Here is an 86,572-nt window from a genome sequence, read left to right on the forward strand (position 1 = left end):
CGCGATCATCTTGCCGGGGTTGAGCAGGCCCTTCGGATCGGTCTCGTGCTTGAAGGCGAGCTGCACCTTGTCAGTCTGCTTCATGCCGCCTTCCTCAAGCGTATAGCGGTGCGGATTGAAGATCGGGCAGCCATGGTCCTGGTGGATCTTGATGATCTCCTCCAGCCGCTCCTCGGTGGTGTAGCGCACTAGCGGCAGGCCCGAGCACTGGATCTGCCCGTCGAACTTGATGAACTCGAGATGGCCGGGCACCTCGTCGCCGAAGATCTCGACCATCTTGGCGACCTTCGCCACATGGTCGGGCCCGGGATACTGGACCTGAAGATAGGTATATTCGGGATCGACCTTCAGCGCGCGCAGCGTCGTGTGGTTCCAGGCAAGCTCATAGGCATGCGGAATGCCCTTCATGCTCTCGACCTTGTCGGAGCGGAAGATAATTTCGCCCTTCTGCGAGGCCGTGAACGCGGCGAAGGCATCGATCGAATGTGGCGCCACCATCACCACCACGACCGACTGCCCTTCGCGGATATAGGGCTTGTGGCGGGTGAAATAGCTGTAGGGGATGGGAGCGGCGATCGGGGCGATCTCCTTGGTCAGGATGCCGTTGCACTTCGCCAGCGCATCGGCGTAGCGCACACCGTCCATGAAGTGGTCGTATCCGACGAGCACATCGACCCAGTCATAGGCCGGCGCCAGCGGCATCTCGATCTCGGTGATGATGCCGTTGGTGCCATAGGCGTGGCTCACCTTCTGCAAATCCCAGCCCGTCAGCTCCAGCACGCGTGGCTCGGCCTCCATCGTCACAACCCGCAGCCGGATGATGTTGCCGATATCGCGCAGGCCACCCCAGGTGATCGAGCCGACGCCACCGGACCCGCCGGCGATGAAGCCGCCGATCGTCGCCGTCTGCGCCGTGGACGGATGGAAGCGCAGCTCCTGGCCGGAATGCGCCTTGGTCTGCTTGTCGAGCTGGGCGATGATGATCCCGGGCTCGCAGATGACACGACCCGGATGGATTTCCTTGATCTGGTCCATGGCGGCCAGATTGAGAACGATACCGCCCGAGAGCGGCATGGCCTGGCCGTAATTGCCGGTGCCGGCACCGCGCGGGGTCACCGGAACGCCGTGGGCGAACGCCACCTTCAGCGTCTGGATGACCTCGGCTTCGTTCTTCGGCGTGACCACCAGATCGGCGGTGACGCCGTCGAGCTGCGCCTTCAGCACGGGCGAATACCAATAGAAGTCCCGGCTCTTCTGGCGCACCAGCGCTGGATTGTCCTCGATGGCGATGCCTTCGAGTTCCTGTTTGATCTTCTGGTAATCCGGCATGTCAGGCTCCAACGACGCTATCGAGTTCACGGTAATCCGGCAGGCTGCGGTCGATGACCTTGCCGCGGCGTAGCACCACGCGGTCGGCCTGCGGACGGGATAGAAATTCGCTCCAGCGGCGGGCGCTGAAAAGCACGAGATCGGCAGGCAGGCCGACAGCGATGCGGCCCATATCCGGGCGCCCTGCGATGTCGGCGGCCGATGTGGTCACGACGCGCGCGGCGCTGTCGAGCGGGTGGTCGAGCTGCAGGATGCGCACCGCCTCGCGGAACACTTCGACGGGATCGAGATCGCCATAGGCATAGAAGGGATCGCGGGTATTGTCGGAGGCAACGGCCGTCAGTACGCCGGCGGCATCGAGCTCCTTGAACAGCGTCACGCCACGCCAGCGCGGCGTGCGATCAGGATAACGGTCCTGAAGGTACATGTTGCACATCGGCAGAGAAATGATTGAAATTCCTGCCTTCTGCACCAACTCGATGGTGCGCCTGGCAAGCTCGTCATCCTGTCTTGCGAGCGAGCAGCAATGCCCGGCCGTCACCTTGCCCGTAAAGCCGTTGCGCAGCACCGCCTCGGCAATCGCCTTCAGTGTCTCGGCACCAGGATCGTCGGTTTCGTCGACATGCAGATCGACATCGAGCCCATTGTCGGCGGCGGCCTTCAGCAGCGTGTCGAGCTGCCAGGTCAGATCCGCGCTCATCTTCGTCACGCCGCCAAGCAGGCAGCCGGTGTCGCGAACGATCTGGACGAGCTCGGCGAAGTAGGCCTCGTTGACCATGTCGTCCATCGGAAACAGGGCCGCCGCCTGCAGCGCGATCTTGTCCTTCCAGGCGTCGCGCACCTCGGCAAACACCTCGAACGAGATGCGATGCTGCGGCGCTGGCGAATCCAGATGCGTGCGGATCAAGCTGGTGCCGTGCGCGTAGGCCGAGCGCAGCGAGAACTCCATCCGCTTGCGGACATCGGCGGCGTTCCAGTGGGTGGCGCGGTCGATGCCGACGGAGGTCAGCGCGCCCATGAAGGTGCCATCGGGATTGCTGTTGCGCGCCCAGATGTGACCCTTGTCGAGATGCGTGTGCACATCGGCGAAACACGGCCAGATCATGCCGTCGCGCATGTCGGATTTCGCAAATTCCTGCGGCGCAGAACCGGGCGGCAGGATCGCCGCGATCAACCCGTCCTCGATGACGAGATCTGCCTTCACCAGCCCCTCGGCTGAGACAGCCTCGTAGCCCGCGACGGCGATATCGGGCAGCGTCGCGTGGCTGAGCACGAAGCGTGCGGAATTGGGCGGCGACATGAAGGAATAGGTCATCAGTTTTCCCGCTTCAGGCTGCTCTCATGCCAGCGATGCAGGCTGAGCCAGGAGATGAATGAGGTGATCGCGAAGATCGCCACGCCGAGCATCGACAGCATCAGCAGGGCGGCGAAGAGGCGAGGGATGTTCATGCGGTATTGCGCCTCGAGCAGGCGGAAGGCCAGACCCGATCCGGCGCCCGCCGAGCCCGCCGCGAATTCGGCGACGACGGCTGCGATCAGCGCCAGCCCGCCGCCGATCCTGAGACCCGTCATGAAATAGGGCTGGGCGGCCGGCAGCTTCAGATAGAGCAGTGTCTGCCAGCGCGAGGCGCCGTAGAGCTCAAAGAGGTTGATCAGGTTGTGATCCACGCTCTTCAGGCCTTGCACCATGTTCGACAGGATCGGAAAGAAGGCGACCAGAAAGGCGCAGATCAGCAGCGCCACCTGTGTCGACGGGGCATAGATCAGGATCAGCGGCGAGATCGCCACCACAGGCGTCACCTGCAGGATAACCGCCAGCGGATAGAAGGCGATTTCGATCCAGCGCGACTGCACAAGAAAGACGGCAAATCCGACGCCGCCGATCAGCGCCAGGATCAGCGACATAAAGGTGATCTTGGTGGTGACCCAAAGGGCAGGGGCGAGTGTGCCCCAATCGCTGACGAAGGCGCTGGCCACGGCCGCCGGGCCCGGCAGGATATAGGGCGGCACGCCCGACAGCTTGACATAGAGCCACCAGATCACGACCAGCGCTGCAACAGTCAGCACCGGAACCAGGATCCGCAGCGCCAGATCGCGGCGGCGCGCATTGATCGGCTTGGCAACCTCGATGGCGGGTGTCTCGGCGATATCGGCCATCAGTCGTCTTCCTTCGCGGCATTGATCGCGCCGATCAGCGAGTGCGAGACCGTCTCGCAAGCCTGGCGGTATTCCTCGGAGGTGCGGTAATGCGCGTCGCGCTCTAGACTGGTGACGAGCGGCAGATCGGCATGCACCCGCCCCGGCCGCGCCTTCATGACGACGATGCGGTTGGAGAGGTAGGCGGATTCGAACACCGAATGCGTCACGAAGATCACCGTGATGCCGGTCTCTTTCCAGAGCCGCAGCACGTCGTCGTTCAGCTTCTGGCGGGTTATTTCGTCGAGCGCCGCGAAAGGCTCATCCATCAGGAGCAGCTTCGGCTTCGTCACCAGCGCGCGTGCGATCGACACGCGCATCTTCATGCCGCCCGAGAGCTCGCGCGGATAGGCTTCGGCGAAATCCTGCAGCCCGACGGTCGCAAGCACCGCCATGATTTCCGCGCGCGCCGCAGCTTTCGATACACCGCGCAGCTTCAGCGGCAGATGCACATTGTCGAAAACGTTCTTCCATGGCATCAGCGTCGGCTCCTGGAACACGAAGCTGATATCGCCCTCCGGCAGGCCGCGCGAATTGATGCGCGAGCTCGGCCAGTCGATCGTCCCCGATGACACGTCGCCGAGCCCTGCCATGATCCGCAGCGCAGTCGACTTCCCGCAGCCCGATGGTCCAAGCAGGCTGACGAATTCGCCGCTCTCGACCGTCAGCGTCATACCGGAAAGCGCGACCGTGCCACTGGAAAAGATTTTCGAGACCTGCTTCATCGCAACGAGCGGCCGCCTGCGCGCTTCGGCTGGTGTCGCTGACGGGGTGGGCTGCGATGAAGTCATGAGGTCCGTTCGTTTCCTGGGTATGCCATGGGCCTCCTCTCCACACGGAAGAGGAGGAAGCCCGACTTACTTCTTCAGCGCCATGCCCACGCCCTTGCAGACGTATTTGGTCGTGAACGCCTTGGTGTAATCCGTGTCGGCCTTCAGCACCTTGATACCGACCATCTCGTCGAAGAACTTCTTGTAGTGGGCGTCGGTCATGCAGCCGATGCCCTTGTCCAGCGCTTCGCCGGACTCGACGATCCCGTATTCCTTCATCTTGGCGATGGAATAGGCGATCTGACCATCGGTCATCTCGGGATTGTCTTTCTTGATCAGCTCGTTGGCCTTGGCGTTGTCGCCATAGAGATAGCTGTACCAGCCCTCGATCGAGGCATCGACGAAGCGCTGCACGACGTCGGACTTGCTGTCGATCATCGTCTGTGTCGTGGTGATCGCCGTGGAGTAGGGGCTGTAGCCGTTGTCGGCGAGCAGGAAGACCTTCGGCTCCCAGCTGGCCTGCTTCTGGATCTCGTAGGGTTCGGACGTCAGATAGCCCTGCTGCGCCGAGGACTTGTCGGCGATGAAGGGACCGGGATTGAAGTTATACGGCTTGTACTGCTCGTCCTTGAAGCCCGAATAGTTGGCCTTCATCCACTCGAAGAAGGTGAGATAGCCATCCTTGCCGAGAAACAGCGTGTTGAGCTTGGCGAGATCCTCGAACTTCTCGACACCCGCATCGGGATGCGCGATCAGAACCTGCGGGTCCTTCTGGAAGATTGCCGCGACATCGACCAGCGGAATGCCCTGCTCGACGGCCGTCAGCTCACCCTGCGAACTGCCCATGTAAAAGTCGATCTTGCCTGAGATCAGCAGCGCCGAGTTGGCCGCATTCGGCCCACCCTGGACGATCGTCACATCGAGACCGTGCTTGGCGTAGGTGCCGTCCGCGACCGCCTGGTAGAAGCCGCCATGTTCTGCCTGCGCCAGCCAGTTGGTGCCGTAGCTCACCTTGTCGAGCGCGTAAGAGGGAGCAGCCGCGCAAAGCGCCGTCCCGAGACCGAGCAGCGCCGTAAAAGCCATCGTCTTCAATTCATTGGACATGTCAGCCATTCCCCTTTGAGGCCAAGGAGCGTCTTCGACAGCGCTCCATTTCTTTCATTTGAGCGATTGCTTTGCTGTTTGAAAAGCATCAAAATTCGTGCGCAACGATGCCTTTTTGGCATCTCACAACGCGCCTGTTTCTAATTTGTGCGCGGCGCTTAAAATAGATGCACCGAGGGTCGAATGCTGCACTCCAGAAAGCTTCAATACATTGACGAGATTGCCCGCTCCGGCTCGATCCGCAAGGCCGCCGCCCGCCTCAACGTCGCATCCTCGGCCATCAACCGGCAGATCCTGGCGCTCGAGGAGGAAATTGGAGCGCCGTTGTTCGAGCGACTGCCGCGCGGGCTGAGACTGACGGCCGCAGGCGAGCTGTGCATCGAGCATATCCGCGAGGTACTGAAGAATTACGATCGCCTGGAAGGTCGCATTCGCAGCCTGAAGATGCAACAGGCCGGCAAGGTGCGGCTGGTGACGACGGTGGGTTTAGCATCCGGGCCGCTTGCCGAAATCATCGCGCGCTTCCAGACCGAACATCCGCGCGTCTATTTCCAGATCCGGAACGACGCCGGCACGACGACGGTCAACCCTGTGCTTTCAGGCGAGGTTGACATCGGCCTCGGCTTCAACATTCCGGCCACACCCGGTATCCGCTCGCTCGGAAGCTTCGACATCCCGATCGGCATCGTCCTACCGCCTGGCCACAGGCTGATCGGCAACGGACCCATCAATCTCGGCGATGTCGTCCATGAACGCCTGCTTCTGGCGCAGCAGGGCACCAGCCTGCGCGATGTCATCAATCTGGCTCTAGCGCGGCTTGATGTGTCCGTCGAACCGGTGCTTGAGAGTAACGCTTCGGAAATGCTGAAGAAACTGGTGAGATGCGGAGCAGGGCTGACCATGCTGAACCCGCTCGACGTGGTGACCGAATGCCGTGCCGGCGAACTTGTGTTCCGGCCGATCGCCGAGCCGCATGCCCGCCATCAGCCAATGAAGCTCTTCGCCCGCGCCCGCGCGCCGCTGGACGCCGCCACCAGCCTGTTCGTCGAATATCTCCTGGCCGAGCTTGCCGGCCTCGTTCACGAGCTGCAGGACAAGGGCCATATCGCACCGGACAGATCAGCGGGCGCGTGACGACATGTCCGTCTGACCGCGGCCTATTTGCTGTAGAGATTGGAGAGCGGGTAGCGCTTGAGGTCTTCAAGCATTTCGACAAAGCCCTTGACCTGATGCTTGCAGATCGCCTCCCCCTTTTCGGCCGTGCCGCGCGAGGCGTCGCCGACCACGCCGTTCGGATTGAGATCATGGGCGATCCAGGCCAGCGAATGCGGCGGCAGCGGCTGGATGAATTTCGACTGTTCGCGCATCCATTCGGCCTTCGACACGAAGTTTTCAGCCTTCTCCATGCGCACCAGATCCGGCCGGAAATGCAGCATCAGCGACGTCTCGACCTCGCCGCCGTGAATGCCGTAGCGCGTCTCATGCTCGCTGATCATCCCCTCGGGATGGCCGAAACGGCCCCACTGCGTGGAGACCACAGCCATTTGGTAGCGCACCCGGAGCTCACGCGCGACGATGCTCATGATATCGACATTGCCGCCATGCGAATTGACGATCACCATCTTGCGCAGGCCGGCTTCCGCAACCTTCGCGCCGATCGCGGTCCAGACGGGAATGAGGAGTTCTGCGCTGAGAGACAGCGTGCCCGGGCCATAGACATGCTCGTTGGCCTTGCCGATCTCCTGCGTCGGCAGCACCAATATATTGAGATCGTCGGGCCGCTGGCGGCGCAGTTCCTGCAGCATGCCGTTGGCAATGGCGACATCGGTCGCAACAGGCAGATGAGGCCCATGCTGCTCGGTGGACGCGATCGGTAGGATGGCGATCGTGGTGTCGGCGGAGAGCCCGGCGAAATCGTAGGTGTTGAGCTCGTTCCAGTAAAATGGGGTTGCCATCGCCGTGTCCTCTTCGATCTGATGGACATTGACTAGGCCTTAAGCCGGCATGCGAAAAGCATCAATTTGCGTTCATGCCGCTGCCTTTTTGCGAGAGATATGCGAGCGCGACGGAGGAGGGCGCGCCACAGCGCAGAGGCCGGGCAGGGTGCCTCCCCCGGCATGCAGTGTGATGGATCGCTCGGAAATGGTGATCCGCCCGCTTCTACCGCTGAGGACGCGGCATGCGCAGCACATACCAGCCGAAGTGCCGCTGGATGGCCGGCGTGACCAGAAACACGATCAGCGACACCATGACGGGTGTGATGACAAGCGTGCGGTGCCACGTCTCCCATGTGCTGGTGAGCGGCATCAGGACATAGAGAAGCGTGGTGATCAGCGGATAGACCGCGATGATCAGCAGGAAGGACAGCCGAAATCGACACGGTCTAGGCAATCGGTGAGGCGGCGTCTTGTCCGCATCGATCGAAGACGCGGCGTTATCGTTATGGTCGGTGCTCATGGTTATCCCCTCTTATAAGAACGCATCGTTTCGATAAAACCATAACGAAACGATGCGTTTCATTCAAGCCTGCGTTGTGCTACGAAAGCCAGGGATAACGGAGGAGTTTCATGACATCGACAGTGATAGCCGAGCGACGCACCTCGATCGGCGCGCAGCGCAATCCAGCGAGCCAGGACGCGATCCTGAAGGCTGCCGCCGACATTCTGCGCGAGACGGGATTGAGCGGTTTTTCGATTGAGGCCGTCGCCAGGCGCGCACACGCCGGAAAACCGACGATCTATCGCTGGTGGTCATCGCGCGCCGCACTTCTGCTCGACGTCTACCATGATCAGAAGCACGTGGAGCCTGTTCCTGATACCGGCACCATCGAAAGCGACCTGTTCGCCTTCGTCACCGCGCTATTCGACTACTGGCGCGACAGCGAGGCCGGCTCGATCTTCCGCTTCGTCATCGCCGAAGCCCAGAGCGACGCCACGACCTCAGCAGCACTCAGAGCCTACATGGCCGAACGCATCGACCAGACCGCCGAACTCGTGCGCCGCGCGAGGCGCCGAGGCGAGATCTCCGCCGACGTCGATCCGGAACTCACCATCGAACTCCTGGCCGGCTTCGCCTGGAGTCGCTTGCTCACCGGCCGGCTCGATATGGAACCTCAACGGCTCCACCAACTCATCCGCCAGATGGTTTGGGGATTGAAGAGCCGTGGTAATTGCGGTGGGGATCGGTGAGGCGCGGCCATGGGCGGCGTGTTATTTGCTCGAGCAAGTTTCCATATCCGCGGACACTCGCTGCGATGCGAGGGAGATGTGCCAAAAATTTGCGTCGCGCCATTCTTCGGGCTCGAGCATTTTTGAGCTTCTGCGGTTTCGATAATGGATGGGCCCCAGATCCCAGGTTCCTTTCCCTTACCGTTTCCGAACGCCGAAATCGGTAGGAAGATCCAGCTACTGTTGTCTTTGACAGCGGCGGAGCGAACACAGGAAACGGACCGACGCGCAAGCCCGATAGAGAAAATGGATGGTTTCGCTTCCCACGCCGTAGTAGATGAGGCGGCGCGTAAGGCTGGTCGAGCCTAATGGCAAAACATTTAGTTCGTGGTCTGGGCCCGGAAGTCCCGCACTGCGCACAAAAACCGCTTGGATCAAATGAACTCTCAAAATTACGAAACAACTTCACCAAGCCGGGATACGACCGGCGCTTGGATCAAGATTCTGGCGCAGTACCGGCAGCCTCGATTTGGTCGCAGCGTATTTGAGCTTGTGGTAACGGCTGTCCCGTTCGCTGCGTTCTGGGCCGGAGCATGCATCTTTATCATGCAAGGCTGGTGGCTGGGTAGCGTGCTTGTTCTGCCTGCGGCAGCCTTTCTTCTGCGGCTCTTTATGATCCAGCACGACTGCGGGCACGGCTCGTTCTTCGCGCGGCGAAGATTGGACACATGGACGGGGCGTGTAATTGGCGTTCTTACCCTTACGCCCTACGACTACTGGCGGCGAGCTCATGCCGAGCACCATGCCTCTGCTGGCAATCTTGACGAACGCGGGGTGGGTGACATCGCCACACTCACTGTCAACGAGTATCACGCCCTCTCTCCGGCGAAGAGATTTGGATACCGCCTCTACAGGCATCCTGTTGTGATGTTCGGTATCGGCCCGATCTGGGTATTCCTTTTGAAACAACGGCTGCCGATCGGTATGATGAGAGCCGAATTCTTGCCTTGGGTGTCGACAATGGCAACCAATCTGGCGATCGCGCTCGTCGCTGCATTGACGATATGGCTTGTTGGGCTCGTACCGTTCCTCTTGGTGCATCTTCCTGTTGTCTTGTTGGCGGGAGCTGCCGGCGTTTGGCTGTTTTACGTACAACACCAGTTTGAGGAAACGCATTGGTCAAAGGCCGACGACTGGCAATTTCCTAAAGCCGCCCTCCATGGCGCTTCGCACTATGACCTCCCGCTGGTGCTTCGATGGCTAACGGGCAACATCGGCGTTCACCACATTCATCATCTCGCCAGCCGTATCCCGTACTACCGTCTTCCGGAAGTACTACGCGCTCATCCAGAGCTAGCGGGCATTGGCCGCATTACGTTATGGGAAAGCTTTGCGTGCGTCCGACTGGCGCTGTGGGATGAACGGCGGGGCCGGCTTGTTTCTTTCCGGGAAGCCCGGAAACTGCTGGCGTATCGATAGAAGCTTGATGCAAGCTGCAGGCGATTGTATTTGCCTCACGACGCTACTTTCAGGCGACGCGAAAGGGGCGCGCATTGGGAGCCGACACGTCAACGTTCACGCTTGTGCCGCGCGCCGAACCCTGGGTCGTGCCAACTTCTTGACCACCACCTCTGGCCGGGCTGGACCTGTATCTGTCAGGGCACCTCTGATGGCGTCGCTCATTGTCGTGCAGACGAAATCCGCGTTTACGTCGTCTGCTTCAATTTGAGGGTATGCCTGCCCATTTGCGGTCGGCATCATGACACCGACGCGTAGACCCGGCTTTTGACGCTTCAAGCGTCGAACAATCTGACGGGCATGAGACATTGAGTTACCATTCAGAAATGTGATGATCGCGGTATCGGCGACGCCGACGGGGGGCATGGTAGGGCCCTCGTCGGTCGAGGTCTGCGGCACATCAATGAGTTCTGCACCCTGGATCGACAGTAATTGCGCCAACATTGCCGCTCCTGCCGCGTCGATCGCCCCACGACCGCCGATCGAAAGGACGATACGTCCTTCGCCATCTGGAAGCGCCTGACCAACAGTGGCGCCATCCGCACTCGCCGCAGACTCGTCTTCTTCCTCGTTCTCCTCTTCGACCGCGATCTCGGCAAGGTTATCAATGAGTGTCCGCGTGGTCGATGCGAACAGGGCTATCTGTTCCCGCGTCATCACACCGCGCTGGCGATCGGTTTCGGCCAGGATTAACGCCGGGAGCGCGACCTTCTCATAATAATCCACGAGGTATTCTTCCTCCAGAAGCTGTTCGGCGTTGTCGGTGGCTTCATTGGGATCACCGGCGAGGAGACGCTGATAAAGCTTTTCCTGTGGCTCGAGGACAGGCTCGTTTCCAAGTAGCACGTCGAGGAAGTTGAACTGTGGGACATAGCGACCAAGCACGACGAGACAGACTGTCAGAGGGGTCGATAGCATCAGGCCGACGGGCCCCCAGAGCCACGACCAGAAAATTGCCGAAACGATGATCGCAAGCGGCGAAAGTCCCGTGTGGCTGCCATAAAGCCAGGGCTCCACAACATTGTTGCTGACCAGTTCTGTCACGATAAACAGTCCCGCGACCCAAGCAACAAGCGACCAACCCGGCGCGATGGCGAGTGCCAGAAATAGCGGCAGGATCATTCCGATCACGGGTCCGATATAGGGAACGAACCGCAGCACCAGTGTAAGAAGTCCCCAGAGGATCGCGTTTGGAATGCCTAGGACCCATAGGCCGATCGTAATCGGGATGGCGTAGAGAGAGTTCACCACCAACTGCATCAACAAGTATTTGCCGACACGTTTACCAGCGTCTTGTAGGGCAGAGGTCGTCTTGTGGAGATCGCCCAGCCCGACGAGACGAATGAAGCGGTCACGCAGGGCTTCGCGTTCGAGCAACATGAAGATGACCAGCACGATGACGAGGCCTGCTGAGGCGAATGGACTGACGAGCGGTAGGATGAAGCTTCCAAGTGTCTCTATCGGGTTTGACTGCGTCACGATCTCGACGGGAATAGGTTCGGGTCTTTGTGCAGCAGCAGTCGTCGCGTCCTGGCTTTCGTTCGCCCGGATTTTGAGTTCGTTACCAATTCGCTCGACAGCTTTACTTAGATGATCCAGTACGCCGCTTCCGGAGCCGGCCTGGGTCAAAGCGTCGACCTTCGCAACGATGTTTCGCTGATAGGTTGGAATGTTGTCGGCTAGGTTGGCGACCTGGGTAGCGACGACGAAGCTGAAAAGCGCGATAGTCACAAAGGCGGATGCCACCGCCAGCAAAACGGACGCGATCTTCGGGACGTGACGTTTTCTCAGGAAATTGACGATCGGCGCCAGCGTGAAGGTGAGCAGCAAAGCCAGGGCTAGCGGCACGAAGACTTCCTGGCCGATGTGCAATAATGCACCCACGCCAATTAAGATCAGAACCGTTCGGCCGGAGATCGTCGAATTGGTCAGGCTGCCGTGGGTTGAAGTAATGCCCGACATGCTGGTTGCGTTCGATCTCTGCACAGCCAATTGCTGCTCCCATATCTCGTGAAGTACCGCCGATGGTCCGTTAGTCACCGTGAGATAAAGCGTCGATGTTCTTAATCGAGCCGGCACATGAAAAAATACTCAAGAGCCGTGCCGAGTTCTATTCGATCGAAGGGATGAGAAACCGCTTACCAACGAGTACCGCCAAGAGGGTTCACCCCAGCCGACGGCCACCCCATGCAATCCGACTTGGATTTTCGGAAGCAGCAACACTCATCGACAGCAAAGGCGGCAGCAATCATCTCACGGATCGCTGCCACTTAAACGGACTCGTCGATTACCAAGTCGCTTCTTTGCTTGGTAGGACTGAAGGCTGTTTGGCTCGCTTTGAATGCGAGTGACGACTATCGCCGCCGCCTTCCAAAAGATAATCTGGACTTCGTGGCTAAGCTTGATCATCCGCGCCAAGTGTCGAAGACGAGCAACGTCAGCATCACAATGAAGAGGGCCAGCCCTATCACAGACCAGATAGATATCCCCCGTTTCTTTCCGGAGTCGGGAGTTCGCCGACCCTGGTAAGGCGTCTGGTCTGGCCTGCGATCGAACTTCGGGGGTTCTGCCACGTCTATTGCGCCGTGAAGAAGGTGAGGAGGACCTTGCCTTTTTCACCGAGGAGGCAAACGAAGCGGTCGGGTTTACCTGTCTGCTGTTTGCGACTGATGTACGCTTCGCCAAGGACGACGGTCTTCACTGGTACATCGCCGACCTTGGTATCCGCCTTGCTGACCGCAAGACTTTCAATGTCGAGAACGAGGTCCGTTATCTCCGGCGAACGCTCCTGAAGGGCGAGCAACCCGGTCGATTTACATGCGTCGACGGCCGGATCAGCAGGCGCCTGGCCCTGTGCCTGCGCGCTCCACGAAAACACTGCAAATCCCACGCTCCAAACAACCAGTTTTCTGATTTTCATTAGCTTTCCCAAAAGAAGTGCCCGCGCTAGCGCGGGCTGAAACATCGGTGGACATCAAGCCTTGTCGACGACCTTCTTCACAGCATCCTTAGCATCGCCCTTGGCTACCTGGGCCTTGCCCTTGGCTTCCTGAATGCTGCCCTTGACCTGCTCTTCGTGATTGCCGACCGCCTTGCCCGCGGCCTGGCGGGCCTTACCTGCGACTTCGTTTGCCGTGCCTTTGATTTTGTCTGCCGTGCTTCCCATGGTTGGATCTCCTCGGTTCGGGTTCCTCAGAAAAGCGCGGGTCGATATTTCGTTCCACGGGTTGACGACACCGCTGTAAAAATAGCTGTTCGATCGGTGGCGATCTGTGTGCTGCATCGCGGCGGTCAGCTTCGGGAGTAGACAACTCTCCAAGGTTAGCGGACGATAAGTTCAACAGCTTGCCTCGCCGCGTTGACGAGGCATTGTTCAATGTGCGTGATTGAGCTTGAAACTTCTCCGACGCATTGTCGCTTGCAACAGGCCGCGATGCGGGTGATCTGCCGACAAAAGATCAACTGCTAGCTAGGCTCGCAAGCCTGCCAGGTGGTGTCGTGCGACTTCTTCAGATCATGTGGTGGTAACCCGATCGTCCTAAGATCAGCCTAAACTCCAGCAGGCCTGAAGTCCGGCAACATTAAAAAGGTCCCGGTCACAAGCCTTCAGCGAGTGGATAAGGGCGGCGGGGGAGGCGGTGTGGTCGAACCGGTCCCTAGCGAACGCTGCACCATGACACTGTCGGCCCAGTGGCCGTAGCGGTATGCGACGGCCGGCAATAGGCCGACGCGCACGAAATTGAACCGCTCGTGTAGGGCAAGCGACGCCGTGTTATCGGCGTCGATGTAACCGATGATCTGTCGGAATCCTGCCGCAGCACAGGCGTCGATCAGCCCGCGGAGGAGCTGACTTCCGACCCCCTTGCCGATATGATCGTGATGCACATAGATCGAATGTTTGACGGTGTAGCGGTAGGCTGGGCGTTTGCGAAACAGCACGACATATGCATAGCCGACCACGGTCCCGTTGATGGTCGCAACAATATGCGGAAAGCGCCGGCTCTTCAGATTCTTGCGCCGCTCGCGCAGGTCGTCCGGCTCCGGCGTATCGCTGTCGTCGACACCCTCCTCGACCCCTCGACGAATATGCCGACGATAAATCGCCAGCATAGGTTCCACATCCGCGTCCCGTGAAGGGCGAATGGTTAATCCGCTGTCCTGTTCCATTGTCGATCCTGGCGTGCGCAATTATTCCGCGACCACATAGGTGTAGAGCCGAACTCGGCCCGATGCATCTGTCTCGCGATAGACACCTTGGATCTCGACATCAAACCCCGGGAAGGTGTTAAAGCAGGTTTCGAACATCTTGAGATAGTCGATCATCGGCTTTGCCGCGTCCGTCAGGCGTTCGCCTGGCACGATCGTCGCGATCCCAGGCGGATAGACCACGAACGGGGTGGTCGCAATGCGCCCCGCGATCTCATCGATCGGCAGGTAGTCGACGTCATTGCGCACCAGGCTGCGTGCTGCGTCGTGCGGTGACATGGCCATTGGCGGTAGGTGGGCGGCGGAAAACTGCTTCGTCTGCAGGGCGCTGACATTGGCATCGCGGAAGAAGCGGTGCAGATCACCGCAAAGATCGCGCAGACGCACGCCGGCATAGCGGCCTGGACGCCGGCGATAGAATTCCGGTATCACCTCTTCCAACAACGCATTTTCGTCATGCAGCTTCTTGAAGGCGACAAGCCCGCTGATCAGGGTCCCTGCCTTGCTGGCCTCGACGCCGGGTGTCAGCAGGAAGAGCAGGGAGTTGAGGTCATTCTTCTCAGCAACGATGCGGTTCTCACGAAGATATTGCGCCACGATCGGGGCAGGAATGCCATGTTCGGAATAGAGACCTGTCTTGCGGTCGAAGCCGGGCGTCAGCACCGTCAACTTATTGGGGTCCGTCATGGCAAACCCCTGCTCCATGCCGCTGAAACCATGCCAGGGCGCACCGGGGGTCAAGAGCCAAAATGCCGGGTTTGTCGCCAGTTGATCGGTGGCAATGCTCTCCCATGGTACATCGTGCGAGGCGCCGGGGCTTGCAACATCCGGGATCGAAACCCGATCAGGAACGAATGGTTCAAAAAACCATCGACGATCTGCACGTGGCTCCTTTTCCTCGAATTCACGCCGCACGGCGCGCATTTTCTTTCTAAGCTCGATCCCGAGGCGGATCGTATCGTCCCACAGCACTTCGCCGGACCGGCCCTTCATCATCTGCGCGCCGACATCAAGAGAGGCGAACAGGGGGTAGAAGGGCGAGGTGGAGGCGTGCTGCATGAAGCTTTCGTTGAAACGCCGATGCTCCACGCGCCGCTTCTGCCCTTCAATATGGCGATCCTTCATGTGGATCTGCGACGCTTGAGAAAAGCTAGCAAGCTGCTTGTGGGTAGACTGGGTGGCGATGATGCCGGGCGAGTCCGGGCCGAGATCGGCAAGCCCCATGGCGAAACGACCGGCATAAAGCGGGTGGAACTTCATGAACCCGGCCCAGGCTTCGTCGAACAGAATGTAGTCGCAAAGGTGACCGATGGATTTAAGGATCATCTCTGCATTATGGATGGTGCCGTCATAGGTGCATTGCTCGACGACGGCGACGCGGAATGGGCGCGGTTTTTGCCAGGCATCAATATCCTTGACGAGGGGATTGGCTCGAATGCGCTCTCGCAGTGCCGTCTCGTCCAGTGACGCATAGTCAATTGGGCCAATGAGACCGTGCGCATTGCGTTTGGTCGGCAGATAGATGGGAATGCCACCCGATATCATGAGCGCGCCATGGTGAGCGGCTTTATGGTTGTTTCGGTCAAACAGGACGAGGTCGCCATCCGTGACAAGGGCGGAAAGTGCAACCTTGTTTGAAGTGGATGTTCCGTTGAGTACGAAATAGGTCTTCTCTGCACCGAAGATTTTCGCTGCTTCCTTCTGCGCCGCCAGCGCTGGTCCCTCGTGGGTCAGGAGGTCACCGAGGTCGAGCACGGAATTGTCGAGGTCGTCGCGGAATACAGCTTCGCCGAGGTGCTCCATGAACACGCGGCCGATCGGGCTACGACTGTAGAACACGCCGCCATTATGGCCGGGACAGGTCCAAAGGTGGTTGCCTTCTTCGGCATAGTCGACAAGCGCACCGAAAAAAGGTGTCTTCAGCGTTTCGGCGTATTGCTTAAGACGGCTGATGAGGTTTTTCGCGATGAAAGCAGGTGTTTCCTCAGACAAGAAAACATAGCCATCTATGAAGTCGAGCACCTCGACGGGCACATCTTCGAAACGCTTGCCGCGGATTAGCAGGATGATAGGGAAATCCAGTCCGCGACGGCGCATCAGGTTTATTAGGTGAGAGGTCTTGCCTTCAAGACCCTTCTTGCCCCAGTCGACCATCATGCAGCCAATGGCGGCGTCGGTCTGGACGACGATCTCGGCGTCATCCAGATTGCGGGCACGAACCACTTCAAAGCCGGAACGCTCGATCTCCTGGATAATCTGTTTGTAACGAACGCCTTCCAGGTCATCGCTGTCGAAAGAGGGCGTTGCGAACAGGAAGTTAAAGCGTCTGAAATAATCCATGCCACAGCATCCAAGATTAATCGGACGCAACATGTCGCCTTATTTTATGACGGTGCTGTGACAATGGCGGGAAGTTCACCAGTAAGAGCAAGAAAGAAATGTTTGATCAGCACCTCAACCGCCCCTCACTCCTGCGGCGACCGTCGGAGTCTTTGGAACCTGCAATTTACTAAGTCGCGTCCAATAATCGCGCGCAAAAAAGACGCGTGCGCCCACCGCCTCCGCTTTTGTCGGATAAAATTCGAGCCCTCGTTCTCTGGCGCTCGCAACAAGCGTCAACTGCAGAAAAACGTTAACAGGTGGCAGACGGTGACTTGCACGTCTTCGGCTCGGTAGCTCTGAATATGAAGCTACCGTAGGCGGCTGCAGAGGCATTTCCGATCGCTGTCCAGTCGACACGGCCAGACTGGAGCGTGAATGATTGTTCGCAGGCAGCGATGTCGCAGCCGTTTCACGGTTTTGGGTTTCTTTTACAAGGAAGCTTTGGGGGCAAGGCGTGGCAGAAAGATTGCCAAGAAGCCTGCAATCGGAATGAAAGAGCAGATCTGATAAACCCCTTCGATTCCGATCTTGTCTGTCAGGCTGCCCAGAAATGCCGCGGCGATACCACCGATTGCGAAGTTTAGGCCGTAGAACATGCCGCCAATCAGACCAATACGCTTGGGCACAAGATCCATCGCGTAAATCATGATGGAGGCAAACGCGCTTGCCATGACAAGATTGATGCCAATCGTGAGTACGCCCGTCCAGAAAAGATCGGCGTAGGGCAGCAACATCGTCAAGGGCAGCGGCCCCAGGATCGAAATCCAGATAATCCGATATCTGCCGATCCGGTCCCCCACGATGCCGCCAAGTAGGACGCCTGCAGCCGAAGAGATGAAGAATACGAACAGCATCAACTGGGATGTCGACACAGATACGTCGAAGCGGTCGATAAGGTAGAAGGTGTAGAAGGACCGGAAGCTTTCAAGATAGGTCAGCTTCGATCCCATTAACAGCGTCAGAACAATGAGGCCGATGGTGACGGTCCTGCGAGTGTGTTCCTTTCGCCCGCCCTTGGCATTTGAACTGCGGGCCGCGGCCTCGAATTGGGACTGGATTGACCAATATTGACGAGCGCTCCATCCAAGAAGAAGCATGGCGAGCAAGACCGTTGATGAGAAGAAGACTAGACTGTGCCTGCCATTCGAGACAATGAAGATGGCCGCGCAGAGCGGACCAAGGGCGCCACCTATCTGTCCACCAACCTGAAAGATGCCTTGCGCCAGGCCTTGTCTCCCACCAGAGGCGTAACGTGCAGCGCGCGTAGCTTCCGGATGGAAGATCGATGAGCCGATTCCCACGAGCGTTACTGATGCCAAGATTAGGACGTATGATGATGCATAGGCGAGGCTGATTAGGCCCGCGAGCGTGAAGGCCATTCCGAATACGGCCGAGTAGGGCAGAGGATGGCGGTCAGTGTAGAGGCCGATTGCTGGCTGCAGCAACGCGCCTGCAATCTGGAACACCAGCGTTATGATGCCGATCTGCATGAAGTCGAGCGAGAAATCGGACTTCAATATAGGGTAGACGGCGGGAATGAGCGACTGGATGGTGTCGTTGCAGAGGTGAGACAGGCCCAACGACAACAGGACCAGCAGATGCACACGTGGCTGTGAAACGACGGACGGCGCCGTCTCCGAAACGCTCATTCTTTCCTCCAATGGGCAAGAAGCCCCACTCCCTCCCGATTTGTTTAATGAAGCGAAATGGGCCCGTCGAGCCCCTCCATCGAGACTGTCGCAATATTGGCCGGGCGCCCCCTATCTTTGCACCGACCTTTCTGTGTCGTTGTTTAGGCCGACTTGAGGATATGCGTCGTCTGCTTGCGGGTTCGCCGCGCTGATTTTCTGACGCCTTTCTCGGTAGTTGAGCCTGCACTTCGGTTTGTCAGGACGACAAGAAGGACCGGGATCATGTTCCCCAACCGAGAAACACAGATCGCCCGATCCCTTCCCATCGACCGTTTGGTTCCTACTTCCCGAAGTTCCTAGCTTGAGATGCCGCCAACGCGAGTAAATCCAGGAGGCTTGAAATGGCAGATAGGATGTCTGAGCGTGCGAAGGTTGACTTGGACGCCATCATACAACAGCTCTACAGCATCGCACCTGAGGTGGATAAGCTCGCTGCAATTTGCGGGAGAGCGTTGCAACAAAACGTGGATGCGGACGGCGACTATATCTCGCAACGATCTGTGAAGGCCCTTTCTGACATCCAGAAAGCAATCTCATTCTTGTACGTTTCGGGGCATGCGGCCATGACAGAGAGAGACCGTTTCTTCGGCGGACGGAAAATCGAGCCATGACATGCGATCTGGCCGAAAGAAATCAAATTTCAATTACGCTGGCCATTGTGTAATGTCGGGGCAGAAGTTTGCCCCTTTTTCCCATATTGCGGAATACCGGCAACCGACATCATAGGATAATGGTCGCGTCACTCCATAGCCGTTTCGCGCCGACAAACGCCAGTCGATTGTCACCACGTCGGCACCCATCTGGCAGCTCGTCCAACTCATCGACCTGACCTCCACCGATTACGATGTAGTCCGGTAGAAGAGCCGCCTGCAAACGGGCAACGACGTCAAAAACAGAAGCTTTCCATTTCTTCGCGCCCCTGCGTTCGAGGCCGCGCCTTCCCACGTAATCCTCAAAGGTGCCGTGTTTCTTGTATGGCAAGTGAGCAAGCTCAAGTGGCTGCCCAACATTTTCGATAACCATCGCTGAACCCAAGCCTGTTCCTAGACCTAGGAAAAGCAGCCTACCGCCTTCGTAGCTGCCAATCGCTTGCATCAGTGCATCGTTGACCAATTTAACCGGCTTTCCGAACGCCCCAGCGAAATCGAAATCTTTCCAACCGGAACCAAGGTTGACAGGCTCTAGTGACGGTCGATTGTTCTTGACCGGGCCGGGATAGCCAATCGACAGAACATCGAAGGAAATCCCCTCAGAGAGTTGTTTGATAGCGTCGACTGCGTGTTTCGCAGACAATGAAGCTCCCGACTTCACTTTGCGCTCGTCGTAGCCATCCTTCATTATCTTGATATGGTTTCCGCCGATATCGACGGCAAGAACCTGTTGGTCCGCGACTTGGTCAACCTTGGTATGTGTCATCAAGCTTCCTGCGTTGTGCGACTGGTTGGATAGATCTCGTTGGGTTCCCCGAATTATCAAGGGCTACTGCGAGACAAGGAGCCGCCGCAGTCTGTCTTTGTGCATTTTGGCGACGAGATATCCGTTCGTGATACGCGCTTAGACAAAGGTGCCATCGACACGTCCCTTTCTCATGAGCTTCGAGAAGGCGTGGGCGATTTGCGGCAGCGTCCGTCTTGGGTTTTAGCTGGTCTAAGTCTCCGATCGCTCGTCTGCCGGGCCTTTCCGACGGGCAAGATTGAGGGCACTGTTGATGAGGCCGACATGGCTGAATGCCTGGGGAAAGTTGCCAAGCATTGCTTCTTGATGTGGATCGTATTCCTCAGATAGCAGGCCCACATCATTGCAAAGTCGTAGAAGCCTTTCAAAGAGCGTTTTGGCATCCTCCTGACGCCCGATCAGGTTAAGAGCATCTACCAGCCAGAAACTGCACGCCAGGAACGCCCCTTCGCCTGGTGGCAATCCATCCTCAACCTCGGTTGTCTCATAGCGCAGAACCAGTCCATCACGCATAAGCCGGTTCTCTATTGCTGCAACGGTCCCAAGGTATCGTGGATCATCTTCGGGCAAGAAACCGACCAGCCCTATGTGCAGCACACTGGCGTCGAGGGTCTTTGAACCATAGGCTTGGACGAAGCTCCCTATAGTCTCGTCGTATGCCTTTTCGCAGACCTCGCGGTGGATTTCATCGGCGGTAACACGCAGCTCCTTTGCAGCTTGCAGATCGCCAGCCTCGGTCGCCATCCAGCAGGCACGATCAAAAGCAACCCAGGCCATGACCTTCGAGTATGTGAAGTGCTGTCGGTCGCCCCGGACTTCCCAGATTCCCTCGTCGGGATCGCGCCAGACCTTTGAAAGGAAGGGGATCAACGCGGAATTAAGCGACTTGCCACGGGGATGCGGGGGAAGACCACCCCTTATGGCTTGTGTCATGGCATCCGCGACCTCGCCATACACATCGAGCTGAAACTGCTCGGCCGCAGCATTCCCGATCCTGACTGGAGTGGAATCCCGGTATCCATCGAGCCAGGTTGCTTCCCACTCCATCAGGTTTCGTTCACCCGCCACACCGTACATGATCTGCATCTGGTGAGGCGATCCGGCAACCGCGCGCAGCAGCCAGTTACGCCACGCGGCGGCTTCGTCGTAATAGCCAAGCTTCATAAATGCCATCAACGTCAAGGTCGCGTCGCGAAGCCAGCAATACCGATAATCCCAATTACGCGTCCCGCCGAGCTGCTCTGGAAGCGACGTCGTCGCGGCCGCCACGATCCCACCAGTCGGCATGAAGGTGAGCGCTTTGAGCGTGATGAGCGAACGCTTGACCTGTTCGGTCCACTCGCCAACATCGGGGCATTTGGCGACGAAGTCCTCCCAGAAAGTGGCTGTCTCTCGGGTGGCGTTTTCAATCTTTGCGGCGGTCGGCATCTTCAGGTGGGAGGGGCAATATGTGAGTGTGAACGCAAGCTGGTGGCCAGCTGAGACTTCGAAAGATGCCTTCGTCTTCAAGTCCTCTCCTTCCAGTTCGATAGGAGAGGTGAGGACAAGCATGTCCGGACCGGCGGTGGCAGTCAGTGTGCCGTCTTTGGTCTGTGTCACCCATGGCACTGTCCGCCCATAGTCGAAGCGGATCACAAGCTCAAAGTCGAACGCCACGTGGCCACTTATGCCCTCAACAATTCGAACTAAGTCATTCACGCCATCTCGAAGCGGCATGAAATCACGCACGACCGCGACGCCGGTTTCTGTCTCGAAAGTCGTTTCTAGAATGAGCGTGTCTTTCTGATACCGCCGTTCGGAGCGATATTTTTGGGACGGGGAGATGGACCATCTGCCATTCTCTTCGTTTCCCAGCAGGGCTGCAAAGCAGGCGGGAGAGTCAAATCGGGGGAAGCATAGCCAGTCGATTGATCCTTCGCGGGACACAAGAGCTGCAGTTTCGCAGTCTCCGATCAGGGCATAGTCTTCAATCCTGGTTTTCAATCTAGACTCCGATCTTCTGCTTAACCCGCTTCTAACTAGCGCGTTGAGGAGATCGTCAACTGCCACTGCATCCGCTATGGCATCGATCTGCACCGGACGCCTAGCAGATCCAGGGCATCAATTCCTAGATGTCTATAGCGCGTATTTCGGGTTAGATTTTCATCAAGTTGATCAAACCCAACCTGGTATAAGCGAGCGACAGGCGAGTAATTCAAGATGATGGGACAAGCGACAAAGCATTTAATTCGGCCCTGAGAGCGACGACCATGAGTGCGCACTTTCTACTATCGGCAGCTTCAGACAGCTTGGAAATGCTGTCCCTGAATAAACAACCTGAGTGGCAGTCCTGAACTTGGATTCATCGGCGAGCGTCGAGGGCACGCCGGATTGAGGGTTACGGTCAAATCGCGGGAAATTTGAGGATGCAATTTGCAGACGCAAGCGGTGTCCCTTTTTAAACAAACGGCTGATATGACCGAGACGGATCGTGACCTCGACTGGCCCCTCGCCAGTCGCAGTCGGTCTCCACCGAGCGATACCATCTACGACACCGAGACTGCGGCCCTCTAGATCGACCTCACACAATCTTGCAGTCCAATCGCAAGTAGGAGCAGAGGACGTTACCCAGAGATTTGTTGACACAAGACCAGTTACGTCCAAATCGTCTCGCAAGGGCGGGCCGGTGAATACGATTACATCATCTCGCGCTTCGACCTTGAATTGCTCAATCGGGCCGGAATTTCGTCCCTGTAGAAGCCCGGGAAGAAATGTGGCGCCACCGGCGCTTGGCACTGGCGATCGAGGATCAGAAACGAAGCTGGCGCTTGCTGTTGATGCCGGCAGCGTATCCAGGCTGTTACGTTCGCAGTTGAGAAAATGAGAGACCAGGGTCGTGCCCGGCAAAGGCCAATCCGGAGCTGCATGCCAGCTATTCGATCCTGAACGAAAATAGCGGACCACTGGTGAAGCTGGTTCGCGGCCCGTCAGTATGTCGTCAAAGAAAGCGAGGTTTTCTTCAGGAAGATCGACAGTAGAGGCCGCATAGCCCAGCCATTCGCTTCCCTGCCAATCGCTCGGATTTCCATGTGACCATGGGCCGATGATCAGGCGGTCTGGCATGTCTCCGTGATCCGGCCACCTCGACTTGGCTTTTGCAAACAGCTCAAGGGATCCTTCGAGAAAGATGTCGTTCCAGCCTGCAACGATCAGCATTGCTGTCTTATTGTGCTGTGCCCAGCCACCGGCCTCGATAGTCCGTTCGCCGCCTATTGCCTCTGGATCAAACCACTCACGCACGTAGGGTGCAAGCTCGCTCAATGCACTATCGAGAACGGGAAGCCGATCAAATGCCGAGGCAGGGTCCTGTTGGAGACGCTGGAGAAGATCCAATGCGCGTTCTCGTGCACCCGGCGGCATTGTCTCCAATCGATGCTGGAGGTGATCGGGGCCGAGCGACTCGATTATCCACAACAGCGTGAATGCCAGTTCCAAGGCGCCGCCGCGGTACATCCAAGTGTCGTCGTGGCGCAGCGTTGTGAGCTGTGGCGCGACCGCTGATAGACCGGGTGGGTTTTCGGACAGCGCTAGCACCTGCGTGGCGCCGACATAGGATGCGCCGAACATCGCGACGTTTCCGTTGCAGAACGGCTGCGACCGAAGCCAGCCGATCGTATCGGCGCCGTCGCGTCCTTCAAATTCGAAAGGGACGAAATCGCCGCCTGATTGGTAACGCCCACGCGTATCCTGTATCGCGATAGCATAGCCGCGACGAAGCGCCGTCTGAAACTCGAGCGCCGAAATATATTGCGACCCGAAGGGCGTCTCCTTTCGATAAGGTGTCCGTTGCAAAAGCACCGGGCTGGCTCCTTCCGTTGCCGGAAGCCAGATGTCGGTTTTCAGGACGACGCCGTCGCGCATCGTTACGTCCACGTTGTCAAGCAGCTTGAATGTCGCCTGCATCGCTCTCAACGCCCCCCGACGAGACGCTGACGAAGCTGGTCGAAGGAAACGGCGAGAATGAGCAGGATGCCGGTAGCGGCCTGCTGCCAGGAGGAATTGATGTTCATCAGCGTCAGTCCATTGTTCAAGACGCCAACAATCAGCAGGCCAATGACTGTGCCAAACATCGTGCCGGTCCCGCCCTTCAACGAAGTTCCCCCAAGAATGACCGCCGTGACGACGGCAAGCTCCAGGCCGAGACCGGTCGTGCCGGACGTCGATCCAAGCTGCGAGGCGCTCATGAGCCCGCCGAGACCTATGAAGGCGCCAGATAGAAAAAAGCTCAGGAACACCACGCGCTTCGTTTTGATGCCGACCAAGCGGGCAGCGTTCTCATTGGCCCCGATTGCATAGATGGACCGGCCGAAGACTGTGCGTTTCAGAACTATCCCGACGACTATGGCCACCAGCACAAAGACGAGTGCGGAAACCGGGATGTTGAGGAACGGTCGCCAGATTGCCCAGTCGAAATTCGATATCAGCAGGTTCTTGCCACCACCGATCGATTGGGTCAGCCCTCGGAAGATCGCAAGGGTCCCAAGTGTCGTGATCAGCGCATTGACGCCGATCTTGGTAACGAGGAAGCCGTTGATGACCCCGATAGCCATGCCGACGAGCAAGGCGAGCGCGCTCGCCGGTACAACCCCAATACTGTCTGCCGTCAGCGCCATCACCAGCGCGACGAAGGCGACGCCACTGCCTACCGATAGATCGAATTGACCGGCAATAAGCAACATCGTTCCACCGGCGGCGAGAACGCCGGTGATCGAAAGGGCAGTGATGACATTGACCCAATTGCCCCAGGTCAGAAAGTATGGCGAGTTGAGCGAGAAGAAGACAATCTCTGCCAAGAGGAAAGCGAGCAGCGCCGCCGATTCCGGAGCCCTTCTCCAGAGCGGTGTTTTATCGCGGCTTGGATCGATATCTGTCATGGCCGTCATCGCCTTGGAATGCAGATTGTCATGCATGGACACCGCCTCCCGCGGCTTCGGTCAGGGTTTCAGTCGAAATTTTCTCGTGGGGTATTTCCGCGACCATCTGTCCGCGGACCAGGATCAGTGCCCGGCTGGCCACTGCATTGATGTCTTCGTAGTCGGAGGTCGCGATAATGATTGCGTGGCCTTTGGCCGCCAGTTCAGCGAGAACGCGGTAGATCTCCTGGCGGGCGCCGACATCAACACCACGCGTCGGTTCTGTGAGTACGAGGATTCTAGAGCCCGCCTCAAGCCAACGACCGAGAAGAACCTTCTGCTGATTGCCGCCAGACAGCTCGGTAATGGTCTGATTGCCGGAGGGATCCGCTTTCACGCGAAGTTCACGATGCCATCGGGCATAGGCGGAACTCAGCCGCTCGCCGCTCAGTATTCCGTGCCTGGCCAATCTCGACCAACTCGGTGCCGAAAGGTTTTCCGCCAATGTCATGGTGCGCAGCAGTCCTTCACTGGCGCGGTCAGCCGGCAAATGGCCGATCGAGGCGGCGATCGCCTCGGCGGGGTGCCGGAAGTGCTTTGGGCGTCCGTCGACGAAAAGCGTGCCGCTGTCGAATGGTCGCGCGCCAACCAGGGACGCTGAGAGCTCCTGAACCCCAGAGCCGACCTTGCCGTACATGCCGAGAACCTCTCCGGGTCTCAGCGTGAACGAGATATCCGAAAAAGCATCCGAGCCGAGATGAGCGACCTCCAGTACCGGGTTGGTCGCCAAAGTGGGGGTGACGAGCAAATGACGGGCATGGGCAACTGCCCGTCCCACCATCGCCTCGATCACCTGCTCCTGATTGACCTGGACGGTTGGGCGATCCAATGAAACACGGCCATCGCGCAGAACGCAGACCCGGTCTGCGAGTGCAAAGACCTCGTCGAGGCGGTGGGTAATGTAAAGAACAGCCGCGCCGCGTTCGGCCAGGCGCCGGATCAACTGGAAGAGTTTGCGCGCTTCCGCGTCCGAGAGTGCTGCCGTCGCCTCGTCGAAAATGATGCATTTCGATGCGCCAATCGTCGCGCGGGCGATCTCGATGATTTGGCGCTCGCCGAGGCGAAGGTTTGCGACCTTCGCCTTTAGCGGCAGTTCAGCGCCGAGAAGGTCAAGTGCCTCTCGTGCCATCTGCTGCATCGCGCGTCGATCGATGAGCCCGCCTTTGGTTGGCCAGGCGCCGAGAACGATGTTCTCGGCAACCGTGAGAGTAGGTGCGTCTGCGATCTCCTGGGCAATCAGCCTTATGCCAGCTTGTCTTGCATCGCTGACGCTATGGAAAGATGACGCCTTGCCATCCACCGCTATCGTTCCTTCGTCTGGCCGGTGGTCTCCGGCCAGAATGCGCACGAAGGTAGACTTCCCGGCGCCATTTTCCCCAAGAAGCGCTGTTATCGTGCCGCCGGCGAGATCGAGGTCCACGCCATGCAGAACCTCGACCGGGCCGAACGATTTCCGGATGCCGCGGACGGCAAGGAAGTCCTTCGTCATTTGCAGGCGTACTCCGGGTAGACCTTGCTGACATTGTCAGGCGTGATCAGCTCGTGCGGCACCAGGATCTGGCTATTGATCTTCTCGCCCTTGATGGCTTTTACCAGGTTCGGTACGATCAGCTCTGCATAGCGCTCGGGGAAGTAGGCAGCCGTGGCTATGAAGTGCGGAGCTGTCCAGATCTGGCAATTGTCGGGATCGAAGTTCTGAACACCGAGGTAGAGGTCCTGGTTGCGACCCTGCGTGCGAGCTGCGGCAAGCGCTGCGGTGATCACATCCTCATTGATACCGACAGTGATAATCTTGCCGGCGCCCGGCAAGGCGGTCAGCGTATCGGTAAACTGTCGCTGTGCGGCGTCTGCCTGACCCCCAGCGCCAGTGTCGATGATGCGCAGGTTCTGGACTGGCCCGCACACCGCTTCGAACGCCTTGCGGATGCCGCCCATGCGCTGGTCGTTGACGACGCCCACGGCGGTGGATTCCAGCGAGATAAACGCATCGTATTGGCAATTCGAGTTCTTCGCGAAATACATGCCCAGTTCGTGGCCGACGATCTCGCCGGCATAAGAATTAGCCGCACCGACGAAAGCTGTTTCGCAAGGCTTCTGCTGGATATCGATCGCGATAACCGGAACCTTAGGACCTTCGGCGCAGATATTGGCGGCGGCGGCTGCATCTGCCTGGAAGGTGATGAGGCCATCGACATTTTGCGTCTTGAATTGGCGCACACAGGCGAGCGCGGTTGCCGCATCCATCTTGGAATCGCAGGTTACAAGCTTGAAGCCGGCGGTCTCGGACGCCTTTTCCATGCCGCGCTGCAGCGCATCCGTGAAGGGAACGCCGAGGACAAGCTGCGTGAAACCGAGGGTCAGCCCCTTGGCGCTGCCGGGAGCAATCGGTTCGAATTTGGCGACTTCGGCCGGCGGCGTCGGCGCCGGGGCGTCCAGATGAACTTCCGCCGAATTTGCCACCTGGCCGGCGAGTGCCATGGCGGCGGTGACCAGAAGCCATTGGCCTCTTAGCGCAAGCTTCCTTATATTTTTCATTGGCATTTTCGGGTCCTCCTCACCCTGTTGAACTCTATATGGCGGTCTGTACCGTATCGTCGTCTTTCGCCGTCCTCAGCAAACCTGGACCACTTCAAGATCGAGAAGCTTGCCGAGCTTATTAATTTTTGTAGCGATATGCCCGACGCCAACGGCGCAATGGTGCGCCGGTCCCTGCGCATTCCAGTCTTCGACGAAACGGCGCGCGCCGATATCGAACCGATAGCGGCTGTTGGTGTTGCCGATCTCCAGCACCGGCCCTGACACAGACTGCCCTTCGGCGCAAAGCAGAACGATCCGTCCGTCTCGCTCGATCACGGAAAGAAGCGTCACCGGACCATGCTTGACGGACATCTCGACGCTGACGCCGGATCCAACCTTGCCATGATAAACCTTGAGCGGTTTGATCTTGGTCTTTCCTTGCGCAACCTTGATATGACCGGGCCCATCATGTCCCATCAGTACAACGTCTTCCAGGAAGTCCATGGCGTAGTATTCGGTAAACGATCCGCCAGCACCAAAGCTGTCCAAGATCTTCATCGCCTGGACGTTCTTCACCTCATACTCGCCGGCCACCGGGACACCGTTGGCCGTCAGAATTGAGCAGCCGACGATCACCGAGGTGATCACGTCCTCGTACTCATGGCCGGGCGTCGATTCATAGTAATAGGCAAGAGAGCCGAGATCCTTGTTGTCGACAAATTTCCTGAGTGCAACCGCTGTGCGGGCAGCCCGTCTCAATTCGCCAATGTCGCACTCAGGGTCGATGTCGAATGCATCCTTGATTGCTTCCAGCGACGCCTCTAGCTCGTCTTGCGTTGTCTCCCGCCTCAGGCGGGCCAACTCGTCAATCTCGACAATTTCAATATGCGTGCCGAAAGCAGCCGTGTGTGCGGTCAGGTCAGAGTATATATCAAGCATGCCGTTGTAGTAGCGACCCATGACGCCCAACCTGTTATGTGCCATGACATGAGCGACACGTGCTGCATCGATCCAGTCGGCAATCTCGCGGTCAACGATCGCGTCGCCGTGCAACATGCCGGTGATCTGATGAAAGGCCACGCCCGAGCGGCGAAAGACGTTTGCGATCTCCGGCACCGGGCAAGCGCTGCAGTAGGCCAGCCATTCGCCGGTCATCTTCGTCCGGTCGCCGAGGGCATTGAAGCTGCGGTAATCGATCGCGGCTTCGGGCTGCAGGTTGAGGATCACGACAGGAACGCGTGCACGTCGGACGGCAGGCAGGACCGTGGACGACAGTGCATAGGTCGTAACGTGCAGAAAGATAATATCGACATCCGCCTCACGGAAGCGGTGGCCCGCATCCAATGCTTTTTCGGGGGTGTCAATCAGTCCGAGATTGACGACATCGATATCGGGACGGGCCAGCTTCTCAGCCATCTGGCCGACATAGCTCGAAAGTCGTTCCTCCAAGCCTTCGAACTGCGGCCAGTATGTTGCCAGTCCGATCCCGAACAGGCCGACCTTTAGCTTGCGGTGCGTCATGCGCGCTCCGCCGGTAAGCGGCAAAACACAGCGCTTTGCGGTAGGCTCGCGCCGACCACGTTCGGGAATGATGACACTGTCTAATCTCCTCCACGGCCGCAGAAACTTACGGCTTGGCTATCGCCTTGGTCCGCCAGCTTTTGCCGTCGGCTCCATCCTCTTGGTGAACCGTAGCATCAGAGATAGGAGTTGACATCACGATCTTTTCTTCAAAAATGATCTGAAGCATACAAAAAATGATCATCTGGCGAGATGCATGGCTCAGAACTATTCCCTCTATTTGCCCGATAATCGGCTATGTTCTGCTTGGGGATGCACCGCGATCTCTATTGGGCATACGAAAATCATGCCTCATTCTGAGTACCCGCCGATCCGCCATCCGGACGATCATCACTTCGACTGGAAGCGAGGCCGTATCCTGCAGGCGTATCAGGTGATCCTGATCTCGGAAGGGCAGGGACTGTTCGAATTCTCACACCGTGGTCGCACCCAACTCGTGCAATCGGGGTCAATCGTTCTGCTCTTTCCTGGCGTCTGGCATCGCTTTGCTCCCGATCCAGAGCTTGGCTGGACCGAAAACTGGATCGAATGCCGCAGCACTGCCTTTGATTTTGCCCGCACGGCTGGATTGATCGACCCGGCTCGGTCTGTGTTGCCCTCAACCCCAGAATTTGCCGAGGTGTTCGAGAAGATCCACGGACTGGCGATTGAAGAAGGTCTCTCCAACCAATCACTGATCTCAACGCTCGGCCTGCAATTATTGGCGCTGCTTTCCAAGCAGAGCGAACTCGCGTCAGCGGCGCCGGCCGACCGGCTCGTGGAGCGGGCGCGTGTGTTGTTGATGGAGCGGTGTACTCAGCGCGTTTCCGTGGAAGACCTCGCTGAAGAACTAGGAGTAAGCTATTCGCACTTCAGGCGCGTCTTTCGTGAAAAGACGGGCATCTCGCCCAAGCAGCACCTGGTTTCACTGCGAATTCGAAGGGCGCAGGACATCTTCGCCAATACAGATAAATCGGTGAAAGAGGTGGCGGGGTTGCTCGGTTTCAGCTCCGCCTTTCATCTCTCAACACAGTTCCAAGAGACGGTGGGGTGCAGCCCCTCAGCCTTTAGGCAATATTCAGTCACCGAATTGCCGTGAGCTCGATTTCATTTGAGAAGTTGGCGCTTTTTCACTCTCGTCGATCTATCAAGAAGTGTCGATAGCTCGTATCTTTCAGAGCGTCGACCATATGTGCTACCCCTGAATGCCTTGCAATCGTCTCGTCCAATCTTCCACCTTTCCACTTTCCAGTCGTTTAGCAGCGTGAGCACGCCAGCCGGAGGCCAGGCGGCTGAGGCCTGCGATGGCTGCAAGTTCGGATCGGTCGAGCGTATTGACGTAGAACGTGCTCCAGATACGGGCAAGCGTCCATTCTGGAGAGCGACGCTCCAAAAGCGAGAGATGGTCGCCAGGGACGACGGTCCCGGGCTCTATCACCCGATAATACCAGCCGGTACGCCCGGTCTCCTGGACTTTGCGGGCCATGGCCCTTTGCGCGAAGCGTTCGTTCAGCTTCCAGCAGGGTTGCCGGCCCTGGCTGATCTCGATGACGGCACTGCCCAGCCTGAAGACGTCACCGATGGCGGCTTCCTCCTCCGTTAGGCCCAACGTTGCGATGTTTTCGCCGAATGCTCCCGGGTTTGCGAGGATCGGCTGTTCGCCGAACTCCCGTGTCCAGAAAGCATAATGGTCGAAAGGATAATGATGGACTGCCTTTTCCGGGCCGCCATGCCTGTCGGTGTCGCCCTGCATGTCGCCGACGAAGCCGGCCTCCGATAGTTGCAGCGGTACTGAGACCTCCGATTTGTCGATGCCGCTCAAAACGCCTTTCGGGCCGAGCGGTGCAACCGCACCGATCCGCAGACTGAGAACCGGCAGGTTGGTCATGTCGTTTGCCGGCGTCATATCGCCCGTTCCGTCTTGAGGCCGGCGAGCCACTCTCGAAGCAGCGCGCGGGCAGCCGCCGCCAAAGGCGGGCCATATCGTGCAGCGTCGCGCCGCAAGGCCGCGATATCGATGCCGGCCGATCCGAGTTCGGCGGCATGGCCGACCAGCCAGCGCTCAAGGTACCGATCGGTTTCGGCCTCGGGGTGAAACTGCAGGGCGAGCACGTTCTCGCCGATCGAAAATGCCTGCTGCTCGACCAGGGCAGAGGATGCCAGGTTGGCAGCACCCAACGGCAGGCTATAGGTGTCGCCATGCCAATGTAGAACGTGGACGTTCTCAAGGTGCTTCAACGGGCTCGACATTCCGTCGTCGGTCAGCATGAGCTTGGAAAAGCCGATCTCCTTCAAGCCTGTCGCGAACACCTTTTCGCCGAGGGCTGCCGCAATCAGCTGAGCGCCGAGGCAGATCCCGAGTGTCGCCAGGCCGCCTTCGAGCCTTGTGCGGATGAAGGTACGCTCGGCCTCTAGAAACGAATAATGATCGTCATAAACCCCGATCGGCCCGCCGAGGATGACGAGAAGATCGGGCGCAAGTGGATCGCCGGCGCAGAAATCGAGATCGCCGACGTCGCTGTATCGGATGTCATAGCCGGCGTCCGTCAAAGTATCGGCAAAGAGGCCGAGATCTTCGAAATGCACGTGCCGGAGCGCTAGAACGGTTTTTGTCATGGTTTGTTGTTCATTTCTCGGGTCGTTGTAGGAATATCGCATCGACCATCGGCGCAGCCGGCTTCGGACCGGTCATTATGCGCCGGAATGGGGGTTGCGAGCGCCATGGCGATCCGAGCGCCCACAATCATGTCCTCCGCGACGCCGAAGGCATGATGGAGAAGCGTACCGCCCCGGCCGATCAGCACCGAGGAGGGAGTTCCACGCAGGCCGAAGCGACGCATCGTGACCGGAATATCCGAGGTGCCATCGGCCATATCGACGCCGACCGGCGATGTGATGCCGTATTCGTGGAGGAAGGCCCGCAGCGTGACGGGCGACATCGCGGCATGATGTTCGAAAACTGTATGGAGGCCGATTACCTGCAAGTCGGTGTGAGAAAACAGCTTTTCGATACGCTTGACCTGCGGCAGGGCGTCGGACACGCAACCGGGGCAAAGCAGCTGGAAGCTGTGAAGAAAGACGGGACGGTCTCGCAGGCCCGCCAGCGTCAACGGCACTGCCGTGTTGAACCATTCATTGACGGCAAGCTCCGGCACGATATGCGCTTTGGGTGTCGCCCTGCCTTCGGTTGCTGTTGCCTTGTTCGGGGCATCGGGGGTAAAACTGCCCATGTTCTTTCTCTCTAATAGCCTGGAGGGGAGAATATGCCGGTTCGTCGATGGCAGTCGACGAACCGGCGCGCATTTCACGTCATCACTTGGCGGGTTCGACCTTGCCCGGTAGGCTGAGATCACCGGACGCGACCTTGAAGACATCGCTGACGCATAGAAGCGGCGCATGCAGGTTGCCGTTAACCTTCAGACCAGCTGTCACACCGTCAAATGCCGCGCCCTTGATGCCGTTAATCAGCGAGAGCGGTATCTCGACGTCGACCTCATCGCCCGTGAAGGTCGTCGGATAAGCCGGGCTGTCGATCAGAAGTGGAACGCCCGGCCAGGTCGCCGGCACTTTGGGCTTGGTGTCCTTCGGGATATCCACCACCTTCAGCCCGGCGCCGCAGGCCTTGTCCTTGGCAAGGACGACCCAATGGGAATGCCAGACATGACGGTTCTTGGTGCCATTTGCGCCATCATCGAAATCCGGGTGGAAGGTAACGGCAAGTGCGACGATGCCTTGCTTCTTCTCGAAGCCGACATCACTGCTATCGAGGCTGGTTGGCCAGACATAGGCATAAACGCTCGAACCTTCGAACTTGCCGGTTGCATCAGGCTTGTCTTTGCCGGCCTCGCCGCGAACGCGGGTGGAAAAGACCACCTTGTCGCCCTTGGTCGTGATCTTCGTTTCGATGATATCGAGCGAGGCGTTGACCGCCTGGTTCGCTTTCGCCTTGATTGCGTGGGCGCTCGCAGTCGACTGGCATAGCAGCGCCGTTCCGGCGACGACGAGCGTGCCGGTCAAAAGTGATCTCAACATATGGATGGTTTCCTTTCTCTTTGTTGCCTGGAGGCGTTCGTTTATCCCGCTTGAAATGCGTCCCAGGTGGCAGCCCGGGACGTGGGATCGGCTTGTTCGTGTTCGCGGCAATCGACGCGGAGTTCCCGCTGGCCGAATGGCGCATCAACGAAATGACAGTGGTGGGGCTTGTCGCTCTCAGGATGGGCAAATGGGTCGAAATAGCGACAGGTGACGCACATGCGCTGGACGGGAATGGATTTCTCCTCCTGCAACCCCCGGATCATCGTGACCAGCGTCACCAGCAAAGTTTCCTGCGCCGCATCTCCAAGAGCGCCGATGGCCCTGCCGATCATGTCGCTCTCGGTCTCCTGGCTCACAAGCGTTACCCCTTTCGTGCTCAAACGCACGCTGACCGATCGCCCGTCGGTAAGTCCTGTCCGTTTTTCGACATGCCCCTTCTTTTCGAGTGCATTGATGGAGTCCGTCGCCGTCGGCTGCGATACACCGAGATGAGCGGCAATTTCTTTCACGCCAAGCCCATCTACTCTACCTTCGAGAAGAACCAGGATTGCAAGCTGCGTCGGGTTCAGACCGAGTGTTTTAGCCCTTTCCCACTCATCGGCTCGCAAAGCGGCGGCCACCCGCGATAAGCCTTCACGAATGCGAGAATTGACGGAGTGGGCGTTCTTTGGTGTTTCCATGATAATTAAATATAGGAATCCTATCTAATTGGCAAATGGAAACTTGTGTGATCTCGCAATCCGCAGAGATGGGCGTTCTTCAGACAAAGCGCGGGCCCGTCAACAATGCGCCCGGCGAGGCACTGACGGGCTGCAAATCAGCTGCTCATGACCGCTGCTATCATGATAGCAGCAAACGCGATCATAATGACGCTGCTGAGAACAAGCATAGGTGGCGGCCACTTCTCTGGCGAAGCTACGCGCAGAAGGCGAATGATGTAAATGAAAACACCCAGAAACTCGCGCGTGGCGCTATGGATACGATTTTTTCGGCGTGGCTCGTTGCGTGGACGAGACTGGCAACGAAATAAATGTATTGGCGAATGCTACCAATTGACAGTCCGCGCTACCGAAAGGTAGTCAGATTGACATGAGTGATCTTTCGACGACATCTGACAAAATCCTGTCTACCGCGCAGAGCCTCATCTTGAGCGGTGGTTATAATGGCTTTAGCTTTGCCAACATCGCAGAGCTCGTCGGCATTCGCAAGGCAAGCATCTTTTACCATTTCTCAACCAAGGCCGACCTCGTGCGAACGCTGGTGTCACGCTACCGCAAGGATGCGCAGGAGGGCGTTGTGGCGCTGGAACTCAAGGTACCGGAGCCGCGCCAGCTCTTGAACGTCTACGTGGATCACTGGGCCGAGTGCATAGAGGACACCAGTAGGCCGTTCTGCGTTTGCGCGTTGCTTGCAAGCGAATTGCCCTCACTGCCTCCGGAAGTCGCCACGGAAGTTACCTCGTTCTTTCAGTTCGTGTCAAAGTGGCTGACCTCTGTGATGGAGCGGGGCGCACAAGACGGCACCTTGAGCCTTACGAGCGCGCCAGATGCCGAGGCCGAGGCTTTCATGGCCTGCGTCCACGGCGCGATGCTTTCAGCCCGCGCCTATCAACAGCCGGCGGTGTTCTCGACGGTTCTCGCGCCTACACTAAAACGGCTCTCGAGGACCGCCGCTCAATAATTGCCCGAGCTGCGTTTAGCCCCAGCGTAGATTGCGTCCGAGTAAACTTGTTGGCTCTGTTGAGGAACCTTTCGACAAGGTTCCATTGTCGATAAACGCAGCGCGAGAATACCGAAGAGCCTCTGCGGTTTGCCTTCGGCGCAATATTGGCCCACGCCTTATGCTCGGCCGCGTTGGCTAGGATGGCATCGGTGTCGTAGCGCTATCACCTTCGCCGAGGTCGTAAAGCAGTGCATCGGACTGGGTGCAGTCGGCGACCTGACGGTCGGTCATCCGCACGTTGACGGCGCAACCTTCGGCATCGACGCGCGAGTGAATTTTGCTCGTAAGCGCGCCGCGAGAGCGGCACACACAACTCTCGTATCGATCAACTTTTTCATGGCCGCATACTGATGAATGCGAACATAAGTTGGGTTTCTTCATTTTCGGCCCTGAAGTAACCAGTCAATCGTTCGAATGCCGCATTGCAGCAGATGATCGGGTTATCGTTCTGATTTGGATCGGTCACGATCATAGGAATGCGTGTCGCTTTAAAGGCAGCTGCAAAAGGATCTTCCCGGATACGTCCTGCAACAAGCCGTTCTCCGGCGTCGCGGGCGTCCATATTCATATTTTCCCGAGAAGTCATGACGTCCCTGACTGATACTGGCGCAAGCTACAATGAAACGGCACGGCCTTCGTTCCATAAAGCGGAGGATATTTGTTCGATAGCGTACATTTCCCCTCGATATGTCATTGTTAAACGACAGTCCTCCGACAGGATGTTACGTCGAGAACGCAAAGTTCCGACGAACTGCCGGTCCACGCCTTCCGTACGCGGTCGAACGCATCAGCGTCAGGAGGCGGTTTATGAACGACGCCATTTCTTTGAAATCAGACTTCACATCCTGCGATCTAGAGCAAATCCACATCCCAGGCTCCATTCAGCCCCATGGTCTCATGCTTATCGCCAATCAGATGGACGGGGCGGTGATTGGGGTTGCTGGGAACGTGGAGGGCCGCCTAGCCAAGGACTGGGCTGGCAAGCGACTCGCGGATCTCATCGGCGAAAAATGTTATGAAAACGCAGCGAAGGCACGCGAAGGCTTCGTCGTGGTTCTCGGCCGGATCGAAAGTGTGACCGGGGGCCTCAATGCCGTCGCCTACAGATCGGGTGGGAACCTGGTCGTCGAACTTGACGACGCGAAACAAGACGCGCTCCTAGACGCAGCGTTTCTCTTCGACCTCGACGAGGCTGTCAGCGTGTTCGAGCGTGCGCCCAATATCGAAATCCTGTGCCGCCAGGCCGCGAAGACGTTCAGGAAACTGACGGGATATGGCCGAGTGATGGTCTACCAGTTCATCGACAACGATGCCGGCGTGGTGGTTGGAGAGAGTCTCGACGACGCTTCCTCAAGTTTCATGAACCACCATTTTCCTGCGTCCGACATTCCGAAGCAGGCGCGTTCACTCTACATTCGCAATCGGGTCCGGGTTATTCCCGACGTCAATTACGCGCCCCAGCCGATCCGTTCAACATCCGAAGATCTCAGAGTGCTCGACTTGAGCGACTCCACGCTTCGCAGCGTTTCGCCGGTCCACATCCAATACTTGAAGAACATGGGCGTCGCCGCCTCCGCTTCGATCTCCATCATCAAGGACGGCATCCTTTGGGGGCTGATTGCCTGTCATCACCACGAGCCGCGCGAAATTCCTCTCGGCATTCGTGTGGCTTGCCAGGCAATCGCCGGCTCTCTCTCGCGTCAGATCCGCGCAAAGGACGAGGCTGAACTCTACCGTGAGCGCCTGCGCCTTCGCGCTCAGGAAGAGGCGGCGATTTCTAAGCTCGGTGAAGATGGAAGTCTTGGAGAATTCTTTGAGAAATCGGGAGGCGAACTCGCCGCTCTACTGGGAGCCGATGGTTTCGCAGCCGTGCAGGGCAAGGACCTTTTTACCTACGGCAACTGCCCCGACAACATCGACATCCGCACGATTGCAGAGTTTGTCCGCCAGCCGGCATCTATGCAGCCTCTTGTCACAGCTAGCTTGTCAACACGTCTTCCCGAAGCCATTGCTTATGCCGACAAGGGCAGCGGCCTTCTTGCGGTGACAATGTCCACCGAGATACCTACGATATTGATGTGGTTCCGGGCCGAATATCTCCAAGTACTGGAATGGGCTGGCAATCCGCATAAGATGGTGCCGGCGGACTCACACGCGATTCTTAACCCGCGGGCGTCGTTCGAAGCCTGGTCGGAGCAAGTGCGAAACAAATCCAAGCCCTGGACGCATGGGGAAGTCGAAGCGGCAAGCCGCATTGTCAAACTGATGCTCGAGCACCGTAACAGCCTGCGCATTCGCGAGCTAAATCGCGAACTGACGACGACGCTAAAGGAGAACGAGAACCTTCTAAAGCAGAAGGACTTCCTGCTGAAGGAAGTGAACCACCGGGTGCAGAACAGCTTGCAGCTCGTTGCCGCATTCTTGCGTTTGCAGGCGAAGGCATCCGGCGACGAAAACGTTCGCCTGCAACTCGACGAGGCCGATAAGCGGCTTAATGCCGTTGCTCTCGTTCACCGACGACTTTACCGCGATGACAGCGTGGAATTGATCGACCTCTCCCGTTATCTCGGTGATCTTGTCACGGAAATTCAGATAACCATGGACGAAAACTGGAGGCGGCAATTCGATCTCGACCTGGCTCCAATCTTGATCGCGACGGACAGGGCCGTGAGCGTCGGCCTCCTTCTAACCGAGCTCGTCATCAACGTTCAGAAATACGCCTACGAAGGCCATCCTGGACCGGTTTCCGTAAAGCTGGAGCAACATCGCGGAAGTTTCCGGTTGATAGTCGCGGACAGTGGCGTTGGAAAGTCTTTGAGCATCCGATCAGGCTTCGGAAAACGGATGCTTTCAGCGGTCGTCGATCGCCTGAAGGGCCATATCGACGAAGAGGACAATCGACCCGGCCTAAGGACAGTAGTAACCGCGCCTATTTCCGTTTTAACTACTTAACTGGAGGAGGCGAAAGTAGGTTCTGTACGCGACTTCCTGGCTTCCTTGTGCAAGATGGGGCAGACTGATCTCAAACGGGCTCACGCACCGACGTCACTAGGCCAAGGTAACCTTTCTTGCTGGCACGTTGCCTGTACCAAGAGCGAAGATTGAGATGACGTTGCTGAGGCCGCCAGCGACCACGAGCCAGGAATGCGGGCCAATTGGCAGAGCGTTCGGTAAAGTGATCTTCGAGGGGAACAGTGACCTCCAGAGCGCTAGCTAGAAGCCGTTCACGCGAAGAGTTGTTTGCTACTGCCACCGCTCGCGCGGGAGACGGGCGGCGAAAGGCGCCTGAAGGCATCCAGTCTTCGAACCAAGCTGGAGAGGATCGTGTTTCCATTACAAAACAATGGATCCGCAGCTAAGCCGAAAACGGCTCAATTTCAGTGACAGCGGTTGGAACACGCCCACGGCCGGCTTGCGCCGCTCCTCACGTCGAATGTTAGCGGTTGAGTGTCTAGAGTTGAATTATGCAATCAATGGGGTGAGTGGCCCACTTTTCTTTGTTGCTAATGGTTGCATTTGGTTGCAATGCGAAAAAGAGTGAGCGGATTTAATTAAAAATCAATGTGTTGACGTCCCTTTTGCTGCTCCAGGGATCGGTAGGCCGTACGAAAAACAAAGCGCGAAATGAGCCGCGCTGGGTCCCGGCAAGCAAAATGACTTTGCTCCTTTTAATGATACGCAATCTGCGAAAGCACAGTCATGAAACGCCCCACCATCAAATCTGTCCTCATCGGTATCTTTGCCCTGCTTGCCGTTCTCTTTGGAGTAACATCTTTCGTCGCGATCGACGGTATCAAAGTGCTGAACACGTCGATGGACAACTATTCGTCCAACATCGCTCCAAGTATCGAGGCGGCCAAGAATATCCAGCTGGCCCGTCTTCAGATGCGCGGCGGTTTCGAGGATCTTTTGCTTTCCGAGACACCTCAGCAGATTGCTTCTGGCAAGGATGCAGTTCAGCAGAAAGAAATGGAACTGGATGCGGCGCTACAGACGTATGAACCGCTGATTTCGTCGGATGCCGAGCGAGCGAGCTATTCGGCGCTTGTCCCTCTTGCAAAGCAGTATGTTGTTCTCGGCCATCAGATGATTGATCTTACGGTCGCCGGTAAGCAATCCGACGCGCGTGCGCTGTTCATGAATGTCATGTCCCCGCTGGCAGTTCAGATTTCGGCAAAGTCCGAGGAACTTATCGCTTTCAATCAAAAAGAGGGGAAGGCTGCCGTTCTTGAAGGGGATGTCGCTTATGACAACACCCTGTTCGTGGTGTACAGCGTTTTAGCTGCCACAGCGGCGATCGTTGCTGGATCGGCGTACTTTGCATTGGTCGGCATCGCAAAGCCGGTTCAAACCATTACCGCCTCGATGACTGCACTAGCTGGCGGCGACACTCAATCGGCAATTCCTTTCTCAGGTCGTGCGGACGAGATAGGCGCAATGGCCTCTGCCGTTGAAGTGTTTCGACAGGCCGCGGTTGCAAATCGCTGCTTGGAAGCGGAGGCCGAAGCCGCTCGAGCGCAAGCTGAAAGCGACCGTGTGCGTTTGGGTGTTGAAGCTGAAGAAGCAGCGCAGGCGCGCCTTAATGAAGCAACCGCGGGTCTGGCAGCAGGTCTTAAGCGCTTGGCCGCCGGAGATCTCGCCTTTGAGCTCACAGATCCGTTCGCTCCAGATTTCGAGGCGTTAAGACATGATTTGAACGGCGCCGTCGCTCAGTTGCGCAACACGCTTCGTACCGTCGCGCACTCTACGACATCGATCGATACCGGTTCTCGCGAGATCAGCCAAAGCGCTGAAGATCTCTCTCGTCGTACCGAGCAGCAAGCAGCCTCACTTGAAGAGACAGCGGCAGCGTTGGATCAAATAACGGTCAATGTTTCAAACTCCAGCAAGCGTGCCGATGAAGCGCGCACGATTTCGATCGAAGCCAATCGTAGCGCGGCGCACTCCGGCAGCGTAGTTGCGGACGCCGTGAACGCCATGCAGCGCATCGAGACTTCGTCTACGAAGATTTCAAACATTATCGGTGTCATTGACGAGATTGCTTTCCAGACCAACCTTCTTGCGCTTAACGCAGGCGTTGAAGCTGCCCGGGCGGGGGAAGCGGGCAGGGGCTTTGCTGTTGTTGCGCAAGAGGTTCGCGAGCTTGCTCAAAGATCGGCCACTGCGGCAAAGGAAATCAAGGATCTGATCAGCAACTCGACCTCTGAAGTCGAGAGCGGCGTCAAGCTCGTGCGCGACACCGGAGAGGCCCTTAAGACCATCGAACAGCACATCGTTACGATCAACCGGCATATGGAGGCGATCGCGACATCGGCGCGTGAGCAATCGACGGGCCTGAGCGAGGTGAACAGCGCAGTCAATCAAATGGATCAGGTGACGCAGCAAAACGCTGCGATGGTCGAGCAGACCAATGCTGCAGGATCGACGTTGGCAAACGAAGCAGGGCGCTTGCGAGAGCTTATTTCCCAATTCCATCTAGATGATCGGGCTCCTAAAACAACGTCAAACGGATATGGTGTTGAGTTCGAGTATCGGCGCGCAGGCTGACTTTGCACTACAGTAGGACCGGCTGGCTGATGCTGGGCGGTGCTAAACGCTTGTGGCCGCTATGTGTTGCGGCCGCAGCCGTCGGATGGGTCTCCGGAAGATGCATGCGGACTTCTAGCGATGCACATCGGTCGATGCTTGCCACCCCGAGGCTTGGGTGGCTCTAGCTTGGGTCAAACAGTACGCCCGAGAATCCCGAAAAATCTAACTTTTGCCGGGTTGGAGGAGAAATGGGCCTAGAGGAGCCGGAAAACCCGGACTAAAACACAAGGGCCAAGCAACGCGACTGCGACTTCCTTGACCGTTGCCGGCTGCCAGATCCTCAGCATCGATTCTTCCAGTAAGCGTGTTTCTCTCCATCGATAACGCTGCCATCTGTTCAAATCAGTCACACTGAGGTCGGCTTGTTGATAAAGGTGAGGGCAGCTCCCTTCCAGGCGTGAAAGTGTGATGACATCGACACGCGTCATGGCGTCGTGAGCCCGGGGCGCGCCCTGCAGCCTACCGTCGCGGACGCCGTCAAAAGTGATGATCACAACAAAAGAAGTACAGCCCAGTGCAACTACATCTCGACAAGTGTCGCGGCCCATTTGGCTTGCGACTACTCTGCACTGCGAAGCTCGACAAGCCGAGCGCTGGTCTCACACATCAGTCAGGTGTGATTATACGCGACAATCTCGTCACCTGATCCACCCAGCCCGGCACTAATCAATCTTGACCCGAAGCCCCGGCGTTCTGGTTTGACAACAGCCGGACCTCTGGTTTCTCGCCAGGTTAGGCGCAAGACGCCATGCTCGTACTTCCCCTCCACGCGCCAAGTGAGGTCTACGCTTCCACCACCAACCGACAGCGACCCCTGCTTGAGAGCGTCTGTGGTCAGCTCATGCAGCAAAAGAGTAACGTTCAGCGCAACCTTTGAACCGATCTCGACATCAGGGCCCTCTATGTGGATGCGTCCCGCCACACCAGCGCTGCTCACAGCTGCCAGCGCTACATCGCCTAAGAGTGCGGCTTTCCAATTCGATTGCAGAAAAATGTCGTTCGCGGAACTAAGAGCCATCAAACGCTGTTGCAGGGTTTGCACCTGTGCTTGATCGCTTAAGCCCCGCAAGGTGTGGGACGTAATGGCCGTGACCATCGCGAAAAAGTTCTTGGCGCGATGGCCGAGCTCGTCGGAAAGAAGCTTCTGCAGCACCTGCATTTCACAGAGCTTCGCGACACCCGTCTCAAGCGCCCTTTCGCGCTATCGCAACGCTTCCTGGGCCATCGTTCGCTCAAGAAGACGGCAGCCTACCGTGCCAGGATGTCCAGTAGACGGAGGTCGCGTTCCGAGTGCTGGTGCGAATCGCTCCAGTGGGTCGAGATCATGCCCGACAGCGTCCCATCTCGCGAAACGAGTGGCGTGGTCTGCGCAGGTCGAATGCCGGCTCTTCGAAAAGCCAGCAAATCCGACGTCCCCACAATCTCTGGCTAAGTCTCAAAGTCTTCGATAATCGCACGTCGGCCCAACTTCAAAGCCTGGGTACAGCTGCTTAGGGCGGTTGACGGTACCCATTCCCAAAATGCCACGCTTTCCGGCGACAGTCCTCGCGAGGTAAGAAGACGCAGGCCACTGCCGGCACCATCTTCGTTTCTGCGCAGTACCTGCATGGTTCCGAACTGAGAGCGGGTGATGGAGATGGCTGCATCGACAATTTGCCGTAAAGCGCCAGGCTGTCCTGCTCCGCGATCAAATCAATGCTAATGGCGTGCAGCAGCTCGATGTCGGACGTGTCACTCAGCAGCTCTCTGGAGTGCTTATGACTGGTCACGATGCGAAGATTGGTCATTAGAGTCCTGACTAGCAGAGAGTTCTGCGCACATTTTCCTCCACTGGGGAGTGGCTCACGATCAAGGATCGCGCGCTTGAACGTTCTATTGGAACTTCAGTTCCGATGATTTTCAGCCTACAGCTAACGTGCGAGGACGGCAACGACACCGCAGTAACTCATTGCTGTCAGAAGCAGCAGCGAAGCAGATGCCGCAAGAATGAGGCGTCCGCCTGCACTGGCGACGGTTCGAATATTTACCGACAGTCCCAACGCTGCCATTGCAAGGACTGTCAGAACGCTCGACAAGGTAAGCAAGAACGGAATGATTGTCGCTGGAATTAGCCCCATCGAACGAGCGATCACCACAATGATGAAGCCTATGATGAACCACGGAACGAGACCGCGTTGCGCATGGGTACAGTCACTGCGGTCCTTTTGAAGAATTCCAAGGACGAAGATGACTGGACCCAACATCAAGACGCGCAGCAGCTTGATCAACGTTCCTGTCTGAACGGCTATCAGGCCCGCAGGTGCCGCCGCTGCGAGCACTTGCGGTACGGCGTAGACCGTCAGGCCGGCCAGTGCGCCATATTGCGTCACCGACATGCCCGCATAGAAATACACCAGCGGAAGGATTAGAACCGAGGCGACACCTAGAACCGCGGTAAAGGCAAGCGCAGCCGCAACTTCATCGGAATCCGCTTCGATGACCGGGGCAACAGCGACGATCGCGGAATTGCCGCAGATCGAGTTACCACAAGCAATCAACATAGAAAGTCGGCTCGACAATCCGCAAAAGCGGGCAACGAGGAAGCTGGCGCAGATCGAAATGACAACAATTGCCACGACGCAGACGACCAGCGTCGCACCTGCGCTTCTCAACGTTCCCAAACTCAAGGAGGCCCCCAGAAGGACGATGGCGATCTCGAGCAATGTCTTGGAGCTGAAACTGATGCCCGGCTGCCAGGATGTTTTGCCGGGCAAGGCCGTTCGCGTGATGATCCCAATCACGATCGCAAAGACAAGTGCTTCGAGAAGCCCAACGCCGAACACGGCATGTTCCAAGCGCTCGAACAGATAGGCAGCGGCAGCGACCGCGGTGCAGACAAGGAAGCCGGGAACGATCTGGCGACTGTGTCTGTAGTAATTTTGGAGGGTCATCGGGCACCTGGAATTCTTTGATTGCCGCCAGATTTTTCAGCTAATCGCGTCGACTTCCATCGAATATTCTTCTACATTTCATTCGAGAAAATAGAATGATTTCCCATGACCTTCGAACAGCTTGCAATTTTCGTCGCGGTGGCAGAGCGTGAACATCTGACCAAGGCAGCGGCCTCAGTCAACCTCACACCATCCGCCGTCAGCACGGCGATCAAGAGCCTTGAGCACCACTATGGCGTAGAGCTTTTTCACCGCGTCGGCCGCCGCATTGAGCTGACGGAATCTGGGCGAATCTTCCTCGGTGAAGCGAAGTCGTTGCTTTCAAGAGCCCGCGCAGCCGAGCTTGTGCTTAGCGAACTGGGCGGAATGCGGCGCGGAACGTTGAGTGTGTTCGCCAGCCAGACGATTGCCAGTTACTGGCTCCCTTCCCGCCTCATGAGATTCCATGCGTTGCACCCGGGCATCGACCTCACTCTGACAATTGGCAATACGCGTACGGTCGCCGATGCTGTCATTTCCGGCGAGGCTGATGTTGGCTTCGTGGAAGGTGACATCGACGAGCCGGTGCTCGCCGCTTCCGTCGTCGCGCAAGACGAGCTTGTGGTGGTCGTCAGCGCATCTCATCCCTGGGCGCGCGCTAGCGAACTTGCTAGCGAAGAGCTTGTCGCGACACCATGGGTAATGCGCGAGGTCGGCTCGGGCACACGTTCCGTTTTCGAAGACGCGCTGGTTGAGTTGGGTATAAAGGTCGAGGATTTAGCGGTCGCGATGGTGTTACCATCCAATGAGGCAATCTTAGCCGCCCTTGATGACAGCGTGTGCGCGGCTGCCGTCTCCCGTCTCGCCGCTCAACAGCATATAGAGGCCGGCAAGCTGATCGAGGTCGACTTTTGCCGGCCGGTCCGGGAGTTCCGACTTCTGAAACACAAGGAACGGCACAGCAGCAAAGCTGCTTCGACACTGATTGAAATGTGCCGGGTCAAGCGGACCTAGTTTCTGTTTAAAGCTCAGCCAGCGTCGCAAAGGTCGCGGCAAATGATGCGTCAGCGCGATAAAAGACCGGCGGCGCACCGACAGGAGCGACTATGTTGATTTCTTGTCCGCCGGAATACGCTTGGCCACTCCACACATGGATCCAATCCACGCCGCTCGGCAGGTAGAGCGTCCGTTCGCGCTGCTCGGCCTGCCATACAGGCGCGACAAGCAATTCTTTTCCATACAGATAGCTATCCTGGATCGCATAGGTGTTGCGGTCATTCTCATGATGCAGGAAAAGCGGTCGCTGAACCGGCACTCCAGTTTCCTCAGCCGCCGCCGATAGGGTGCGAAGGTAGGGTGCCAAATGCACGTAAAGGCGCGTCATGCGCGCAAAATGCGCTAGCACTGCAAATTCCGAGGCAACCCGCCCCCTGATTCCGAAATGATGTCGCCCCCTGAATCCGAGAAATAGTCGCCCCCTCGTTCCGAGATGATGCCGCCCCCTTTTGAGGCATCTTCCAAGGGTGGTTCGGACGGGTGGGCTTGTTCCTCTCTGCTTGCTCCTCGACGTGCGCGGTGATGGCGTCTACCACACGACCTGGATCACTATGCTCACGAGGAAAGCGATCAGAACGAGTGAGGCTATCCACATAACAGTCCGGTTGGCCTCGGCGAGGACCCGTGGCTTGGGACCATGTTTGGGATTGAACTTGCGACGACGCTTCTGCGGTCCACTCCCCTTTGATGATTTGCTTCCTGCTACCATGGGTTCCGTTTTGTTCGAGATTGTACATTCGTCAGCATTAATCTACGCTGTTTCGTCGTGCGCGCGAAGACTTCTTAATTGGCAGACGAAGCGGCTACCTGCTGCGGCGAGCAGTCGGCATGCTTCATCTGAAACCTATACCTGTCAGCGCTTCTCGCTCAAGGTGACACTGATGATTGAGGCCGTGCGGAGCGGAATGTGCTGAAACTAATTTCTCACGGCGGCAAGACGGCACAGATCAGCGCGACTGCCGAGGGTATGCCTGAAAGCGTGATATGGGTCGACTTGCTGAACCCCACAAATGACGAAGTCACCTGGACGGAAGAAAACTGTGGCGTTCGCGTGCCATCGCGAGACGAGCTCAGCGAAATCGAATTGTCGAGTAGGTTGGCTAAGGAGGGGAATTCAATCTATCTAAGCTCGCCCGTGATTGGCAAAGCAACGATCGAGCACGCTGATCTGACACCAGCCGGATTTATTGTCGCCCCTCAAGTTCTCGTCACTGTTCGCTTCGAGGCCCTTCCAACGTTTGACATCGTCGCCGAGCGCCTCAAGCATGACAAAACACTGAATACCGGAATGGCCGTGTTTATCGCGTTGATGGAAGCGGCAGTGGACCGCGGAGCCGATGTCCTGGAACATCTTGCCGCTGCGGTCGACGAGGTCTCCAGGGCGGTGTTCCGCGGTAATTTGAGGGGGTCGGCATCTTCCCGCACCTCGGATTTCACGCTGAGACACGCCCTTTCCAAACTCGGCAGCTTGGCCGATCGATCCTCGAAAGCACGCGATGTACTATTGGGCATCGGGAGGATGGCCACTTTCACGTTGGACATGTGCCGCGATCAGCTTCCGGATGGATTCCACGATCAGCTTCATGCCGTTTCCAAGGACATTTCCTCGCTCAGCGACTATGAAAGCCATCTTTCTGACAAGGCGCAATTCCTTCTGGACGCTGTTCTCGGGTTCATCACGATCGAGCAGAACGATATTTTCAAAGTCCTTACCATCGCATCGGTAGTTGGTGTGCCGCCAACTTTGATGGCCGGAATCTGGGGAATGAACTTCAAGTTCATGCCGGAACTGAGTTGGACATTCGGCTACCCGTTGGCTTGGGTGGTGATAATAGCAAGTGGGGTCGTTCCACTGATCTGGTTCTGGAGAAGAGGCTGGTTTTGAGCTCCCAAGCCCATTTGATGCAGGTGTCCAACTGTAACATATATCGCTTACTTCGAAGTCACGGTGGTGTCAGTCCCTTTGGCAGACGCAACGTCGTGAACCGCGGGTCGTCGATCGTCGCGCAAGTCATTGCCTTCGACGGCGGAACGTTCCGGTAGGTCCGTGCAGGTGGCTCGTTGATGAAGTCGCCCGGAGGTCTCCTGAAAAGCTCGCCGCGCATATCCCCAGTCCCCCAATAGGTATGCTAAGTAGGCTTGTTCTTTGCATCAAGCCTTCCCAGTTTGTCCTGCGCAAAGGCGTCAACAAGGCTGTATGGCACATTTCACTAAACATCAGCTGCACCGGGGCTGCTGCTGTCTGGCTTCGCGGGAAAGCTTGGTCTCGTGGTTGTGAAGGGCTACTTCTATATCGCCTGGATTTCCAGCGATGGCTTTGCCTAGCTCGGCGCTATCGAACATTGCACGATTGGCGCCCTTTCCTGATGGCGTGCCGGAAGGATGGTCGCGCCTCGACGCCGCGTCCTTCCCGTCCACGAGGGCTATTTCCCGTGAGCTATCGGCGCAGGATGTTCCTTACCGGTGTCGATCTCATCCTCGCTGGCATTAAGCAGGGTTCGCAGAACCCGATGCCTTCGCCGCACTCATAGTGTGCTGGTCGCGAGCGCCAATTCGTTAAAGACCAAGCCGTTATCATGCAGCTGGCTTTCGGCCAGGTCGTTCAGCTTTCGATTTTGCATAAAGCTTTCTATAGCACTACCTTACTATTGGTCGTTCTGAGGATGATTGATAAGACAGGCATTCTTCAGGCAGGACGGCTCCTCATGACCCAGATACTCCAGCGCTTGTCGGCGATACTCGGCGACGACCTTATCCTCACTGACGCAGCAGACATGGATCGCTACCTGCGAGACTGGCACTGCGATGCAGCTGGCGCAGCCCTTGCCGTCATCAGGCCCCGGTCGACAGCCGACGTCGCTAGCGCGGTACGGGCATGCCGCGATCTCGGGCTCGCTATCGTGCCGCAGGGCGGCAACACAGGGCTTGTGCACGGAGCGCTGCCACAATCGTCATCGCAGCATATCGTTATAAGCCTTGAGCGGTTAAACAGGATCCGCTCCATTGCTCCCGACGACTTTTCGATGACAGTCGAGGCCGGCTGTATCCTGTCTACGGCGAAGGAGTGCGCTGCAGAGAACGGCATGTTCTTCCCACTTGCGCTAGGTGCGCAGGGTAGCTGCCAGATTGGTGGCAATATCAGTACGAATGCGGGCGGCATCAATGTCTTACGCTACGGTATGACGCGCGATCTGGTGCTTGGCCTTGAAGTTGTCCTGCCAAGTGGTGAGATCTGGAATGGTCTTTCGACACTGCGCAAGGACAACCGCGGGATCGATTTGAAGCAATTGTTCATCGGTTCTGAGGGTACGCTCGGTGTCATTACGGCGGCTTCGCTGAAATTGACGCCCCTTCCGACGCAACGTGAGGCTGCGCTTCTCGCCGTGGCATCTCTTGATGAGGCGGTCGCGCTTTTTCGTTTGGCGCGGCGGGAATGCTGCGACTTGATGTCTGCGTTCGAGTTCATGCCGCCAGAAGCGTTTACCCTTGCGCAGGAAGCGATGCCTGACCTGGTTATGCCGCTTTCCGCTCAGTACCAGGCCTATGTCTTGATGGAGCTCGGAGGTTCCGGGCTAGTCGACATGGCGGATCTGATGCAGCGGTTCCTCGAACTTGGATTGGAAAAGGGTCTTATTCTTGATGGTGTGATCGCCGCCTCCGAGACACAGGCAAAGACCCTGTGGAGCTTTCGCGAGGGCATGGTCGAGGGACAGGTCAAGCGTGGCCGACACCTACGCACAGACGTTTCGGTTTCACTCTCCCACCTCGCATCCTTCGTGGCCGAGGCGGAAGCCGAGCTCGCAAGCGCTCTACCGGCTTGCCTGGCAATATCCTATGGGCATGTTGGAGACGGGAATGTGCACCTGAATGTCTTGCCGCCAACAGGAACTCCTGAAGGCGAACGTGACACGATCATCAAGCAGGCCAAGGCAATCATCAATAGCGTTCTTTTCCGTTACCAGGGAAGCATTAGCGCTGAGCATGGCATCGGGCGTGAAAAAATGGATGACTTCCGCCTCGGATTGACGCCGACGCAGGTGCAACTGCTTGCCGCCTTGAAGGCGGCGATCGATCCGGATTGGCAAATGAACCCAGGCGTTCTCTTCTGATCGGACTGCCTTCAGATCGGCTGCATCTTGCGCATGTCGCTCAGCTGACGCTTCATCTGGTTGATGCGGGCCCGCTCGCCTTCTGGCCGGCGCATGGCAACGCTGGTCGACAGGATGTCGATGACGACAAGTGCAGCGATGCGAGATATAGTTGGTGTGTACGTATTGGTGTTCTCGAGTGTTTCCACGATTAGCGAGACGTCCGAATAATGCGTTAAAGGCGATTCCGAACCGGTCAGGCAGATGACGATGGCGCCGTTCTCACGCGCGATACGCGCGATCTCGATGATCGATCGGGTGGTGCCGGTATTCGAGATGACGAAGGCGACATCACCCTCTTTCATCATCGATGCGACCATCAGTTGCTGGTGGGAATCGAGTTCGGCGCCACAAGGTACGCCGAAAAGCGGGAACTTCTGCTGGGCGTCGCGCGCAACGATGCCCGATGCTCCGAAGCCGAAGAATACGATTGAACGGGCAGCGGCCAGTATGTCGATGGCCTTGTGAAGCGCGATCTTGTCGAGTTTCGAGCGAGCCCAATCGAGGCTCGTCATGGTGTAGTCGAAGATTTTCTCGGCGATCACCTCCGGCTCGTCGGTGTCGAGAAGCACCGAATGGGTTGCCGGCGTGCCAAAGGCAAGGCTTTGCGCGAGGCGTATCTTGAGGTCCTGAAAGCCGTTGCAACCGACGGCTGTCGCAAAGCGAAGGACCGTCGGCTGGCTGACCTCGGCAAGCGTCGCCGTTTCGCCTACGGTCGCGTTCATGATCCGGCGCGGATCGTCGAGCACAACGTCGGCAACTTTGCGATCAGACTTGCGCAGCTCGGGTCGCATCGTCCGGATGACTTCTATGATGTTTCGGCCGTTGCTGCTTCTGATGTCGCTATCCATCCGGATTGCCTTTCCTGCATTTTCGACTGCGAAAGCTAGAAGTTTAGTGGTTTAAGAGCAAGGTGTCCGGTGTATGCGCCTGCGCGGTTAGCGATTTTGCATCGTGTATAGTGTGTTTGTCTTGGCGCGGTGCAGGTTGAGACCGGTGGTTGCGGCGACCGCGGCGTCAATTTTCTCAGGCTGCTCAGTATTGAAATCGAAGAGCCCGTAGTGGTGCGCAATTAGGTCGTTAGCGCCCACATGCAGGGCAACGGCGATTGCTTCGTGGAGCGAAAAGTTCCCGGGTACGCCGTTTTGCGAAAGCTCGGGGTGTTTGCCATTGACTGGTAGGAGAGCAACATCTGGTCGCAGTCGTCGCACTTCCTCCTCAAGTCCGGTGAAGGGAATGCAGTCGCCGGAGTGCCAGATGCACGTACCATCGCCCCGGATGGCATAACCGAGAAATCGGTGGTTGCCGTCCTCGTCCGTCTCCAGCGTCTCATGGGCGGCGCGCGTCGGAATGATTTCGACATTCATAGGCAGCGATACGGGTCCGCCGGCACAAGCGAGAATGAGGCGGTCTTCATGCACGTCCGAGCGCTCCATGGCTTGGGTGGCCACCGCGCGGGGTGCGACAAGCGTGGAGCGAGGATTGGCCTCAAGCAGCAACGGCAAGGTGCCAGGATCCATGTGGTCGGTGTGGGCATGCGTGCAAAGCACGAGATCGACGTGGAGGATCTCGCCCGCTAGCACAGGCGGCTGCATCAAGCGCACATGTGGGCGCGGTGTGTTTCGATATTTCACAGCCAGGCTGTCGGAAAGATAGGGGTCGACGACCAACCGCATCCCCACGATGTCGATGACGAAGCCGGCCTGACCGAGCCAGTATATCTCCGTTTTCCCGCTCGGCGGCCGGCTCAATCGCTCAGCCAACGGTTCTCCCATTGGCTTTTCTGTCAGCTTGACGCGCATCGGTCGAACTCAGGCTGACAGCACGGAAAGCAGGTTGTCGGCCGCTATCCGCGTGGCGCGGTCAACGCTTTCCGCGGTGAAACCGCCGATGTGGCTCGTCGCGATCACGCGTCCGTGCGTGGCAAGCGTCAACGAAACCGGCGGCTCCTGTTCGAAGACGTCGGTGGCATAAGAGCCGATATGTCCGAGATCGAGCGCCTCAATCAAGGCATCTTCGTCCACCAGTTTGGCGCGGGCCGTGTTAACGATAACCTGCCCCTTCTTCGCCGAGAAGATGCGGTTGCGGTCCAGAAACGTTGAGCCGTCTCGGGGAAGGGGGCAATGCAGGCTCAAGATATCAGCTTCGTCGACGATGTCGTCGACCTCGGCATACGAAAATGCGCTCGACGGAAGATCGAGATTCGGCCGGGCCGGATCAAACGCGACAACGCGCGCGCCAAGAGCGATTACCATGCGTGCGACCTCCCGTCCAATCGCGCCACAGCCGATGATGCCGACGGTGCGGCCATGGATTTCAGCACCCCGCAACCTTGGCCAGCCACCGGCCTTGATGCCGGCATCCGAATGCGGAATGGAACGCAGGGCGCTGAAAATCAGACCGATCGTGAGCTCAGCAACCCCCATGGAATTGGCGCCCTCTGCGATCATCACCTTGACGCCACGCTCCTTGAGCATGTCGATCGGGAGGTTGTCGACCCCCACGCCGTTGCGGCTGATGACCTTCAAGGACGCTGCCGCCTCAATGATCTTTGGGGTGACCGGCTCGACGCCGGCGAGCCAGCCAACGCAGCCGGGTACCAGATCGATCAATTCCTGCTCGTTCGGCATTGCGCCTGCCGTAGAATAGACGATTTCAAAGCCTTGCTCTCGCATCCGCTCGACGTCGGGATGCGGTTCCTGCGTCAATGAACGCGGTGTGACGAGAATACGGTGGTTCATGCTCATCTCCCCGCGGCCTGAATGGCGATCTCGGATATGCGATCGAACGAAGGACCCGATGTTGGGATCGAGACGTCGAAGACCTCGGCGATGACCTGCGTCCAGCCGTGGATGAAATAGGTCCAGCCGTCCTCGATGCGCAGCGACCGCCCTGTCTGCTGACGACGAGCCTGGTCGAGAAAGACGAGCTCGCCACGATAATTGAGATCCCAGATAACTGCGCGTTCGGGGAAGACGGCGGCATCCGTCAATGGCGAACCCGGTGCGTCCTTGCCGAGGCCGGTAGCATTGATGACGAGGGAGCCGGGCTTCAATGTGGCCAGAACCTTGTCGTTGTCTTCAGGACGTTCTGCCAGGAGGTACTCGACCGGTACGTCGAAGTCGACCTGCTCGTGGATACGCTTGATCTCGTCAAGGCGATGCTGGCTGCGATTGGTCACGATGATGCGCGACGGCACGTTTCTGCCGCGGCTCTTTCGCATCAGGTGCCAGGTCAGCGCGATCGTCGATCCGCCGGCTCCCATTGAAAACAGATCGGCGTTGTTGTCTGCGAAGTAGGTTTCGCCGAGGAAGCCGTCGATCGACAGGCCCGACGAAATCGGATCCTTGGCGTGGCAGATCAGCTTTCCGTCCCGCTTTGAGATGCAGCTGGTCTCGTCCATCAACAACGCATGCGGATCGATCACGTCGAACATGTCCTTGCAGGCGTGGAAGAGGTCGATCTTGTGGGTGGTGACAAGCGCGCCCATGGACATCGGATCATCACGGATGAACTCGACTGCCTTGCGGTAGGCTGCGGGATCGTCGTGCAGCTTGAAATCGATGCCATTGATTTCGGCGTCCTTCAATCCGAGAAAATTTGCCCAGGCGGGAAAGACCTTCATGATCGAGCTTTTGCCGGTCGTCACGCCGATGAAATAGAGTGTCGGGCTGGTTGCGGGTTCGTAAGTGCTCACGCGCGCTTCTCCAGAGCTTCCTTTGCGACCTTGACGGCAGCTGCGGCGTTTTTCGCGATATCCTTGAAGCGGCCCTCGCGAATATCTTCGGTCTTGGCAATCCAGGTGCCACCCACCGCGATCACCTGGCGAAGCGCAAGCCACTCTCCGATCGTTGCCTCGGTCACGCCGCCCGTCGGGATGAAGCGGATACCGAGATGGGCGAAGGGGGCGGAAATGCCCGCCAGCGCCTTCGGACCGCCCGCTACGCCGGCCGGGAAAAACTTCGCCAGCCGCACGTCACGCGCGGCCGCAAGCGTCAGATCGGATGGCGTCATGATCCCCGGGCAGAAAGGCAGGTTTTCAGTCTTGGCGGCATCGACGATGTCGGGATCGAACCCCGGCGCCAAGCCGAAACGCGCACCGGATGCGATTGCCTTCTTCAGATTGGTCCGGTCGAGGATGGTGCCTGCGCCGATGCACAGTTCGGGGCGCGCGTCGCGCATGGCTGCAAGTACATCTGCGGCGGCATCGGTTCTAAAGGTAATCTCGGCCACCGGCAATCCGCCCTCGAGCAGCGCATCGGCGAGCGCCACCGCATCCGAGGCGCGCTCAATGGCGATAACGGGAACGACGCCGAGACCGGCGATAAGGTCGATAGGATGTGTCATGGCATTCTCCGCAAGCTCTTGTCGATCAGGTGTAGGACTTCATCAGCGCGCGAACCGTGTCCTCGCTGCGCGGTTGATAGGCAGGGTTCTCGATGAGTTTCCAACCTTCGGCTCCGTTGCTTACGACGCGGTGGCGCATGCCGCGGGAGGATTCAATGATTCCGTAATCCTGGCCGCTGTCGGAGGGGTAGGCGAAAACCATCACCAGATCCTCGTTGCCGATGTTGATGGAGCGGTGGATCCAGAAGGGGGGCACATAGCAGATCGTCTGCGGCCCAATCTCGACGATGCGCGTCTCGCCTGCCGGCGATTCGAGCTGCATCAGTCCCAGACCCTTCTGGCCATAATATATCTCGGGCCGATCCGCCTTGGCGTGGATATGTCCGCGCGTCAGGAAGAACTCGGCGGCGATCCGGCCGGGGCTCATTCGCGTGACGCCGTAGATGAGGTCGCCGCTGTGCGTTCCCGGACGAAAATCCTCAACGTCGTAGACGACGACATCGCCGAGCTTTTCGAGCGCCGCCTCGAATGCGGCTTCGTCGGCGTATAGCCCATCGAGATCGCTCAGGCGCTTCTCGTATCGCCCCGTCTTTCCGCTCATTCCGCCGCCAATCGTGTCGACGACGCTTGAGACTGGTTCCCGCATCATAATTCATCCTCCGTTCGGTAGTAGAATTACATAAATAGATATGAAAACACGTGCAAGCGAAATTTTCAGACGATATTGCGCTGCGAAATCGTAAAAACACAACAAAAAATATGTTGACGAGAAAATTTCATGTAACTACGCTACATTTCAGCCAGGAGATGGCTTGCGCTTAAAGCGCTCACTCGGAGGAGAGACGAAAATGAAAAAGACTGTCATGACGCTTGCGCTTTGCGCAGCCGCATCGGTGCTTGCTATGGCAACCGCGCAAGCGGCGGATTGCAAGATCGGTATCTCAATGAAGACGCTGGATGCACCCTACTTCGCTGCACAGGAAGTTTCTGCGAAGAAGCATGCCGAGGAGCTCGGATGCGAAGTCATCTCCGTCGACGGCCAGAACGACCTCAACAAGCAGGTCGCCGACGTCGAAGACATGGTCGCGCAGGGTATCGGCGCGCTGATCATCAATCCGCGCGACAGCAAGGGCCTTGTTCCGGCCGTCAACGCGGCCACCGCAGCCGGCGTCAAGGTCTTCGTGATCGACTCGACTATCGACGCGCAGGCCAATTTCGTAACCCTGGTCCAGTCCTCGAATTCGCAGAACGGTCTTCTGGTCGGTCAGTGGCTCGCCGATGCGACCAAGGGCAAGGAACTCAAGATCGCGCTGATTTCCGGTGACAAGGGCAATGAAGTCGGCCAGGAGCGCCGCCTTGGCGTGCTGGCAGGTTTGACCGAAGGTCAGTTGCGCAACGAAGGCCGTGCCAACTTCACGGTGGTCGGCCAGGGTTGGGGCGCCTGGACCAACGAAGGCGGCCTGAAGGCCATGGAAGACCTTCTGACCGCAAACCCTGACGTCAACGTCGTGCTCGGCGAAAACGACTCCATGGTGCTCGGCGCGCAGAAGGCGCTCGAGCAGGCCAACAAGTCGGGCGACGTCCTGTTCCTGGCCGCCGCGGATGGTCAGAAGGAAGCGTTGCAGGCGATCAAGGACGGCAAGTACGGCGCAACCGGTCTCAATGATCCGGCGCTCGTCGCCGCCACGGCCGTCGATCTCGCCAAGAAGGCGCTCGATGGCAAGCTGCCCGGCGATATCTCCAAGATAACCTACACGACGCCGACCGCGATCACCAAGGACAACGTCGACAAGTACCTGAAGAAGGACGCGGTATTCTAAGACCCGATCCTCCCTGTGGCCGGCGCGGTTTCGTCCCCGCCGGCCACCCATTCAATGACCTCCGAAGCCGGCTCGCGCCGGTGCCACCGCAGAGCGCGGCTTGGTCGTGACAGGCAGAATGTGACGCTATGGAAACTGTTGTTGAGCTGACCGGCATCCGGAAATCCTTCGGCGGGGTACGCGCCCTTCAAGGTGTGGATTTCGCTCTGCGCAGCGGCGAGGTTCACGCCCTGCTCGGCGAGAACGGCGCCGGCAAATCGACGCTGATGCGCGTTCTGGGTGGTGAATACATCCCTGAATCTGGAAGCGTGAAGGTCCGCGGCCACGAGCAGCGGTTCAAGGGGCCGATGGATGCGCTCGATAAGGGCATCGCCATTATTCACCAGGAAATGGCGCTGGCGACGGATCTCACGGTGGCGGAGAATATCTTTCTGGCCGAGATACCCTCGGTCATCTCCTGGCGGGACCTCAACCGGCGCGCCGCGGAGCTTATCTCCAGCCTGGGCTTTTCGATCTCGCCATCCGCGACCGTGTCCGATCTGTCTGTTGCTCATCAGCAGGTCGTCGAAATAGCCAAGGCGCTCTCCAAGAATGCCAGCGTGATGGTGTTCGACGAGCCGACGGCGGTTTTATCCGTGCAGGATGCCGAGCGCCTGCTCGGCATCATCCGGACACTACGAGCGCGCGGCGTCGGCATCATCTACATCTCTCATCGCCTCGACGAGGTGTTTCGCATCGCCGACCGTATCACGGTCATGAAGGATGGTGCGTCCGTCCAGACCGTGGAGCGACAGGACGTTGCGATCGACGACGTCATCCGCATGATGGTCGGCCGATCGCTGAAGGCTCTTTTCGGAGACGACCTCGAACGGCCGATCGGCGCAGAAGTGCTGCGGATCGAGGAGCTGTCGGATGGTGCGCGAATTCGAGGCGCGTCGCTCTCTGTCAAGGCAGGCGAGATCGTCGGGCTTGGCGGACTAGTTGGAGCCGGTCGCACCGAGCTGGTGCGCCTCATCTTCGGCGCCGAGAAGGCCCGTTCGGGCAAGATCTTTCTGCATGGCAAGGAAGTGCGCGTGAACAACCCTCGCGCTGCCGTTAAGGCAGGGATAGGGCTTGTTCCCGAAAGCCGGAAGGAGCAGGGGCTCGTTCTCGATTTTCCGATCCGCGTCAACGCGACGATGTCGAAGCTCGGGCCGCTGGTCAATGCGTTCGGTTTCGTGCGGCGGGCGGCAGAAGGCGCGACCGTCGAAAAGCTGGCGGCGCGCCTGCGTATCAAGGCCGGCAGTCTCAACGATCCCGCATCGAGCCTTTCCGGCGGCAATCAGCAGAAGGTCGTGCTCGCCAAGTGGTTTCACGCCGACGGCGACCTTCTGATCTTCGACGAGCCGACCCGCGGCGTCGATGTCGGCGCAAAGACCGAGATCTACTCGCTCATCAAGTCGCTTGCGGCCGAGGGCAGGGCGGTGCTCGTCATCTCGTCCGAACACATCGAGCTCTTCGGGCTGTGCGACCGCATTCTCGTGATGCGTGAGGGAGAACTGACGGGGTCGCTCGACCCGCAAGACTACACCGAAGAGAAACTGCTGAAGCTGGCGATGGTCAATACCGTCTCACAGGCCGAAGCCATCGCGACCAGCAACTGATTGGGTTAAAGCCGTGACCGAACTCACCGAAACCGCTCACCGTTCGCCTTCGCTGAACATTTCCAACATCCTGCACCGCTACGGCACGCTGGCCATCCTGATCGCCCTGCTGATCGTGGCGACCTCGATGTCCGACGTGTTCCTGACCCAGCGCAACATCATCAACGTTCTCCGACAAAGCGCTGGCACCAGCCTGATGGCGATCGGCATGCTCTTCGTCATCCTGACCCGGGGTATCGATCTCTCGGTCGGTTCGGTGGCAGCGCTCGGCAGCGTGCTTTCGGCGATCGTCATCCAGGACTACGGCACCGGCGGAGCGGTCGCGACCGCCCTGATCGCCGGCGCAGCCTGCGGCCTTGCCTCCGGCGTCCTCGTCGCCTTCCTCAAATTGCCGCCCTTCGTGACGACGCTTGCGATGATGACGGTCGCGCGTGGTCTCTCCTTGATCGTCTCCGCCGGACAGCCCATTCAGATGGGCGACGCAGGGATCTGGATCACGACGTTTGGCTCCGGCTCGATCGCCACCATTCCCTACCCCGTCGTGCTGATGGCGATCGTCTTCGTCATCGCCGGCATCGTCCTGACCTTCACGCGCTTCGGACGCCTGGTAAAGGCGATCGGCTCGAATGTAGAAGCCGTGCGACTGTCCGGTATTCCGGTCGCCTATTACACCACCGCTGTCTATGTGATCTCCGGAGTGCTCGCGGCCGCGGCCGGTATCGTTTCGACGAGCCGCACCGGCATCGGCTCGGCCAATATCGGTGTCGGTTCGGAGCTCGACGCGATCGCTGCCGTCGTGATCGGCGGCGCCAGCCTGATGGGCGGCCGCGGTGGCGTCATGAACACCTTCATCGGCGTGCTTGTGCTTGGCATTATCGCCAATATGATGAACCTTGCCCGCGTGCCCGGCTATCACCAGCAGGTCTTCATGGGTTGCATCATCATCGGTGCGATGCTCCTGCAATATGCCTCCAACTGGTTTCGCAAGTAGTGTCCGCCTCCTGCAGGGGTAAGTAGCATGCCAAATGATCTCTTCCTTGCCATCGACGTAGGCACCGGCAGCGTTCGTGCCGCCCTCGTCGACACCAGGGGCAAAATTCTTGCGGTCTGCAGCCGCGAGCACGAGCAGATCGTTCCGCAATTCGGCTGGGCCGAGCAGCGTCCGGAGGATTGGTGGGTGGGCGTCGTCGCCACGGTCCGGGAGGTCCTGGGACAGGTTGCCGATGCGCGCTCTCGCGTGGTTGCCGTTGCAGCCTGCGGCCAGATGCACGGCACGGTGCTTGTCGACGACGATGGGGAGTTGGTGCGCGAGACCGCGCCGCTCTGGAACGACAAGCGGACCGTCGACTATGTGACGGCCTTCGAGGCCGCGCATGCGCCGAACGATTATCTTTCCGATTGCGCCAACCCGCCGACGCCCGCCTGGCCTGGCTTCAAGCTGCAATGGCTGCGCGACCACGACGCATCTGCCTACAGCAAAGCTTCCGCCGTGCTGATGCCAAAAGATTACGTCAATCTGCGCCTGACCGGCCAGATCGCCATGGATCGCAACGACGGCGGGGCAAGCTTTCTGATGGATCCCCGTAGCGGCGACTGGTCGCGCAAGATGATCGCGCTGCTCGGGCTCGATGCCAATAAAATGGCGCCGCTTCGCAATCCGACGGAGATTTTGGGTACCGTCAGCGAGAACGCTGCGATCGAGACCGGGCTGCGCCAGGGCACGCCGGTGCTGGTCGGCGGGGCCGACTATCCGGTGGCTCTTTTGGGATCCGGCGTATGCCGGCCGGGCGTAGGTTCGGAGGTGATGGGAACCTCGGCAATCATCACCGCGATCGCTGCCAAACCGCTTCTTGATCCTTCAATCTGCAACGTCGGCACTGTCGAAGGAAACTGGGGCGCCTTCATGCTTCTGGAGTCCGGCGGCGACGCCATGCGCTGGGCAAGACGGGCGTTCGACGAGAAGAAATCGTCCTATGAGGACATTGTCGCAAAGGCTGCCGAGGCACCTGCCGGATCCGATAAGCTGTTCTTCATGCCGTACCTCACCGGTGAGCGGCTTGGCGAGCATCGCAATGCGCGCGCGCAATTCTTCGGGATCGGTGCCGCGCATGGTCTTGCGCATATGCACCGCGCGGTGCTCGAAGGCGTCGCATTCGCCACCAAGCGCCATATCAATATTCTCGATCGCATTTCCGGTGCGCCGCTCGAGCGGGTCATTGCCTCGGGTGGCGGGGCGAAAACCGAGCTTTGGATGAAGATCAAGGCCAGCGTCTACGGTATTCCGATCCTGGTTCCCTCCGAACCGGAATGCGGCCTGGTCGGCTGCGCGATCATGGCGGCGGCGGCAACCGGGCAGTTTTCAGGCGTGGAGGATGCAGCCGGGGCCTTTGTCTCCTACGCGCAGGAAATCGAGCCCGATCCGCGCTGGGCTGAAACCTATCGGCCGATGCAGGCCTTCTTCGAGAAGCTCTATGCGCACAGCCAGGCCCTCTACAACGATCTCGACGGGCTGCCGCAATGACAAAAAGAGCCGTACTTTTCGACATGGACGGCACCCTCGTTGATAGCGAGGGGCTGCATTTCGATGCCATGAAACAGGCACTGCTCCAGATGGGATACCACGTGCCGGACGCGCTCGCTGATCGCATGACCGGCATGAGCGGCGCCGATTGCCACGCACTGCTGCGAGAGGCGATCGGTTTCAAGCCATCCTTCGATGATTATGTCGAAGGCAAGTATCGATGCTATCTGGCCGGCGCTGCCAGACTAGAGCGCCGCCGTGGGGTCGATGCCGTTTTGAGATTGCTCGCAGAAACGGGCACCCGTTTCGCCATCGTTTCGAATTCGGACCGCATGCTGGTTGATGCCAATCTGCGAGCTGCATGCCTGCAGCAGCCCGGACTTGTGACCGTCAGCCGAAATGACGTCGTGCGCGGAAAGCCGGATCCCGAACCCTATCTCAGGGCGGCGCATCTGCTTGGCGTCAGTCCCGAAAACTGCATCGTGGTCGAGGACAGCACTCCCGGCGCCGTTGCTGGTCTTGCTGCGGGAATGACCGTCATCGGATGGCCCGAGCCACATAGGACCGACCTCGTCTTTCCGCCGTCGGCGATCCTGGCCGATCCCAACGATCTGGCTTCAACGCTGGCCGGCCTACTTTCTGCCTTTCCTTTGCAAACGACCCTTCAAGGATGCGACTAATGTATCTCGATAAGTTCAAGCTCACCGACAAGATTGCCGTCGTCACCGGCGCCGCGCGCGGGATCGGCTACGCCGCCGTCGAGGCGCTGGCGGAAGCTGGAGCGAAAGTCGTGCTGACGGACATGAACGATGCCTTGCTCAAGGAAGCAACGGCGACGCTTGCCGCCAAGGGCTACGGCGTCGACAGCGTCGTGCTCGACGTTACCGATGTCAAAGCTGTGCAGGCGGCCCATGACGAGATCGTCGCCCGCCATGGCCGGGTCGACATCCTCGTCAACAATGCCGGCATCGCCATCAGCAATCATCCGGCCGAAACCATGGCAGACGATGTCTGGAACAAGGTGATCGACGTCAATCTAAACGGCGTTTTCTGGTGCTGCAGGGCGTTCGGCAAGTCGATGCTTGATTGCGGCTCCGGCACCATCGTCAATGTCGGCTCGATGTCCGGCTTCGTTGTCAATCGCCCGCAGGAGCAGGCGAACTACAACGCCTCCAAGGCAGCCGTTCACCATCTGACGAAGTCGCTCGCCGCCGAATGGGGCGCGCGCGGCGTTCGCGTCAATTCGGTGGCGCCCACCTATATCGACACGGAGATGAACAAGTACGTTTACGAGGACGCCGAGATGTACAGGCACTGGGTCGGCGGCACCCCGATGAACAGGCTTGGCCGCACGGACGAGGTCGCTTCCGTCATCCTGTTCCTCGCCAGCGACGCATCCAGCCTGATGACCGGCTCGATCGTGCTCGCCGATGGAGGCTACGTATGTTGGTGACGGCTGACATCAAGCCGCGCGGCGCACGCTTCCCCGGCCGCTATATCCAGGCAACGGGCGCGATCGGGCTGCTAGGGCAGGAAGCGCAAGGGTATGGCAAGCGTGCCGTGGCCCTGCTCGACCGTGGCATTTTCGGCATGCTCGAAAAATCCGTGTCGGACGCGTTCGATGGTCGCGCCGATGTCGAGCTCGTGCGTCACGGAGGAGAGTGCTCGGAAGCTGAAATCGCCAGCCTCGTCGCCCGTGCCAGGACTGCCGCAGCCGATGTCGTCATCGGTATCGGTGGCGGCAAGGCGCTCGATACGGCAAAGGCGGCTGCCCGCGATCTCGGATTACCAGTGATCGTGGTGCCGACGATCGCCGCTTCGGATGCGCCGTGCAGCGCGCTCGCGGTCGTCTACAACGAGGACGGCACGGTCGCGTATGACAGCTTCTTGCCTGCCAATCCCGACCTGGTTCTTGTCGATACGGCCCTGATCGCTGCCGCGCCCGCGCGCTTCCTGTCGGCCGGGATCGGTGATGCGCTGGCAACATGGTACGAGGCGGATGCGTGCCGACAAAGCGGTGCGTTGAACTGCATGAAAATGCCCGGCCTGCCCCTTGCATTCGAGGTTGCGCGGTTTTGCCGGGAAACAATCCTGGAGTTCGGCGCAGCGGCGCTCACGGAATGCGATGCGAAGACGGCGGGACCGGCAATCGAGCGGGTCGTGGAGGCCAACATTCTCCTGTCGGGGATAGGCTTTGAATCCGGCGGCGTGGCCGCCGCGCACGCGATCCATCACGGCCTCTGTGAGCTGGAAGATGTGCATCATCACCTGCACGGCGAAAAGGTGGCCATCGGCGTGCTGGCGGGGTTGAAGATCCAGGGCCGGCATGACGAATTCACGCGGGTTCGCGACTTTTGCCGATCGGTGCGGCTTCCGACGCGGCTGACGGATATCGGGATTGCCGAGGCTTCGCGGGAGAAGCTGGAAATTGTCGCGCGACGTGCCTGCCGAGCCGGCGAAATCATCCACAACGAGCCGATGCCGGTCACCGAAGGAATGGTGATCGAAGCGCTGGCGGCGTTGATCTAATCGATGGAGTAAGAACTATGGGTAAAAACGAGGCGTTCGCGCCGAACTTCCTTGATGGTAAGACGGTGGTGGTCTCGGGCGGCACGAGCGGCATCGGTCTGGCCGTCGCGCAAGGCTTCGCCGGGGAGGGAGCCCGCGTGCTCGCCACAGGTAGCTCCGAACGCCGGCTTGACGATGCCCGATCGAGCTCATCCGCTACGATCACGTTCTCAAAACTTGATGTGCGGGACGGCGCCGCAGTCGATCGATATTTTGCCGATCTGCCGACGCTCGATGTGCTGGTCAATTGCCAGGGCATCGCGCGCCCAGACAGTGAGTGGGACGAGGATGTCTTTCTCGATGTCATGGACGTCAATCTGAGCAGCGCTATGCGTCTCTCCCGCGCTGCCTTTCCGTTGCTCAGGAAGAATGGGGGAAGCATTGTCAATTTCGCGTCGATGCTGAGCTATCTGGCCGATGAAAGCGTCCCTGCCTATACAGCAAGTAAGACGGGCATCGTCGGGTTGACACGCGCCATGGCGCATAAGTATGGCCGCGACGGCGTCCGTGTGAACGCGGTTGCGCCGGGCTATCACCGCACGGAGATGACGAAGCCGCTCTGGTCGCAGCCGGATAGCGAAGCGAAAATCGCCGAGCGATCGGCACTGAAGCGCTGGGGAACGACCGAGGACCTCGTTGGCCCGATCCTGTTTTTGTGTTCGCCAGCCGCCGCGTTCGTGACTGGCGTCACGCTGCCGGTCGACGGTGGTTACAGCGTCGGGTGAAGACGTAGCCTGCTGATTACGGTCGACTGACAGTGCCAATTCCCGGACCCGGGGCTGCGACATCTACGGGCTTTCCGAAGACCTGCCGAAGTCGGCGGTTCAATTCCTCGAAAAGCTGTGCTGTTGTGCCCTTCGAGTGGGATGCGATACCTCCGGCATGGTCGGCCCAGCCGGAGATCCAGCAGAGTGCTAGTCCGACTCTTTCAGAGGTCCATTACCATCTCGTGCCAGGCGATGCCGCCGTGGTCCGATTCTGACGGCCGGACATATCTGTAACCCATCTTCTCGTAGAGGGGCACGTGCCGATCCTTGCACATGAGGTGGATCGTCTCTTTGCGTGCCGCTCTCATCTCGTCAATAAATCGTTGCATCAGAAGCTTCGAATAGCCCTTTCCCTGTTCAGCAGGGGCGACCACGACCGACATGATGACAGCGTTGGGTGCAGCCGGATCGTGCCCGACGAGTTCCTTGAACGCCTCATCGGACATGACGACCTCGTACGCGCAGCCGCTGTTGATAAATCCTACGATCTTTCCCTCTGCCTCGAGTATCAGGAAGCCCTCCGGGAACTGAGTGATCCGATTTTCGATCTTTTCGAGGGTGGCCGCCTCGTCGCCTTCGTAGGCTGATGTCTCGATCTCGAAGCATCTGGCCGCGTCGCTAGGTGTCGGTCTGCGGAAGGAGTGTTGTCTGCCAAGGCGCAATCCCTTTCATATCAAGGCCTGTCTTGTTGCGGATCGGCCGGGCCGCAAGCCATGTCAGTGGCACTGGAACGAGTTCGACGGCCGAAATACGATCCGTTTGGGCTTCCATGCTGACAATCTCAATTTCCGTCAAATGGCGAAACACTTTAGAACCAGAGATCGCGCACGCATCGCCCCTTTGATGGCAGATCGGTAAACGTCACCAATCCGTCGAAATGATCGATCGCTAGGTCTGCTACCGCCTCGGGTGCCGCGAGCCTGACATTGACCGCCATCCGCCGTCGCCCATCCGGCTCCAGCACCAGGCCACGCCAAGCGAGTACGCAGGCGCAGGTAGGGCAGAACAGGATCTCAAGCGGCGACTTGTCCTTTCCCGAGCGCGTGTAGGAGGCGGTCGGTCCGGTGACCGCAACTCGGTAATCTTCGTAGTCATAGGCCCAAAGCGTGCCGTACCGGCGACACATTGTGCAATTGCATGATGTTATGGATCCCGGATCACCCTCCAGCCTCCATTGCGCCTTTCCGCAATGACATGAGCCGATCATCATGAAATGAGCTCCTCTTGTGCAGTCGACGCGCTATGTTGCCGGATTGAACCCTCCACCGCAATTGCTGTGACCTGGCAAAATGAGCGAGACGTGAGCGTCTTACCGGTCCGCTCGCGGTCGGATTGAAACTGAGACCTCATAGCAATTCCTTGGGCAAACGATCAAACGGCAACAAACGAGCGGCGCCGGGCTCGCGCGGCAAAGACGGGGCGTCACACGGTCCCTTTACCTCAGGAAGGCAACAATCGAATTGGCGATTTCTGAGGTGTGCGTCTCCACTGCGAAGTGGCCAGCATCGAGTAGACGAACCTCGGCATTTGGCAGATCACGTCGGAACGCTTCGGCACCTACCGCCAGAAAGAATGGATCCTTGTCACCCCAGATCGCCAGGAGCCGTGGCTGATGTTCGCGAAAATAGGCCTGGAAGGCAGGGTACATGGCCACGTTGCTCGCGTAATCGAGCGCAATGTCGAGCTGGATTTCCTCGGCATCAGGGCGCGCCATGTAGAATGCGTCCAGCGAATAGCCGTCCGGTGAAATGAGCGGCAAACGCGAGACGCCGTGTTCGTATTGCCAGCGAATGGCCGCCGGTTTCATGATCTCGCGTAGCGCTTCTCGGTTGGGCTTCGTCGGGTCGGCCCAGTAACGCCTGATCGGCTCCCAGACTTCTCCCAAAGCGTCTTCATAAGCGTTGCCATTCTGAGAAATAATCGCCGCCACACGCTCTGGGTGCCCCATTGCGATCCGGAACCCGATCGGTGCTCCAATGTCGAAGGCGTAAAGAGCGAACCGTTCAATGCCCAGGATCTCGATGAACCTTGTGATCACATTGGCAAGATTGTCGAACGTATAGGAGAACTTAGCTCGAGACGGTGAATCGGATTGCCCAAAGCCGGGAATGTCGGGCGCGATCAAATGAAACCGGTCGGCAAGCATAGGGATCAGATCGCGGAACATGTGGCTCGAAGACGGGAAGCCGTGAAGCAGCAGCAGGGTCGGCTTCGACGGGTCTCCCGCCCTTCGATAGAAGACGCTGATGTCGTCGACGTCAACACGGTGATAGGTCGGATGGTTCATCTCCAGTCCGCCCTAGAAACCAAAATCGCTGAGACCGGGATGGTCGTCCGGACGAGGGCCTTGCGGCCAGTGAAACTGGCGGTCCTGTTGGCGTATCGGAACGTCGTTGATGGATGCGAAACGCTTTTGCATCAAGCCGTTGGCCTCGAATTCCCAGTTCTCGTTCCCGTATGAGCGGAACCAGTTGCCGCTGTCGTCGTGCCATTCGTAAGCGAAGCGAACCGCGATACGATTTTCGGTGAAGGCCCAAAGCTCCTTGATGAGGCGATACTCAAGCTCGCGCTGCCATTTACGCGTGAGAAAACCGACAATAGCCTCGCGCCCGTTCACGAACTCTGACCGATTGCGCCATTGACTATCGGGAGTGTAGGCGAGTGCCACCTTTTCCGGGATGCGACTGTTCCACCCATTCTCGGCTAACCGGACTTTTTCCGTTGCCGATGCCAGAGAAAAAGGGGGAAGGGGCGGTCTTGTGGTTTCCATGTCTATTCTCCAATCGCTTCGAGGCGAGTTCGCAACGCCAGATTCTCGGCTTCCAGTTGGGCCAGGCGCTCACGCAGCGGTGTGACGGCGTGCTCGATCTCACGCTCGGTGTATCGCGGGGTTATATGTTGAGGACAGTTCCAATCGAAGGCCTCCAGCCGGAGCTTGAAAATCCGTTCCGCCTTGGCCCGGTATCCGGCGTCGGTAACGAGGCTGGTCAGCGCGGTGTCGACGTCAAGTGTCAGTTTCTCGACATGCATGTAAATCTTAAGACGTGCTCGCCGTGGGTAATCGACCAGGAAGAGGCAGGCTCGGTCGTTCGCCGTGAAGTTTCCGGTGCTGATATATTGGCGGTTGCCCCTGTAGTCCGCGAATGCCAGCGTCTTGCTGTCGATCACCTTGAGGAAGCCCGGTGGGCCACCGCGATGCTGCACGTAAGGCCACCCCGTTTCCGAGACGGAGGCCATGTAGAAGCTGTCGCGTGACGCGATGAAGGCAAGCTCACTTTCGGTGAAGCTGTCGGACTGGCGGTGATGATCCCCCAGCCAGATTTGATCCGCCCCCATTTCGGCCTGCGCCTGCCGCACATTCGCAGTGATGGCAACGTCCAGGAAATGATACGGCATAGATGATCTCCGTATTTCGGTTACCCACTTAACTGCAGCGAAAGTGCGACCTTAGCTCACCAGAGCCTTGGCCGCACCTTTAACCAGCATCTCATCGCTCACTTGCTTGCAATATTGCGATCCAGGAAGTCGTTTATAAGCGGAGCCGCAACGTCCAGCTTCTCCTCGAGTAGGAAATGGCCCGAATTCAGGATATGAACCTCGGCGTCTGGAAGGTCCCTGAGATAGGGATGAGCGCCCGCCTCGGGGAAGATGTAATCGTTCTTGCCCCAGATGATCAGCGTGGGTGGCCTACGCTCGCGAAAGAAGTTCTGAAAGTCGGGATAAAGCGGCAGGTTCGTGCGGTAGTCGTAGAGCATATCGAGCTGAATGTCGCGGTTGCCCGGCCGATCCAGCAACGCTTGATCATGAACCCAATTGTCAGGACTTATGCGCGAAACGTCTTCCATGCCGTCGGTGTATTGGAACTTCGTCGTTTCCAGCGTGACGAGGCCATTGAGTGCCTCGCGGCTCTTGGACGAACCATCGGACCAGTAGGTCTTGATCGGATCCCAAAATGCCTTCAACCCTTCGTCATAGGCGTTGCCGTTCTGGATGATTAGCCCGCTGACGCGTTCTGGGTGTTTCAGTGCCAGGCGGTAACCAACCGGCGCACCATAATCCATGACATACATCGCGTAGCTTTTGACCGCCAAGTGATCCATCAGCTTGTCGACGACGTTGGCGGCACCGGCAAACGTGTATGCGAATTTGTCATGATCGGGAGCAGCGCTTTGGCCGTAACCGGGATAGTCCGGCGCGATGACATGGTAGCGATCTGCAAGCAGCGGTATCAAGTTGCGGAACATGTGTGAAGACGTTGGAAAGCCGTGCAGAAGCAGCACGACGGGAGCGTTGGCGGGGCCGGCCTCGCGGTAGAAAATGTCGATACCTTCGATAGTCGCGGTTCTGTAATGGACCGGAAACGGGGCCTTGCGAACGTCTGCCGAAATTGTTGCGGGAACGGCATCTGCTGCTGCTGCCGCGGTCGTCATTGTGGCAGTCGCAAGCATCAGACATAAAACCAAGCTACGCATGATAGTCTCCCAGTAATAAAGATGGAACGAAAGTTTCATTCAAACGAACCGCTTGCTCATGCCAGCGGGACTGCCGCCATTGCGACAAACGCACCCACGGCGTTGGCAACCGCGGACGCCGAACGTTTGATGCGGATTCGGTGCGGCTCAAACGATGTAGCCCTCTGCCGATCGGGCTTCGTCGAAGCTCCGATACCCAACGATTATGCGGGATTGGGATCACTCTCAATTGCGATCTACGTCCGATGCAACTAGACCATGGCATTGTCGCCATAGACCTTGGTATATCGAATAGTTCTTACGTAACTCACAGAAAACCCGTAAGAATTTCAATTGAGGCATTGGCAGTTGGGTGTCGAAAAATCTGCGCGGAGCATATTGTGGATAGAAAATCGGAAGCCGAACCTATCATCGATCTGATACCCGCGATGGTTTGGTCCGCGACGTCGGACGGGATGCTGGATTTCGCCAACCAGCACTTTCTCGAATTTATCGGTGCGCCGCTCGAGGCAATATCGGGTGTCGGCTTTTATCAGATCTTCCATCCAGACGACACCGCGCGTCTTGCTTCGGAGTGGCATGCCATCATGGCGTCTCGCCGCGCGCGCGAAGTTGTCGGCAGGATCCGACGTAAGGATGGCCAATATCGCTGGTGCACGCTTCGACAGAAGCCCCGTGTCGATGCCGAAGGCGATGTCGAGAGGTGGTATGGCGTGGTTCTGGATATCGAGGACCGCAAGCAAGCGGAAGATGCCCTGCAAACGACAAAGACAGCACTTGCCGCGAGCGAAGAAAATCTCAGCCGGATCATCAACTCGCTGCCAGTACTCGTCTGGTCAGCGCGCCCTGACGGGAGTGCCGACTTCGTCAATCAGAGTTGGTTGGATTATGCCGGTCTCCCGGCGGAGAAGGTCCTCGGCTGGGGCTTTCTCGATCTGTACCATCCCGACGATGTTCCAGGCATGGTCGACATCTGGAAACGAGATCTCGCTCATTCTGACCACACGGTCCTCAAGGGGCGTATTCGCGGGGCGGACGGAGAATACCGGTGGTTTTACTTTTCGGGCCGCAAGCTGATCGACGCCAATGGAACTGAGCGCTGGTTCGGCGTCAACATCGACATCGACAACCTCCAATCCGCCGAAGACGCACTGCGAGAGGGCGAGGCGGCTCTGCGGGAAAGCGAGCGGAAACTCAATCTCATCGTCAACACGATACCAGCCATGGCCTGGTCTTGCACGCCTGATGGTGCCTTGGAATATTGGAACCAGAACCTTATCGATTTCGTCGGGTTGCCATTCGAAGAGATCGTTGGGTTTGGGTTTTATCGGATGTTCCACCCTGACGACGTCGAGCTGATGCGAACGTCCTGGGAAGAGATCCTCCGATCGAAACGCGGTCGCCCCGTTGATGCGCGGATCAGACGGGCCGACGGCGAGTACCGATGGTTCAATCTGCGGCAGAACCCGCTTCAAGATGCCGATGGAAACGTTATCAGGTGGTATGGCGTGGTGGTTGATATCGAGGATCGCAAGAGGGCGGAAGAATCGTTGCGGCAGAGCCAAAGCGACCTGGCCCATGTCACGCGGCTGACGGCAGCGGGTGAACTTGCCGTGTCGATTGCCCATGAGGTCAACCAGCCACTAATGGCGATCGTTACGAACGCCGGCACCTGCCTGCGCTGGCTTCAGCCCGGCAACACCGATCTGGAGCAGGCCCGATTGGCAGCGGAGAGAATTGTTAAAGATGGCCATCGCGCCGGAGACATCGTCGCCAGTATCAAGGCAATGGCTCAAAAACTCCCTGCAAAGATCGAGCAGACCGAATTGACCTCTGCGGTGCGCGACGTTCTCGATCTCCTGCGGGGAGAGCTCTTCAAACGAGCGATCGAGGTCACTCTGGATATGCCTGATCTCCCTGTCGCAGTCCTCGGGGACCGAACGCAGCTACAGCAGGTCGTGTTGAATCTGGTCATGAACAGCGCCGAAGCAATGACAGCGTCTTCACGGGAAAGACGGATTCACATCCATTGTGCTGTCGACGAGCCTCGTCTTGTCACAGTGAGCGTGTCGGATACCGGACGAGGGGTCGCTGTGGACGAGGTCGATCGCCTGTTCGAAGCATTCTACAGCACAAAAACCGACGGCATCGGGATGGGACTGTCGATATGCCGTTCGATCGTTGAGGGCCACGGAGGGCGTATCTGGGTTTCGGCCCCAGACCGCGACGTTGGCAGCGAGTTCAGGTTCATCTTGCCAACGGTGGAGGTCAGGCCCGATTATGATCGATGATCGTAAAAGAGGACAGCCAACAGTCATTGTTATCGATGACGATGAAAGTGTCCGCAATGCCCTGAAGGGACTGTTCCAATCGGTGGGACTGATTGCCGAAACCCATGGTTCCGTGAGCGAGTTTCTTGCCGCGGACGATCCCGATCGAGCAGGCTGTATTGTTCTTGATATTCGCCTGCCGGGTCAAAGTGGCCTGGAGTTCCAGGAGGCATTGGCGAAAAGTCGGCATCCGCGATCCGTGGTGTTGATCAGCGCCCATGTCGACGTGGCGATGGCCGTTCGTGCCATGAAAGCAGGAGCCATCGATGTGCTGACCAAGCCGGTGCGCGAGCAAGACCTGCTGGAAGCGGTGAACCGTGCGTTGGTCGATGACCAGGCAAGACGCGATAAGGCAAACGAGGCAGCCGCTCTGCGCCTGCGATATTCCAAGCTCACGCACCGCGAGCGGGAAATCATGACGCTGGTCGTCGCAGGCAAGCTCAACAAGCAGATCGCCGCCGAGATCCAACTCGCCGAGGCGACCGTCAAGCTCCACCGCGGTCATATGATGCGCAAGATGCTCGCCGCCTCGGTCGCCGATCTGGTAAGGATCGCGGCTGTTCTCGATAACTAGAGATCATTTGCTCTTCGTCGCATTGCGTACCGGCTCACGATCATCTGAATGGCAATTGGTCGCGTTTGCGGATTGCAAGCCCAATGGGCGAAGATGAGCGGGACACCGGAGGACTCTGCTCCGGCGTCTCAGGTTCATGCTACCAAGCCTTTGGTGAGCTCCAGTGCTTGCCGCTCGAACAGCCGGCGGTAGATGCCGTCGGTCAGGCGCACCAGCGCCAGGTGGTCACCTTCCTCGACGATCTTACCCTTGTCGAAGACCAGCAAGCGGTCCAGTGCCCTGACGGTCGACAAGCGGTGAGCGATCACCAATGTCGTACGGCCTTCCATCAGGCGTTCCATCGCCTGCTGGATCTGCACTTCGCTCTCACTGTCGAGGCTCGACGTTGCTTCGTCGAGTATCAGCACAGGCGCGTCGGCGAGAAACGCACGGGCGATCGCGACACGCTGACGCTCACCGCCCGACAGCTTCACGCCGCGCTCGCCCACCATCGTTTCATAGCCTTTAGGGAGGCCCATGATGAAGTGATGGGCGCTCGCCTGTTTGGCCGCATCCTCGATCTCGCGCCTCGATGCCTGCGGCCGGCCATAAGCGATGTTTTCGGCCAGCGTACGGTGGAACAGGATCGGTTCTTGCTGGACAATGGCTATCTGGCTGCGCAGGCTCGACTGCGTCACCTTTGCGATGTCCTGTCCATCGATCCGGATGGAGCCGGAATTGACGTCATAGAGGCGCTGGATCAGCTTGACGAAAGTCGTCTTGCCCGATCCCGAATGACCGACCAGACCAACGCGTTCGCCCGGCTTGATGGCGACGGAGAAGTCGTCATAGAGCGGCGTTGGATGTGCGCCATATTGGAAGGTGACGCGATCGAAAATGATTTCGCCCCGACCGATGGCGATCGCATTGGCACCCGGTCTGTCCTCGATACCAAGCGGCGTCTTGTCGAGCAGTACCAGCTCCTCCATGTCGTTGACGGCGCGCTGCAGGTTGCGGATATCCTGTCCGACGGAGCGCAGATACCCTTGCAAGACGAAGAACATCGCCAGCACGAAGGTGATATCGCCTGGCGTTGCAAGGCCCTTCTGCCACATGACGAGACCGGTGCCGAGGATGCCTGCTTGCATCGAAACCATCATGAAGCCCTGGATCGTGCCGTTCAGCGTGCCGCGCTGCCAGGTCCGCCGCGTACGACTATCCCATTTGGCGAGAACGTGGCTAAGGCGGTCTTGCTCGCGGTGTTCGGCGCCAAAAGCCTTAACCACAGAGTTGCAACTGATCGCGTCAGCAAGCGCGCCGCCGAGCTTGGTATCCCAGGCATTCGCGAGCTTGGCCGCAGGCGAGACGTAACCCATTGAAAGCAAGACGGTGACGGAGATGTAGATCAACGACCCGGCCGCGACAATGAGCCCCATGACCGGCCAATAGCTGCCGAGCACGATGCTGGCGCCGGCGAGCATCACGACCGATGGTAGCAAGGCCACCAACAGCAAGTCGTTCAGCGCATCGAGCGCCCACATGCCGCGTGTAATCTTGCGCACCGTGGAGCCGGCGAAGCTGTTGGCATGCCAGTCAGTGGAGAAGCGCTGGACCTTGTGGAAGCCGCTATTGGCGACATCTGCCATGATGCGAAGCGTTAGTCGAATGATACCGTTGAAGATGAACCAGCGCAGCACGACGCTGGTTATGCCGAGCGCCACGACGATAACGAAGGCGCGGATTGCGCCATCGGCCGCGTTACCGCCGGCGATAGCATCGACGATCCGGCCGGAAAAGACCGGAACCAGAACTTCGGCGAGGGTGCTGGCAACGACCAGCAGGATAATATTGCCGACGAGGGCAGGGCGATGCGTCCATTGACGAAATACAAAGCCGAGCACGTTACGATAGGCATCTGCACGGAAGTCGAACTTCTTGCGAGTCATTTTAACCAGTCCGGCGCCATATCAAGGGCGGCCGGCCCCAAAATCGAGAGTGATGGACACAGCCGGAACGGAAGACGAAATAAACCCGGCAGATCGGTGGCGCTGAGAAAGACGTTGAAACCGGTTACCGCGTGCCCTGGGCGGGCCGCGAATTGGAATGACCTAGTGTCGGTTCATTCCGGACGGGAGGCTTTCGATGAATGCTAATGTCATGCAACGCCTCCCTTGTTTGATGTGCATCGGTTGAGATTTTTTGTACCGGACAAATCCGGTCTTGCCAACCAGATCTTTTCTACTTTGCAGAGAATGATGCCGCGGCGACACATCACCCGGACGTTCTGTTGGATTTCTGAAAGATTGGCTGATCGAGCGCAGGCGATATATGCTTCACCGGCATGACCGCGAAGGGACGGGCCAACACGGTTTGCTTCGCTACTCCGCTACTCCGGTTGTTCGGAGATCTGCGAAGTATCAGTCTGGTTTCCTGTGCGGTCTTGTGTGTATTCCTATGGAAGGATCGCATAGGCGGCTGTGGCCACGGGAAAGTCGTCGTGGCCACAAGCATCGCTGCGAACACCTGGTAGGTTTGCGAACCTAGCACCGCTTTTAAGACGTCGACGATGCTAAGCAGTACTTCTTCGCCAGTGGCGGTGTCCGGCAGTGCGTTTTTCGTTCGTCTTAGACGAGGTTCATACCACCATCGACGTTCAGTTCGATCCCGTTGACGAAACTTCCAGCATCGGATGCGAGGAAGAGGGCGGCGCGCGCCAGTTCCAGCGGGCGTCCCAAGCGCCCCGCGGGGATGAGCGAGGCCATTTGCTTTTCGAAGTTCGGGCGGTCGGCTTCCAATACCCCAAGCTTGGCGAGAATCTCAGTCTCGACCGGGCCGGGGCTCAGAATGTTGACCCGAATCCGTCTCGCCTTGAACTCCATTGCCCAGTTCTTCGCAAACGCGGCGGTGGCCGCTTTGGAAGCTGCATAGACAGTGTGATCCGGCAAAAACTTCGTAGCCGCAAGTGAACTCGTCACGATAATGCTGCCGCCATTGCGGATCAGTGGCGCAATCGTTTGTACGCCGAAGAAAACGCCTCGCGTGTTTATGGCGAAATGCCGGTCGTAATCATCCGGTGTTACGTCTGCGGATTTAGTGAGATTGATGACACCTGCATTGGCCATGTAGATATCAAGCCCGCCGAAACGGCTTTCGACGAGTTCTGCAAGCTTGCGATGATCGTCGAGACTATCGACACTCCCGACGAATCCGACAGCAGAGTGCCCGATTTCGTTCACTGCGTTGTCAACGACATCCTGACGTCGGCCAGTAATGATGACCTGGGCTCCTTCTTGTGCGAAAAGCTGGGCGGTTGCCTTGCCGATCCCGCTGTTACCGCCCGTGATGACTGCTACCTTGTCTCTGAGATGATGCATTTTCTTGTCTCCTTTGAACAACAGCTCAGATAAATGCTCCCACCCTTCGCCGTTAGTTGGTAAACAGGCACATGATCTGTGCCGCGGAGGTGCGAATGCCAAACCTGCTGAGCGAAACGTCGGGATTGATGGCCTTTGTGCGGACGGTAGAGGCCGGCTCATTCAGTGCAGCGGCTCGCGATCTGCAGACGACGCCTTCGGCGATCTCGAAGAGTGTGGCGCGACTGGAAAAGAAGATCGGCGCGCGCCTTTTCCTGCGTTCCACGCGTGCGCTTACCCTTACCCAAGACGGTCACATCCTCTTCGAACGAGTCGCGCCGTTGCTGCGGGATCTGGATTCCAGCGATGAGGCTATCCGATCCGAGATCACGCCTTCGGGTCGCCTTCGGATCAGTATGCCGAGTGAGTTCGCGCCGCTACTGCTGCCGCGCCTGTTTGACGGTTTTGCGTCCGAACACCCGAACTTGCGTCTCGATGTCGGTCTCACGGATCGGTTCGTCGATCTGATCCGGGAGGACTACGACGTCGTGCTTCGTGTGGGCAATCCCGCGCCGGCAGATCTCATGGTTCGTCGTCTGGCAGAACTGCCAATGGTCGTCGTTGCAGCCCCGGATTTCATCAACGGGATGGAGCCTCCTGAAACTGTGGAAGCCTTGGCGGCTATGCCTTTTGCCCGATATTCGCTGGGAGGGATACCGCAGCCACTACGTTTGGCGGATGGAATGAGCTTCATTCCCTCCGGGCGCGTTGATTGCGATTCTGGTGCGGGCCTCATACATGCCGCTCGTAGCGGGCTTGGTGCGGCATACGTTCTACACTGCCTTGTCGCTCAGGAATTGGCCGCCGGCACCCTCATATTGCTCGCACCCGCCATACCATTTCCGAAGCTGCCACTGAATGTCCTTCACGCCTTTGGCCAGACTGCGCCCGCGCGCGTGAAACTTTTTTGCGACTTCATGGCCCGCGAGGCAAAACTGCTGGAAGCAGTGTGAGACTAGTCCGCTATAGCTGTTTGAGGCCCGCCTCATGAGGAGCCAGCCGCGCGCATTGCCGGCGGTATGGTTTCCCATGCCCGTATCAAATCACCGATGGAGCCGGCTTCCATTTTGCGCATAGCGTTGGCTCGGTGCAGCTTTACCGTGACTTCGCTTATTTGCAGGTCGAAAGCGATCTGCTTGTTAAGACGCCCGCGCGCCACCTCGCAAAGGATCTCACGCTCGCGATGAGTCAACGTTTGCAGGCGCTCAACGTTGCGTTTAACGACAATCGCTTCAGCGCGGCGCGCCGTATCCAATTCGATGCCGGTAATGACCGCATCGAGCAGCGTCTGGTCCCGAACCGGCTTGGTAAGAAAGTCCACCGCGCCGGCTTTCATCGCTTGCACGGTCATCGGAATGTCCCCGTGTCCAGTGAGAAAGATGATTGGCTTCAGGTTGCCGCTTCTTGCGAGATGATGTTGAAGGTGAAGCCCGCTCGCGCCTGGCATGCGGACATCGAGGATCAGGCAACCTGGGCTGTGCAATATGTCGTCATCGAGCACGTCCTGTGTCGAGGCGAAGCTAACGGCTCGCAAGCCTGCCGAGAGGACGAGCTCCGATAAAGCTTCTCGAACCGCAGCGTCATCATCCACAATAATTACAACCGGTTGTTCTGCCTCATGCCGGCGATGCAACGAAGGCAGCGCCGATCTTCGAGGTTGTTGTTCCACGCTCATATCACCCTCCATTCCTCGATTTTCGTAAAGCCTCTGCAATTGCTGATAGCAGTGATGGCGCGTCGAAGGGCTTTCGGAAAAAACCACTGATCCCCTGGGCGCGCCCCTGGTCTGCGATTTCGTGGCGGCCTGTCACTAGAAAAACGGGCAGTTCCGGGCGCGCTTTCCGTATGATGTCGCGAAGCTCGAAGCCGTCTATGCCCGGCATGCCAATGTCTGTGATTAGGACATCCAAGTCCGAGAGGCCATGAACGAGCAAATGCTCAGCCGATCGGAAGCAGCATGGGTTAAAGCCAGCGGATTCCAGCAATTCTCCAAGCGATTCAAGCAGCCTTGGATCGTCATCGACAACAGCGATCATCGGTCTGGTATTCTCCATCCCTAATTTCCTCTTGTGCGGCGCGTGTGGGTGATTGGTATCTCCAATCGCTCCGCCATCCTGACAAGATCGGCCAACGACGCCGCTCCCATTTTTTGCATCACGTTCCGTCGGTGAACTTGCAACGTGACCTCGCTGATTCCCAATTCTGATGCGGCTTGCTTGTTGAGTAGGCCACTGATCACCAACGGCAGCACCTCGCGTTCCCTGGGGGTGAGATCGAGATATCTTTGCCTCAGCTGGTGGAGATCGGTTCGTTCCGTCCGTCTCTTCCTGTCTTCCGACACGGCTGCGTAGACTGCGCCCATGAGTTCGGCATCGCTAAAGGGCTTGGTCAGAAAATCGACCGCTCCATGCTTGATCGCGCGTACCGTCGATGGAATGTCCGCGTGTCCCGTGATGAAAACAATCGGGGGATGGTCCACCTCGGCGATCTGACGCTGTAGGTCCAGTCCATTGATATCAGGAAGTTCGACATCGAGAATGAGACAAGCCGGGATATCGGGCTTCTCCGCATTGACATACCCGCCAGCCGAGCCGAACGCCATAGCGCGTATGCCATGAGATTCGAGAAGCTCTTCCAGCGCTTCTCGAATACGCTCGTCGTCGTCCACGATGAATACAATGTGCTCATCTTCGGTCATTGCATCGCTTTCGTTGAGATCGGCAACGTAAAGACGAACTTCGCACCCTCTGGTTCAGTGTTTTCCGCCCAGAGCCGTCCGCCATGTGACTCGACGATCGAGCGGCAAATGGCGAGTCCCATGCCCATTCCATGCTCCTTTGTTGTGAAAAATGGCTCAAATATTCTGTCTGGAAACTGAATGCCTGGTCCGCGGTCGCAAACTTCAGTCTGAACCTCATTGCCCATCCGTAGGGCGCGTATTTCAACAGTTTTGTCCTTCTCGTTTGAATGCATCGCGTCCATCCCGTTGCGGATCAGATTGATCAGAACTTGCTGAACCTGTACGGGATCCAAGTAGACCTGTGGGAGGTGGCGTTCGACGTCAATGTCAATTCGAACGCGATTGCGCACCGCTTCTTCGACCATGAGGTCGCGCGCTTCTTCGATCACGCCTGTTAGAGATGTGACGATCCTTGTCTCCGCTGACTGACTGAATAAGGCTCGCACACGGCTCACCACGTCAGCAGCTGAGTTCGCATCACGAATGATGCGCTCGGCAACCAGCTTTGCCCGGTCGACATTCGGTGGATCTCCGGATAGCCAACGATGGCAGGCGTGGGAGTTGGCGACGATAGCAGCCAACGGCTGATTTACCTCATGGGCGATAGAGGCCGAGAGCTCAGCAAGGCTCGCTGCCTGTGAAGCGACCGCCAGTCTTTCTTGTGTCTGACGCAATTCTTCCTGAGTACGCACGTCGGCATCAATGTCGAAACTGACGCCGTACCACTGCAAGATCGTTCCATCTGCATCACGCAAGGGCTCGGCGCGCCCGTTGATCCAGCGGTAGGCACCATCGGCCCTGCGCTGCCGATATTTCATTGTGAAAGTCTCGCCCGTCGTGAATGAATGCATGAGGGCACGGCCGACGGAGGGTGCATCGTTTGGATGGACCGAATTCTGGATGGCCATCTGTAAGCGACTTGTCTCGGGAGAACTTAGGTCCGTCAGTTCAAGGCCGACATAATCCGCCAGACGTTTGTTAAGATAGGACGGTTCGCCATCGGCAGCTGCGGCCCAGATTTGTATCGGAAGAGCATCCACGAGCTGTCTCAGTTGCAGCTCGCTTTCCCGGAGTGCTTCCTGCGCCCGCATTTCATCTTCGATGTCGATCGAAACCTGATACCATTGCACGATCGCGCCAGAGGTATCACGCAGAGGCTGTGCACGCGCCTCGATCCAAGGATAGGAACCATCTTTGGAGCGCCGCCGAAAGCGATTAACGAAAGGCGTTCCTGTCGCAAAGCCATTAAGCGCTCTCTGAAGCATGACTTGAAGGTCATCCGGGTGGGTCAGGTGTCGGGCAAGAGCCTCGAAATCCTTTACATGATCGGGCGGTACTCCGACGCTATCAAGATAGCGCTTGCTAGTGGAGGTGAGCTTGCCAGCGGGATCGTAACTAAGGATGTTGATGGGCACAGCGTCAATCATCTGCTCCAGCTGCTGCTTGCTGTTGCGTAGGGCCTGCTCATTCTGCAGCTGATCATCGATGTCGTGGCACAGACCGTACCACTGAACGATACTTCCGTCCGGATCGCGTAAGGCTTCCGCGCTCGCCGCCATCCACCGAAACGTCCCGTCAGTTCTGCGCATCCGCCATTTCATCGAAAGCAGTTCGCCGGTAACCAATGACCTTTCCACCGCGTCGGCAACCGCAACTGCGTCATTTGGATGGATCGCGCCTTGTATGAATGCGTCAAGGCGGTTCATGCCAGGCATATCAAGATCCGCCACGTCCAGGCCCAGGAAATCGACAAGTCTCCTGTTAAAGAATACAGGAATGCCTTCGGGTGAGATCCGCCAGAGGTAACTCGGAACCATGTCTACGAGGAGTGAAAGCTCGTGTTCCCGGCTGCGGAGCGCCGCTTCTGCCCGTTTATGTTCGGTCAAATCCAGGATATAGGCGACACCTTGCCGGGATTGACCCTCAAAGCACGCGGCGCCGATAAGGACGGGCACGCGGCTGCCATCCTTCCTGAAATATTCTTTCTCTCGGGCTTGCATCTTGCCTGTGGCAGCAAGTTCGTCGGCCTCTTCGCGGGCGTGCACGTCCTGCCAGTCTGCGGGCGTCATGTCGAACCATCGAAGGCCAGCGTCGACATCCGCCCGATCGTACTGAACCATGCGCAAAAAGGCATCGTTGGCATCAATCAGCGTACCGTCCAGATCCCATATGACGATCCCGATAATATCTGAATCTATTAGTCTTCGAATTCGCGCCTCGCGCTCGGCAATGTCGCTATAAAGGCGCGTCTGTTCGTCTATATCGTGCGAAAGACCATACCACTGTACAATGTGACCTTTCTCGTCGCGCATTGGCTCGGCGCGTCCCGACATCCAGCGATAGACGCCGTCGGCGCGACGAAGCCGGTAGTTCATGGCAAAGTGTTCGCCGGTGGCAAGGCTGCATCGCAGTGCTTCCGCCCGCGAAGGGGCGTCTTCAGGATGGACAGCCGCCTCGAAGATCGCCGACATCTGGTCGATACCGAGCCCGCCCGCGTCAACCGGGTCGATGCCCAGAAAATCCATCATCCGTTTGTTGAAGAAGGTGGGTTGACCATGGGCATCAAGCCTCCAAAGAAGGCTTGGCACCATGTCAACGAGTTGCGAGAGCTCGCGCTCTCTGCCGCGCAATGCCTCCTGAGCCGTGACCATCTCATGAATGTCGACACTGACAGCGTACCACGCAAGAATAGCGCCCTTGTCGTCGTGGAGTGGTTCAGCACGTGTCTCAGTCCAGCGATAGGAACCATCTCGCCGGATGTGGCGATACTGGACGAAATAAGGCATACCCGTTTCAAATGCGCGGGTTCGCACCTGCGCCCTAATCAACACATCATCTGGATGGATGACGTTCAGTGGAAACGCCGCCGTGCCGCCATTAGCGGTAAAATTGTCGAGGCTGGCTCCGGTTGTATCGGTGTATCGCTTGTTCAGGTATGTTGGCGTTCCGTCGGGTTTTGCAGTCCAGATCATGGCCGGCACCGCATCGATGAGTGTCTGGAGCTCCCGTTCGCGTAGCCGTAGCGCTTCTTGGGCGCGTACTTCGTCATCGATGTCGATTGAGATGGCAAACCATTGTATAATTGTTCCGTCCTCGTCGCGCAGAGGTTCTGCTCGACCGTCTACCCAGCGATATTCGCCATCTGCTCGACGCATTCTGTACTTCAGGGAATAGGGTTCTCCTGTCGCGATCGCATGCTTCACCGCTTGCAAGAGGTCAGGTGCATCATCGGTGTGCACGAGGGTTTCTATGTTGGTTGCCAGCTGGCTTGCACCCGGTTTCTTAAGCTGTTCCAAGTCTAGTCCGAAAAAGTCGATCAGGCGTCTGTTGAAAAACGTTGGCTCGCCCTGTGGCGTGAGACGCCTGATGTGAACTGGAACCATATTGACGATCTGCTCGAGTTCTCTTTCTCGATCGCGTAAGGCTTCGACGCTTTGGCGGAGCGTGCGAAGGGCTGCTTGGTGCTGATGGGATATGGCAGCTACGATGAGCGCTGAAAACGCCGAGATAGCAAGGAAGAGCTGCAGCATAATCTGCCTGTGGCGCTGTGTTTCGGCATCGCCCACGAATGGACTTGCGCCTGCTATCGTGAAGATCGCGGTTATGAGTGCGAGAAGAGCAAGCGACACAACCGCGCCCTTGAATTCGAAACGCACAGCTGCCCAGAGAAGTGGTGGCATGACGATGTAGGCAAATGGCAGGTAGCCACCCAGTGAGAGCGCAGCGACGATAAGGAAGACAAGCCCGAGAAGCGCCGCCTCTGCCCACCTTGCCTTGGAAAGCTCGGCCTTGCGATGCCAGCTCTGGAATACGGTCAATGCGAGCGGGGCTACAATGAGTACTCCAGTAGCATCCCCAATCCACCATAGCGGCCAGGCTCCGACAAACGTTTGCGACAATATGCCGAACCAGGCAAGCGAAGCACTGCCGACGGTCGCGCTGATGAGGGGCCCAATACCCGCGCACACGACAATGAAAACGAGCACTTCTTCCAAGGTTTCAAGTCGTACGGGATGTCTTGAAGCCCGGCTCAAGAGCCAGGCGCCAACCGTGGCTCCCAACGCGTTGCCAACGTAAATGAGAACGGCTGCGGCCAAGGGACTTTGAAACCACATTAAATTGCTGACCAGCTCCGCCAAGCAGCCGGCCAAAACCCACCAAGGCCACGTCCGGGGATGGGCAACGATGAGCGTTGCAATGAAAAGTCCGCCCGGAGGCCAGATGGAAATGCCTGTTCCCGGTACAATTGCAAGGGCTTGGGCAAAGCCGCAGCCTATAATGTAGGCTACACAGAACAAGCAAAGATGCAGGAGTTTGGGGCGGTACGACCAGACAAGCGTCATAGGTTGCTCCTACGGCATCAAAGGGTTCGGATCGCCTGCCTTTCATGTCGGGAAAATCTCAACGCAACGCCGGCAAGCCCACACCACACCGTAGTCATCTGACCGCGTGACTGCAACTTATGGAAATCCATGTATTGGTACCCGGGTGCCGGGTTGCCGCACCGGAAAATCGAGGACGGTCAACGAGCGCGATATGCGGGCGAAACTTGTCGCCAGCATCGGCTACCACGTCGTCTCGCCCAATCCCCAGTCATGCTTGTGTTCAGGAGGCCCGGTCAATTCATCGGCGACAAGTGGCGAGCAAAAGTGGAACTGCCGAGAAGTCCGGCTGCCTTCACTTATTCGCCGCAAACCACGGCTAGCTCGCCGTTGGGAACTAACAGGGTGGATGAAATGATGTTTCCGCTTGCTCCAACATAAGGCCGGTGGGGGGCGCAGACAGAACCGGTGCATGCGCATCGCGATCATCCTACATCCAATTATTCGTCGAACGGAGCTGCTTCCAAGAGGTCGACCGATGAGCTCGGCGCCTTATAGCCGGGCACCAGGCGTTCCCCGAAATCCCGCACGAAATTGTCATAAGTTGTTTCGGGGTGTGTTGCGGCGATATGGCAAAAGCACATACTCATTTGACGCTTCATGCCCAGGCGGGGAAACGCTGAGACAATTGTCTGTATCTCCGTTAGGGGAACGAAGCTGTATTGCAGGCCGACAACGTCAAGGCAGATACCCGCGGTACACAGAGCTACTTCCGCCTCTTTGTATAGACCAATCGATGGCGTCGCGTTGAGAGCGACGCAATCCCATATTTGCTGGGTGCGCTGTTTACCAACCCCGGCACCTGCTGCAAAATCACGCGCCAGATCGGCTGCCTCCACTTCAAAGCGGCGGGGTCCTGCGAACTCCTCGTTCAATGTGATGTCGTGCAGAAGGGTCCCAACGGCCAGTACCTCCGCGTCGTAGTCCAGATCCTGAAGCTGACCGATCCGTTCCGCAAACAGCCAGGAGCGGACAACGTGATTGAAAAGATAGGGTGCACAGGCCTCGCGAGCATAGTCCAGCGCACGCTCGATAAGCGGCGTCTCGGGCACAGAAATTCCGGCAAGGGCTCGCGTCGCTCTGGTTGTGTTCATTGGATTGGCCTGTGGGTCGGTGATACGGGAATGGACATCTAAAGTTGGGTGGGCCGGCTGCACATTGCCCATGGACTATTGCAGCCGGCTTCGTCTCACTTGTCGTCAATCGTTATGTTCTGCTCGTCGCTGTCGACAACGAAGATAGCAAGCAGGCGCGCAGGCTTGGTCTTACTCGCGTTTTCGCTGACAGCATGATGGTCGCCGGGAAACTCCGAGAAGCTTTCGCCAGCGCGATAGCTTGTGACGGGACCATCATTGACCTTGCTACGGATCGCTCCTTCAAGAACCGTCGCATAGATAAAGGCCGAGTCCGGGTGCGTGTGGGCCGGTGATGTTCCGCCGGGCGCATACTCCACCAGCACGCCCTTCATGCTTTTGCCCGGTACATTGGGAAGTTTCTGGTCATATACGATGGTGACTTTCGAGCCCCCGTTTGAAGCGTCGTGCGCGACAGCCGCGCCGGCGAGCGCTGCTGCAAGCAGGTTTGCTACGACAATAGTTCGAAACATCTGGTTCTCCTGTTGTGATCTGGCGAACGGGGGCAGCTCCACTGTCGGCTCTGCCCCAAGCGAAGTGTTAGGTTCTCGGCTGGTAGTGGTTGAGCCAGTCTGCGAATGTGACGCGACCGAGCCGCGCATTGCCCGCCGGAACGAGTGAGCCATCAAGGAGCTCCGTGCCGAAATAGCGAGCATGCGGATCTGCGACAACCTGACGTGGGTCGTTGGTCGATTTCATGAACCGCGCCGCAACTTCGCTCAGCCGGAATTTTTCCGGACCGGCAATTTCGATAGTGCCATTCACCGGTGTGCCAAGCGCGACCTCAGCCATGGTATCAGCGACGTCATCAGACGAAATCGGCTGCACATAGGCAGAGGAAAGATGGACGGTCTGATCAACTGTGCCTGACTGAACGATGCCGGGGATGAACTCAAGAAACTGGGTCGAATGCACGATCGTATAGGGTAGTCCGGAAGACTTGATCAGTTCCTCCTGAGCGAGTTTTGCCCGCATGTAACCGCTGCCGGGAAGTCGTTCGACGCCCACGATAGACAGCGCGATGTGATGTTCCACACCCGCAGCAGCGCCAGCCTTGAGGAGGTTGTGTCCCGCCGTCTGAAAGAATTCCATCACCGCGTCGTCCGCGAAAGAGGGCGAATTGGCCAGGTCGATAACTACCTTTGCACCCGCCAGCGCTTCGGCAACGCCCTTGCCCGTCAGCGTATCGACACCTGAATTCGGGGAGGCAGCGAGGACATCATGGCCCTTTGAAAGCAGTCTTTCCACGGTTTTCGAGCCGATAAGACCGGTACCACCAATAACAACAATTTTCATTTCTTCTCTCCTTTGCATGCGACATTCGTTTGAAAAGCAGCTCGCGGCCCGTCCGGACGTTCGCCGATGCCACAACAATGGGGCTGATTGTCACTGAGAGCCATTCTGCCGGGGGCGCGGTTCACCTGTCCCGAAGGATAGGTATTAGTGTGCCGAAGGATGGGAGGCCCAGCGGTGTTGGGCCGGATGCTCTGAATTTCGCGATAGGAAAGTGCACTGCGCGACCAGATGGATGAGCCCGCATAAGCTCGTAGCGCTTTCAATCGGGATCGCGATGATCAATGCCTGGAACCGGTTGGCAATCGGCTTTCGGCTGCAGCACCCCGCCGATCATAGGGCCAGCTGATATTCGGTAACGCAGGGCGAGTGTCGTCGCCCGGCGTTGCTTCGGGTCAGGGAAGAGATCAGATGCCGACGTTGCGAGGCCCGGCCATGGGCGTGCAGATTTCTGTTTCGTTAGACGAGCGAAATGGGCTCGCAGCGTCGCTCTCAATACCAAAGCAGTGCTCTGGTTTACCTACGCAGAGGTCATCCTATCCCTCGGCGTAGCTCGACCCCCTCCCAGCGCAGTCGTAATTTCCGGGTGTCGTTCGAGACCCCTCGATCACGCAGAGCAGGAGCACATCCTGCCTAGAAACAAAAATGAAACCTCAACCAATAATCAGCAGGAGGCTAGCATGAATTTAAACACGACTGTTCCAACACATGAGAAAACAAGACGCGAAGAGCTGGTGCCCTCGCGATACGCTGTGCGGATTGGCGAGATCGACGTACTTGTCATCAGCGACGGCGTATTGCCACTTCCAACAGCGATGCTCGGACACAATGCCGATCCTGGTGTGCGAGCCGCCTGGCTAGATGACATGTTTCTGCCGACCGACGCGTTCGATTGGTCACTGAATGTGGTTCTAGTGCGCAGTGGCGATCAGACTGTCCTCATTGATGCTGGTTTGGGCCTGGATCCGGATCTTAATCTTCCGCGCGCCGGGCAAGTCGTCCAGCGATTGGATGCCGCTGGCATCGACCTTGCAATGGTAACTGATGTCGTGCTGACCCATATGCACATGGACCACATCGGGGGATTGCTTGTTGATGGCGTAAAGGAACGCTTGCGTTCAGATTTGCGCATCCATGTGGCTGCTGCGGAGGTCAAATTCTGGGAGGATCCGGATTTCACTCACGTGTCCATGCCTCCCGGATTTCCGGATGCGCTTCGGGCAACGGCTAAGCACTTCGCCCAAGAGTATCGCGACTATTTGCGTCTCTTCGAGGATGAATGCGAAGTGGCACCGGGCGTCGTGGTGCGTCGTACTGGTGGCCACACACCGGGCCACAGCATTGTTCGAATGGCCTCCGGTGGCGACAGGCTCACCTTCGCGGGAGACGCCGTCTTCGCCGTTGGCTTCGACCATCCCGACTGGTTCAATGGTTTCGAGCATGACCCCGAAGAGGCCGCGCGGGTTAGGATCCGGCTCTTGCGCGAGCTGGCGGAAACCGGCGAACAGCTCGTGGCAACTCATCTGCCATTCCCCTCAGTTGGCCGAGTTGCAATCGATGGAGAAGCGTTCCGCTGGGTGCCTGTATTCTGGGATTATTGATCACCTCTCAGGCAGTATGGCGGCGCAATTGCCGCCATACGTTCACACAAAACGCATGTGTTTCCCATTCATTCACCGGGACATTCCATGTCTGGCAAATCCATCCTCGTAGTCGCAGTTCTAGCCACCACTGCGGCCTTCTCGCCGAAGGCAGACGCACAACAGAGGTCGGAACAGGCCAAAATTGAAACTGAACCGCCGACCATCGCGCTACCCCTTATTCTCGATTGGCAGGAGGCGGTTCATTCCAACGCCCATCGGCTGCTCGTCGCCCTCCCGAGAGTGCCCAGTGCGCTGTCCGTAGCCATCGTCCGCGTCGAAAGCGAAGCTGCAAAAGCCGGCATTTGGCCTGTTGGTGTGATACGCATGTTCGTCTCGCTCGTCGGCATCGCAATGGAGTGGAGTGCTAGGTCCCTCCAGCACCGAGCCTGGCGCGAGCATCAGTCTGCCAAGCATGGCGTGATGGAACTCCTGCCACTCATGTCCTTCACACTTGTCAGCGGGATTGTGTATATCGTCCCGGATTGGCCACCCCTGACGGGCGCTGTCCTGTTCATCTATGGACTCGGCGCGATCGGATTTCGGCTGGCCTGGGCCATTTGCGCGATGGCTTTTACATCGGGCGCTCTCACCAATTTCATGTTCAGACGATCAATGCTGTTTGTAGCAATTTTCATCTTCGCACTTACTACGAATGCTTGCGGGACCACGCTATCGGTGGACCCTGATTCCATGCGCTGCGTGTCAGTGATGTTTTCCATTCTGCTTCTAGTCGTCTCTTCGGAAGCCGTGTGGCGCCACCGTGTAACTTCGGGCAAGCATGTTTTGCGCCGCAAAATCCTGCGAACCGTGGGCCTGTTAGCCTTATGGTTTTGTTGGTTCGCAGGGTTGCATATCGTTTTTTGGCTTGGCATCTACGCGATTGCTTTTCCAATTGTTTTGCCGCTCGCCAGCCGGCTTGGGAAGACCTATGGGGAAACTCATTGGCCAAGGAGCGGGGACAGCAGCGTCGCCGCGGCTATCTCCGAGCGTGGTTTCAGAGCGATCGTCGTTTCGGTAGCGGTTCTCTGGCTCGTGGGAGTATGGCAAATCTATCCCAACGGCTCCGAGCGTCTCCACTCTCTGCTCGACATATTTATCCTCGGTCTGCTGAAGAGTTTGCTCGTTCTCCTAGCAGCCGACCTCGGCTGGAACGTTGCCCGCGTGATGATCGACCGCAAACTCTCATCCGTTCTCAGTGATGGTCATCTTTCCCGATCCGAGATCGCGCACAGGGCAAGACTGCGCACGCTCCTGCCTATCTTTCGCAACGGCCTCGCCGCGCTGGTCTTCGTTATTACCATCCTCACGGTTCTGGCTGAGATGGGAATAGAAGTGGGGCCACTGATTGCCGGTGCCGGAATTTTCGGCGTCGCAATTGGCTTTGGATCGCAGACCCTGGTCAAAGACATTATTAGTGGGATTTTCTATCTGATGGATGACGCCTTCCGCGTTGGCGAATATATCCAAAGCGGGAGCTACATGTGAACGGTGGAATCTTTCAGTCTCCGCTCCGTTCGTCTGCGACACCATCGGGGGCCAATCTTCACGGTCCCGTTCGGCGAACTCGGGGCAGTACAGAACATGAGTCGCGACTGGGCGATCGACACGTTTTCCCTTCGCCTGGGCTTGGACGCCGATATCCAAAAGGCGAAGAAGCTGGCCCGAGATGTCGGTGCAATATTGCTTGAGGATCCGGAGATAGGGGCTCTCATACTTGAGCCCCTAAAATTGAAGGGTGTTGAGCAGATCGGCGACTTTGGTATCGAAGTAAGCTTCACCTTTACCGCTGTACCAGGCAACCAATCTCTAATCCGTCGCAGTGCGCAGGCAATGATCCGTGAAGTCTTTTTGGAAAACGGAGTTAGCTTCGCCCACCCGACCGTCCAGCTTGGTACCTACGGGAACGCGCAAGGTGGTCGGGGCAATAGCCTTACGCCTACCCATACACAGGAGAAGCACATTTAGAGCTTACCACGTCAGAGCAAATGTCACGCGGTTGGCTATTTGGGTAATGTTTCGAGATACACGCCAAGGCTGGACCGCGTGAGCGCCATTTCCGACTGAAGCCAATCTGGAGAGGACCACAGTCTTCATTTTGGCGAGCCGGATCTTCATGGCAAACCCGAGCCCGCCACCGCATTTTCTAAGGGTGCCCAGAAGGCAGTGAATTGGACACGGCAACCGAAAGTGGAGAAATATAGAGAAAACATCCCAATAATCATAACAAGACGGATCAATCTAGCAGAAATGATCCTCATTGATGTCTTTTAGGTTCGTCGCGCCTGACGGAGTGGCCCAAGCCAGTGGTGGACAAAATTGGGTGGGTGAACGCAAGTTTGCCATCACCTTCGCAACGGAACGTTTATCCAGCGATTATCGAGTTCATTGATACTCACATGTGGGTGACGACACCGGCCATAGATGCCTGTGCGGATTGAAGCGATCCGATCAAGCGGTGACGTAGCTCGGTCCTTGCTCGTGCACCAGCTTGCTTCGAGTTCCCGTCGACCATCCCGAGCGGCGGCATGGTGGTTGCCTAGGACGTGGACTCGCAAACTGAATTGATCCAAATTCGTGTCGCAACGAGTTTCAGTGCAGCAAGGTAATTGTCAGGGCGGCGGTCGTAGCGCGTGGCCAGGCC

Annotated in this window: 73 protein-coding genes and 4 pseudogenes (1 of these 77 only partly in view); 26 read left to right on the forward strand and 51 right to left on the reverse strand. The window is 58.0% G+C overall.

Annotated elements, in window-relative coordinates:
- The 5 genes from QTL96_RS28600 to QTL96_RS28620 form a co-directional block, all read right to left on the reverse strand.
- On the reverse strand, positions 1–1,329 hold the 5' portion of the coding sequence (locus QTL96_RS28600) for an FAD-binding oxidoreductase (protein WP_289730102.1). Its footprint begins 81 nt before the window's first position; 1,329 of the gene's 1,410 nt are visible here — the first part of the coding sequence; the start codon lies at positions 1,327–1,329; its stop codon lies beyond the left edge, outside the window.
- A gap of 1 nt (position 1,330) precedes the next feature.
- Positions 1,331–2,644: a cytosine deaminase gene (locus tag QTL96_RS28605; protein WP_289730103.1), complete on the reverse strand. Its 1,314-nt coding sequence runs from the start codon at positions 2,642–2,644 to the stop codon at positions 1,331–1,333.
- On the reverse strand, positions 2,644–3,486 hold the full coding sequence (locus tag QTL96_RS28610) for an ABC transporter permease (protein ID WP_289730104.1): 843 nt from the start codon (positions 3,484–3,486) through the stop codon (positions 2,644–2,646). Before QTL96_RS28610 ends, QTL96_RS28605 begins: the two co-directional genes overlap by 1 nt.
- On the reverse strand, positions 3,486–4,316 hold the full coding sequence (locus tag QTL96_RS28615; protein ID WP_289730105.1) for an ABC transporter ATP-binding protein: 831 nt from the start codon (positions 4,314–4,316) through the stop codon (positions 3,486–3,488). The genes QTL96_RS28610 and QTL96_RS28615 overlap by 1 nt, the downstream gene beginning before the upstream one ends.
- Positions 4,317–4,382: 66 nt before the next feature.
- Positions 4,383–5,399: an ABC transporter substrate-binding protein gene (locus QTL96_RS28620; RefSeq protein WP_289730106.1), complete on the reverse strand. Its 1,017-nt coding sequence runs from the start codon at positions 5,397–5,399 to the stop codon at positions 4,383–4,385.
- A 183-nt stretch (positions 5,400–5,582) separates the two neighbouring features.
- On the opposite strand from QTL96_RS28620, the gene QTL96_RS28625 reads away from it, so the two are divergent.
- Positions 5,583–6,533, forward strand: coding sequence for a LysR family transcriptional regulator (locus QTL96_RS28625; protein WP_289730107.1), 951 nt, complete (start codon positions 5,583–5,585; stop codon positions 6,531–6,533).
- A 23-nt stretch (positions 6,534–6,556) separates the two neighbouring features.
- On the opposite strand, the gene QTL96_RS28630 is transcribed toward QTL96_RS28625, so the two are convergent.
- Positions 6,557–7,354, reverse strand: coding sequence for a creatininase family protein (locus QTL96_RS28630; protein ID WP_289730108.1), 798 nt, complete (start codon positions 7,352–7,354; stop codon positions 6,557–6,559).
- A gap of 205 nt (positions 7,355–7,559) precedes the next feature.
- Positions 7,560–7,856, reverse strand: a complete 297-nt coding sequence (locus QTL96_RS28635) for a hypothetical protein (protein WP_289730109.1) — start codon at positions 7,854–7,856, stop codon at positions 7,560–7,562.
- 110 nt (positions 7,857–7,966) lie between these two features.
- Between QTL96_RS28635 and QTL96_RS28640 the strand changes: the two genes are divergently transcribed.
- Positions 7,967–8,587, forward strand: coding sequence for a TetR/AcrR family transcriptional regulator (locus QTL96_RS28640; protein WP_289730110.1), 621 nt, complete (start codon positions 7,967–7,969; stop codon positions 8,585–8,587).
- Positions 8,588–9,004: 417 nt separating this feature from the next.
- Positions 9,005–10,045 (forward strand): fatty acid desaturase, encoded by a 1,041-nt coding sequence (locus tag QTL96_RS28645; protein WP_289730175.1) that lies wholly within the window; start codon positions 9,005–9,007, stop codon positions 10,043–10,045.
- A gap of 96 nt (positions 10,046–10,141) precedes the next feature.
- Here the strand turns inward: QTL96_RS28645 and QTL96_RS28650 are convergent, their stop codons facing one another.
- The 6 genes from QTL96_RS28650 to QTL96_RS28675 form a co-directional block, all read right to left on the reverse strand.
- Entirely contained in the window at positions 10,142–12,046 is a 1,905-nt protein-coding gene (locus QTL96_RS28650; RefSeq protein ID WP_289730176.1) for an AI-2E family transporter, read from the reverse strand.
- Between the two features lie 613 nt (positions 12,047–12,659).
- Entirely contained in the window at positions 12,660–13,004 is a 345-nt protein-coding gene (locus QTL96_RS28655; RefSeq protein ID WP_289730111.1) for a hypothetical protein, read from the reverse strand.
- Between the two features lie 54 nt (positions 13,005–13,058).
- A complete protein-coding gene (locus QTL96_RS28660; protein ID WP_113196984.1) occupies positions 13,059–13,250 on the reverse strand; it encodes a CsbD family protein in 192 nt (63 codons plus the stop codon).
- 440 nt (positions 13,251–13,690) lie between these two features.
- The gene (locus tag QTL96_RS28665) at positions 13,691–14,251 is read right to left on the reverse strand and encodes a GNAT family N-acetyltransferase (RefSeq protein ID WP_113196985.1); all 561 of its coding nucleotides are present in this window, start codon (positions 14,249–14,251) and stop codon (positions 13,691–13,693) included.
- A 21-nt stretch (positions 14,252–14,272) separates the two neighbouring features.
- Positions 14,273–16,630: an Orn/Lys/Arg decarboxylase N-terminal domain-containing protein gene (locus tag QTL96_RS28670; RefSeq protein ID WP_289730112.1), complete on the reverse strand. Its 2,358-nt coding sequence runs from the start codon at positions 16,628–16,630 to the stop codon at positions 14,273–14,275.
- A gap of 470 nt (positions 16,631–17,100) precedes the next feature.
- Positions 17,101–18,321 (reverse strand): MFS transporter, encoded by a 1,221-nt coding sequence (locus QTL96_RS28675; protein ID WP_289730113.1) that lies wholly within the window; start codon positions 18,319–18,321, stop codon positions 17,101–17,103.
- A gap of 383 nt (positions 18,322–18,704) precedes the next feature.
- Here QTL96_RS28675 and QTL96_RS28680 point away from each other — a divergent pair, with 383 nt between their 5' ends.
- A complete protein-coding gene (locus QTL96_RS28680) occupies positions 18,705–18,974 on the forward strand; it encodes a hypothetical protein (RefSeq protein WP_289730114.1) in 270 nt (89 codons plus the stop codon).
- A 109-nt stretch (positions 18,975–19,083) separates the two neighbouring features.
- On the opposite strand, the gene QTL96_RS28685 is transcribed toward QTL96_RS28680, so the two are convergent.
- The 7 genes from QTL96_RS28685 to QTL96_RS28715 all read right to left on the reverse strand — a co-directional run bounded on the left by QTL96_RS28685 (position 19,084) and on the right by QTL96_RS28715 (position 28,808).
- Positions 19,084–19,779 carry an ROK family protein gene (locus QTL96_RS28685; protein WP_289730115.1) on the reverse strand — a complete coding sequence of 232 codons (696 nt, stop codon included), beginning with the start codon at positions 19,777–19,779 and terminating at the stop codon, positions 19,084–19,086.
- Between the two features lie 231 nt (positions 19,780–20,010).
- Entirely contained in the window at positions 20,011–21,801 is a 1,791-nt protein-coding gene (locus QTL96_RS28690; RefSeq protein WP_289730116.1) for a glycoside hydrolase family 15 protein, read from the reverse strand.
- A gap of 240 nt (positions 21,802–22,041) precedes the next feature.
- A complete protein-coding gene (locus tag QTL96_RS28695; protein ID WP_289730117.1) occupies positions 22,042–23,760 on the reverse strand; it encodes a CocE/NonD family hydrolase in 1,719 nt (572 codons plus the stop codon).
- Positions 23,761–23,765: 5 nt separating this feature from the next.
- Positions 23,766–24,767 (reverse strand): ABC transporter permease, encoded by a 1,002-nt coding sequence (locus QTL96_RS28700; protein WP_289730118.1) that lies wholly within the window; start codon positions 24,765–24,767, stop codon positions 23,766–23,768.
- A complete protein-coding gene (locus QTL96_RS28705; RefSeq protein ID WP_289730119.1) occupies positions 24,760–26,259 on the reverse strand; it encodes a sugar ABC transporter ATP-binding protein in 1,500 nt (499 codons plus the stop codon). Before QTL96_RS28705 ends, QTL96_RS28700 begins: the two co-directional genes overlap by 8 nt.
- Entirely contained in the window at positions 26,256–27,305 is a 1,050-nt protein-coding gene (locus QTL96_RS28710) for a sugar ABC transporter substrate-binding protein (RefSeq protein ID WP_289730120.1), read from the reverse strand. Before QTL96_RS28710 ends, QTL96_RS28705 begins: the two co-directional genes overlap by 4 nt.
- 75 nt (positions 27,306–27,380) lie before the next feature.
- Positions 27,381–28,808, reverse strand: a complete 1,428-nt coding sequence (locus QTL96_RS28715; RefSeq protein ID WP_289730121.1) for an arabinose isomerase — start codon at positions 28,806–28,808, stop codon at positions 27,381–27,383.
- A 256-nt stretch (positions 28,809–29,064) separates the two neighbouring features.
- On the opposite strand from QTL96_RS28715, the gene QTL96_RS28720 reads away from it, so the two are divergent.
- Positions 29,065–29,946, forward strand: a complete 882-nt coding sequence (locus tag QTL96_RS28720) for an AraC family transcriptional regulator (protein WP_289730122.1) — start codon at positions 29,065–29,067, stop codon at positions 29,944–29,946.
- A 96-nt stretch (positions 29,947–30,042) separates the two neighbouring features.
- Here the strand turns inward: QTL96_RS28720 and QTL96_RS28725 are convergent, their stop codons facing one another.
- From QTL96_RS28725 to QTL96_RS28745, 5 genes are read right to left on the reverse strand one after another with little or no spacing between them, the layout of a single operon-like run.
- Entirely contained in the window at positions 30,043–30,735 is a 693-nt protein-coding gene (locus tag QTL96_RS28725) for an MOSC domain-containing protein (protein ID WP_289730177.1), read from the reverse strand.
- 14 nt (positions 30,736–30,749) lie between these two features.
- The gene (locus QTL96_RS28730) at positions 30,750–31,463 is read right to left on the reverse strand and encodes a glutamine amidotransferase (protein ID WP_289730123.1); all 714 of its coding nucleotides are present in this window, start codon (positions 31,461–31,463) and stop codon (positions 30,750–30,752) included.
- On the reverse strand, positions 31,460–32,245 hold the full coding sequence (locus QTL96_RS28735; RefSeq protein ID WP_354669154.1) for a TlpA family protein disulfide reductase: 786 nt from the start codon (positions 32,243–32,245) through the stop codon (positions 31,460–31,462). The genes QTL96_RS28730 and QTL96_RS28735 overlap by 4 nt, the downstream gene beginning before the upstream one ends.
- Entirely contained in the window at positions 32,160–32,879 is a 720-nt protein-coding gene (locus QTL96_RS28740; protein ID WP_289730124.1) for a hypothetical protein, read from the reverse strand. The genes QTL96_RS28735 and QTL96_RS28740 overlap by 86 nt, the downstream gene beginning before the upstream one ends.
- A gap of 41 nt (positions 32,880–32,920) precedes the next feature.
- Positions 32,921–33,562 carry a MarR family winged helix-turn-helix transcriptional regulator gene (locus QTL96_RS28745; protein WP_289730125.1) on the reverse strand — a complete coding sequence of 214 codons (642 nt, stop codon included), beginning with the start codon at positions 33,560–33,562 and terminating at the stop codon, positions 32,921–32,923.
- 409 nt (positions 33,563–33,971) lie between these two features.
- Here QTL96_RS28745 and QTL96_RS28750 point away from each other — a divergent pair, with 409 nt between their 5' ends.
- Positions 33,972–34,562, forward strand: a complete 591-nt coding sequence (locus QTL96_RS28750; protein ID WP_289730126.1) for a TetR/AcrR family transcriptional regulator — start codon at positions 33,972–33,974, stop codon at positions 34,560–34,562.
- Positions 34,563–34,605: 43 nt separating this feature from the next.
- On the opposite strand, the pseudogene QTL96_RS28755 reads toward QTL96_RS28750, so the two are convergent.
- Both QTL96_RS28755 and QTL96_RS28760 read right to left on the reverse strand, forming a co-directional pair.
- Positions 34,606–34,943: pseudogene (locus QTL96_RS28755) on the reverse strand (IS5/IS1182 family transposase); the annotation flags it as partial.
- 55 nt (positions 34,944–34,998) lie between these two features.
- Positions 34,999–35,190: pseudogene (locus QTL96_RS28760) on the reverse strand (histidine kinase); the annotation flags it as partial.
- A 221-nt stretch (positions 35,191–35,411) separates the two neighbouring features.
- On the opposite strand from QTL96_RS28760, the gene QTL96_RS28765 reads away from it, so the two are divergent.
- On the forward strand, positions 35,412–37,556 hold the full coding sequence (locus QTL96_RS28765; protein ID WP_289730127.1) for a histidine kinase dimerization/phosphoacceptor domain -containing protein: 2,145 nt from the start codon (positions 35,412–35,414) through the stop codon (positions 37,554–37,556).
- 747 nt (positions 37,557–38,303) lie between these two features.
- Positions 38,304–40,151: a HAMP domain-containing methyl-accepting chemotaxis protein gene (locus QTL96_RS28770; RefSeq protein WP_289730128.1), complete on the forward strand. Its 1,848-nt coding sequence runs from the start codon at positions 38,304–38,306 to the stop codon at positions 40,149–40,151.
- A 652-nt stretch (positions 40,152–40,803) separates the two neighbouring features.
- Here the strand turns inward: QTL96_RS28770 and QTL96_RS28775 are convergent.
- Positions 40,804–41,352 (reverse strand): sensor histidine kinase, encoded by a 549-nt coding sequence (locus QTL96_RS28775; RefSeq protein WP_289730129.1) that lies wholly within the window; start codon positions 41,350–41,352, stop codon positions 40,804–40,806.
- Positions 41,353–42,103: 751 nt separating this feature from the next.
- Entirely contained in the window at positions 42,104–43,123 is a 1,020-nt protein-coding gene (locus tag QTL96_RS28780) for a putative sulfate exporter family transporter (protein WP_289730130.1), read from the reverse strand.
- Positions 43,124–43,228: 105 nt separating this feature from the next.
- Between QTL96_RS28780 and QTL96_RS28785 the strand changes: the two genes are divergently transcribed.
- Complete coding sequence (locus tag QTL96_RS28785) at positions 43,229–44,116, forward strand: LysR family transcriptional regulator (protein ID WP_289730131.1); 888 nt, start codon at positions 43,229–43,231, stop codon at positions 44,114–44,116.
- Between the two features lie 7 nt (positions 44,117–44,123).
- Here the strand turns inward: QTL96_RS28785 and QTL96_RS28790 are convergent.
- Positions 44,124–44,507, reverse strand: a pseudogene (locus QTL96_RS28790) (alpha-glucosidase); the annotation flags it as partial.
- Positions 44,508–45,065: 558 nt separating this feature from the next.
- Between QTL96_RS28790 and QTL96_RS28795 the strand changes: the two are divergent.
- Complete coding sequence (locus QTL96_RS28795; protein WP_289730132.1) at positions 45,066–46,043, forward strand: magnesium transporter CorA family protein; 978 nt, start codon at positions 45,066–45,068, stop codon at positions 46,041–46,043.
- Positions 46,044–46,863: 820 nt separating this feature from the next.
- Positions 46,864–48,267 (forward strand): FAD-binding oxidoreductase, encoded by a 1,404-nt coding sequence (locus QTL96_RS28800; protein ID WP_289730179.1) that lies wholly within the window; start codon positions 46,864–46,866, stop codon positions 48,265–48,267.
- An 11-nt stretch (positions 48,268–48,278) separates the two neighbouring features.
- Here QTL96_RS28800 and QTL96_RS28805 read toward each other — a convergent pair whose 3' ends face one another.
- From QTL96_RS28805 to QTL96_RS28830, 6 genes are all read right to left on the reverse strand, one after another.
- Positions 48,279–49,157: a MurR/RpiR family transcriptional regulator gene (locus tag QTL96_RS28805; RefSeq protein WP_112943149.1), complete on the reverse strand. Its 879-nt coding sequence runs from the start codon at positions 49,155–49,157 to the stop codon at positions 48,279–48,281.
- Between the two features lie 87 nt (positions 49,158–49,244).
- The gene (locus tag QTL96_RS28810; protein WP_289730133.1) at positions 49,245–50,108 is read right to left on the reverse strand and encodes an MBL fold metallo-hydrolase; all 864 of its coding nucleotides are present in this window, start codon (positions 50,106–50,108) and stop codon (positions 49,245–49,247) included.
- Between the two features lie 9 nt (positions 50,109–50,117).
- Positions 50,118–51,014, reverse strand: a complete 897-nt coding sequence (locus tag QTL96_RS28815; protein WP_289730134.1) for a phosphoglycerate dehydrogenase — start codon at positions 51,012–51,014, stop codon at positions 50,118–50,120.
- A gap of 35 nt (positions 51,015–51,049) precedes the next feature.
- A complete protein-coding gene (locus tag QTL96_RS28820; RefSeq protein WP_289730135.1) occupies positions 51,050–52,003 on the reverse strand; it encodes a shikimate dehydrogenase in 954 nt (317 codons plus the stop codon).
- Positions 52,000–52,653, reverse strand: coding sequence for a bifunctional 4-hydroxy-2-oxoglutarate aldolase/2-dehydro-3-deoxy-phosphogluconate aldolase (gene eda / locus QTL96_RS28825; RefSeq protein WP_113197052.1), 654 nt, complete (start codon positions 52,651–52,653; stop codon positions 52,000–52,002). Before eda ends, QTL96_RS28820 begins: the two co-directional genes overlap by 4 nt.
- Positions 52,654–52,678: 25 nt before the next feature.
- Entirely contained in the window at positions 52,679–53,302 is a 624-nt protein-coding gene (locus QTL96_RS28830; RefSeq protein ID WP_289730136.1) for a glucose-6-phosphate isomerase, read from the reverse strand.
- A gap of 199 nt (positions 53,303–53,501) precedes the next feature.
- Between QTL96_RS28830 and QTL96_RS28835 the strand changes: the two genes are divergently transcribed.
- The 8 genes from QTL96_RS28835 to QTL96_RS28870 all read left to right on the forward strand — a co-directional run bounded on the left by QTL96_RS28835 (position 53,502) and on the right by QTL96_RS28870 (position 61,930).
- Complete coding sequence (locus QTL96_RS28835; RefSeq protein ID WP_037179307.1) at positions 53,502–54,473, forward strand: substrate-binding domain-containing protein; 972 nt, start codon at positions 53,502–53,504, stop codon at positions 54,471–54,473.
- Positions 54,474–54,601: 128 nt separating this feature from the next.
- A complete protein-coding gene (locus QTL96_RS28840; protein ID WP_289730137.1) occupies positions 54,602–56,116 on the forward strand; it encodes a sugar ABC transporter ATP-binding protein in 1,515 nt (504 codons plus the stop codon).
- Between the two features lie 13 nt (positions 56,117–56,129).
- Entirely contained in the window at positions 56,130–57,107 is a 978-nt protein-coding gene (locus QTL96_RS28845) for an ABC transporter permease (protein WP_289730138.1), read from the forward strand.
- A gap of 27 nt (positions 57,108–57,134) precedes the next feature.
- Positions 57,135–58,637, forward strand: coding sequence for an FGGY family carbohydrate kinase (locus tag QTL96_RS28850; RefSeq protein WP_289730139.1), 1,503 nt, complete (start codon positions 57,135–57,137; stop codon positions 58,635–58,637).
- A complete protein-coding gene (locus QTL96_RS28855; RefSeq protein ID WP_289730140.1) occupies positions 58,634–59,317 on the forward strand; it encodes an HAD family phosphatase in 684 nt (227 codons plus the stop codon). The genes QTL96_RS28850 and QTL96_RS28855 overlap by 4 nt, the downstream gene beginning before the upstream one ends.
- Positions 59,317–60,090: an SDR family oxidoreductase gene (locus tag QTL96_RS28860; protein WP_289730141.1), complete on the forward strand. Its 774-nt coding sequence runs from the start codon at positions 59,317–59,319 to the stop codon at positions 60,088–60,090. Before QTL96_RS28855 ends, QTL96_RS28860 begins: the two co-directional genes overlap by 1 nt.
- Complete coding sequence (locus QTL96_RS28865) at positions 60,081–61,166, forward strand: glycerol dehydrogenase (protein ID WP_289730142.1); 1,086 nt, start codon at positions 60,081–60,083, stop codon at positions 61,164–61,166. The genes QTL96_RS28860 and QTL96_RS28865 overlap by 10 nt, the downstream gene beginning before the upstream one ends.
- 17 nt (positions 61,167–61,183) lie before the next feature.
- A complete protein-coding gene (locus QTL96_RS28870) occupies positions 61,184–61,930 on the forward strand; it encodes an SDR family oxidoreductase (RefSeq protein ID WP_289730143.1) in 747 nt (248 codons plus the stop codon).
- 203 nt (positions 61,931–62,133) lie between these two features.
- Here the strand turns inward: QTL96_RS28870 and QTL96_RS28875 are convergent, their stop codons facing one another.
- The 6 genes from QTL96_RS28875 to QTL96_RS28900 form a co-directional block, all read right to left on the reverse strand.
- Complete coding sequence (locus QTL96_RS28875) at positions 62,134–62,634, reverse strand: GNAT family N-acetyltransferase (protein ID WP_289730144.1); 501 nt, start codon at positions 62,632–62,634, stop codon at positions 62,134–62,136.
- Positions 62,635–62,780: 146 nt separating this feature from the next.
- Positions 62,781–63,182 carry a GFA family protein gene (locus QTL96_RS28880; RefSeq protein WP_289730145.1) on the reverse strand — a complete coding sequence of 134 codons (402 nt, stop codon included), beginning with the start codon at positions 63,180–63,182 and terminating at the stop codon, positions 62,781–62,783.
- A gap of 225 nt (positions 63,183–63,407) precedes the next feature.
- Positions 63,408–64,259 carry an alpha/beta hydrolase gene (locus tag QTL96_RS28885; protein WP_289730146.1) on the reverse strand — a complete coding sequence of 284 codons (852 nt, stop codon included), beginning with the start codon at positions 64,257–64,259 and terminating at the stop codon, positions 63,408–63,410.
- 12 nt (positions 64,260–64,271) lie between these two features.
- On the reverse strand, positions 64,272–64,742 hold the full coding sequence (locus QTL96_RS28890) for a nuclear transport factor 2 family protein (protein ID WP_289730147.1): 471 nt from the start codon (positions 64,740–64,742) through the stop codon (positions 64,272–64,274).
- A 2-nt stretch (positions 64,743–64,744) separates the two neighbouring features.
- On the reverse strand, positions 64,745–65,368 hold the full coding sequence (locus tag QTL96_RS28895) for a pyridoxamine 5'-phosphate oxidase family protein (protein ID WP_289730148.1): 624 nt from the start codon (positions 65,366–65,368) through the stop codon (positions 64,745–64,747).
- A 98-nt stretch (positions 65,369–65,466) separates the two neighbouring features.
- Positions 65,467–66,444, reverse strand: coding sequence for an alpha/beta hydrolase (locus QTL96_RS28900; RefSeq protein WP_289730149.1), 978 nt, complete (start codon positions 66,442–66,444; stop codon positions 65,467–65,469).
- A gap of 380 nt (positions 66,445–66,824) precedes the next feature.
- Between QTL96_RS28900 and QTL96_RS28905 the strand changes: the two genes are divergently transcribed.
- Together QTL96_RS28905 and QTL96_RS28910 are read left to right on the forward strand one after the other, a co-directional pair.
- Positions 66,825–68,735 carry a PAS domain S-box protein gene (locus tag QTL96_RS28905; RefSeq protein WP_289730150.1) on the forward strand — a complete coding sequence of 637 codons (1,911 nt, stop codon included), beginning with the start codon at positions 66,825–66,827 and terminating at the stop codon, positions 68,733–68,735.
- Positions 68,725–69,348, forward strand: a complete 624-nt coding sequence (locus QTL96_RS28910; RefSeq protein ID WP_112943132.1) for a response regulator — start codon at positions 68,725–68,727, stop codon at positions 69,346–69,348. The genes QTL96_RS28905 and QTL96_RS28910 overlap by 11 nt, the downstream gene beginning before the upstream one ends.
- Positions 69,349–69,482: 134 nt before the next feature.
- On the opposite strand, the gene QTL96_RS28915 is transcribed toward QTL96_RS28910, so the two are convergent.
- Positions 69,483–71,273, reverse strand: coding sequence for an ABC transporter ATP-binding protein (locus QTL96_RS28915; RefSeq protein WP_289730151.1), 1,791 nt, complete (start codon positions 71,271–71,273; stop codon positions 69,483–69,485).
- 678 nt (positions 71,274–71,951) lie between these two features.
- Positions 71,952–72,701 (reverse strand): glucose 1-dehydrogenase, encoded by a 750-nt coding sequence (locus tag QTL96_RS28920; protein WP_289730152.1) that lies wholly within the window; start codon positions 72,699–72,701, stop codon positions 71,952–71,954.
- Between the two features lie 95 nt (positions 72,702–72,796).
- On the opposite strand from QTL96_RS28920, the gene QTL96_RS28925 reads away from it, so the two are divergent.
- Positions 72,797–73,693, forward strand: a complete 897-nt coding sequence (locus QTL96_RS28925) for a LysR family transcriptional regulator (RefSeq protein ID WP_113197069.1) — start codon at positions 72,797–72,799, stop codon at positions 73,691–73,693.
- 32 nt (positions 73,694–73,725) lie between these two features.
- Here QTL96_RS28925 and QTL96_RS28930 read toward each other — a convergent pair whose 3' ends face one another.
- From QTL96_RS28930 to QTL96_RS28960, 7 genes are all read right to left on the reverse strand, one after another.
- Positions 73,726–74,415, reverse strand: coding sequence for a response regulator transcription factor (locus QTL96_RS28930; RefSeq protein ID WP_113197103.1), 690 nt, complete (start codon positions 74,413–74,415; stop codon positions 73,726–73,728).
- 1 nt (position 74,416) lies between these two features.
- A complete protein-coding gene (locus tag QTL96_RS28935) occupies positions 74,417–74,794 on the reverse strand; it encodes a response regulator (RefSeq protein WP_289730153.1) in 378 nt (125 codons plus the stop codon).
- A 2-nt stretch (positions 74,795–74,796) separates the two neighbouring features.
- Positions 74,797–75,438: a response regulator gene (locus QTL96_RS28940; RefSeq protein ID WP_289730154.1), complete on the reverse strand. Its 642-nt coding sequence runs from the start codon at positions 75,436–75,438 to the stop codon at positions 74,797–74,799.
- Complete coding sequence (locus QTL96_RS28945; RefSeq protein WP_289730155.1) at positions 75,435–79,823, reverse strand: PAS domain-containing protein; 4,389 nt, start codon at positions 79,821–79,823, stop codon at positions 75,435–75,437. The genes QTL96_RS28940 and QTL96_RS28945 overlap by 4 nt, the downstream gene beginning before the upstream one ends.
- Before the next feature lie 479 nt (positions 79,824–80,302).
- Entirely contained in the window at positions 80,303–81,028 is a 726-nt protein-coding gene (locus QTL96_RS28950) for a hypothetical protein (protein ID WP_354669155.1), read from the reverse strand.
- Between the two features lie 23 nt (positions 81,029–81,051).
- Positions 81,052–81,468, reverse strand: coding sequence for a cupin domain-containing protein (locus tag QTL96_RS28955; RefSeq protein ID WP_113197072.1), 417 nt, complete (start codon positions 81,466–81,468; stop codon positions 81,052–81,054).
- Between the two features lie 67 nt (positions 81,469–81,535).
- Positions 81,536–82,291 (reverse strand): SDR family oxidoreductase, encoded by a 756-nt coding sequence (locus QTL96_RS28960; RefSeq protein WP_289730156.1) that lies wholly within the window; start codon positions 82,289–82,291, stop codon positions 81,536–81,538.
- 244 nt (positions 82,292–82,535) lie between these two features.
- Here QTL96_RS28960 and QTL96_RS28965 point away from each other — a divergent pair.
- The 4 genes and pseudogenes from QTL96_RS28965 to QTL96_RS31355 form a co-directional block, all read left to right on the forward strand.
- Positions 82,536–82,637, forward strand: a pseudogene (locus QTL96_RS28965) (carboxymuconolactone decarboxylase family protein); the annotation flags it as partial.
- 331 nt (positions 82,638–82,968) lie between these two features.
- Entirely contained in the window at positions 82,969–83,889 is a 921-nt protein-coding gene (locus QTL96_RS28970; protein ID WP_113197074.1) for an MBL fold metallo-hydrolase, read from the forward strand.
- Between the two features lie 87 nt (positions 83,890–83,976).
- Positions 83,977–85,416 (forward strand): mechanosensitive ion channel domain-containing protein, encoded by a 1,440-nt coding sequence (locus tag QTL96_RS31350; RefSeq protein WP_354669156.1) that lies wholly within the window; start codon positions 83,977–83,979, stop codon positions 85,414–85,416.
- Between the two features lie 96 nt (positions 85,417–85,512).
- Entirely contained in the window at positions 85,513–85,896 is a 384-nt protein-coding gene (locus QTL96_RS31355) for a hypothetical protein (protein WP_354669157.1), read from the forward strand.
- Positions 85,897–86,572: the final 676 nt, after the last annotated feature.

The sequence above is a fragment of the Rhizobium sp. S163 genome (assembly GCF_030380805.1).
Taxonomy (GTDB): Bacteria; Pseudomonadota; Alphaproteobacteria; order Rhizobiales; family Rhizobiaceae; genus Rhizobium.

Excerpts from the sequence above, each read along its gene's own strand:
- QTL96_RS28710 (WP_289730120.1), bottom strand. The coding sequence starts at position 27,305 with ATGAAAAATATAAGGAAGCTTGCGCTAAGAGGCCAATGGCTTCTGGTC.
- QTL96_RS28770 (WP_289730128.1), top strand. The coding sequence starts at position 38,304 with ATGAAACGCCCCACCATCAAATCTGTCCTCATCGGTATCTTTGCCCTG.
- QTL96_RS28765 (WP_289730127.1), top strand. The coding sequence starts at position 35,412 with ATGAACGACGCCATTTCTTTGAAATCAGACTTCACATCCTGCGATCTA.
- QTL96_RS28620 (WP_289730106.1), bottom strand. The coding sequence starts at position 5,399 with ATGTCCAATGAATTGAAGACGATGGCTTTTACGGCGCTGCTCGGTCTC.
- QTL96_RS28610 (WP_289730104.1), bottom strand. The coding sequence starts at position 3,486 with ATGGCCGATATCGCCGAGACACCCGCCATCGAGGTTGCCAAGCCGATC.
- QTL96_RS28660 (WP_113196984.1), bottom strand. The coding sequence starts at position 13,250 with ATGGGAAGCACGGCAGACAAAATCAAAGGCACGGCAAACGAAGTCGCA.
- QTL96_RS28740 (WP_289730124.1), bottom strand. The coding sequence starts at position 32,879 with ATGTTGAGATCACTTTTGACCGGCACGCTCGTCGTCGCCGGAACGGCG.
- QTL96_RS28800 (WP_289730179.1), top strand. The coding sequence starts at position 46,864 with ATGACCCAGATACTCCAGCGCTTGTCGGCGATACTCGGCGACGACCTT.
- QTL96_RS28840 (WP_289730137.1), top strand. The coding sequence starts at position 54,602 with ATGGAAACTGTTGTTGAGCTGACCGGCATCCGGAAATCCTTCGGCGGG.
- QTL96_RS28695 (WP_289730117.1), bottom strand. The coding sequence starts at position 23,760 with ATGCAGGCGACATTCAAGCTGCTTGACAACGTGGACGTAACGATGCGC.
- QTL96_RS28670 (WP_289730112.1), bottom strand. The coding sequence starts at position 16,630 with ATGGATTATTTCAGACGCTTTAACTTCCTGTTCGCAACGCCCTCTTTC.
- QTL96_RS28720 (WP_289730122.1), top strand. The coding sequence starts at position 29,065 with ATGGCTCAGAACTATTCCCTCTATTTGCCCGATAATCGGCTATGTTCT.
- QTL96_RS28735 (WP_354669154.1), bottom strand. The coding sequence starts at position 32,245 with ATGCGCCGCTTCTATGCGTCAGCGATGTCTTCAAGGTCGCGTCCGGTG.
- QTL96_RS28730 (WP_289730123.1), bottom strand. The coding sequence starts at position 31,463 with ATGACAAAAACCGTTCTAGCGCTCCGGCACGTGCATTTCGAAGATCTC.
- QTL96_RS28705 (WP_289730119.1), bottom strand. The coding sequence starts at position 26,259 with ATGACGAAGGACTTCCTTGCCGTCCGCGGCATCCGGAAATCGTTCGGC.
- QTL96_RS28855 (WP_289730140.1), top strand. The coding sequence starts at position 58,634 with ATGACAAAAAGAGCCGTACTTTTCGACATGGACGGCACCCTCGTTGAT.
- QTL96_RS28615 (WP_289730105.1), bottom strand. The coding sequence starts at position 4,316 with ATGACTTCATCGCAGCCCACCCCGTCAGCGACACCAGCCGAAGCGCGC.
- QTL96_RS28715 (WP_289730121.1), bottom strand. The coding sequence starts at position 28,808 with ATGACGCACCGCAAGCTAAAGGTCGGCCTGTTCGGGATCGGACTGGCA.
- QTL96_RS28655 (WP_289730111.1), bottom strand. The coding sequence starts at position 13,004 with ATGAAAATCAGAAAACTGGTTGTTTGGAGCGTGGGATTTGCAGTGTTT.
- QTL96_RS28970 (WP_113197074.1), top strand. The coding sequence starts at position 82,969 with ATGAATTTAAACACGACTGTTCCAACACATGAGAAAACAAGACGCGAA.
- QTL96_RS28890 (WP_289730147.1), bottom strand. The coding sequence starts at position 64,742 with ATGGAAACCACAAGACCGCCCCTTCCCCCTTTTTCTCTGGCATCGGCA.
- QTL96_RS28785 (WP_289730131.1), top strand. The coding sequence starts at position 43,229 with ATGACCTTCGAACAGCTTGCAATTTTCGTCGCGGTGGCAGAGCGTGAA.
- QTL96_RS28885 (WP_289730146.1), bottom strand. The coding sequence starts at position 64,259 with ATGAACCATCCGACCTATCACCGTGTTGACGTCGACGACATCAGCGTC.
- QTL96_RS28680 (WP_289730114.1), top strand. The coding sequence starts at position 18,705 with ATGGCAGATAGGATGTCTGAGCGTGCGAAGGTTGACTTGGACGCCATC.
- QTL96_RS28780 (WP_289730130.1), bottom strand. The coding sequence starts at position 43,123 with ATGACCCTCCAAAATTACTACAGACACAGTCGCCAGATCGTTCCCGGC.
- QTL96_RS28645 (WP_289730175.1), top strand. The coding sequence starts at position 9,005 with ATGAACTCTCAAAATTACGAAACAACTTCACCAAGCCGGGATACGACC.
- QTL96_RS28700 (WP_289730118.1), bottom strand. The coding sequence starts at position 24,767 with ATGCATGACAATCTGCATTCCAAGGCGATGACGGCCATGACAGATATC.
- QTL96_RS28650 (WP_289730176.1), bottom strand. The coding sequence starts at position 12,046 with ATGTCGGGCATTACTTCAACCCACGGCAGCCTGACCAATTCGACGATC.
- QTL96_RS28915 (WP_289730151.1), bottom strand. The coding sequence starts at position 71,273 with ATGACTCGCAAGAAGTTCGACTTCCGTGCAGATGCCTATCGTAACGTG.
- QTL96_RS28860 (WP_289730141.1), top strand. The coding sequence starts at position 59,317 with ATGTATCTCGATAAGTTCAAGCTCACCGACAAGATTGCCGTCGTCACC.
- QTL96_RS28850 (WP_289730139.1), top strand. The coding sequence starts at position 57,135 with ATGCCAAATGATCTCTTCCTTGCCATCGACGTAGGCACCGGCAGCGTT.
- QTL96_RS28945 (WP_289730155.1), bottom strand. The coding sequence starts at position 79,823 with ATGACGCTTGTCTGGTCGTACCGCCCCAAACTCCTGCATCTTTGCTTG.
- QTL96_RS31355 (WP_354669157.1), top strand. The coding sequence starts at position 85,513 with ATGAGTCGCGACTGGGCGATCGACACGTTTTCCCTTCGCCTGGGCTTG.
- QTL96_RS28925 (WP_113197069.1), top strand. The coding sequence starts at position 72,797 with ATGCCAAACCTGCTGAGCGAAACGTCGGGATTGATGGCCTTTGTGCGG.
- QTL96_RS28640 (WP_289730110.1), top strand. The coding sequence starts at position 7,967 with ATGACATCGACAGTGATAGCCGAGCGACGCACCTCGATCGGCGCGCAG.
- QTL96_RS28960 (WP_289730156.1), bottom strand. The coding sequence starts at position 82,291 with ATGAAAATTGTTGTTATTGGTGGTACCGGTCTTATCGGCTCGAAAACC.
- QTL96_RS28940 (WP_289730154.1), bottom strand. The coding sequence starts at position 75,438 with ATGACCGAAGATGAGCACATTGTATTCATCGTGGACGACGACGAGCGT.
- QTL96_RS28910 (WP_112943132.1), top strand. The coding sequence starts at position 68,725 with ATGATCGATGATCGTAAAAGAGGACAGCCAACAGTCATTGTTATCGAT.
- QTL96_RS28810 (WP_289730133.1), bottom strand. The coding sequence starts at position 50,108 with ATGCGCGTCAAGCTGACAGAAAAGCCAATGGGAGAACCGTTGGCTGAG.
- QTL96_RS28635 (WP_289730109.1), bottom strand. The coding sequence starts at position 7,856 with ATGAGCACCGACCATAACGATAACGCCGCGTCTTCGATCGATGCGGAC.
- QTL96_RS31350 (WP_354669156.1), top strand. The coding sequence starts at position 83,977 with ATGTCTGGCAAATCCATCCTCGTAGTCGCAGTTCTAGCCACCACTGCG.
- QTL96_RS28630 (WP_289730108.1), bottom strand. The coding sequence starts at position 7,354 with ATGGCAACCCCATTTTACTGGAACGAGCTCAACACCTACGATTTCGCC.
- QTL96_RS28935 (WP_289730153.1), bottom strand. The coding sequence starts at position 74,794 with ATGGAGAATACCAGACCGATGATCGCTGTTGTCGATGACGATCCAAGG.
- QTL96_RS28920 (WP_289730152.1), bottom strand. The coding sequence starts at position 72,701 with ATGCATCATCTCAGAGACAAGGTAGCAGTCATCACGGGCGGTAACAGC.
- QTL96_RS28930 (WP_113197103.1), bottom strand. The coding sequence starts at position 74,415 with ATGAGCGTGGAACAACAACCTCGAAGATCGGCGCTGCCTTCGTTGCAT.
- QTL96_RS28805 (WP_112943149.1), bottom strand. The coding sequence starts at position 49,157 with ATGGATAGCGACATCAGAAGCAGCAACGGCCGAAACATCATAGAAGTC.
- QTL96_RS28745 (WP_289730125.1), bottom strand. The coding sequence starts at position 33,562 with ATGGAAACACCAAAGAACGCCCACTCCGTCAATTCTCGCATTCGTGAA.
- QTL96_RS28675 (WP_289730113.1), bottom strand. The coding sequence starts at position 18,321 with ATGAGCGTTTCGGAGACGGCGCCGTCCGTCGTTTCACAGCCACGTGTG.
- QTL96_RS28880 (WP_289730145.1), bottom strand. The coding sequence starts at position 63,182 with ATGATGATCGGCTCATGTCATTGCGGAAAGGCGCAATGGAGGCTGGAG.
- QTL96_RS28835 (WP_037179307.1), top strand. The coding sequence starts at position 53,502 with ATGAAAAAGACTGTCATGACGCTTGCGCTTTGCGCAGCCGCATCGGTG.
- QTL96_RS28955 (WP_113197072.1), bottom strand. The coding sequence starts at position 81,468 with ATGTTTCGAACTATTGTCGTAGCAAACCTGCTTGCAGCAGCGCTCGCC.
- QTL96_RS28725 (WP_289730177.1), bottom strand. The coding sequence starts at position 30,735 with ATGACCAACCTGCCGGTTCTCAGTCTGCGGATCGGTGCGGTTGCACCG.
- QTL96_RS28900 (WP_289730149.1), bottom strand. The coding sequence starts at position 66,444 with ATGCGTAGCTTGGTTTTATGTCTGATGCTTGCGACTGCCACAATGACG.
- QTL96_RS28950 (WP_354669155.1), bottom strand. The coding sequence starts at position 81,028 with ATGGGCAATGTGCAGCCGGCCCACCCAACTTTAGATGTCCATTCCCGT.
- QTL96_RS28775 (WP_289730129.1), bottom strand. The coding sequence starts at position 41,352 with ATGCAGGTGCTGCAGAAGCTTCTTTCCGACGAGCTCGGCCATCGCGCC.
- QTL96_RS28895 (WP_289730148.1), bottom strand. The coding sequence starts at position 65,368 with ATGCCGTATCATTTCCTGGACGTTGCCATCACTGCGAATGTGCGGCAG.
- QTL96_RS28625 (WP_289730107.1), top strand. The coding sequence starts at position 5,583 with ATGCTGCACTCCAGAAAGCTTCAATACATTGACGAGATTGCCCGCTCC.
- QTL96_RS28685 (WP_289730115.1), bottom strand. The coding sequence starts at position 19,779 with ATGACACATACCAAGGTTGACCAAGTCGCGGACCAACAGGTTCTTGCC.
- QTL96_RS28605 (WP_289730103.1), bottom strand. The coding sequence starts at position 2,644 with ATGACCTATTCCTTCATGTCGCCGCCCAATTCCGCACGCTTCGTGCTC.
- QTL96_RS28865 (WP_289730142.1), top strand. The coding sequence starts at position 60,081 with ATGTTGGTGACGGCTGACATCAAGCCGCGCGGCGCACGCTTCCCCGGC.
- QTL96_RS28830 (WP_289730136.1), bottom strand. The coding sequence starts at position 53,302 with ATGATGCGGGAACCAGTCTCAAGCGTCGTCGACACGATTGGCGGCGGA.
- eda (WP_113197052.1), bottom strand. The coding sequence starts at position 52,653 with ATGACACATCCTATCGACCTTATCGCCGGTCTCGGCGTCGTTCCCGTT.
- QTL96_RS28665 (WP_113196985.1), bottom strand. The coding sequence starts at position 14,251 with ATGGAACAGGACAGCGGATTAACCATTCGCCCTTCACGGGACGCGGAT.
- QTL96_RS28750 (WP_289730126.1), top strand. The coding sequence starts at position 33,972 with ATGAGTGATCTTTCGACGACATCTGACAAAATCCTGTCTACCGCGCAG.
- QTL96_RS28870 (WP_289730143.1), top strand. The coding sequence starts at position 61,184 with ATGGGTAAAAACGAGGCGTTCGCGCCGAACTTCCTTGATGGTAAGACG.